The following is a 115,343-nucleotide window of genomic DNA, read 5'->3' on the forward strand; positions in this document are numbered from 1 at the left end:
CACAGCGCCTTGGCTACCAAAGATCTCAATCATGCCTACGACGGTACCAAATAAGCCTAATAAGGGGGCAACTGTTGCAATGGTTGCTAGCACACCAAGGTAGCGATCAAATTTGAGCCAAGTACTTTGTGCGACAGCTTGAAGTTCTTCCAATGCGGTTTGCGCATTGTTACCAGCTGATTTTTCGCGCAGAGTACATGCCAGTAATGGGGTGGCAGGAGACTGCTGGGTTAATTGTGCAATCTGTTCATTTGTAACAGTTTTATGGCCAATCAACTGATTACTTAAAGAAAATGCAGTCTCTAAGCTGCCTTTTGGGAATATATGAATTTGCCGTAGATACCAACTCCGCTCAATAACAATGGCAAGGCCAATAATGGAGATGATTAATAGGGGCCAGATAGGCCAGCCGGCAGATAGTAAGATGGAGTACATAAGCTCAGTACTTTAGCTGAATTAATTAGACCCTCTTGTAAAGTTTGCCTGTGGATAACTCTGTGTAAAACTTTTTCGTGGGGGCAAGCTAAGTCATTGATTGATGGTGGAAAGGGTGGAAACCTCATCAAAACACCTTATGATGGTTGAGTAATTTCAGTATATAAATCAAAGGCTTGTAAATTAACTGTAGTATTTATGAGACGTTTCGGGTCAGTAATTGCTTACTTATGATTATTCAACCTAGAGCCAATCAGCCTCTGTGGATATTTATCGCCACATGAGCCTGATGATTTGCGGGGTGAGAAGAAATAAATGTCGGAAATGCTAGAACAATCAAGGGAAATTCTGTCTGTTGGCGATCTGAACCGCGCCATTGCTGCTTCTTTGGAAGATCGGTTCGATACGGTATGGGTGAGCGGGGAGATTTCTAACTTCAAAGCCTATGACAGCGGGCATTGGTATTTCTCATTGAAGGATGAGGAAGGTCAGATTCGTTGTGTAATGTTTAGGGGTCGCAATGGTCAAGTGGGCTTTATGCCTCAGTCAGGAGACTTGGTTGAGGTCAGCGCCAATCTCAGTATGTATGTTCCTAGAGGTGACATCCAACTCACGATTCAAACTTTGCGCCGAGCTGGCATGGGTGGTTTGTATGAGGCATTTTTAAAACTCAAAGCCAAACTGGCAAAAGAGGGTTTGTTTGATGAAGATCGTAAACGGGAAATCCCAACGCACCCAAGATCGATTGGCATTATTACTTCACCGCAAGCCGCAGCATTAAAAGATGTGCTGAGCACTTTAGCAAGACGTGCGCCACATATTCCTATTGTGATTTATCCAACTTTGGTACAAGGGCCTGATGCACCCGCAGGAATTATTGCTGCACTCAAGGCTGCTGAAAAAGAAAAAGCGGTTGATGTGATTTTGTTAGTCAGGGGTGGCGGAAGTATCGAAGACTTGTGGGCTTTTAATGATGAGCAACTGGCTTATGCAATTGCGGATTCAAATATCCCCATAGTCAGTGGTGTTGGGCATGAGACGGATTTCACGATTGCAGACTTTGTGGCGGATCTGCGAGCTCCAACGCCTACAGGTGCTGCAGAGCTAGCTGCGCCTCGTAGGGATCAAATGCTCCAAGAGCTTGATGCCATTACGCAAGCCCTTTTACAGCGCATTAATCAACGCGTTGAGCGAGAAGCGCAAACATTAGATCAACTGGCTTTGAGATTAAGTCATGCATTGCCTAATCCCGATCGTATGCGCGAACAAATGACGAGCTTGCAACAACGCATGAATCAAGCCTGGTCGGTGCGCATGGAAAATTGGAGGCGCAATCAATCCCACTATCAATCGCAACTGGAGTTACTCAATCCACAAAGAACGCTTGAGCGAGGGTACTCTGTAATTTTGAGCAAAGATAACGAGCAATTACATGTAGTAAGAAGCCCCAAAGACCTTACGATTCATAAAGCCTTTCAGATTCAAATGGCAGATGGCAAGGCTGATGTGAGTTTGGCTGAAATCAAAATTAACCCGGATTTATAAGTTCATCCTTTCTTGACAAAACGTACGTTTTAACGTACTATTGAAAAAAAGGAGTGAAATATGACTACATTAACTGCTAGTGAGGCTAGGGCCGGGCTTTACCGCCTGATTGATCAGACTGCGGAGTCACATAAGCCTGTAGTGATCTCGGGAAAGCGGGCTAATGCTGTTCTGATTTCGGAAGAGGATTGGAGTGCTATTCAGGAGACTCTATATCTTATGTCGGTGCCAGGAATGCGTGAATCTATTAAAGAAGCAATGGCTGAACCGCTGGCTAAAAGTAAAAAGGTATTGAAGTGGTAGTTTGGAATTTAGCCTATTCCAAATTTGCATTAAAGGATGCAAAGAAAATAGCTGTAGCTGGATTAAAGGATAAGACGCAGGTTTTGCTCGATGTTCTTCGTGTTGACCCTTTGCAAAATCCTCCACCCTATGAAAAGTTGGTTGGTGATTTGAAAGGGGCTTATTCACGCAGGATCAATATTCAGCATAGGCTCGTATATGAAGTATTTCGAAAAGAGAGAACGGTTCGTATTCTTCGAATGTGGACCCATTATGAATAATGGGTTTATCTTACTCAGAGAATATTAGGCTCAATATCCAGCTTTACACCAAACTGATCATGCACTTTCTCTTGAATGCATTTTGCAAGACCGAGGATATCTTGAGCTGTTCCATTCCCATGGTTGACTAACACTAGGGCTTGATTTTCATAAATACCTACATTACCCATTCGCTGACCTTTAAAGCCGCATTGATCAATAAGCCACCCAGCGGCAAGCTTACGTTTACCTGCAGCATCAGGGTAAGAAACTAATTCTGGGTATTTATGCAAAAGGGTCTCGAATTGTTCTATTGGAACAATTGGATTCTGAAAGAAGCTACCTGCATTGCCGATCAACTTGGGATCTGGCAGTTTGTGCGTACGAATCTTACAAACGGCTAGAAAGATTTCTTCAGGGCTTGGATTAGGGTTTTCTGAGAACTGTTTTGCCAAATCAGCGTAATGAATACGTGCTTTCCATTGTTTGGGTATTCTGAAAATAACCTTGGTTAAGATAAAACGATTTGGGTTTCTCTTAAAGTGGCTATCGCGATAAGCAAGCTGGCATTGTTCTTTTGTGAGGGCAGTAAAAGCTTGGCTATGAGCATCGAATGCCTCGACAGATTCAATGTACTCGCCTATCTCAACTCCGTAAGCGCCGATATTCTGAATGGGAGCAGCTCCTACAGTTCCAGGAATGAGTGCGAGATTCTCTAGGCCTGGCAAATTTTGTTCCAAGGTCCAAGTAACAAATTCATGCCAATTGACGCCACCACCAGCGCTTATTAAAACTGAATGGTTATCAGAGGAAATGATTTCCTGCCCAGCGATGTTCATGAGCAAGGTTGCCCCAGGCAAAAGCTTAGGCAAGATGACATTGCTACCGCCACCCAGGACGCGCCAGGGTAATTTCTTGTTGAGCACCTCGTTTATGACCTCCGAAACATGCTCGGGTGAGGTAATTTCATAGGCTAGCTCAGCGCTTGCCTCAAAACCAAAGGTATTGCGCTCCTTAAGACTCAGATTCGGTACTAATTTAGGTCTGGAAGGCGCGCTTTTTTGGGAGTTCATGCCACAATCTTATTCGAATGTTTGCCAAGAGCGCAGATAATGCAAGATATTACGAAATTGATTAGATAGGGAGTAAAAGATGCCTTCATTTGACGTTGTTTGTGAACCAGACATGGTTGAGCTCAAAAATGCCATTGAGCAGTCCAATAAAGAGATTAGCAATCGATTTGATTTTAAGGGTTCAGATAGTCGTGTAGAGCAAAAGGATGAGGCGTTAATTTTATTTGCCGATGATGAATTTAAGCTAGGTCAAGTGCGTGATGTATTGATTGGTAAGATGGCCAAACGCAATGTGGATGTGCGCTATCTAAAAGATGACAAGACCGAAACCATCGGCGGAGATAAGCGTAAACAAACCATGAAAATTCAGAAGGGAATTACTTCTGATCTTTCTAAGAAAGTAGTGCGCATTATTAAAGATAGCAAACTCAAAGTGCAGGCGAGTATTCAAGGCGATGCTGTGCGCGTTACTGGGGCAAAACGCGATGACTTGCAGGCCACCATGGCCCTATTAAAGAAAGAAGTTACAGAAGCACCATTGGGCTTTAATAATTTCCGTGACTAATGATGTGGTTAAGGATTCCTCAAAGATAGCGCTAGCAAGCCTAGAGGCGATAGAGCGCTTTTGCGATGCTTGCTGGTTAGAGGATGGACTGTCAAAGAATAGTTTGTCAGCTTATCGAAGAGACTTGTTGTTGCTGGCCCAATGGTTATATCAACAGTCAGGTACCGATTTATATTCAGTTCAGGAGAAAGATCTCACTGGGTATATAGCCCACCGCCGCGCTGATAAAGCAACAACTGCTAATCGACGTCTTACTGTTTTTAAGCGTTTTTATCGTCATGCATTGCGCATGAATTTGGTCAAAAGCGACCCCTGTATTGGTCTAAGAGCGGCAAAACAAGCTTTACGTTTCCCCAAAACACTTAGTGAAGACCAGGTTACTGCTTTGCTCAATGCGCCTGATATTGATACGCCTTTGGGCCTGCGGGATCGAACCATGCTTGAGCTCATGTATGCGAGTGGTTTACGTGTTTCAGAAATTGTTTCTCTAAAGACTGTTGCTCTAGGCTTAAATGAGGGCGTAGTACGCATAGTGAATGGTAAGGGTGGCAAAGAACGTTTAGTGCCTTTTGGCGGAGAGGCGGGGCAATGGTTGAGGCGTTATTTTGCAGAGGCGCGCATACCATTATTAGAGGGTAAATCTAGCGATGCTGTGTTTGTGGGGCGTCACACTGGAACTGCGCTTACTAGACAAGCATTTTGGGCGCTGATCAAGCGTTATGCGACGCTAGCTCATATCCCCGTATCCCTCTCCCCCCACACTTTAAGACATGCCTTTGCAACCCATTTACTCAATCACGGAGCTGATTTGAGGGTGGTGCAGCTTTTGTTAGGTCATGCCGATATATCGACTACGCAGATATATACCCACGTTGCTAGGGAGCGCCTCAAATCAATCCATCAGCAACATCATCCTCGTGGTGCTTGATTTAACATCCCCTGAGATATCAATATCCTCAAAAGTGATTAAGATGATGCTATGACATTTACCATAGACCTTTTATTAATTGTTGTTGCGTACCTCATTGGCTCGATTTCATTTGCGGTAGTAGTGAGCAAATGTATGAGACTGCCTGATCCCCATTCCTATGGTTCTGGTAATCCAGGTGCAACCAATGTTTTGCGTACTGGCAACAAGGTTGCTGCGGCACTGACTTTTTTGGGCGATGCTTTAAAGGGTTTTTTTGCCGTTGTTTTGGCAAGAGCTATTTTGGGTGACCCCCCTCTAGAAACCTGTTTAAATTCCTGGGTACTTTGTGGTGTAGTGATAGCCGTATTTTTAGGGCATGTATTTCCAGTTTTTCATGGATTTAAAGGTGGTAAAGGTGTGGCTACCGCTTGCGGTATTTTGTTTGGCATTAATTCCATTTTGGGTATTGCCACTTTGAGTACTTGGATTATTGTGGCCGTATTCTTAAGGTATTCCTCTTTGGCTGCTTTAGCTGCTGCGATATTTGGCCCCATCTATTTTGTATTTCTTTTCGGCTTTCAGCCAATGGCGATCGCTCTAGTAGTGGTTTGTATTCTGCTCATTTGGCGTCATAGGAGCAATATTAAAAACTTACTCAATGGCACCGAGAGTCGTATCGGTTCCAAGAAGAGTAAGGCCTGACAAATATAAAAATTAATAAGTAAACGAAAATTAACAAACAAGACTAAAAATATAGCAAGGAGATATTTATGACGATTGCCTATGCCTGTATCTTGTTTATGGGATTGTTTCCGTATGTTGCTGCTGGTATTGCTAAAAAAGGTTTTGATCAATACGACAACAGCATGCCAAGACAATGGCTAGCCAAACAGACAGGCTTTAGAGCAAGGGCCAATGCTGCTCAGGCCAATCTATTTGAGTCACTCCCATTGTTTTTTGCTGCTGTGATCATTGCTTCAGTAAGTAACGTGCCGCAAGCAAAAATTGATCTTCTCGCGATTGGTTTTGCGATTGCCCGCATCGCCTATCTCATTTGCTACATTGCCAACTGGCCAACTACTCGATCAATCGTCTGGTTACTAGGGTTATTGTGCGTAATAGCCATATTCTTTCAGATCTAAAGAAAATCATCAAAATGACAGTGAAAAAAACAACAAGTAACGTACCAAAAAAAGCAGCCGTGAAAAAAACTGCTATCAAAAAAACCACGGCCAAGAATGATGCGGCTGGAATGCCACTCTCTGTTGTGATCAGACGTCGTATTGAGGCGCAAAAGGCACGCTTTCATGCGAACGACAATATTTCTGCTTTCATTAAACCAGGTGAGCTTGAGGGTTTAGTGGAAGAGGTTGCTCAAAAGATGCAAGCAGTATTGGAGAGTTTGGTCATTGATACAAAAAATGATCACAACACTCAAAACACCAGTCGGCGTGTTGCAAAGATGTATGTTCAGGAGGTCTTTAGTGGTCGCTATGTTAATCAGCCAACCTTAACCAAGTTCCCTAATGTCAGCCGCCTTAATGAGCTCATGATTATTGGCCCAATAACGGTACGTAGTGCCTGCTCTCACCATCTATGCCCAATCATGGGCCGTATTTGGATTGGTGTATTGCCAAGCAAGGCCTCAGCATTGATTGGTTTATCAAAATACTCACGTTTAACTGAGTGGGTCATGTGTAGGCCACAAATTCAGGAAGAGGCGGTTGTGGAATTAGCAGATATGCTTGAGAAAAAAATTAAACCCATTGGTGTTGCAGTAGTGATGGATGCTGATCACTTTTGTATGCAGTGGCGTGGTGTTAAAGATCGAGACTCAAAGATGATCAACAGCGTGATGCGCGGCGCTTTTTTGAAAGACTCTAATCTGAGAAGAGAGTTTTTAGCCTTGATAGATCGAAAGTAATATGCGTTTTACTCGCCCTGCCAGCCACTTTCTTTTTATCATTTTCCTTCTGAGTTGTCTTGCGGCTTGTGCAGGCTTCCCTGACAAAAACCAGGACTCCAGTAAAAACAATGTGGAAAATTTTCGGAAGGATTTAAAGGAGTGCAAGGATGACTATCCTGAAGCAGGCAGTGGGGTTCACATTCGCGAGTGGATTAATTGCATGAATTTAAAGGGTTGGAAATAAACTCTCTAAATTTTATTGGTGAGAACTATTCTCATCTATATTTGTATATAAATCAGTAGGTTATATACCCTCTAGCAAGTCTATTTCATCTGCACTATGATCGCCTCAGGTATTTAGATTCTCATTTCTAATTGTTTTAATTTTGGAGAGCATATGAAAAATAGTCGTCGCCAATTTATGATTTTGTCTGCAGCTGGTGCTTGCACATTAGCCTTAAATGGCAAAGTACAAGCTCAAGCAATGGTAGCTGAGACAGACCCACAGGCTGCTGCTTTGGGTTACAAAGCAGATGCAACCAAAGTAGATAAAGCCAAGTACGCTAAGTATGCTGCTGGTCAACAGTGCGATAACTGTGCACTTTATCAAGGTAAGCCTGGTTCTGCCGCTGGCGGTTGCTCACTTTTTGCAGGTAAGCAAGTTGCCGGCAAAGGTTGGTGCTCCGCTTATGCTAAGAAGGCATAATCTTTGGGCATTGAGTTTTATCCATGTAAGTTAAAGCCACTCAACTGAGTGGCTTTTTTCTTGTGCTTGCGCTTAATACTTTATGCTTGAGCCATTTCTTAATGAGATGAATTTGTGATTACCGATCACCCAAGTCTAATTCACCCTAAATACCGCGCAGATATTGATGGCCTGCGCGCAGTTGCTGTTCTATCAGTTCTTATCTTTCACGCTTTTCCAGAGTGGCTCCCTGGAGGATTTATTGGCGTGGATGTATTTTTTGTCATTTCGGGATATTTAATTTCGACCATTATCTTTGAAAATTGCAATGAAAAGTGTTTTAGTTTTTTAGAGTTTTATAGTCGCCGCATTAATCGCATCTTTCCCTCATTGCTGGTAGTTTTGGCATTTAGCTATGCTTTTGGTTGGCTTAATCTTTTGGCGGATGACTTTGCTCAACTAGGTAAGCATATTGCTGGGGGTGCAGGGTTTATTTCTAATCTGGTTTTATGGAATGAAAGCGGCTATTTTGATAAAGCTGCAGAATTAAAACCGCTGCTGCACCTGTGGTCGCTGGGTATAGAAGAGCAGTTCTACTTTGTTTGGCCCTTAGCGATTTACTTCATCGTGCGTTGGCCTAAGAAACTATTGCCATTTATTGTGGCGATCGCCTTACTTTCCTTTGGTTTAAATGTTGCCTACATCAATGCCAATCCAGTTGCGACTTTCTATTCCCCGATCACTCGGTTTTGGGAATTACTCATAGGGTCTTTATTGGCATATCTGACGGTGTATAGATCACCCGTATTGCATGCTATTCAAGAAAAATATCAAAGTGTGCTATCCGCATTGGGCCTAACGCTCATATTGCTTGGATCATTCATCTTGAATCAAAAAAGCGCTTTTCCTGGTTGGTGGGCCCTAATGCCAACAGTTGGCGCAGCCTTGGTCATTGGTGCCGGAACAAATGCTGGGTGTAATAAGGGCCTTTTGAGTAATAAGGGGTTAGTTTGGTTTGGTCTGATTAGTTTTCCTTTGTATTTGTGGCATTGGCCCTTACTGGCTTTTGCAAGACTACAAGAAGGTGAGACGCCTTCATTGATGATTCGTGCGGCTTTGGTCTTGCTATCAATTATCTTGGCATGGGTGACTTACCGTTTTGTAGAAAAACCTATTCGATTCAATGCTAGCTACCGTACTCATAAAAATATTGCCTTGGTATTTCTGATGATTGTGATTGCTTATTTGGGTTACAACTGCTTTGATCGCAAGGGAATTGCATTTCGCCATAAGTTCTTCATGAAAGAAATCTCAGGCTACACCTTTGATAAAGTTGCTGAGCAGCGTCAACGCACCTGTTTTTTGATGGATATTGGCGATGATGTGAATAATTTTTCAAAAACATGTATTCATAATGACCGGCCTTATAAGTTGGTCTTGTGGGGCGATTCGCATGGGGGATCTTTATACCCAGGGTTTGCAGAACTGGAAAAGAGCAATGCCAAAATTGCTGTGACTCAATTTACGGCTGCTGGATGTGGGGGGTTGTTGCCTACTGAGGAGCAGGGCCCATTTTGCAGGCGTGCCAACGAGTTGGCGATGAAAGAAATTCTCAACCTCAAGCCTAATTTAGTCGTTATTTACAAGGCCTGGAGTCCTTTTTACTACCCCCTGATTAAGCCAACAATTGAGCTACTCCATGAACATGGTATTCAGGTGCTGATTGTTGGTCCAACACCTCGCTGGAAAGACGATCTTCCAAAAGTGGTGTATCGCTACTGGAAAAAACATAAAGAATTGCCACCGGCCTACTATGGAGAATCGCTTGATCCCAATATCTATCAAATGGATGAGCAACTACGGAAGATTGCCCAAGAAAACCATGCCTTGTACTACTCTGCATGGGATCGCTTATGCAATCTGGATGGCTGTTTAACCCGCATCCCTAAAACAGATAATGCGTTGACCACGCTAGACGAGGATCATATAACGCCGGCGGCAGCGAGATATTTGGTTCAGGGGCTAAATCAAGATACGCTCAGTAATTTTGTGAAGTAAGTTTTCATTCATAATTCACTTAATTAATAAAAATATTAGAAAAAATGAGACACACTATTCGTTATTGGTTCAAGCGAAGTGCATTCTATTTTGGGGGTGATCAGCCTCCAGTGAGTTGGAAAGAGCGCATACGAACTTGCATGGGGGCTTTTATTGGTCTGCTGCTGGTGATCACGGCTGCAAAGTATTTGGGGGAGCTCAGCGGAATAGATGAGTGGTTAATGGCTTCTTTGGGTGCTAGCGCATTACTTGTTTTTGTTCTGCCCGGAAGCCCGATGGCTCAACCGTGGGCAGTGATTGCTGGTAATACGATCTCCGCATTAATTGGCATTACCACGGTGCACATCATTGGTGAGTCTTTGTTGGCGATGCCCATTGCGGCGGCAACTTCAATTTTGGGAATGTTTATATTGCGCTGTTTACATCCGCCTGCAGCAGCTGTCGCGCTAATAGCGGTATTGGGCCATATTGCGCATTATCGATATGCAATTTTCCCAGTCATGATTGACTCTATTCTGTTGGTGATTGCAGGAGCTCTGTATAGTAATTTAACTGGTAAGCGATATCCCAATAAACCAGCCAAATAGAGTGAGCAGCTGAATTCCCTGCTGGCTTTAATAAAATATACCCCCATCATTGGGGGTATATTTTTGTACAAGATTTAAGCTGCTTTAATCAATTCATTTGATTTTGGTAGCTGCTATTGATGCAATGCAATCTTTGATGCCGTAGTTCTGAAACTTACCTGCATTTTCTTTGCGCAAAGACTGAGCACATTCAGAAACTGAATTGCGTACATTAATTTTTGGGGTATTGCCCATCATTTTCTCCTTTATTTTGATTTGTATTCATGCTAGTCAATGACAATTAATCAATGGACCAGCATCTGGGGCCTTATTTTAATAAATTTAGGCTGTTTGAAAAGCCTATAAAATCAATACCATATTTCAATTTATAGCTATTAATTCGTTAAAATGCATGTTTAATTTAAGGCTAAGTAATAACGAATATGACCGCTGTTACACCTGTCATTCTTTGTGGAGGGTCTGGTACACGCCTTTGGCCCTTATCACGCGCAAGCTTTCCTAAGCAGTTTTTGGTGCTTTCAGGTAGTGATGCTGGTCAGAGCTTGTTTCAAGAGGCCGTACTGAGAATTAATGCGATCGCTAAGCCTGGCTTGGAAGTGCAACAAACTCTGGTAGTGACTAACGAAGACTATCGGTTTTTGGTTTTAGATCAATTGCGTGAACTTGCCAATATTCAAGCCGCATTGCTGTTGGAACCAGTTGGCCGAAACACTGCACCAGCACTTACTTTGGCGGCGATGCAGGTGGCTGAGGCACCAAATGAAAACTATGATCCAATATTGGTGATCACACCCGCAGATCAAACAGTTAAAAATCAAGCTGCATTCACTGCTGCATTACAAGATTGCGTTGCTATTATTCAAGCGGATAAGAATAATCAGACCATTGCAATTTTAGGCATCACTCCAATAGCCCCAGAAACTGGTTACGGCTATATCAAGCGAGTAAGTTCGGCAAAAGAAGATGAGGGTCAAGCAGTAGAAAAATTTGTTGAAAAGCCAGATCTTCAAAAAGCACAAGCGTATTTGGCTGATGGTGATTATTTGTGGAATAGTGGCATGTTCGTGTTGCGAGCGAGTACCTGGTTAGCCGCTTTACAAGAATTTAGGCCTGATATTTTTCTTGCCACTAAAAGTTCTTGGGCTGCGCGCACGCAAGACAGGGTTGAGCGAACTGCTTTCATACGACCAGGAAAAGAGGAATTTAAAGCCATTCCCAGCGAATCTATTGACTATGCGGTCATTGAAAAATGCCCAGGATCGAGTAAATTTATCGTCAAGATGGTGGAGCTTGATGCCGGCTGGAATGATTTGGGTGCTTGGGATGCGGTATGGCAAGTGGGCAATCAAGATGCGAAAGGCAATGTGACGAGCGGAGATACTCTACTCACGAATTCCAAAAACTCTTTGGTGCACGCTAGCAGTCGTTTGGTAAGCGCCGTAGGTATTGAAAATTTGATTATTGTTGAGACAGCTGATGCTGTGCTGGTTGTTGATAGAAGCAATAGTCAAGATGTAAAAAATATTGTCGCTAAGTTAGAAGAGCAAAAACGAGAAGAAAAGAGTCTGCATCGTAAAGTATCTAGACCATGGGGCTGGTATGACAGTGTAGATGAGGGTGAGCGCTTTAAGGTAAAACGCATTTGCGTAAAGCCTGGTGCGAGCCTGTCATTGCAAATGCATCACCATCGTGCGGAGCATTGGATTGTTGTTAAGGGGATGGCGGAAGTAACCAATGGAAACCAAGTGATTACTTTGGCTGAAAATCAAAGCACCTATATTCCGCAAGGTCAGCCCCATCGGCTTGCAAACCCAGGAAAAAATCCACTAGAAATTATTGAAGTGCAATCGGGCAGTTATTTAGGCGAGGATGATATTGTTCGCTTTGAAGATACCTATGGCCGAAGCTAGAGAGATTGGCTAATGAATATTTTACTAACAGGTGGGACGGGTTACATTGGTAGCCATACTGCAGTCGTCCTTGCACAAGCTGGGCATAAGGTAATTCTTTTTGATAATTTGTGTAATAGCTCAAACGAAGTTGTTGGCAGATTAGAAAAGATTGTTGGCAAAAAAATTGATTTTGCTGAAGGTGATGTGCGCGATACAGCCTTGCTTATTGAGGTGATGCGGACACATCAGATTGAGGCAGTGATTCATTTTGCCGGTCTGAAAGCGGTAGGACAATCGGTTGCAGACCCTATTTTGTATTTTGCTAATAACGTGCAAGGCACTATTAGTCTATTGCAAGCAATGCAACAGTTGCAAATTAAAACTTTTATTTTTAGCTCCAGTGCTACAGTCTATGGTGAGCCAGTCTATTTGCCATATGATGAAGTTCACCCTACTAAGCCCATTAATCCTTATGGCGATAGCAAGTTACAGGTTGAAATCATCTTGAGAGATTTGGCGCAATCGGATGCGCAGTGGAAAATTGCCTGCCTGCGGTACTTTAATCCCGTGGGGGCGCATGATTCCGGTTTGATTGGCGACGATCCTAATGGTATTCCTGGAAATTTGATGCCCTATTTATCTAGAGTGGCTGCAGGAACCTTAAAGTATTTGAATGTATTTGGTAAAGATTACGATACGCGAGATGGAACGGGTGAGCGCGACTATATTCATGTGGTGGATTTGGCTGAAGGGCATATGGCTGCACTGGATTTTTTAAATAAACATGCTGGTTTGCATGTGGTGAATTTAGGAACTGGTAAGCCAGCTAGCGTTCTAGAGTGCGTCCGTGCATTTGAAAAAGCCTGTGGTAAACCGTTGCCTATAGAGTTTGCGCCAAGACGCGATGGGGATTTACCTATCTATTACGCCAAAGCAGACTTAGCAAAGCAGCTTTTTGGTTGGACCGCTCAGCGATCATTAGATAAGATGTGTGAAAGCGCTTGGTATTTTGAGCAAATGCACAACAAATAATGTGCTTAAAGATTCGATAAGCCACCTTTTTAGATAAACCTATTTAGATATTTATGAATACAACACAAAAAGTTGCATTAATTACAGGAATTACAGGTCAAGATGGCTCATATCTTGCTGAGTTCTTATTAGAAAAAGGTTACGTTGTTCATGGTATTAAACGTCGCGCATCTTCTTTTAATACCGAGCGTATTGATCATCTTTATCAAGATCCCCATGTAAATCATCCGAATTTAGTTTTGCACTATGGCGATCTGACCGACACCAGTAACTTGGTGCGCATCATTCAGCAAACCCAGCCTGATGAAATCTATAACTTGGGCGCTCAGTCTCATGTGGCCGTTTCTTTTGAGTCTCCCGAGTACACTGCTGATGTGGATGCGATTGGACCCTTGCGCATGCTTGAAGCTATCCGCATACTAGGTCTGGAGAAGAAAACCCGTTTTTATCAAGCTTCAACCTCTGAGCTTTATGGTTTGGTTCAAGAAATTCCTCAAAAAGAAACGACGCCATTTTATCCTCGTAGTCCATATGCGGTAGCAAAGCTCTATGCTTATTGGATTACCGTGAACTACCGCGAAGCCTATGGCATGTATGCGTGCAATGGCATTCTTTTTAATCATGAATCCAAGCGCCGAGGTGAAACCTTTGTTACTCGCAAGGTGACTCGTGGATTGGCTAACATTGCTCAAGGTCTCGAAAAATGCCTCTTTATGGGGAACATTGATGCCTTGCGCGATTGGGGCCATGCTAAAGACTATGTGCGCATGCAGTGGCTCATGCTACAGCAAGACAAACCAGAGGATTTTGTGATTGCTACTGGTGTGCAATTCACGGTACGTGAATTTATTATCCGCAGTGCCAAACAATTGGGAATTACTCTTAAATTTGAGGGTGTGGCTGAGAATGAAAAAGCGATTGTCGCGGCTATTGAAGGAGATAAAGCGCCGGCACTGAAAGTGGGTGATGTAATTGTTCAGATAGATCCGCGCTACTATCGTCCTACCGAGGTCGAAACCCTCTTGGGCGATCCAGCTAAGGCCAAAGCTAAGCTGGGTTGGGTTCCTGAAATTTCCCTAGATCAAATGATTGTGGAAATGGTGGCAAATGATCTAGACCAAGCTAAGCAACATGCATTACTCCATAAACATGGCTTCTCAGTTGCTGTTGGTAAAGAAAATTAAATCAAATTGAGCAAATAAAAGTATGAGTCAAGATCTAGGCCAAAAGATTTATGTTGCCGGACATCGTGGCATGGTGGGCTCGGCGATTGTTCGTGATTTACAGGCCAAAGGATTTGCAAATATCATCACTCGTACGCATGCACAGTTAGATTTAACTAATCAGCAGGCAGTCAAAAATTTCTTTGAAATAGAAAAGCCCGATCAAGTGTATTTAGCGGCTGCAAAAGTTGGCGGTATTCATGCTAATAACACTTACCCAGCAGAGTTTATCTATCAAAACCTCATGATGGAAGCCAATGTCATCCATCAGGCATTTGTCAGTGGCGTTCAAAAACTCTTATTTCTAGGTTCAAGCTGTATCTACCCCAGATTGGCGCCTCAACCCATGAGTGAGGCTGCATTATTAACAGGCACTTTAGAGCCAACCAATGAGCCTTATGCAATCGCCAAGATTGCAGGTATTAAATTATGTGAGAGTTATAACCGCCAATATGGCCAATCTCATGGTATTGATTACCGCTCAGTCATGCCTACGAATCTTTATGGGCCGGGCGATAACTATCATCCTGAAAATAGCCATGTGATCCCAGCGCTAATTCGTCGCTTTCATGAGGCAAAGGTGAGCAATGCATCCGAAGTAATAATTTGGGGGACTGGAACTCCAAGACGAGAATTCTTGTATGTAGATGACATGGCCGCTGCATCGGTATATGTGATGGCCTTAGATAAAAATACGTATGATCAACATACCCAGCCAATGCAAAGCCATATTAATGTTGGATTTGGATCTGATATTACTATTGCAGAGTTGGCTGACGCAGTGGCAAAAGCAACTGGATTTCAAGGTCACATTAGATTTGATTCTAGTAAGCCAGATGGGGCGCCAAGAAAGTGGATTGATTCATCGCGACTTCATAACTTAGGTTACAGACCAGCAATCACATTGGCTCAGGGTTTACAAAATGCCTATGAAGATTTTTTAAAAAATACTCTTTTATCGAAATAGGTTGTATTTGATAATGCAGTAGATTGCTCGAAATCCGTCTTTCCAGCCAATTTTTTTACCTTCTTGGTATGTTCGTCCGTAGTAAGAGATTCCGACTTCATATATACGGCAATTGAGCTTCGAAATTTTAGCGGTTATTTCGGGTTCAAAACCAAAACGATTTTCTTCAATAGTGATTGATTGGATAATTTCCCGACGAAATACCTTATAGCAGGTTTCCATATCGGTAAGGTTGAGGTTTGTCATCATGTTGGAAAAAAGTGTTAGTACGCCATTGCCAACTCTGTGCCAAAAATACAGAACGCGATGCGCATTTCCACCTAAAAAGCGCGACCCAAAAACGACATCCGCATGATTGTTTTTAATTGGATCAACAAGGCGATCATATTCGCTAGGATCATATTCAAGATCTGCGTCTTGAATGATAATTACGTCTCCGGTTGCAGAGTTTATTCCGGATCTAATGGCGGCTCCTTTGCCACAATTTTTATCGTGAAAAATAATACGATCAATTCTATCAACCAGATTCTTCTCTTGAATTAATTTATTTCTAGTGCCATCAGATGAAAAATCATCTACTACGATAATCTCTTTGTTTGTATAAGGAGCATCGTAAACAGCGTTGATGATCGCATTAATAGTATTAACCTCATTAAAACAGGGAATAATGACGGATAGTTTCATATATGATTTGAGTGGATTAATACTGATGGCAATATTAGTTTCTATTTGTCTCGAATTTTACAATAGATAAGAGTGTGAAAGAAAATGTTAAAAAATTATATAAATCTATTGCACAGACATTTACTGCTGCTTCCAATTCTAATTTTTAGCGCTTTACTGATGAAGCATTTCATTACCAATGATCATGATTGGGGGGATGATTTTGCGCAATATATTTGGCAGGCGCTTACGATAGTTTATGGAGGGTATGCGGAATTTATGCAGACCAATACTTTTATTATCAATAATTCTTCATTTGTAATTGGCTCGATTACTTATCCATGGGGTGTTCCATTAGTACTATCGCTCATTTATAGGGTGAATGGAATGGATTTAATCGCATTTAAATATTTAGGTTTTTTTTCATACCTTTTATTCCTGCTGACAATATATATTGGATTTTTAAAATATTTCCCCAAAAAAATTTGCTTGATTGTGGTTGCTTACTTTGCTATCAATCCATTTTGGGTTGATGGCGTGAACACCATTGTTTCGGATATCCCATTTTTGTTCTTATCGACCGTTTGCATATTTTTAATGAACGCGATTGTCGTTTCAAAACAAGTCATTTTTACAAAAGTGATCGATCAGTTTTTGCTGGGGATTTTGATTTTTACAGCCTTTTTAGTACGTAATAATGGTGTTTTATTGTTGGTAAATCTGTTTTTTATTCAGCTGATTGGTTTTTGGCAACATCGGAAATGGTTTAATAAATCTCAAATCAGGCAAGAGGTGCTTATAACAAGCATTCCTTTTGGGGTATTTATCTTTTTGCTAATCGCCGAGCATAGTTTTTTACCTAACGGAGACTCCACTCACATCCACTTTTTAATGCAAGCTAATCATGTAACGGTGTTTAAGAATTTCATTTATACGATTCGCCTACCCAGATTTTTTTTTGGGAGTCCATGGTTGTACATTGCAACGATATTCCCCGTAATACTAGGTGTGCGCAAGACATGGCGGCAAAGCTATTGCTATCTAATTTATATGAGTTTAACCTTAGCTTTATATTCACTATGGCCTGCTCACGGAGGCCCTCGCTTTATTTTTCCTATTTTGCCTTTATATTTCTTTTATTTGGTTGTTGGTGTTCTAGAGCTCTCTAAAAGAATGATGAATCTACGCGGTCCTCTATTGGGGTCTCATAGCAAGGTTATTGCTTATGCTCTGAGCGGACTTTTTATGGTGAGCTCTATTGCTTATGGGTATGCGGATCTACCGAGAAATGTGAATCAAGTTGATGGGCCATATTCGCAATCCACTGCCCAAGTAGTCAATTTTTTAGAAAAAAATACTCGCATTGATGATGTCATCATTTTTAGAAAGCCTCGAGTGATGTATTTGCTATCTTCTCGAAAATCCGTGTTGATTGACAATGAGGCTGGTCTCGAAATGGGGGACTACTTAGTTCTGGACTTGGAAAAAAAACATGATCAATCACAAATTTCCCTAAACTCGGCAGTGCTTTCAAAATTAAATGAGTTTATGGTTTTTAAAAATGAACAGTTTGTAATTTACAAACTGAAGGGCCATCAAAAAAGTTAATGCTTACCCAAGACTTTTTTGTATACATCTAAATATTGCTTGGCAATTTTTGCATAGGAAAAATAATGCAGTGCTCTTTCCCGAGCATTTTTGCTAAGCATTTGATGTTGTGCTGGATTTAATACCCAGGCAATACCGCTTGCCAGATCATTTGGACTAAAAGCTTCAGCTAGCCAGCCAGTTTCATTATGGGATACGATGTCTGATAGGCCGCCAGTATTAAACGCCACTATGGGCACCCCACAAGCCATGGCCTCAACACCTGTGTTGGGTAAGTTATCCATGCGAGAGGGTATTAGTAATGCATCCGCAGCGTTGTAGACTAATCTTAATTGGTCATCGCTTAAGTGCCCCATATAGTGAATTGGAAAACCTAGTAGTGGAGGGGGGTTAGGGCGATTTTCCCCAAAAACCAGTAACTCTAAATCATCAATTTTGTTGGCAAGCAGTTGGAGTGCCGTTACTAGGAGTTCAAAGCCTTTGTAATAATTTTGTCCTCCACCCATTGCGCCAAAAGCAATTAATTTTTTATTTTGCGGAAGGTTTAATGAGGCGCGACATATAGTTTTCCCCAAGGGTTTCCAGTAATCGGTATCTATTGGATTGAGGATTTGGGTGGCTGGCCACTGTCGCATGAGCGCACTTTCCTGCACGCAATTTTTCATCCAGTTACTTGGGGAAATAATATTCATGGGGATTTTCCATGTCTTGAATTTTTGCTCCCAAGCAATCCTATTAATATCAGGACCACTCTCATGAATTGGTCGGTTGGAGGCAAGATACCCTACTTTAAAACGCGCATCATGAGAGTCTGGCGTATAGTGTTCGGCTCCGCAAAAAGGCCACATGTCATGCAATGTCCAGAAAATTGGTTTTTTGATATTGCCTATATCTTTGATCGAAAGCATGCCATTGATCCAATGAAGATTAACAACATCAGCGTCATGATTATTTATTAGGTTAACAAGTCCACAGTTCTCTACGCCTTCTGAATGAAGGCTTGGATTATCAGAGTGAAATACCGGGCGAATTTTCTTTTGGACTTTATTGAACAATTTATAAGCTTTTTGCCGTATCTTTCTAGCAAATGAGCGTGGAACAATATGTATGCTTTTGTCTGCCGAAGCAGTTTTGAGTACTAGCATATGGCTATCTAGATGGGATGCCTTAAGTGCTTGATGAATCCGGTAGGCCGCCTTAGCTGCCCCGCCACCATACTCGTCTGGGGAAATATGCAGTATTTTCATGGTTATATTGCAACAGATTATCATGTAAAGCTCGCAGATAACTTTTTGAAATTGATTTTGCTCATGTCAAATAATCATTCTTATTTCCAATACGATAATCACTCTGCAGAATGGGAGCGCGTATTGCATGACCCCGATTATCAAAAAATGGGCCAAACATGGCTTAGGACCGATACCTTAGATGCATGGCGCCATGCGCGGATGCGAGAACCTTTACGCGCAATTATTCAAAATGATCCCCAGGCTAATTGGTTAACCATAGGGGATGGAAGGTTTGGTACTGACGCGCACTATTTACTTGCTTCAGGCGTCAAAGAGGTTCATTGCTCCGATGTTTCTGATGCATTACTCAAAATTGGACATGAAAAAGGTTTTATTAAAGAGTTTTCTGCGCAAAATGCAGAGGACCTTACTTTTCCTGACAATACATTTGATTACGTTTATTGCAAGGAGGCCTTTCATCATTTTCCAAGACCTTATATTGCTCTTTATGAGATGTTTCGAGTTGCAAAAAAAGCTGTTTTTTTGATTGAGCCGCGCGATACCTTTATAGATCAAACCCCGCTTGGTGCAATAATTTATGGTTTTAAAAAAATTTTCTTGAGAAAAAAAGATCCTGCTCCGGCATTTGAGGCTGTTGGTAATTTTGTATATGCAATTTCGGAAAAAGAGCTAGAGAAGTTTTTATTAGGTATGCACTATACCTATATTGCATTTACGGGATGCAACGATGAATATATTGATGGGGTTGAATATGTGGCTGAAAACCCGGTTGATGTGGCAGGAGTAAAAATAAAGTCGAGGGTATTAAAAAAAATTCGCAAGATGAATTTTTATTGCAAAATTGGCACCCAAAAAACTGGAGTGTTGACAGCTGCCTTATTTAAGGAGCCGCCCACGCAACACATGATTGATAACATGGAAAAGTTGGGTTGGCGCGTCAAGCGCTTGGCGAGTAATCCATATCTCTAAATACGGTGAAATGACAAACTAATTTTTATTGCGCAGGTTTTTGAGCTCATTTGCAATGGTGCTATTTATATATTTTTTATAATCTGTCCACCAGTTGACGCAGTTCTTTTGTAGAACGTTAATTTTTTCGGGATCACAAGCAAGGAGGTCTTTTTGCAGCTTTAAAAAATCTGGAAGATCACTCCAGTTTTCTAGAATCGGAAATGGCGGGGCTCCAATGGCGGCCAATGCTTGTGGAGAGCGAAGAAAATCATGATTGAGCGAAATAGGAATACATCCGCATTCCAGTGCGTCATAAAGTCGAATGGTTTCTGGTGAGTTACCTGCGGGACAAGGCGTAAAAATACTGTCTTCCATCGTAGCCGAGTACAGCCCGACGTTGTAACCATTTGAAAACCCTGTTGATCCCAAGAGGTTAAGTAGTGGCTGACAACTTGCGGCTGAATCTGAAAATTTTTTTCGTTCGTTATTGTAAGAATTCGAATTACTCAACCACCCCAAAAAAGAGGCAAGATGCCTTCGGTGGGAACCTAATTTGGTAGTTTGTGCAGGTCTGGGGCCAACGCCTGTTCTGAAGCCATTGGGGGCCCAGAGAATTTTAGGGTTACTTAGGGGTTTGATGATTTGTGTGAAGTAGTAATTTCGAATCACTAAATCGCATTGCGAGTAAGCAAAAATATTCTTATCTGCTAGCTCATCACCCATGTGATAAAGCACCACTTTTTTCCCCAGGGATTTGAGGCGCCTGATGATGCTTGTGTCAATCTCATAAAGTTCTACATAAATTGCTAACTCATCAATTAGCAAATTAGGATAGCCCCCAGGAAAATAGGGGGCTCCCTCGAATACTATATTTTGTATAAACCATGTTTCTAAAGCAGCATTGATGGTATTGGGGCTAACGAGGATAGGGGTATTCATTTGATAATGTGAATAAAAGAATTCTATTTTTAAGAGCTGAGTAAATGATTATTGCAATATAATTAAGCTTCACTATACGCTGTAATATCTTTAGCCTTAGTTAATTGACTGCCATCTTTTTAAACTCAATTTATGACAACTGCAAGTTTGGCGATTGTATCGGGATATGTTTCTAAGCCGGGGTCTGGACGCAAGCCAAGATGGCTTAAGTCGGTCAAAAAGAATCATCAGAACTATGCGTCAAAACATGGATATGCATATATATTTCGTGAAGATTTTGCTTGCTCTGCCTCAAATACATCTGCACATGAACCTTTTTATGTTGGAACTTGGTCAAAACCAACATTTATATTAGATTTATTAAATCAAGGATATGAGTATGTTTTTTGGATTGATTCTGATTCGATATTTACCAACTTTAAAATTGGATTTGACGATTTAATTCGCACTCAGAAGGATTTGATTTTTTCTGGAGATGCGTACGATGTCTGCAATGCTGGACATCTCTTATTCAGAAATTCTGATTTTTCTAAAGCTTTCTTAGAAAAATGGGATGAGACACGGTTCTTTAATTATCGAGATAGTGGATCTGCCGCAGATGGATTTTGGATTACTGCAGATGGATACGGTATTAGCGATCAAGCAAATTTGAACGCATTGCTTAGTAAAAATATAGAAACTAGTTTAGATTTACTCGAAGGATTTAATGCGATTAATGGCTATCCTGAGAATCCTTTGAGAAAGCATCGCGATTGGCAAAAGTTATATAGTCCAAAAACTCCAAATTATTGCGATCAGATTTTGCGAGACTTAATTCGCCCAGATCTGCATGCCAATGTGCTGGTTGTGAATCAGCGGCGCTTGAATGCCTACCCTAAATCTATTTGTGGGGAGGCGCGATATCAACCGAGAGATCCGTTGGTACATTTTGTCTCTGATACAAAGGATTATTTAGTAAAAGCCAACATCATCTCATTGTTACTCATGAGTTATGGAATTTACATCACACCTTTTATTTATACTTACCCATTTTTACAGCCTATAGTAGCTCTAAAAAATCGCTTTAAACAGATTAAGCGAAAAATGATTCGAAGAATAAAATCATTTATTTCCTCATGATTCGTTTTAAGAATCTGCTCGAATGGTCATGCTTTATATGCGCCGCATGTGCTCTTATAGTTTGGCCATTACCCCATACAATCGCCCTTAGAAATATTGTCCTAGGATTTGGTGCACTTTCAGCTTTAATTTGGATGTTTAGTTTTTGGACTGAGAGAAGCAAGGGAAATATTTTTTCTTTGCTAATTATGTTGGCTGTTCCCCTCTGGTTGCTTTTGCACTACCTTTCTTTTTCTGTCAATAAAGACCTTGCTTGGTATGACTTATCTGGTACTTGGTTAAGGGTAACTCTTTCAGTCACGATGGGGTTTGGTCTTGGTTTAATGTATAAGTATCAGCCGAAATGGCCCACTTTACTTGTGGGTATTACAGCACTTTATCCGCTAGCAGTCTTTATTGAATATCCCTTTTTGCTGTCTAAAGGCATAGGCTTGCTACAGCAGTACCAAGAATACCCCTCTCAATTTTTTAAGTACAAATCAGCTGCAGCTTATTTTTTAGGCTGGTCTTGCTTGATTGCATATGCCATCTTAGATTTTCAGAAGACACGATCGGGTCGAAAATTAAAAAATATAGCCACATCTGTTTTGGCGGTACTACTAGCCGGTATTTGTTTTGTTGACTTTATAGCATTTCGCACACTAAATGGCATCATGCTGGCTGCATCTTTCGGCTTTCTTTTGATTTTAAAAATACTGGTAGTTAACCTAAAAATGTTGCGTAGCGGCTGGATTATTGCCACCCTTTTAAGCTTTGTGATTGCTCTGATTGCCTCAATCTTCTTTTATGGGCAATACGATGCTGGTGCTGACGGTAAGCTGAAAAATTTAGTTAAAGATGCCACTATTTCTTGGGATATTGATAGAAGTGATGCCTGGCAACTTACGAAAGATCCAAATAAACTAGATCTAATCGCGGATGCCAGTGGCCGCATTGTGAATGAGAGTACCTATATGCGTATATCCTGGTTTCGATACGGCCTCAAATTATTAATACAAAATCCTTTGGGCGTAGGTTATACGCACGCTGCATTTGATCACTACATGCAACAAAGGTTTCCTGGTTCAAGAGCTCATAAGACCCACAGTGGTTGGCTTGACTATGCTCTGGGGGTTGGTTTGCCGGGTCTTTTTTTTACATGGATAGCAATATTCACAGTGATTGTTTTTAGCATTCAAAATCTAAAGTATTCACCTGCCGCTCTTGATTATGTAGCAGTATGGGGATTATTTGGGATTTGGTGTTTATGGTGGGTGTCAGAGTTGAGTGAGCGAGAGTTTATTGAGCATTTATTTTTTATGATTTCATTCTTAACTAGTTCATTATGCTTACCCAATCATTATGCTAGTAAACAACCTTCTGAGTGAGCGGATTGGAGCGCGGCTTATTATCTGTAAATTCTTTGTGTGACTTTTATTTTCACTTTAGGTGACATACCCTGATTAAATAAGTTGGGTAATTTGTATTTCTAGTCTGAAATTTATCGGCTAAACTGTGCTAGTAAATGAACTGTGCTGTATTGCGGAAACAAAAAAATTATTAACTAGAGTTGTAATCGAGTCCCAAATTAACTGATTCAATTTTGAAAACAATGAGCGCTAAGAGAGACAAAAGCATATATGCCAAATACTTTAGTTTGGCAAAAAAAAATGGATACATAGCGGCTACAAAAAAAGTTATTTTTTGGGTTATCAGTAAGCTTGGAATAAGGCAGCTTGATGCAATCCAAAAACGTAGAATTCAAATTTCAAAAACTTTAGATGAGCTTTTAGAGTCGACTGTTAAATACGGCCCATTTAAGGGGTTGAAATTATCACCAAAAACTTGGTGGGGCTCAGCAGATAGGGGATCGATGTTGTTAGGACTCTATGAAAAGGAGGTGCTTGATTCATTACAAAATATTCCGAAAAACTTTAATACCTTTATTGATTTAGGTGCGGCTGATGGTTATTACGGAATTGGCGTACTGGTAAACAAGCAATTTGAAAAATCGATATGCTTTGAAATGAGTGAAAAAGGTAGAGCTACGATAAAAGAAAATGCTCGGCTTAATAACGTTCTAGAAAAAGTTGAAATCAGGGGCATTGCAAAGTATGATTTTTATCAGGAGCTTTGTCCCAACACTCTTTTAAATTCTGTCTTATTCATTGATGTTGAAGGGGCAGAGTTTGACTTGATGGGTAAGGAAACTTTTAAGGTATTTAGCAAAGCAATAATATTCGTTGAATTGCATGATTGGTTTTTTGAAGATGGCAGTGATAAGCTTAAGAAGCTTAAAAATGATTCAGCCGAAACCCATAACGTAACAGAATTGACAATGCGCTCTCGAGACCTTTCCATTTTCCCTGAGTTAAAAAAATTAAACGACGATGATAGATGGCTAATTTGCTCTGAAGGTCGTGGACAGCTTATGGTTTGGCTTCGTTTTGATCCAAAATAGATCAAGTAAATTATTAATTTTTGAAATAACAAATGTGTACATATATTTTGACTTTGACGATAAATTTATTTCGATTTATTAAGGCGTTAAAAAATCACAATTAATCTAAGTTATATTGTTGAATTACCTTAAACCATAAATAGTTGTAAAGATCATTCAATTAATCGGCTGATTAATTGCTCTAAAACAAGGATGCAGTGCTCAAGATGATTCTGAGTTTTGTCCCATAAAATCTATAAATAAATTTATTGCAAGAATTTAGAAAAAAGTATTTTTGCGATTTATACTATAGATAATAAGGGTTGTAAGCGATTTCAATTATGCTCAGATTCAGAGTGAAAATGTAAGCTAAGAGTAATTACAATTTCCCCAAAAAACTTTTAAGCAATTAAATTACACAGACTACATTTTGTTATTTTGAAAAATAATATTTCTATTACAGAGCTGCTATTTCGCCTTTGGACACACCTGTCAGCTAGACGCCAAAAGCAATTTTCTTTTCTCTTAATATTGGCCATATTTACTTCATTTTCAGAAGTTTTGAGCATTGGATCTGCGATCCCTTTTCTGGGGGCTATTACGAACCCTGACTCAATACTTCGCAACCCATACTTACATCAATTATTTGAAATGCTCGGCATTACTCGTTCGGACCAGCTTTTATTGCCTTTAACATTGAGTTTTGGTATTGCAACCCTCATCGCCTGTGCTATGCGTTTATCACTTCTATGGTCAACCACGCGTTTATCACATGCCGTTGGTGCTGATTTGAGCATCGACATATACAGAAAGACACTCTATCAACCATATTCTATACATTGCTCACGCAATACAAGCGAGGTTATCACGGGGATTTCTGTTAAAGCCAATAGTGCGATTGGTGTATTGACGAATACCCTAAATTTATTTAGTGCAATCATCATCCTTTCTAGCATTGCATTGGCATTAATGTTTTTTAATCCTATTGCTGCAATATCAATATTTTTAGGCTTTGGATTAATTTATTTGGGCGTTATATTTTTCACAAGAAGTAAGCAGTTGCTATATAGTCAACAAATTGCACATGAATCAACAGCTGTTATTAAAACTTTGCAAGAGGGTTTGGGCGGTATTCGAGATGTTTTAATCGATGGGTCTCAAGCTGCTTATACACAAATTTATAGTCAGTCTGATTTACGTTTGCGACATGCTCAAGGCAGTAATAGCTTTATTAGTGCTAGTCCAAGATATCTTGTGGAGGCCTTTGGGGTAATTTTATTGGCGGGTATGGCCTACTTTTTGGCTTTAAGGACTGGTGGGTTGGGTGGTGCCGTTCCTGTTCTTGGTGTTCTGGCCCTTGGCGCTCAACGAATGTTGCCGTTGTTACAGCAGGCATATGGTTCCTGGGCTGGTATTCGTGGTGAGCAGATTTCGCTTAGAGATGCTTTGGATTTTTTAGATCAGCCGCTACCGGATTATTTATTGAGGGCTGACTTTAAGCCGCTTGTATTCAAAGATAAAATTGAACTGGTAAACCTATCTTTTCGATATGGCCCCGATTCTCCTTGGGTAATAAAAGATCTCAATATGATTGTAAAAAAAGGGGAGAGAATTGGCTTTATAGGTGCAACGGGTTCAGGAAAAAGTACCTTAATGGACTTAGTGATGGGGTTAATTCAGGCTACTACTGGCTTGATTAAAATTGATGAAGTCATAGTTTCCCTAGAAAACAATAGATCTTGGCAGGCTCACATTGCGCATGTCCCGCAAGCAATATTTTTGGCCGATTCCTCTGTAGCAGAGAATATTGCTTTTGGCGTTCCCGTGGATCAAATTGATTTAGATCGCGTCAAAAATGCTGCAAAACGAGCCCAAATTGATCAAATTATTGAGGGGTGGGTTAGTGGATATAATACTCGTGTGGGTGAGAGGGGTATACGCCTTTCGGGTGGCCAGAGACAGCGAATTGGAATTGCAAGGGCTCTATACAAAAACGCCGATATCATTATTTTTGATGAGGCTACCAGCGCTTTAGATGGTGAAACTGAATTGGCTGTGATGGAGGCGATAGAAACCTTAAGTGATGATCTGACCATCATGATTATTGCTCATCGCGTTAGCACCTTGAGAAGTTGTTCGAGAATTGTTGAGCTTGGTCAATGCGGCTACCGCATCATGTCTTATCAGGACATTTTGCAGCCTTAATTAGACTGTATTAGTTGGAAGGTTGATTTTATGAGAGTATTGGTAACTGGCGCTTGTGGCTATAAGGGGCATGTATTGGTGCCAAAGCTTTTGGCTCGGGGATATAAAGTAGTTGCCTTTGATTTACAGTGGTTTGGTAACTTTCTGGAGCAACATCAAAATCTAAAGGTTGTTAAAGGAGATGTTCGTGATATCGATAGCATCTCTTTAGGGGGTATTGATTGCATTATTCACCTATCTTCGATTGCAAATGATCCTTGTGGTGATTTGAATCCAAAATTAACTTGGGAGGTTAGCGCACTTGCAACCATGCAATTAGCTGATAAAGCAAAGCGTCAGGGTGTTAAACGCTTTATATATGCATCATCTGGCAGTGTGTATGGCGTTAAAGAAGAGCCTCAGGTTATTGAGGAGTTGGATTTAAAGCCAATTTCAGAATATAACAAAACTAAAATGGTCGGCGAGAGGGTTTTGTTAAGTTATCAAAATGATATGGTTGTTCAAGTTGTTCGTCCCGCAACTGTTTGCGGTTATTCGCCAAGAATGCGCTTGGATGTATCTGTTAATTTGCTTACTATGCAGGCATTATCAAGAGGGAAAATAACTGTATTTGGAGGCAATCAAGTGCGTCCAAATATACATATTGATGATATAACCGATGTGTACTTACACTTAATTGATCATCCTGAATGCACTGGCATTTATAACGCTGGATTTGAAAATATTTCTATACTCGATATTGCAAAATTGGTAACAAAATATCTACCGGTTGAAATTAGTATTACAGAGTCTAATGATCCTCGATCCTATCGGATTAATTCAGATAAGTTGTTGGCTACTGGTTATAAGCCAAAGAAAACAGTTGATGACGCTATTCACGAAATAATTCAGCATTATCATGCTGGGGTATTAAAGGATGAGGATCGTTATTACAACTTAAAGTGGATGCAGCAGGAGGCTCTTTTTTGAGCTCTTTTATTACTGAAAGCAGGGATTATTTGGCTCGCCTAAATTATGCTTGCGAGAAAATACCTCTTCATAGTGTTGAAGTCTTAGCTGATGCCATGAGAAATGCTTGGCATGATAAGCGTCAAGTTTTTATTTTTGGTAATGGCGGTTCAGCGGGGAATGCAATTCACTTGGCCAATGATTTCATTTTTGGGGTTTCTAGAAAGTTTGGATCTGGTTTGCGGATTCACGCTCTCTCAGCCAATCCTGCGGTAATTACCTGCCTTGCAAATGATATAGGGTATGAAAATATCTTTGCTTATCAACTTGGCCTCATGAGTAATCCAGGCGATATTGTGATCGCACTTAGCGGTAGCGGTAATTCGCCTAATATTGTTAAGGCATTGCAGTATGCTGCAGAGGCGGATCTCCAGACTTTTGCAATTCTTGGGTTTTCAGGCGGGAAAAGTTTGGGACTGGCAAAGAATCCAATACACGTTCCTGTTGACGATATGCAGATATCGGAGGACTTGCAAATTATTATTGGCCATATGTTGATGCAGTATTTATACGCATTGAGCCAAGCAAAAGAACTATGAATTTGCCCCGTAGAACCAAAGCTGCGATTTTAGTGGCTCAAAAAAGACCTCTAGAGATTGTTGAAATTGATCTACCACGGAGCCTTGATGTTGGGCAAGTTCTTGTTGAGCTTTCTTATAGTGGTATTTGTGGTTCTCAATTAGGTGAGATTGACGGTGTTAAGGGGGCAGATGATTGGCTTCCTCACTTACTTGGTCATGAGGGTAGCGGTGTTGTTTTGCAAATTGGTCCGGGGGTAAGGCATGTTAATCCCGGAGATTTTGTCATTTTGCATTGGAAGCCCTCAAAGGGAATTGAGTCGAATACACCAAAATATCAATGGGGAAGCCAAGTAGTAAATGGCGGTTGGGTTACAACCTTTAACGAGCATGCCGTTGTTTCAGAAAATCGCCTGACTAAAATTGATGCTAGCGTGGATTTAATGACTGCAGCATTGTATGGTTGCGCGGTAACTACTGGTTTTGGTGTCATCGATAATCGGGCTCAAGTTAAGCTTGGAGAGAACATAGTGGTATTTGGGTCTGGCGGTATTGGACTTAATATTATTCAAGCTGCTAGGCTGGCAGGGGCAAATCAAGTAATTGCTGTTGATTTATATGATAATCGTCTGGAATTGTCTCGGCATTGCGGTGCTACAGAATTAATCAATTCAGCCACACAAGATCCATGGAGTGTAATTAAATCTTTATTAGGCGACCAGGATTTAGATGTTTTTATCGATAACACAGGAAATCATGAAATTATCTCCAAGGGTTATGAAATGATATCCTCTAGAGGTCGCGTTGTGCTTGTGGGTGTGCCCAAAAAAGGGGCGAGAACTTCTATAGATACTCTCCCTTTGCACTTTGGAAAGTCAATTGCCGGAACTCATGGAGGAGAAGCAGTGCCGCATAAAGATATTCCTCGATATATGAATCTATTTGATTCGAGGAATATTGATCTCGGCCAGTTAATTTCAGAGGTAAAAAGTCTAGAGCATATTAACGAAATGATTTCTCATATGCGTGATGGTACTTCAGCTGGTCGTTGCTTGATAAAGTTTTAAGATGACAAAGATTTTAGTTATTGGTAGCAATTCTTTTTCTGGTGCAAGTTATTGTCAGTTTGCCTTGAGTAAGGGCGCTTGGGTAACTGGTATCAGTCGATCTGAAGAGCCGGTAAATGCTTTATTACCCTATAAATGGGGTGATCATCATCAATTTGATTTTCATAGATTGGATTTAAACCATGACTTACCTCTGATAGTCGGTTTAATTAATAGTGTTAAGCCAGATTATGTTGTGAATTTTGCGGCACAAAGCATGGTCGCCGAAAGTTGGTTAAATCCCGAGCACTGGTACATGACTAACGTAGTATCAAGCATTAAGCTGCATAATGAGCTAAGAAAAATGAATTTTTTAAAGCGTTATGTTCATATTTCTACTCCAGAAGTTTATGGAAATTGTTCTGGGTTTGTAAAAGAGGATTATCCATTTAATCCGAGCACTCCATACGCAGCCTCTCGTGCAGCTGCTGACTTAAGTCTTCGCACGTTTTTTCAGGGTTATCAGTTCCCTGTTGTAACGACTCGAGCGGCAAATGTTTATGGTCCCGGTCAACAGCTTTATCGCATTATCCCCAGAACAATACTGTTTATGTTGATGAATAAGAAAATTCAACTTCATGGTGGCGGCCTCTCTACTAGATCTTTTATTCATATAAGAGATGTCAGTGACGCAACTTGGAGAATAATGGTGAATGGAATCAATGGAAGTGTCTATCATATCTCTACAAACGAAGTAATTTCTATAAGGTCTCTCGTTGAAAAGATTTGCCAAAAATTAGATAGAAACTTTGGAGATTGCGTTGAGGTAGTTGGAGAGAGGTTAGGTAAAGATTCTGCCTACCACTTAGATAGTACAAAACTGCGCGAAGAGTTGGATTGGCAGGATCAAGTGACGCTTGATCAAGGAATTGATGAGTCAATAATGTGGGTTAGAAAGTATTTTGACGTTTTAGCCTTGCAAGAGCACGATTATATACATAAGCCCTAAGCCTTGAAAATAATATGAAAGACCTGGATCTAGTTCTTCGGTTGCAAGAGCACGCAAATCAATTACGCGCCAGGATTATTGAAACTTCAAGTCGCGCGAGTTTACCGCATCTTGGATCATGTCTATCGTGCGTAGATCTATTGGTAGCTTTATATTTTTTTAAACTAAAAATTGATCCAAAAAATCCGCAAGATCCACTAAGAGATCGTTTCATTCTTAGCAAAGGGCATGCAGCCCCAGCATTATTTCAGGTTTTAGCAAGGCGAGGTTTTTTCCCCATGTCTGATCTGGATTTATGTGGGAAAAATGGTAGTGTTTTTGGGGAGCATCCTCCGACTCCTGGATATCTTCCAGGTATTGAGGCTGCAACCGGATCTCTAGGGCACGGAATGCCAATGGGTTTGGGGATGGCAATTGCAAGCAGGATAAATCAGTTGAATTACTCCGTATATACAATTTTAGGCGATGGAGAATGCAATGAAGGTTCGATTTGGGAGTGCGCTATGTTGGCAGCCGCACAAAAAATTAATAATTTTTGTATTTTAGTTGATTTCAATAAATGGCAGGCTACAGATCGAAGTAAAAATGTCATGCATCTTGATTCGCTAGCTGAAAAATGGAGTGCTTTTGGTTGGGAAGTATTTGAAATTGATGGCCATGATTATTTTCAAATAATCAATGCCTTATCTAAGTCCTCCCAAAAATCTGGAAAACCAGTTGCAATTATTGCCCATACCATCAAAGGGAAGGGCGTATCTTTCATGGAGGATGACAATAATTGGCATTATCGTATTCCAAACTCTAATGAAGTCGCTCTCTCGAAGAAAGAATTAGGAGTATCTTCATGAGAAATGCATTTGCTGATGAGCTTTCACGCTTAGCAGAGTTGGATTCAAGAGTCATGCTTCTGTCAGGTGATATTGGTAATAAATTATTTGACTCATTTAAAAAGGTGGATGCTACACGTTTTTTAAATTGCGGTATTGCTGAGTCGAATATGTTGAGCGTCGCTGCCGGTCTCGCGCTTAATGGATTGCGTCCCGTGGTTTATACGATTACACCTTTTACTACAACTAGATGTTTTGAGCAAATTCGAGTCGACGTTTGCTATCACGAAGCGCCCGTAATTATTGTTGGAACTGGATCAGGTCTCTCATATGCGGAACTGGGACCCACTCATCATTCTCTTGAAGATTTAGCTATCATGCGTACTTTACCAGGTATGCAGATTATCGCCCCATGCGATGCAATTGAGATGCGTCTGGCATTGAGCGCAGCATTGCAAAGTCAATATCCAACATATATACGAATTGGAAAAAAAGGGGAACCGGTTATCCATAAAACAGTACCTCATTTCAAAGTTGGTAGGGCTATTACGATTCAAGCTGGGAGTGATGTACTAATAATGGTAAGCGGTACTATTATGACCAATGTATTGAATGCAGTTGAAGCGCTGGAGACTCATGGAATTTCTTGTCAGATTGCAAGCGTACATACTATTAAACCTTTTGACTATGATTATTTAGGGCAAAATATTGCAAAATTTAAAGCGGTAGTTACGATAGAAGAGCATAGTATGAGTGGTGGGCTCGGTGGGGTTGTCGCTGAATTTTTATCTTCTTATTCGCATCATCCTAGGCATTTACGCTTGGGAACAAGAGATGAGTTCATGCATGAAATGGGTGATCAAGCTTTTGCTCACATAAAGTATGATCTAGACTCAGCCGGTATCGCTAGAAAAATAAAATCATTTTTAGAGCAATAAATGAAGGTCGGGATTGATTTTGACAATACGATCGTTTCATATGACAAATTGTTCTATCAGATTGCACTCGAAAAAAAATTAATTCCGCCTAGCTTACTGCCAAAAAAAATTGTTATACGTGATTATCTTCGATCCGTTGACAAAGAGGATTTCTGGACGCTAATGCAGGGCGAGGTTTACGGTTCAAGATTAAATGAAGCAAATCCATACCCCTATTTTTTTGATTTTATAAAAACAGCCCAAAGACTTGATTGTCAAATATTTATTATCAGCCACAAAACAAAGGCGCCATTTTTAGGGCCGGCTTTTGATTTGCATAAAGCCGCAAATGAATGGATTATAAAAAATATGAATCTTAATGGGATTAAGTTTGATGAAAAAAAGGGTGCCTTTTTTGAAGTTACTAAAGAAAAAAAAATTGATCGAATTGCTCAGCTAGAATGCGATGTATTTATTGATGATTTGCCTGAAATATTATCCGTTTCCAGTTTTCCGAAAAATACAAAAAAAATTTTGTTCGATCCAGATAAGATGCATCAAAAAATTTCTCCTGAAATAAATAATGTGTCTTCGTGGAAAGCAATTCAAAATCTTATAATCAATGACTTATCATAGTCCAACAATCAATGAATTGATTATGGGTCTTTTGAAAAGGGCTGACCTCGATATCAATGTTGATTTAATAGAGGTTATTCGTAAGGGTGGTAATAATCAAATTTATCGTGTGATACAGGGATCACAAAGTTTTATTGTAAAAAAATATTTTCAACATCCTGATGATTTGCGCAATAGATTAGAGGCTGAATTTTCTTTTTTAGAGTTTGCTTACGAGAAAACACCAAGGCTTGTTCCTAAACCCTTTGTTAAGAATAAAGAGGATGCTATTGCATTGTATGAATTTATTGAAGGGGTAAAAATTGCAGATAGTGCAGAATTAAGTCTTGAGAATCTCAAGCAGGCCTCTAAATTTGTATCAGAATTAAATAAAGGAGATAAAGCATATTCAGGGAATATATTAAATGCATCAGAGGCCTGCTTTTCGATTGAAGAACATTTGAATACAATTGAGGGCCGTATAAATGAATTGGCTGCTTGCCCTGAGAGCGACTCAAGTTTTAGGCGCATTCTTGAGGACATTATCTTGAAATGGAGTTATATAAAGCGCCAAGTGTATAAAAATTGTGAGTTACATAATATTAATACTGAAAAAATACTAAAGCTTGATGAAAGAATTATTTCACCATCAGATTTTGGATTTCATAATGCAATTATTAGAGATGGCGATGTGAAGTTTATAGATTTTGAGTATGCTGGCTGGGATGATCCTGCAAAGTTGGTGGGCGATTTTTTTGGCCAAGTTGAAATCCCAATCGACATTAGATATCTTGATAATTTCATAGAGGAATCATTCGGCAAGATAAATTTTTCAGAGATAAATATGATTAGATCTAAATTATTGGTGGATGCATATAAAATAAAATGGTGCTGTATTGTTTTGAATATTTTTCTTCAGAAAAATCTTTTAAGAAGACTATTTGCAAACCCTAGATTGAATATTTCCCTACTAAAAGATGTCCAAATAAATAAGGCATCCAAAATTTTAGAAAGTTTTTCTTAATGAGTTATGTTGATTTTATGTCTCCCTTGCACAAAAGCACAAAAAGAGATTATTTGGCTAGAGTGAATGACTTGGAATTTCCGAAGTTTAAAGCTGCTGAGTTGGCAAAAAAATGGTCATATGATTACTGGGATGGTGACAGAAGAATTAACTATGGAGGCTATCACTACATTGAAGGCAGGTGGGAGAAGGTGGCAAGGCTTATGACTGATTATTATGGGCTAAAGGCAGGCGATAAAGTTTTAGATGTTGGTTGTGGTAAAGGGTTTTTACTATATGATTTAACTAAGGTTGTACCAGGAATTGAGGTTCATGGTATTGACATCTCCGATTACGCAATTAATAACTCAAAAGATGAGGTGAGAGGCTCGCTGACTGTTGGAAATGCAACGGATTTGCCATACAAAGATCGTGAATTTGATTTCGTTTTTTCAATTAACACTTTGCACAATTTATACAATTTCGAGCTAGAAAAAGCTCTAAAGGAAATAAATCGGGTTGCAAAAAAAAATAGATATATTTGTGTAGAGTCCTACAGAAATGAAATCGAAAAAGCTAATTTATTGTATTGGCAAGTTACATGCGAAAGTTTTTTTACGCCAGAAGAGTGGCGCTGGTTTTTTGAGAAGTTTAATTATGACGGGGACTTCTCATATATATTTTTTGAGTAAATTTTATGAAAAATATTTTTAGGGAAATCCGAGGGAAAAACGGCTATTTCGATAAAATGTCCTTAGATGCTAAGGATTTAGAAAATTTTCATGGGGTTATTTATAAAAATATTATTAATAATATTTCATCTCTTTCCGAAAAAGCTGGAATTGACTTTGCAAAATATCCAATAAGTAAATACCATGAATTTTTAACTTCGCATCCGGAATTGGTGCATGAAAAAATGTGGCCAAAGAAAAATAGATTATTGAAGCCGGATGATGTAGATTTAATAAGAAATTCATCATTCTTTCGGGAGCTTATCAGGGAATTCCCAGGAATTCTAATTTCTAACGAAGAAGGAATTTATCCAGAGGAGGTTTACTGGAGAATATGTAGGCCAATCCAATATGGTGGATTATGCGATGTAGGTCCTATGCATGCGGATCAATGGTTTTGGGCTCTTGGACACGGAAGGGAAATGTCTGGGTTTCAACGGGTAAAGATTTGGGTATCAATCTTTAATGAGATGGGCATGAGCGGATTTAGATATGTTTCAGGTTCTCACAACCATAGCTTCCCCTACATTGGTGTTATGAAAGATGGTTTTATTAAACCAGCCATACAAGTCTTAGAAGGTGATCTAGATATCGAGGTATTTCTCTCGAGGCCCGGGGATATAATAGCATTTCACGATAAGCTACTTCATGGTGGAATGGTAGGCGGTAATCTTACTAGAGTCAGTTTGGAGTTTACGATTCTTGTTCCTGATCAAATTTATTATAAAAATACTTAGTGAGTGGGTATGAAATCAATTACTCTTGGATGCAATAAATATGAAGTTGAAGCGTTGGAATCTTTAGGGTATATAACTTCAGTAGTTAATGAAATAATTTCAAAAGAATTTCCTCGCTATTCAGGAGATATTTCAAATCTTCACAAGTATGTAGACCATGAGCAGATAAATTCAATTAGGCTAAAAATTTTTAAAAAAATTAATTCTGATAGTTCAATTTATGAAAAGCTTTGGGATATTGGTGGCGCCTATATTTCGGAAATTCTGGGCCCAGATGTGCTTGTTCAAACTAAGGTGAATGTATCTATTCAAGCTCCGAATGATGAGTCTTCAACGCTAGGAATTCATTCTGATTGCTGGTCAGGAGACACTCCTCACCAGATAAATCTCTGGATACCCCTAACAAGATCTTACGAATCAAACGCCATGTTTTTATTCAATTTTAATCGTACAAAATTAATAATTTCAGATTTATATAAAAATCTTAACAATGCTAAATATGATTTATCTGGCTACATAAAAAAAGAAGATTTTTTGCAATTGGAATACGGGGAATTTTTAATATTTAATCCAGGATTACTGCATGGTAATGTTGTAAACAAAACAGAGTCTACGAGAATGTCTATTAATGTGAGATATAAATCTTTATTTTCTCCGGATTCGAAGCCAGAACATATTTCAAGATCTGCGGGAATATTCTTTAAGCTCTATAGAACGTCAGAGTGGACAAAACTAGCAAAATCTTTGGATGAGGTGAATGAAGGTGGATGACTATTTGATAACTTATTCATTGCCACGACCTTTTTTTGGTTTGAATATTCCAATCCCTATGCAGTCTGCATTTATGAGGGATTATGCTAAAAAAAATCATCTTATATTTCAATTGCCGGCAGTAGAGATTTGCTTTAAAGATTCGCATTATGTTTTATTGAGCTTATTACAAAAATCAAGAGGTAGTTCGCTGATTAATCTATGTATGAGTTCGGTGTTAATGATGCCAATTCTTAATAGTGATTTATTTGAAAAAATAATTCAGGAAAGTGGCAACGTAATATGGCACTTTCCCTTAGAAAGCATGATTTTAGAAAAGTCAGAATTGCTTAACTGGGTCAGTGATTTCAAATGCATGCAATCCCTGAGAAATCAATGAAAATATTACTAACTGGAGCCACAGGTTTCATTGGGAGTCACATATACAAATCTCTGTCCCTAGATCATGAAGTTAGGGTGCTGCATAGGGGTGAGAAGAATCTACTAAATTGCAATGATAATTTTGACTGTCTGATACATTGTGCATCAGCTACACCATCAAATACAAGCGATCCGTATCAATTGGTAGTTGATAATATTTCTTATGCTAAGAATTTAGTTGATTTTGTAAAAAGTCAAAAGATACGCATACTTATTTATTTATCATCAATGTCAGTATATGGTGAAATGATTTCGGGTTGCGTAAATGAGGATTGTGGGGCTTTTGATCCGTCCCTTTATGGGCTATCAAAATTTATGGCAGAGAAAATATTTACAGATTATCTGAAAAATGAAGAGGTTAAGAAAATCTTTCTAAGATTACCGGGTGTGGTTGGTATTGGTGCTAAGGATGTATTTTTGGCTAAATTGCGATCTGGATTTAAGGATGGGAAAGAGGTTACGGTTTATAACTCGACGCAACTATTTAATAACGTATTGCATGTCAATTCTCTCGTCAATTATATTAAATTTATATTGATTGAAAACTCACAGTATCCAAAGGATCTAGCTCTTAATATGAGTTCAGTAGAGCCTATAGAGGTTTGCGAGGTGATTGAGATATTTAAAGAGCTAATACCGTCTGATGCTCAAGTTTTTTATGGCGATTCACTTAAACCTAGTTTTCTAATCTCATGTGAAAAGGCCATTGAATATGGTTTTATTCCCAGCACAACAGAAAATTCTATTAGAGATTACTTATTGGACTTTTAATAATATTAGGGGGTTTTTTGAAAAAAGTATTGATTATTGGTGGCGGAATTGGTGGATGCATATCCGCTTTAGAATTAGAAAAAAAAGGCTGGGATGTAACGCTTGTCGATGCAGCTAAGGAGTTGGGGGCGGGCCTGAGAACTAGGTTCATTGGAGGCCATCCATATACGTTTGGCCCCAGACACTTTCTTACACATAATACTGAGGTGTATGAGTATCTAGACAGTATCGTTCCTTTAAGACGATGCGCGGAACATCAATTTCTTTCATATATTGAACAGGATAGAAATTTTTATTCCTACCCAATTCATTTCGATGATATACCAAGAATGCCCGAAGCACTTCAGATAGAAAAAGAGTTAGAGGGACTTGAAGCAAGATTTCGCGACAATGAATATCGGTTGACTCAGGGTGATGCAACAAATGGAATTACTGCCAGTGACTATAAGGATTTTTGGATAAAAAGCATTGGACCAACTCTGTATGAAAAGTTCATTGGCACATACTCTAGAAAAATGTGGCAACTAGAGGACGAGTCCATTATCGACGACTTTACTTGGTCTCCCAAAGGGGTTGCTATTAAGCGCGGCCAAAGGGCAGGATGGGATACCGCAATATCTGCATATCCGATTGCAGCAGATGGGTATAACAAAATTTTTGATTTAACTTTGTCTAAAGTCAAATGTGTAATGGGGGAACGCATAAGCTCCATTGATCCAATTACAAAAAAGACTGTAATACGGGGTGAAAAACTGCATTTTGACGTAGTTATAAACACAGTGCCGCTTGATGACATCTTCGAGAACTGTCATGGAAGGTTGAATTTTGTCGGGAGGGATATCCAATACATAGTTCTGCCAATTAAAAATGCATTGCCAGAGGATGTTTACTTTACATACTATTGTGGTGGCGAAAAATATACTCGTGTTACAGAGTATAAAAAATTTACAAAGCATAATTCTGAACAAACCTTAATCTCAATAGAGAGTCCGAGTTCAAATGGTAGGTACTATCCATTGCCGGTAGCAAGTCAAAGAGAGATAGCAAAAAAATATCTTGGAATGCTAGGGGATGGATTTTACAGTATTGGCAGATTGGGCCTTTACAACTATAGGTACGACATCGACGATGTTGTAGAGCAGTCACTTGAAGTTGTGAGGTCAGTATAGATCTCACAAAAATGCTGATTCAGAATCTAAGAGTTAATTAAGGAATATAAATGGGTTATAAGTTAGGTCTTTGTGGAGGTCCCCGAGGCACACATGAGGCAGGCATTTGCCTGGTAAAAGATGGTGAGGTGGTGCTTGCAATTCAAGAGGAAAGGGTCAATAGATTTAAAAATGCAGTTTCTTGTTTTCCAACACAGTCAATCACGCAATTGTTTAAAAGATTTAATCTAAAACCGTCTGATATTACAGAAATAGCGGTACCGGGTGAATCTTACCAAGATATGCTGATCAGGTGGCCTGCTTATTTAAGGCTTAATTTTGGTCTTGATATAAAAAAAATAAAGCAAGTGAATCATCAGGTTGCACATGCGAATGCAGGCTTCCTAAGCTCTAACTTTGATGAGGCTTTGATAATTACTCTGGATGGTGTTGGTGATCAACTGTCTGGAATTGTGTGTTCTATGAATCGTTTAAGCACAGAACCTCAAATCATTAAGAAATTTGAAAGACCACTTGAAACTAGTATAGGTTTTTTTTGGGATGCAATTACTCAGGTTATCGGGTTCGAATCTCTGGAAGAGGCTTATAAAACTATGGGTTTGGCTGCGTACGGAAATCCAACAATTGATTTTAGTGATTTTCTATCGATAAAAGGTGGAGTGCCATCATTAAATTCAAGCTTTATACAGAACCAGTGGAAATTTATACCGTATCACCCTAGTGAGCAAAGATATAGTGATGAGTTTGTTGGTTTTTATAAGTTTGTCCCGCGAAGAAAGCAGGATTCGTTATCTAATATTCATGCTGATATTGCTGCTAGCGCTCAAAAACACTTAGTTGGATCCGTAGCGGAGCTGATTAGTTACTACATAGAAAAAAATAAATGTAAAAATATTATCCTTTCTGGAGGGGTAGCACTCAACTCCAGCATGATGGGTAAGTTAAAAGACGAATTTTCTTCATACAATCTCTTTGTGCCGCAGATGCCGTCAGATGGTTGTTTGGCATTTGGTTCTGTGGCTTCGCTACTCGAAAAGGATGAATGGTTAAATTTCAAATATCCTGGCCCATACACTGGTTTTGAATACTCTAATAATGAGATTATTAAAGCAATCAGCCAGACTGGAATTCAACCCATTCAATATGATGAAGACATTATTGTGGATTATTTATCAAAAGAGATGGTGGTTGGTTTTTATGAGGGACGGTCTGAGTTTGGTCCTCGTGCATTAGGCTCAAGATCAATACTTGCTAGCCCCATAAATCCAAACATGAAAGATATAGTTAATAGAAAAATAAAATTTCGCGAAGAATTTAGACCTTTCGCCCCAGTGATTAGGGAGGTAGATGCGGATAACTATTTTGAAGTGCCAAAAAATGCAAATTACGAATATATGAATTTCGTTGTTAAAGCTACGGATATGGCGAGAAAAAATGCTCCAGCAATTGTTCATCAAGATGGCACAAGTCGAGTCCAGGTTTTGAAGAGTGGTGTAAATTCTAAATTAGAAGCATTATTAGGCAGATGGGCAAATTTTTCTGGTTGCCACGTTCTTCTTAACACGTCTTTTAATTTAAAAGGTGAGCCTATTGTTGAGACTCCTACTGATGCAATTAGAACTTTTTTTTCGTGCGGCCTTGATGTGCTGGTAATTGGAAACTACATGATTAAAAAATAATCTTTTAAAGACGATTGATTTTATTAATTAAAAATTAAAATATATTAGGAAAGTAATGAATAAGTCTTATGCATACGATGGTGCTGATTTAATTATCAGATCTTTGTTGCGAGATGTTGAAAATGGATTTTATGTAGATCTTGGCGCGAATCATCCTATTGACTTTAGTAATACCTATGGTCTCTATTTGTCGGGATGGTCCGGTGTAGCCGTAGATGGAAACGAAAAATTTATCAAACTATGGGCCGAAAGCAGGCCTCGCGATATTTTTTTGAATGCCTTAGTTTCTAACGAGGAAAAAGACGTAAATTACACAATCTTTTCTGAGGATACCTTGTCATCAATTGATCCGCCTACAGTTGATAGATATAAGCAGAGAAACACAATTTCAGGGTTTGAGATCGTGAACATGAGAACAGTAACCTTGCAAACCATTTTGGACAGTTATGCTAACGATAAAGAAGTGCATCTAATGTCTGTGGATGTTGAGGGAGAAGATTTTAACGTTTTAAAAGGATTTAATTTTCAATCCGCGTTACCTGGTTGTGTAGTTGTTGAGATTAAAAATTATTCTTTATATGACGTTTTTTCAAACGAAATTGTAAGGTTTATGAAGGATTATGGCTATAGTCTGATATGTAAAACTCCCTTAGACTCCTTTTTTGTTTATAAAGATAAGCCCTACTTTGATTGGATCCCGCGCACAATGCTTGGTTAATTGCTAAGCGGACATAATAGTTACTCGGAATATTAATTATGATTAAAAGTATTTATGCCTAGCAAAGTATTGGTAACTGGAAACTTTAATATCCTACATCCAGGACATTTGCGATTGTTGCGTTTTGCTAAGGAGTGTGGTGATCAATTAATTGTGGCCGTTTGGTCTGATAGGATGGCTGGAGATAGCGCACTTCTTGCCGAAGAAATTCGGCTTGAAGGAATTTCTACTAATGGATACGTGGATAGAGCGTTTATTTGGGATGATTCGATAAGTGAACTAATTAGATATATAAAACCTAATTTTATTGTTAAGGGTAAAGAGCATGAATTGAGGTACAACGAAGAATTGGAGCCGCTAAATGAGATAGGCGGCAGGCTTATTTTTAGTTCAGGCGATTCAACTTTTTCTTCGGTAGATTTACTGCGTAAAGAGATATTGGCTTTCGATCCCTCAACAATTCATCTGCCAAGTGAATACATGAAAAGGCATCTTATTGGCGAGCATGATTTATGTTCTACGTTAGCTGCATTTCAGGGGCTTCAAGTTTTAGTTGTGGGTGATCTTATTGTTGATGAATACATAACATGTGAAGCGCTAGGCATGTCGCAAGAGGATCCAACCCTAGTTGTGACTCCTATTGATAAAATTCAATTTGTGGGAGGCGCTGGAATTGTAGCTGCTCATGCTGCTGGTCTAGGGGCTTCGGTAAACTATATAGGTGTATGCGGAAATGATGCAAATGCTGATTATGCCTTTGAAAAACTCACAGAATATGGGGTAAGACCATTTTTATTTAAGGATGAAAACAGGCCAACAACCTTAAAACAAAGATTTAGGGCTAGCAATAAAACACTTCTAAGAGTTAGTCACTTACAGCAAAATTCTATTTCAATTGAGATGCAAGATAGCATTTATTGTTGTATTGAGAATTTGATCGAAAAATGTAATCTACTAGTGTTTTCTGATTTTAATTATGGATGCTTACCAAGGGATCTAATTAATAGAATTAAAAATTTGTGTATTTCAAGGAAGATTATTATGGCTGCTGATTGCCAATCTTCTTCTCAAATTGGCGACATATCTAAATACACAAACGTCAGCTTAATAACTCCGACTGAGCGCGAAGCTAGACTAGCTACCAAAAGTGGTGATAGCTTAATAGTAATGGCTGATCTATTAGCAAAAAAAACAAATTGCGAAAATTTAATATTAACAATGGCTAGTGAGGGGGCATTGATATATTCTCCTGGTCATGAGCAGTGGCATACCGACCAATTGCCTGCACTGAATAATTCCCCGAAAGATACTGTTGGCGCGGGTGATTCACTGCTTATGACAACAGCGATGTCACTTGCTGTTGGTGTAGAAATTTGGATAGCAGCATTAATGGGGTCCATATCAGCTGCAATACAAGTAGGTAGAATTGGTAATATTCCAATAACAAGCGAAGATTTCCTCAAGGAGATTTGATTGCAAGCCCTCCTTCTTGCCGCCGGAATTGGGGTAAGGTTAAGACCTATAACAAGCCGAATTCCAAAGTGTTTAGTTCCCCTAAATAATCGGCCATTACTAGATATTTGGCTAAAGAGGATGAAGGATAACAATTTTTCACCAGTTTTTTTAAATACCTATTATCTTGCTGATCAGGTAAAAAATTTCATTAAAGCATCTCCATATAAAAAGTTTGTTTCAATAATAGATGAAGTGGAATTATGTGGTACAGCCGGGACATTATTTTCAGTCCAAAATCGTTTGATAAAAAATGAACCGTTATTAATGTTGCATGCAGATAATTTGAGTATGTTTTGTATAGAGGATTTCATTGCAGCTCATAATGCTAGACCGGAGTCATGTGATATGACAATGATGCTATTTCATACTGATGCTCCAAATACCTGTGGTATTGTTGGAATTGACAACCGTGGTGTTATGGTCGCCTATGAGGAAAAGCCTCATGAAAGTCAGTCAAATTTAGCGAATGCTGCAATCTTCATACTTGAGTACTCTTTGATTAAGGAGCTTAGTGAAAAATATCCGCTAGCTAAAGATTTTTGTCAAGAAATCTTACCAAAATTGATTGGTAGGGTTAATACATATAAAAATAATGTGTATCATAGGGACATTGGTTCCATTCAATCCTATGAGATGGCAATTAACGATATGGCCAAAAATCGTGACTCTTGGAAAACTTTTCTATAAAACTTTTTAGGAGAGTTTTAGGTAATTACTTAAAAATGAATTATTTACATAGCTATATAAAAAAAAATTATCCAACTCTATTTGGGATTGTTAAAAAATCTAAGAAAAAATATATAAAAATTAAGAGTATTTTTATATATTTTTTCTTCTTTCCGCCAGCATATGTATTATCAAAGCTAAAAATTGACTTATTAACAGTTAATGTAGCGAGAATAGGGCATCTTACGTTTGACTCCGAGGCATACATTAAGGAGAGAATATTAAATGATGATAAGTATGTGAAGCCGGTGATGCTAGCCCCATATGGAGGTGTAGCCAATAATGAGTTCTTAAAATATTTGTTACCATATATTCACATAGTACAAAATCGATTTTTATGCTTCTTATTGAGGCCGCTATTTTCCCATCCTCTTTGCTCCGTAAATTCCAGTAGATGGGGTGAGGAGAGGGGGACCTTTAGGTCATTTGAGATTGATGCGAGATGGGAAATTGAAGGGCGCAAGGGATTATCAAAATTGCTTCCAGAGCATATTGCCGAGGGAAGCAAAACTCTGAAATTATTGGGGATTCCCGAAAATAGTTGGTTTGTGTGTATTCATAATAGAGAAAGTGGGTATTCTAAAAATAACCATGATTTTGATCAGTCCTTCAGAAATTCACAAATAGCCAATTATGATCTTGCGATAAACGAAATAATTCGTCGCGGGGGGTGGTGTATTCGTATGGGTGATCCAACTATGGAGCCGATTAGCCCTCGACAAGGATTAATAGATTATGCGCACTCTCCCTATAGATCTGAAGTTATGGATATTTATTTGTGTGCTTCAGCACGAGCATTCTTGGGTAGTTCTTCAGGCTTGTCATTGTTGGCAACATACTTCAATGTGCCAGTTGGCGCTGCTAATTTAATCCCTTTGGCAAACTCTATAATGCAAGGCAGGAATAACTTGACCATTCCAAAATTAATTACCTTCAAGAATCACGAGTTAGTTCCTTTCAGCCACGTTTTAAATTCTCCAGTGGGCTCTTTTAGAACATCATCTGAATTTTTATCAAGTCAGTATAGTTATCAAGACAATACTCCTGAGGAGATATTAGATTTATTAGAAGAACTTTTGGGGGATTTCGAGACTAGCAATGATCAAACTTATGATCATCTGCAAAAAAAATTTAGAAAACTAATAGAGCCACATCATTGGTGCTATTACGGATCTGGGAAGATCGGGGCAAAATTTCTTTTTAAGTATAGAGAGCTTTTATAGTGCGTTATTAAATAAAATATTTAATAAGCATCATGGATAATATTTTTCTAAATATAAAAAATATAGAAACTACATATAATAATGATAATTGCTAAAACTCCACTGAGGATAAGCTTTTTTGGTGGGGGAACTGATATCCCTGAGTATTTTGACATTAATGGCGGAGCTATACTGGGATTCGCAGTCGATAAATACATATATCACACTGTTTCTCGATTTCCATCTGAGCTTTTTAATTATTCCGTGAGAATATCTTATAGCAAAGTTGAGTGCGTACAAAATACATCTGAGATTTTGCATGTTCCTTTTCGAGAGATATTGAACGCGATGAATATTCGGCGCGATGTTGAGATCCATGTCGCATCAGATTTGCCTTCTTTTTCGGGTTTGGGTTCATCATCGGCATTTACGGTTGGATTATTCAATGCATTACATGCATATAAGGGTATCAGTCTGTCGCCCATTGAGTTAGCAGAGGCGGCAATTCATATGGAGAGGGAAGTATTGCGTGAAGCTGTTGGTTGCCAAGATCAAGTATTTGCCGCCCATGGCGGATTTAATTTACTTGAGTTTGCAAAAGGATCTGATATTAAGGTTCAAAAAGTAGATATTTCAATGCAAAGAAAAAGTGAGTTATTTTCTTCATTAATGTTGTTTTTTACGGGTATAACAAGAAGTGCACAAGCGGTTGAGGCTAATAAAATTAATAACATACGCAATATTTCAAAAACGCTAACACGCATTAAGCAGCAAACCTATGATGCGTATGATTATCTTTTGGGTAGCGGCTCTATAAATCAGTTTGGAAAAATGTTAGATCAAGCATGGGTCGATAAAAAACAACTGGATTCATCGGTTTCAAATAGCGCTATTGATGCAATGTATCAAACAGCGATTTCAGGCGGAGCTTTGGGGGGGAAATTATTAGGAGCTGGCGGGGGCGGTTTTCTTTTGTTATTTGTGCCCCCCGACAAAAAGTCTAGCGTTAGAAAGGCTTTGAAAGGTTTCCATGAAGTTAATTTCGATGTATCAAATGAAGGCTCATCAATTATTCATAGTTGAAAAAGGGATCTAAAAATAATGAAAATATTGATTACGGGCGGAGCTGGATATATTGGGTCTGTATTAGTTCCACGACTTCTAGCGGCTGGCCATGAGGTCATAGTTTTAGATAATTTTATGTTTAGACAGAATTCTTTATCTGACGCTTGTGGGTATGATTCATTTAATGTTATGAGAGGCGATGCACGGGATGAAGCGCTGATTAAAACCCTTTTAAAAAGCGTAGACATTATTATTCCTCTGGCTGCCTTAGTTGGTGCTCCACTTTGTAAAAATGACCCGATTGGAACTTTAACCACTAATCAAAATGCAATTGAAATGCTATGCAAATATGTCAGCCCCTCGCAGAGAATATTAATGCCTGTAACCAATTCTGGATACGGTATTGGCGCTAAGGATCAATATTGCACTGAAGATTCTCCACTCAACCCGATTTCCCTTTATGGGGTAACGAAGGTAAAGGCGGAGCAAGTTGTTCTAGCAAGAGCTGAATCCATTACTTTTAGATTGGCTACAGTATTTGGGATGTCCCCCAGAATGAGAACGGATTTGCTTGTAAATGATTTTGTGTATAGGGCCGTCACTGATAATTCGGTTGTGATATTTGAGGGGCATTTCAAGCGAAACTATATCCATATTCAAGATGTTGCCAATGTTTTTTTATACGCAATTGAACATTTTGATATCATGAAAGGTCGCCCGTATAACGTGGGGTTAGATGATGCAAACCTATCAAAGCTTGAACTAGCTGCAGTCATTCAAAAGCATTTGCCTAAATTTACATACCTTGAAGCCCCTATAGGGGAGGATCCAGACAAGCGCGACTATATCGTTTCCAATGCGCGATTAGCCAGTGTTGGGTTTAAGCCTTCATGGAGTTTGGATAGAGGGATTCAAGAGTTGATTAAAGGATACACAATCCTTAGAGATTCTGTGTATGCAAATGTTTAAATCCGATTGGGATGAGTATCAGGCAATAATTCTCGCTGGTGGATTTGGCACCAGAGTTAAACATCTACTAGGGGGGCTCCCTAAGCCTATGGCTCAGGTGAATGGCGCTCCTTTTTTACATTGGGTAATCAAAAGCTTGCTCATGCAGGGTTTGAAGCATGTTGCACTTTCAACTCACTATCAAGCCCGTCTAATTGAGAAATTCATAAGTAATGATTTTAAAGATCAAAATATTAAATGCATTGAAGAACCTAGTCCGCAAGGAACTGCTGGCGGGGTAATTTTTGTAAAAAATGCTCTTGAGAGTCAGAATAGCGCCTGTAAGGCTAAATTCTTAGTATTAAATGGAGACTCCTTGATAGCCGGAGATTTTTCTAGAGCAGCAGAGATGCTGGCAGATGATATTGATTGTGTAATTCTGGGTGTTCAAACATCCAATACTGATCGATATGGTCGATTAATAATAGACGAGAACTATAATCTTTTGAGTTTTGAGGAAAAGATGTCGGGAGCTGGAATTATTAATGCTGGTGTTTATTTAATTCGGGCCAGTGTATTTGAAAAATATCAAGGATGTAAAACTCCGATTTCATTTGAATATGACATATTTCCTAAAATGATTACAGATAATAAAAAAATAAAAGTATTTCTGATGAAATGTCCATTTATTGATATAGGAACTGAGAGTTCTTTGGCAAATGCAAGTCAATTTGTCAGGGAGTATCTTAATGGATAAGAAAATGCTGTGTCGCGTATGCGACAGCCAAAATTTAGAGCCTGTAATAGACTTGGGTGATCAGCCATGGTGCAATAACTTTTTAAGTGAAAGTCAAGTTGGAAAAGAAGATTATTATCCTCTCAAAGTAATGTACTGTAAGGATTGCTCAACAGCGCAATTAAATTTCACTGTAAAAAAGGAAATCATGTTCGGAAATCACACCTATTTATCAGGTGTGACTAGATCGCTATCTGATCATTTTGCAAAAATTGCTCAGGATGTTGACCAACTTTTCTCTAATAAATACCATCAAAAGTCAATACTGGATATTGGCTCAAATGATGGGACGCAACTAAAGCACTACAAAACTCTAGGGTGGAGCGTGTTAGGCGTCGAGTCATCTCGTGTAACTAGTGAAATTGCTAATAAGGGCGGAATAGACACCATTAATAAATTTTTCAATTTAGAGACAATGAAAGAGATTGGGAGAAAATTCGATGTCATTAACGCGGCCGGAGTTTTTTTTCACCTCGAAGAGCTGCATTCGGTAACAGAAGGAATCAAATTAGGATTAAAAGAGGATGGCACTTTTGTTGTCCAATTCCTTTATATGAAAAGCATTATGGAAAATATTGCTTTTGATCAAATTTACCACGAGCATTTGCTTTATTACACGCTGCAAACATTGCAGACGCTTTTGGGTAGACATGGATTGCAGTTATATGACGCATACTTAACTCCAATCCACGGCGGCCAGATGATTGGATATGTAACCCATGCGGGTAATGTTAAAAAAAGTCAGAGATTGCTTGACTTGGAGCATGCTGAAAAAATCTCGCAATGTAATGACATTAAAGCTTACCATTTATTCCATCAAAAAATATTAAAGATAAAAGAAGATAATCGAAATTATTTAATTTCTGCGCGCAAATTAGGTAAAGTGATTTATGGAATGGGAGCCCCTGTAAAAGGTAATACTTTGCTAAATTATTTTGATATTGGGCCGGATATTATCGAATGCCTACTAGAAAAAAATCCAATGCGTGAGGGTCTCTTTTCCCCTGGAAAGCACATCCCTATCGTAATGGAGGAGAAAATAAAAAAACATCCTGACATTTATTACGTTTTGGCTTGGAATTTTAAAGAAGAAATTCTTCAGAATAATAAGGATGCAATTGATCAAGGTGTTGAGTTTTATTTTCCTGTAAACCCAAGGTCTGGAAATTTCTCATGAATATTGTAGTTACTGGTAGCACTGGATTTCTAGGAAAATTTTTAATTAAAAAATTGGAGCTATCTGGACATAAGATTACAGCTTTAAGTAGCAAAAACTGTGATTTAAAAACTACTAGAATATTAGATCAAATCAATCAAAAGTTTGATCTTGTAATTCATTTGGCGGCTTGGACGCAGGCCGGGGATTTCTGCCTTAATCATCCTGGTGAACAGTGGATCAAGAATCAGCAAATTAATACAAATATTCTTGATTGGTGGCTAAGAGATCAGCCTCAGGCGAAATTTGTTTCAATTGGAACAAGTTGCTCCTATGATCCAAATCTTCCACTCGTAGAGGAAAATTATTTAATAGGTCAGCCAATCGATAGTTTATATACCTATGCAATGACCAAAAGAATGCTGCAAATCGGAGTCGAATCATTGCATAAGCAATTTGGTTTGGAATATTTAACAGTTGTGCCATCGACTTTATATGGTCCCATGTACCATACTGATGGCAGGCAAATGCATTTTATATTTGATTTAATCAGGAAAATTATTTGTGGAAAATTTTATGATGACAAAGTGGAATTATGGGGTAACGGTTACCAAGAGCGCGAAGTAATTTATATAGATGACTTTATTGATGATTTTCAATCTTTATTGACAGGTGGTGTTACTGGAATTGTGAATATAGGATCTGGTAATTCTATAAAAATTAGAGATTTTGCGAATATAATAAGCAAAATATTGGACTATGATCCAGATAATATTATTTACGACCCCAATAAATATGTTGGAGCAAAATCTAAATTATTAGAAATTTCAAAGCTCAAAGGACTCTTGGGTAGTTCATTTTACAGAACTGATCTTGATGCTGGAATACAAAATACAATTGATTGGTTTCTAGAAAATACAAATACTTATAGCAAAAAATCATGACAATACTGATAACTGGCGGCAATGGATTTCTTGGTAAGCGTCTTGGGAAAATCCTGAAAGAGAGGGGGAAAAAAGTTTTTCTTGCCTCAAGAAATAACAAGCAGAATTTATTGGCACAACAGTATTCTGGTTGTGAGGCTATTGCTATGGATGTCTCAAATATTGAGTCTGTTAGGGATGCCTTTAGTTATGTTAAGCCTGATGTTGTTATTCATGGGGCGGCAACTAAATTTGTTGACTTATCAGAAAAATATCCGTTTGAAACCCTAGATATTAATGTTTTAGGCTCTCAAAATATTGCTAGGGTTGCAATAGAAAAAAATATTAAAACGGTAATTGGAATATCAACAGATAAGGCTTCACCCCCAATTAGAAATATATATGGTTTAAGCAAATCCATGATGGAGAGATTATTTTGCTCTTTAAATGGTCGATCGGGCGTCAAATTTCTGTCTGTAAGATATGGCAACGTAGCTTGGTCAACCGGTTCCGTACTTGGAATATGGAAGAAGATGAAGGATACACAGGGTTATTTTGGAACAACGGGGCCCGAAATGTATCGATATTTCTTTACAGTGGACGAAGCAGTTCAGCTGGTGTTGACGGCGTTTGATAACGCAGAAACTTTGCAGGGTAAAGTCTTGTCCAGAATGATGAAGGCGTCAAAGCTTGAGGAAATATTGAAGGTTTGGTCGAGGATGGAAAATATTGAGTATCGAAAAATAGATCCTCGCCCAGGAGAGAGGTTGGAAGAGTATTTGATAGGCGCTGAAGAGTTGGGCTATGCTCAAGAAACTATTTTTGATAATTTACAGCACTACATTTTGAATTTTAATGAGAAATCACCTGCCCCACTCAGGGAGGTTTTGTCTTCTAGGACTGCTGTTCAGCTTAATGAATCAGAAATTATGGCTTTGATAAAAAATCCGCCATATGAGGAAATATAGTGCCATCAGATAGAATTGAGAATGTGGTCATTATGGCAGCAGGTCGAGGCAGCAGAATGCGACCATTAACAGATCAAATACCAAAAGCTCTTGCGCCATACAATGAGACAACTCTTATAGGGGCAAATTTAGAAAAAATAAAAGCCTCGGGCAGAAAAATACATGTAACTGTAGGATATAAAAAAAACCTCTTGGCAGATTACCTTTTCAAAGCGTTTGAAGTTGATTCATTAGTCAATACAACAAATCAAGATAATAGCTGGTGGATTTTTAACTCAGTTCTGAAATATGTAAGGGGCGCAGTTCTTGTATTGACATGCGATAACATTACGGATTTAGATTTTGAGTTTTTAGAACGAGAGTATTCGGATTTAAATTCTCCTGCATGTGCACTTGTGCCCGTGATACCTGTAGATGGAGTTGAAGGGGATTTCATAAAGTCAGAAAATAAATTTGTAAAAAGTATTTCAAGAGCTATTCCTTCTGATAAATATTGCTCTGGTATACAAATATTGGATATAAATAAAATTAATAATTTGTGTAAGGAGGGATCATTTGCTAGCGTGTGGGAGCAACTGATCTTAAAAGATGAGCTTAAACACACGTCTATTTATAAAAATAAGTGGATCTCTATTGATACTCTTGAGCAACTTAACTTATTAAATGAAAAACATACTGGTAATATCAAAGCAGGCTGAGGAATACGTCAATAGAGAGGTTTATCACATATTGGCGAGTTGGGGGTATTTGGTCAAAGTATGTGTTCCAGTGCAACAAAAATTTTTAACTGATGTTGTTATTTGCAACGATAGTAGTATCAGTGTTGAGAGAGTAAAAGTATTTGGAGGTCATCCAAGGCTTCAATTTATCCCTAATTTATTAGAAACTCTAAATGAAAAAAATTATGACTTCGTTATCATTGACAACGACATAGCTAGCATCGTTGTTACTCAAGTTGGATTAATTAAGAGTAGGAAAACCAAATTAATAGTTTGTACTTTTGAAAATTTTTATCGCAACTACATAAATGAAGCTCTGAAGGCACTCTTAAATCTAAAAATTTCTATTGCAATTGCATTATTGGGTATAGCACTAATAGAGCGATTCAATAGTTTTTTAGTTAATTTAATTTTTGTATTCTCATCAGAAAGTAAAGATGTTAATCATAGGAAATTTAGAAAAATTGATATCCAGCAAATCCCTCTTGGTATATCGAGCATCCTATTTCATGAGAGCAGTTACGATCAACAGCAAAATTTTCGACTTAAATATAATGCGTCAAACAAAGTAATAGTAGCTTACTTTGGAAGGTTGATTCGGGAAAAGGGATTGGACGATTTATATGAATTGATAAAAAATCATCCCAGAAAAGATGATTTTGTGCTTATGATCGATGATTATTTTGAATCCAACAATGGATACGTAAAGCATATAAAGAAGAACTTCACTGAATTGTTAGGAGAAAATTTTAAGTTAATTAGAGCAAATCACAATGAAATTGCTTATTACATAAGAAATGTAGATATTATTGTTTGTCCATCCCATCAGAACAGCAAGTACAAAGAGCAGTATGGAAGAGTTATTGTAGAGGCTAAGCTTTCTAAGACTAGAGTGGTTTGTAGTGACTCTGGCGCATTTCCCGAAACTCATGGTGATGTAAATTTTATATTTAAAGCGGGGAACATGCCGGATTTCAGGCGTGCGTTTGACTATGCGGTAAATGCATCCCAAACTGCTATAGATAGGTTGCACATAGACGCTTTAAATCGACAGACTTCAGGGGTGCAAGCACATCTTCTTGCATCGCTACTATGATTTATCTTTTTTATGAATTTGGAATATCAAGAGATGGCTATGGAGGTGGTCAAGAAATCTTATTGCAAATTTCAAAAATTCATTTAGAAAAAAGCATAGACTTTAAGATATTTATTCCAACTAGAACAAATCAAGTAAATGTAGAGAAGAGTCTTGAGGAGAAGATAGTATATGTACGGGATTCCTCAAATCCATTGCTAGTCGGCATTCGGCTTGCAATGGAGTTTATTAGGAATTTATCGCTAAAAGAAAAGCCGAATAAAGTGATTGTGTTTACATCTGAAGCTTTTTTGATAGCCTTACTTTGTAAAATACTTAAAATACGATGCATTTCATACATAGCAGCACCAAAAATCCCACTATTCAGATTTAGTTTGGACAACCTCAAGAATATTAAGAATAATATTCAATTATTTTTATTCTTGCTTGGCGCTAAATTTTGCTCTATCAACTATGCAATTAGTAAAGAAATTAAATCTCAATGTCTTAATTCTATATTTGGATTTAAGGATGATGAAATAGTTATCGCCTACCCAGGAATAGATAAGATATATAAAAGAAGATCATTCTCAGCTTGTAGCAAAAGAGGAAATTTATTATATTTGGGAAGAATTTGTACTCAACAAAAATCTACTGATTTAATTTTGAAGGCCCTTAAAATTGTTAAAAAAAAATGGAATGAGTTTTTTATAATCGGTAGCGGCAATCTTAATGAAGAAAAAAAAATCAAACAATTGATTTTGAATAGATCACTCAAAAGCAAAGTAAAAGTTATTGCTACTTCCGATAAAAACCAGATCAGAAAATTGGCAAGTAAGTCGAGTGTGGCGATAATGACATCAAATTATGAGAGCTTTCAAATTGCTGCGTATGAAATGATTAACCAGGTTGATAACATTATCCTATCAGATGTGGCAGACCACAAAATTCTGATGCCCAAATCAAATACGGTCAATTATGCAAGATCAAATCGATATCACCTATCGAGAATAGTTGAGAGAAATTTAACATCAGTTAGCACATTAAGTTATAAGTATAAAAAAAATAGATTAAATGCGTTGAATAAAAAAATAGCTTGGGAGAAATTGGTTGACTCGCTCTCCTAAAATTAGCATTATTCATTTTGAACCTGAATTAAGTGGTTACTCTGGACATCTATACAATACTTTAGAGACCATTAAGAAGGCATTTTTAAGTCATGGGCATGAATATAGAGTCGTAACTGCACCTCAGGCTCAATCTATAGACAATGGATTTTTACAATGTGAGTTTAATTTTGATGAAATGCCAAAATATAGGAACACATTTTTTGGAAATTTATTTTTAAATCCAATAATTTATAACTATAAAATTTTCAAAGGGATTATTAGTACCAAAATATACGCTGATAATGTAATCTACTTTAATACGTGCCAACATTTACATCTAATAGGGATTGCAATTGCTTGTCTTTTCAAAAGACCAAATTATATTGTTCTCACATTTAGGCTTGACACTTTTAGTGGCTATAGATCCATACCTAGAGTTGCTTGGTATTTCGTTGGAATTCAACTAATCCGATTGCTGTTCAATTCTAAGACCAAATTTGTCACGGATTCCGATCTTTTAGTAGAAAGGTTTAAAAATATATATAACCTAGACTTAAAAAAATTACCTATTCCACACATACCTAATATTGAAGAAACTCGTAATACAAAACAGTTAGTTACCATTGGGTCTCTTGGGCCAGCATCAAGACCTAAAAATGTCTTATCCACCATAGATGCGCTACACAGCATTGATCAAAAGCTTACGCATAAAATTAATTATCTTCTGTATTCTTATGGTGAATGCGAAAAACAAATAAATAGCAAATTAAAGAAATTAAGTTTTTATAATATTAGTTTTATAGTCAAAGATAAGCCAGTACCTTATTCCGAATATTTATCGGATTTACAGAGTGTTGATATAGTAATGACAAACTATATTGAAACTTATTATAGATATAATACTTCAGGGATTTTTTCAGAAGCTTACGCTTTAAATAAAATTATAGTTACATCACCTGATACTTGGATGTCAGCTAATTCAAATAATTGCCCCGGCGTTCTTGTGCTAAAAAACCAGCAAGATGTGGGGCGCACATTGATTTATGCCCTAAGTAATTTTGAAAAAATTAAAAGAAGTATTAGTAGAGCTTATAAAGTTGACAATTTCTATGAAGAATTTATGAGCCTCATGGAATGAAAAGACTCTGCAATGCCTTAATCACCCCCCTTTTTTTTGTGCTGATCACATTTCGGATTGCAGATATTTCAATTGCAAATTTGGAGATACCAAGAAATTCTTTGAATAACATAATGCCCTTTATGGTATTCCCAATTATTTTGATTAATATTCAGATAGTTCCCATTGAATATTTCAAGCGAGCGGCCTTATTTTTTTTACTCCCCATATCGGTGTTAATTTTTAGTTCAGATATTAGGGCATTAGGTTCAATTATTGCTTTGATATTTCTCATACCACTTTACAGAATATTCTTAAGTAGACTTAATCCTAAAAATTTAACTATTATTTTATCTGCAATAATATTTATAATACTTTATGACTTAATTAATTCAAAATATTTTGGAATCTATAATTGGGGGTATTATGGAAGAGATAGGTTATTTCTGGGGATATTCCACCCTAAAGATCAAGCTTATCTAATCATATACCTTTATTTGTTATTAAATTCAATATTATCTAATAAACGATTTGTATCAACAGTCTTCTATTTTTTTTCACTCATTTGCATCTATTTAACAGATTCAAGAGGTGCAATGCTAGGGTTTGTGGTATTCGGAGGCGTATCATTTTTTGGAAATAAGGTTATAAAATTTCTAATACCCATTTCATTATTGGCTATACTTGCTGTTTGTTTTAATTATAACTTTGAAGAAATAAACACATTATCTAGTAATCGAGTTGGCATATGGTTAGATATACTAAATCAAAATATCAATCCATCAAACTCAATTGATTCATCTTTTTTATATTTTAGTTATCATGGTATTTATGGTTTATTTGCGATCATATTTTGGATAATATTCGCATTTATAATTGCATTTAAAAGTTTTGGAGATGAATTAAAATATTTTATATTAATTATTACTTTGGGAATTTTTGATCTTGGCTTATTTTCGTTTTCAAACTTAGTCGCCCTACATTGCTGGACATTGTGCTTGCTGCATGAAGAAAATTAATAGTAAATTTATAAAACTTAAATTTTTGAATGACTTATTTTCACTAATTTTGATATTTTTATTTGGGAAATCAAAATTAAATAGAAATGGAAATAGCATATTAGTTTTAGACTTACACTTACTGGGTGATGCTGTTTTAGATATTCCATTAATCGAGGCTATAAAGCTAAATAATAATGATAAAAATATCTTCTTCCTTACTGGATCTTGGAATAAGCCTCTATTTTCTACAATTGATGTTGACTTCCCAGTTCTCTATATTGATTGCCCCTGGATTAGGAGCGGTAGTGTAGGTACTTTCCTCAAGCAATTGCATAATTTAAAGAAGCAGTTTTCCGATTACTCTTGGAATTATTGTATTGATGTTAGAGGAGATTTTAGAAACATATTGATTCTCTTCTATCTGCGAGTTGGTGGAATTGTCTCTTTTGCCTGGACGGGAGGGGTATATATGCTATCGCGGGTTGTGCATGACGATGGTATATTGAAGCATTTGGCTGCTCATCATGTGATGATATTAAATGCGTTGGGAATTAACTCAACTTTTGAACAATATATTCCGTTCATAAAATTAAATTCCCCGTCAAAAAGATTGAAAATGTTTGCAACGCTAATTCATTTTGGTGCTTCCAAGAGGTTGCGATCTATGCCTTTAGATCAAGCATATAGTATCTTTATAAAAATTAGAGCATCCCATAAAAGGATAATTTTTGTTGTTGATCCTTCCCAGCAGATTGAGTACACCAAAGCAATTGAAAGTATGCTTGTCAAACTCGAGTTTGAATATTTAATGTGGAAGGGTGAGCTTGCTTCTTTGATTGCTTTAATTGGTAGGGTCACTAATGTCTATGCGATGGATAGTGGAATCGCACACTTGAGTGCAGCATTGGGAAAGCAGGTGACCGTTTTCTTTGGGCCATCAGATAAGAATTTAGTTGGGCCACTTGGTCATCATGTTATTAACATACAGGGCCAGGATGCATTAACTGGAGTTTGTGCTAGCTGTGACCACGAATTTTGCAGATCTTTGGAAGCCATGAAGTGCTTTAGAAATATTGCGACAAAGCTTTGATGAAAAAAATTACCATAATAACCGTAGCCCTTAATAGTGAGTCGACAATAAAAAAAACTTTAGATTCAGTATTTAAGCAATCACATGCAGAAATAGAACATATTGTTATTGACGGTGGATCTAGTGATAACACAAGATTAATAGTGCAATCCCACCCTAGCAATCTGATAGCATTTCACGAGCTTAAAGGATCAACTATATATGAGGCCATGAATTACGGGATTCAATTAGCAAAGAATGAATATATAGCCTTTCTAAATTCCGATGATTATTACTTGGACGATGATTCAATATCTAATATTATGAAATTATTTGAAGGTGATGATCGGCTCGACGCAGTGTTTGGTGATGTGGAATTCTTTAATGAAGGTAATGAGAGCAGAGTTATTAGGAGATATCAGTGCAAAGATTTTACGCCAAATGATCTTTGCGATGGAATTATGCCGGCTCATCCAGGAATGGTATTGCGAACAGCTTATTATCGAAGTTTAAATGGTTTTTCTAAGGCCTACAAAATTGCAGCAGATTTTGATTTTATATTCCGATTATTTAGAAAACATAAAATCAAATATATAAATACACAAAGAGTCCTTGTAAGAATGAGAGCTGGTGGAATTAGTACGAGCGGGATAAGGAGTAAGCTACAAATTACAAAAGAAATATACAAATCCATTAGAGAAAATGGAGCCAAAATTAATCTTAGAATTTTATACAAAAGATTTTTTAAAAAATTGCTACAAATCAAGCTATGAATAAATTGATTTTTCGAGTTGGATCAATTGGAGATAGTGTAGTCTCTTTGCCTGCTTTCCATTCTATTAAAGAAAAATTTATCAACGATAAAGTATACCTTTTGTGTGATGATCATGAATTAACCGATGGCAAAGCTGTTAGCTCTTACAAAATTTTTGAATTCTTTAATCTTATAGATGGGTATTTTACTTACGAAGAAAAATCAAAATATAAAAATTTATTCTCATTAAGGAAATTTGTATTACTGAATAATATCTCAACTGTATATTATTTAATGCCTAGTAGATCATTTTTACAAAAATTGAGAGATTACATTTTTTTTAGAATTCTAGGGCTTGAGATAATAGGGATTGATTTATTCAGTAAAGATGAAAATTTATATCTAAAGAATGCTAGGTATGAGCCAGAATCCGCAAGATTACTTCGAAAGCTTAATTTTAAGAGTGCAAATGCCACACAAATACTAAAGATAAAATCCAATATCCACGCCAACAAAGAGGTAACGATAGCAATTGGAACAAAACATAAGGTTAATGATTGGGGATTGGAAAATTGGTATAAGTTAGTATCCCGTCTTGCCGAGGTGCCGACCATCAAATTTAATTTTATAGGCGGACCTGATGATTATGAACCTACAGAGCGGCTATGCTCTTTGATAAAAGATAGATATTCGAATTATTGCGGAATTTCCTCCATAGCAGACTCAATTGCAACGATAGGTAGAAGCAATTTATTTATTGGCCATGATAGCGGTCCAATGCATTTAGCATCATTAACAAGTGCCAAAATTATTGCAATTTACTCTGGAAAGAATCCGCCTGGCATCTGGTATCCTCAGGGCAAGAATATAAACATCTATCGTGCTGATGATGTTAAGAGTATTGAACCTGATGTCATCTTTGAAATTGCAAATAAATTGATAGATGAATAAATCCATTTTAATAACAGGTACAACAGGATATGTTGGGGGTTTCCTTGCTGATTCCTTGGGAGGTGATTTCAGGATTTATGCAATGAATCGACGTCCAATGAAGAGCTTGAATCAAGACTGTCAGATTTTAGTTGATAAAAAATCTAATATTGAATTTGATCGTAACTTAAATATAGATAGCGTAATTCATTGCATGGGCATTGCGCATAAAAAATTTTGGTTAAGTCAAAAACGTATTGAAGAGGTGAATATTGATTTAACGCTAAAAATTGCAAGAGCAGCAATACGAGCCGGCGTAAAAAAATTTATATTCATAAGCACAGCAAATGTCTTTGGGATATCGCACGACCGTCGGAATAATTTTTCTTTTGATTCAGAGTGTCGGCCTAATGGCGCTTATGCATTATCAAAGTTCAAAGCTGAAATTGAGTTAAAAAAAATGTTTGATTTATCTGCAACCCAGCTCATTATTTTGAGGCCGCCGTTAATTTATAGATCTGGATGCTATAAAGGAAATTTAAAGCTACTCGAATTATTTGTAAAATTTAGAATTCCATTGCCAATCGGTCTGCTAACGACTAAAAGAAGTTATCTATCGCTTGAAAATTTAAGTAATTTTATTAGAGTTTGTATAAATGAAAAATTTCAAAGTGAAATACCATTTTTAGTTAGGAATAAAGAGAACCTAACGCTAATGGAAGTGACTGATCTGATATCAAAATCAATTTTGATTGATGCTAAAGTAGTAAATGTAAATTTAAAATTAGTTAAACTAATAACTTACATTCTCTTTGGAAAAAATATAGCCCATAAGTTATTTCAGGAATTAAATCTAAATCAAGAAATAACTATTGCAAGAACTGGCTGGCATCCAGTTGATAGTTAGTAGGTTTATTATGAGTCAAATCATTGCCTTTTTTTTGCTGCTAATTCTTTCTCCAGTGCTGATTTTGGTGGGAATTATTATCAGGATAGACTCTCCTGGTCCGGCGCTCTTTTGGTCTAAGAGGGTGGGGAAAAATTCTATTCTATTTAATATGCCTAAATTTCGTACTATGTATTCCGATTCCCCGGTTGTTGCAACAGATTTACTGCAAAATACAGATGTACACATCACAAAGATTGGGAATATTCTCAGAAGAACAAGTCTAGACGAATTACCACAGCTATATTCGATACTTTGCAATCAAATGCATTTTATTGGACCAAGACCAGCCTTGTATAACCAGTATGATCTTATAGACTTGCGCAAAAAATTTGGGGTTGACTGTTTGTATCCCGGGATAACAGGCTATGCGCAGGTAATTGGGCGTGATAATGTATCTTTAGAAGATAAAGTCTCATTAGATTGCTACTATCTTTTGAATAGGGGTATAAAGTTAGACATCTATATTTTGTTAAAAACTTTCTTGGTAGTATTTTCGCAAAAAAATATAAAGCACTAGCTATGATAAATAAATTGCTTAAATTACCGGGGAAAATAAAAAAAATCATTGTTATCTCAATCGATGTAGTTGGATTTTTTTTGGCATTTGCAATCTCTAAGATTGTGTTGGCTAATGAAGAAATTTATTTAAACGGCGGTATTCATTTTCAAGTTTTATCTGCATTTATTTTCATATTTATAGCTTATAGGTTGGGTTTTTATAATCATTTTTTTAGGTACACAATATTTGAGAGCAATTCCAGGTTAATTAAATTATTTATAAGTTTTTACCTTGCTATCAATTTGGCTGACTATTACCTTAGTCTGACTCTTAGGCCATTTGGAAACTTTTTTCTAACCACAATTTTTTTAATTGAATATATTTGCGTTAGATATATTGCATACTGGTTTATCTCTAACGGTATTAATGATCCCAAAAACAAGATATGTGTAGCAATATATGGGATAGATGATGATTCATATAAGGTCATCGGAATGATCAAACAACTCGGCATCATAAAAGTTGTGGGGATATTTGAGGATGACAATAGAAGACTAGGTTCAGTCTTGCATGGTGTTGAGATCTATTCTGCAGAAAGAATCCCTGAAATATTGTCAAAATATGGTGTTCAGTATCTTTTAGTCAATGAAAGAAGAAAAACCGCCATCAATCAATTTGTAGATGAACTAGTTGGGCTCAAGATATCGATTAAAAATTTGCCTTTATCTAAGGAAATATTAAGCTCCGGGCTAAATTTTAAAAATTTAGATGATTATAAAATTGAAGAATTACTCTATAGAAATGAAACAGATTTAGCTGGCAAGGAGATAAATCAGGAATTAATTGCCAATAGATCCATTTTAATTACGGGGGGTGGCGGCTCGATAGGCGGTGAAATAGCTAAGCAACTTTCTCTTTATAACCCTAAAAAATTAATTATTCTTGACCACTCAGAATACAACCTTTATAAAATTAGAAATGAGATAGTTAGCCTTGATGAGAATACGCTGATCACAATTCTTGGGTCATATGATGATTCTGGACTGGTTCAAGAGTTGATGGGCTTATATCAACCATCCATCATTTTCCATGCTGCAGCATATAAACATGTGCCACTATTAGAGGAAAATGTAATTAAATGCATTCAAAATAACTTTTTAGGGACTGTTAACTTTCTTGAGATTGTTGCGCGGTACGGCATCACTCACTTTACCTATATCAGCTCAGATAAGGCTGTTAGACCAACCAACATAATGGGTGCATCCAAGAGGTTGTGCGAAAAGTATATCCAATGCATGGCCGCTATCAAAAATGAAATTAAGTTTACGATCGTGAGGTTTGGAAATGTTCTGAACTCATCTGGATCAGTTGTGCCTTTGTTTAAATCGCAAATTAAGAACGGGGGACCTGTAACAGTCACTCATCCAGATATTACAAGATATTTTATGACTTTATCTGAGGCGGTATTTCTTGTAATTCAAGCAACTGATATATCAAAATCAGGTGAAATATCTTTACTAGATATGGGCAAGCCAATTAAGATTTTAGAGTTGGCAAAGAGAATGATTGAATTAAGTGGTTTCAATCCAATCCTTGTATTGAATGAAGCTGAAAATTACTCACATGATAGTGCAGTGAGCATACCAATTATTTTTAGCGGGCTTAGGCCTGGCGAGAAATTATATGAAGAGTTATTGATTGAGCAAGATTCCATACCAACAGCGTATTCTAAAATTTATACTGCCTCTGAAAATTATATTAACAATACTGAGATGCAAAAATTTATTTCCGAAATTAAAAATTTAATTGACCATAGAGATGTAAGTGGGGTTTTGCTTCTTGTTGAGAGCTATGCCGAAGCTAATTTTCGATTAAAGCAATCCCCTTTATAACCAATGAATTTAAAATATTTTATATTTGTTGATTTTGAAACGGCGGGCCATCATTTTGATTATGCGAAAAATTTTCAGGTGGCGGTTTCAAGCGAGAACTTCAAGGTGCAGTTTATTGTGCTACAGGGGTTGCCGAATAAATTTTCTTTAAAGGAATGGTATCCCGTAATACAGGGAGGGCGGTCTAGACAAAAATCTTTGAATAAAAGATTCAATCGCTTTGCGTCGAATACTCAGTGGGTATTTAGCGCTATGCCAAGTTTTATCAGTTCCATATCTCGAATCATTGAAGATGGTGATATTGTATTCTTGGAGGATTTTTCTTATAGCGAATTGTGCGCATTTATTGTCGCCTTACTTTTCTCAAACAAGAAAGAATTGCTATTATCGATATTGTTTAGATACTCAGTTAATCAGTCAATTATTAAATACGTTCTTTATAAATTTTTATTCTTGATTGTCAACCTTTTGTTTAGAGAGGTTATTTATTTTTCAGATAGTAATTTACTGTCGAATTCTTGGGAAAAGATTGTTAAGAGAAGAGTAACTACGTTTCCAATTCCTAATAGGTTAGACTATTTAGCGCACAATAAGCCCCCTAGAATTTTTTGGTGGCCCGGTTATCCTCGAGAAGATAAAGGTTTGAATAGAATTATTAAAATCCTCAGTGAGGATCATAGAATATCAGACGCGAAGTTTATCCTAAGCGAGGACGTAAGGAAATTTTTGAAAAACACTTCCTTGCGGATCGAATATATAGATCCTATCCTAAGTACCGATAAGTATTTATCGACCTTCCAAAGAGTGCGGTATGTGATACTTCCATATGACAAAATCAGGTACTCGAAATCAACATCAGGTGTATTTGTCGAGGCCGTTTTGCTAGGCTGCATTCCAGTAGTAGAGCATGGTACATGGATGGCGCAGGAGTTAGATAAGTTCGGACTGATGGATTTAATCGTGGATTTTAATTACTTCGATTTGTCAGATTTTGTGCAGAATATTGAGTCAAATATAGAGAATATTGAGTTTAAACTTCAGGTTATGGGTAAGTTTTATGCTCGATATCATACGGTCGACTCATATAGAGATGAATTTTTTCATGCAATATCGTGCGCATTTTCATAAATTATTAAAAATAATTTTGCGACCAAAAGGGAAATACGCATTTATTCTCTACGCAAAAAAATTACAAAAACTGTCAATTCTTGATGTTGGTTGCGGAAACAATTCATGGAAAGATTTCTTTTTGCTTTATCCGACATGTCAGTATTCTGGTCTAGATATACAAAGTTATGGCACTATAAATAATACCTTTGGTACTAATATTGTTGTTGATCGTGAAGATTTTAATTTACACCTAAAAAAATTTGCTAATTCTTTTGATGTAGTCTTCAGTTCACACAATATAGAGCATTGCGATGACTATAAGCTGACTTTTAATCTACTTAAAAAAGCCACAAAAATCGATGGAATAATATATATATCTTTTCCTACAGAAAAAAGCACTAAATTTCCTAAAAGATCCGGTGCGTTAAATTATTATTCAGATGCCACTCACAAAGACCCGCCTCCAGATTTTAATTACCTAAAGAGAAGTTTGTGCTCTGATGGTTTTGAGATCCTTTATTCATCAAGAAGATATAGGCCGGCCATCTTGTTTTTTTTGGGCCTAATACAGGAGCCACTTTCATATTTACTGAATAAAAATTTAAGATTTACCTGGGGCTTCTATGGTTTTGAGTCAGTTATATGGGCTAAGCGAATTTATTAAGCTTCGGGACGATCGATTTGAGTGTCGAGGGTAGTTGTTGCTAGAGCCGCGGATTATTTTTTGGCTTTAATTATGGATCTAAGCATAAATTGAATATTAGCAAATCCAGCAAAGATACCAACAATCAAACCTGCTATTGTTGAAATAGCTAGCTGCGAGAACCAGCTAGTGGATATGCGTGGATTGCTTGGTACTTTCAAGTAATAGCTTGGGCTGGCATTTATCTCTTCGATTGAGGCAAGGACTTGTTTTGTTGAATGCTGAAGCTGGAATTTCTCTGAGGCAAGGGAATTCTTATATAGCAGCAAGCTGGTGAGATCGCCAGGGGATCCATTTGCCATGGCTTGAATCCGATTTGAAACTATCTTTAAAGAATCATCAATTTGTTTGATTTGACTATAGTCCAAATCTAGTTTTTGATTTAATTTTTGCAGCATGTTTGACTTCTTAGAATTCAGAAAATTCAGTAAATCATCACCTGCAATGGTCACATTTTTTTGTGCTATTACTGGATCTGGTGATTTTGACTGAATGGTAATTGCATTATCTGATTTATTGACATAAGCAGAATTAAAAATTTCAGAAATTATCTGAAATTTTGATGTAGGATCTTGTACGATTGGCTGTTCAGACTGCAGATGAAATTTATATAATTCCAAGGCCTTATTCGCAGAGCTGAATTTATCGTTTTCCGTTGTACCGGTTGCTATAAGCGCGGTGGAGATATATTGCGCAGGGACAGTGATGATAAGCATTATTCCAATGATTAAACCAATTAAAGAGCATGCCGTAATAATCTTATATTGAGCATATAAAAAATCTATATAAGTCTTTAATGGCGGTAGTGCAATTGAGCTTTGGAATTCATTTTTCATGTTTGCATTTGTAACAGACTATTGATGTTAATCACTATTTTACAGATCTTTCACTTTTTACCAAAGGCTGTATTTTTTCTAAAATTTTAAGTGCTCCTGTTGGGCTAATATGTTCTTTATCAATATAAAGGGATTGGCCGATATCAGTTTTATAGGCGCATTTACTTTCGTCGCAGAAAATATGGATAGGATCATATATTACTAACGATGGATTGAGAAGATGAATCTGATTGATCGCCTGCAGATATTGCATTCTTTGATTTTTAAAATCTTGAACATTAATTTCACATTCTGATTGATTGGTGAATTTTATTAACCTTTCGCAGTCGGCCGGTGTTTTTTTGAGCGGTGGCACATCAATGATGTAGACAACTTTTTTCCCTAATTTTTGAAAAGCGTTAATTAATGAGCTATTACCCTGAATAAAAGCTTCTAACTCAGATATAGCCTTATTGTTGGCTAGGTATTTAGACTGGGTATTTTCTGATACGGATGGCATCTTATTCGTTATCAGGATTGTTTTAATTGTGGAAGTTTTTTTTGCTGCCTCTATTGCTGAATTAGCTATTTGATCGCAATAGTTCCCATGCTTTTCAAAAGGATTTGCTGTATAAGAAAAATAAGGATAGAGGTAGCATGAGTTGCCGGCAATAATTGCAGCAGATAAGTTTGGAGAATTTAATAATGGGGTAAACAGCGACACGGCATGGCTATCCCCAATAATTAGTAACTCCGGCTCCGGTGAGTTGGAAAGGCATATTTCTTCGCTGATAGGGGCATGTTGGAGGATGAGTTGGCAGCTTTTATTTGATTTGTTTGCTTTTGCAATTTCCCCAAAATTTATTGATTTGAAAGGCACATTTAAATGCCTGCTGGGTGCCCCATTGCTAAAATAAAAATAGGCGCCGCAAGCAGCTACAAGCATTAGTAAGATCGATAAAAAAACAGCAACAAATTTACCTTTTATATTGACAATATTTCTTTCGATTATGTGAAAAGTGAATATTGCCATGACGATAGAGAAAGCCGCTACCATCAGTAAATGCAATGTACTCAGAGATTCGCTGATATAAGTCTTTGCAAGCGCAAGTAATGGCCAGTGCCATAAATACAGTGGATAGCTGATTAAGCCAAAATAAACAAGGGGTTTTGTAGATAAAAAATATTGATTGATCAATCCTTTGGGGCCATGAGAGATCAATAGCGTTGCCCCAAGAGCTGGAAGAAGGGCGACCATACCTGGAAAATTAGATTCTTTATTAGTAATAAAAAGCCCCAAAATTATTAGGGCACTACCTATCAGGGATCTGGAATTAGCAAAAAACGTCCAATTTACATTTTTCCAAGAGGTATAAGCTAACAAAGATCCCAGCAATAGCTCCCAAGCTCTAGTTGCTAATAGAAAGAAGTTTTCAATAGGGTATGGTTTGACTAGAAAAATATTTAATAAAAATGATGCAAGCATGCAAATTAAAATAATGGGAAGAATTCTCTTTTTTATGCATAGCATTACGATGGGGGGCCATAATAAGTAAAACTGCTCTTCTAGACTTAAGCTCCAAATATTTAATAAAATTTTCTGATGGCTTTGATTGAAATACGTGCTTTCAGACATGTAAAGAAAGTTCTCAATGAATATTGATGCGCCTAAAATATGTTTACCAAGATATCTAAGCTCATTTGCAAAAAGTGTCACATATCCAATAATTGCCACAAAAAGCAATACAAATATTAGGGCGGGGAATAATCTTCGTATTCTTCGAATATAGAAACTTTTCAGGGTAAATAAATTATTTTCAGCTTCATGAAAAATAATTAATGTAATTAGATAGCCTGATATAACAAAAAAAATATCAACACCAATAAAGCCGCCAGGAACTCTATTGGGAAAGAGGTGGAAAAGCAAGACCGAAATAACGGCAACTGCTCTTAAGCCATCAATATCGGGTCTATATGGGATGTGGGCAGAACCTCTCTTCATTAAGGGAATTATGCATTAAGCTAATCACTCGCCCCTTAAATTTTAACTATTTTGTACCCTACCTAATCGCCAACCTCACACACTGCTGTAATGCCCTATGCCGTAGCATCCTTCTAGGCATCTTTTGCCATAGCTCATGGCTATTGCGTACTTCTACAAAGTACTCCCTAACAGTAATAGGCATTAATCGATCTCTTCTATAAATAGAGCACTCTATCCATTCAGGCACTCCTTCTACTAGGGTATCTGCTTGATTAAATACCAGGCCATTAAATTGATGATGTTCATTGAGTAACCTAGAACACCCATCAATACTAATAAAGACTTGCCAATGACCATCCTCATATTGGGTAAAGCCTATTTCATCTTTTAAGGGATCTAAATACCAGTGCTGCATAGTCCGTAGTAATGACAAAATAGTCCTAGCCGGCACTTCAATCTGCAAATCAACCCAAGCTTTGAGCTCTGCCTCACTAATCTCTAAATGAGATGCTGCACCAGCAATCTCTTTGGCAATGAGTTCATGAAAGATGCCAATAGCCTCTGATAAATTTGATTTAGGCTCTTTCGGTGAGGCTGGCTTATCACTACCAAACTGAACAGTTCGTATATTGCCAGTTTGGCTATCAGCCTCAAATGGCAGATCCTCTTTGATCTCAAGTAGATTAGTTTCTTGCTTTTCCAGCAGCTCTTTTAAGGCATGGCTACGTTTACCAGATCTATTGGCACTCACTTTGCTACTAGCAGTTTTCATCTTAGATCCCCCCATTCTTTCATTTTGCTGGTTTAATGACTTCATCACTTCATTGCTCAATTGCTTATTGACTTAACCATTAATCGACTTCACCACCAAGCGCCGACTGTTCTGAACCGGGATCTTGTAGGCGCTAGTAATCTGCGGATGCTCTAGTTCTAGGCGTTTGCTATCTAATCTAAATGAGGGTTTTGGTGCTTTCCAAGTAGCCAGAACCTTTCCTTGGTAGGTAAGTGTTTCTGCTTTCCCCATCTGGTTCATGATGTTTTGCTTAATAGAAGAAATCTCTTCTTCTCGAACTTCAATCTCACCATTAAGGATCTGCAGTCTCTTGGCAAGCTCTAGGGTTTCTTCCTTGGCGTCAACACTCATACTGGAATCTCCTTTGCTAAAGAGCGTTTGGCAGTCAGCTTCACTTTGCGGGGGAGGTGGTATGTCTTTAAGAACATGCTCATTCCAAAAGTGCATTGCCTTGGCAATAATCAGCTTTTCTAAGTCTTTATCCCTGGTGATCTCATAGATCCGAAAGTCACTATTACCAAAGAGCACTGCTAGATCCACTCTAGCAAGATTGGTAATAGCCATATACCAAACGCATTGACATAGGTAACTCATTGGTACCTCATCAGAACCTACTTCGCCCCAGTCGCTAGAGGTAAATGGGCTAGCTGTTTTGCACTCTAGGATTCGGGTAGGAGATTTATCTTGATCGGCACTTAATACAAAGCGATCAATATGTGCGCTCATAAATGAGTGGTGAGGGTGGATATGCGCGGATTCATCATGAAGAAGCTCAAAACCCGTTGCGCGTGAATACTCGTTAGCCACAAAACTTTCAGCAAAGTTACCAAAGCGCAGTGGCAATGAGTCTGCCTTCTTAGCTTCTTTCCCTGTCTTTTCCATCCAGACCTCCAACGGGGTCTTAAAGCGGGAAAGACCCAAAATGGCCCCAATATCGGAGCCACCTATATATTTAGTGCGATCTACGCTAAAATCTTGATTAATAAGCATTTTTTGTCCTTTATATAATATAAATTACTAGTTAATTAGTAATTATTACTAATAATATAGCAAATATAACTTGATTACAAGTGATCAAATACGTGCCGCGCGAGCTCTACTGAGATGGAGTGGCAAAGACTTGGCTGAGAAGACCGGTTTGGGTTTTTCGACCCTGATGCGTTTGGAGGTCCTTGAGGGTGTACCAAGCGCGCAAGCAAAAACTTTGGAGACTATTCAGAAGGTTTTTGAAAGGGCGGGGGTTGAATTCATCGGCACACCTGAGAGTGGGGCAGGGGTGAGGTGGCGCCACAAATGACGCTAATTAAGTTTCCTATAAAGACTGACCACAATGAGAATTAAATTCATACCACTAATCTTTTTGATTGCGGTGTTTGGTTGCACCCCTTTGCCACTAGTTCAAACGCAGAAAAAAATTGAGCCCTATCAAGATGCAAATGCATATTCGCAGGGCAATTGGATTGTTTTGGCTCAATCTTCAAGTAAGGATTGGTACTACGACCCCTCAACACTCTCAAAAGATGATGAAGGAATGATTCTTTTTTGGTCTTACTGGGTCCCCAAATCTGTGGCTACAAACACCAATTTATCGATCGACCAAAAGGCTGTACCCGGCGGTCCTGCGCAAGAGCAAGTGAATGATCCTAGTTTGAAAAATCCTCCATTTAACTCCAAAATATACGGCCCCTATCTACAAAAGATCGATTGTTTTACGAATTTTCATTCATCTGAGAGTCTGATAGATGGTAGTTGTGATTTAAGCGAAGCGCCTGCAGAGGCTCAAAGTGCAATCATAAAAGTCACCATTGACTGCTGGAGAAAGGTCAAACCTAAAACAGCTATCGCCTTTATTGAAAACAGAGTTTGCGGCAGAAAGTTTCCGATGGATACCATTCGCAATTATTTTTTATTTCAGGATCAAGAAGTGTCTTCACCCTCTAAAAAAGCGGGCTCCTCTGAATCTACAAGCTCTCTTGGTGATGGCGCAGTGAAGAAATTGCCAGAGGCAAAAAATCGTCCTAGCGAACTGTTTTATGAAGTAGTGAATAACGAATACATCGTGATCGATGCTAAAAAGAATGTGCGGGAAATGCGCATTTCTAGTTATTTTTTAGATAAAAATCTCTCCCCTAGGCAAAATTATCTCTATAGGGCGAGCTGTAGCGAGAAAGTGGATCATCTTTACCCGCTAGGAAAAAGTGCTGGTCCTATGCGCGCCATTGGCGCTCCTACTTCCTTATCTGGCGTAGCTTTTAACCGGATTTGTGCCGATCATGGCAAATACATGACCCAGGTAACGCGATTCACGCCCTAGCGCTCTACAAGAGGGCAAGATCTGGTTATTTCTTGCCTTCTGCCAATTTAAAAGCGTTCTTGTTTCGTATGAAGTTTTGCAAAAAAGACTTCTAAGAAGAGCTTATCCAACACACCAAAAGATCTGTTGGTGTGTTTACCTAAATCAACACCCGCTTTGTAATGCTGATAATTTTTTTAGGCGCTTGAGCTTTGCAATTTTTTTAAAAGCCAGTAAAATTGAATTGTGGTTCGCTTTTTACAAGAGCATCAATTATTTTCTGTTGGTGGTATTTGAGTGGCAGACAGTCCATTTAAAAACAGAAAATCAAAGCAATAGGCACACAATCTATTGTTCCTTGTAACAAGTTGCAAAATAAAAACCATTGCAATATCCACCGACAAAACGGTGAGCACCCTTGACAACTCAAGGGGCAGTAAATCGCTCGGACATGAGCGGGCAGTAAAGCCCACCGGACATGGTGGTTTTACCTGACAAGAGGTAAATGTTTGCAAGCGGACGGCTTTGCAAATGTGTGATAGCCCAGTGTCGTTTCTGATAAACGAAAAAACACAGTAGTACCAGTCGTAATGGTTTGTGGTAGCCAATCCTATTGCAATTGGAATCGAGATTGCGCATACCTTCGCTAATGGCTTTTTGCTAGTTCATGAGGGTGAGTTGCAAGTCAATTTCAATAGCGCAAGCCTGGCTGCAATAGCCAATACGCTGGCAATCGTACAAGCGCTTTGGACCTCTTCAATATGAAGTGGGTTAAGGCATGACCAATTAATTGATCCCTAAACGGGAAAAAGGAGTAGATATGGCAGCAAACAATAGTACAGAAGTGAGCACAAAAGCAAAGACGAAAGTAAGCGCAAACAGCGGTGCACCAGCAGTCGATGGGGTCAAAGCCCATAGCCAAACGGGCCCGAAAAGTATTGCCGGCAAAAATCGCTCGCGCTGGAATGCGCTGAAAGATGGGGCAAGCGCCAAAAGTTCAGTTCTACCCTTTGAGGATGAAAGGCTGTATCGACGGCATATTCGGGAGGTAGAGAGGGCCCTTGCTCCAGCAAATTACGTTGAAGCGCAATTGGTGCGAGAGTATGCCGAAGGGCTGTGGCGCATCACGCGTCATGAAAAACGTGGGGTCTATGAGCGCGAAAAAATTCTCGAGCGCATTACAGCGCCGATGGTAGCCGATATGTTGGGTTTAGATGAGCGCTATATTGCCCGCGCTCCAGCGTTTTTAACGAATCTCAAACACAAAATTGCCAAGCGCGATGCTACCCATGCCAGCGAGCTGTTACTGCTATACCGACATTTGCAAGAGAACGCAAAAGGCATTGGCAACTTTCAGATGGTCTGGGCGCAATATCAAAATCTCTTTCGGGCGCTTAGTGCGTATTTGCAGCAGATTCAACCGGGCTCAACTACGGTCGTCAATGGATTAGACCAAGGCTTAAATCTGGCTTGGCAGCAAAAGCCTGAAGTGCTCCTCAAATGGTTAGATCAGTTTGCTACCCATTTATTTTATGTGGCTAACTTTGAGCAATTTAAGCCAACGATACGGGTGTGGATGGAGAGTTGGTTCTTTTTGCAAAAAACTGAGATGCGGCGCCTAGAGCGTGATGATCAGATTGTGCTCAAAGAGCGCAATCACGTGCACTCGCTATTGGATCGGATTGTGCGTATTCGTAAAAGTCAGGTGTATGGCAATTGCAATGCCAAAGCCATAGCTAGTGTGAGCGCTGCCAATCAGGAGGTGTTTATAAAAAACGAAATGGCATAAAGTCCTTTGTATTCAAGCGCTTACTCAATACGCCAGTCAGTAAAAAAGCAACTTGAACATGATTTTTTGATCGTTTTTTTTGGCCTTGTATGTTGTAAACGCAGTTAGTTGTTTGCATGCTTTGCTACTGCGAAGCATTGCGGTTCTTTAACAATTTGTGAACAGAGTTTGCAAGCCCTAGGTGATTAATGGCCTGGAGCTTGCAAGAGGCGAGGCATGCCGCTCAAATGCGGCGATGCTCTGAAAGTGGAAGCAAGGAATTGGGAATGTGTTTTAAGGCACCAAACTTAAAAACAAATACTCAAAGAAGATGATCAGATGCACCACGCCTTGCAATAGGGTGGTTCTGCCAATCGTTAGTGTTAATGCCCCAATAAAGAAGGTAAGGTACATGAGCGTCATATTTAGGTCGCTAATACCTAGGCTTAATGGAAGGTTAAAGAAAATGGCAATCGCCGCAATTGTGGGGATCGATAAACCAATACTTGCTAGCGCTGATCCCAGAGCTAAGTTCAAACTACTTTGCAGACGATTGGCTTTGGCTGCGCGCACGGCGGCGTAGCCTTCAGGCATGAGGACTAACATGGCAATGGCAATACCCACAATCGTTTTGGGCGCCCCAGCGGCTTTAACGCCCGCTTCAATGGCTGGGCTGAGCAATTCGGCAAGACCAACCACCACAATCAGGGAGGTAATTAATAGAACTACGCTAACCGCTGTTTTGAGATTGCTCGGTTTTTCTGCATGGGCATTACTATCCTTTTTTTGTTCTTCATTCTTAGGTAAGTAATAGTCTCGATGACTCACTGTCTGAAAAAATAAGAAAGCAGCATACAGCGCAAAAGAAGCAATGCCAGCAAATGCCAACTGGCTCTTGGTAAAGTCTGGCCCAGGAGTGCTCACGGTGACAATGGGCATGACCAAAATGAAAGTAGCTAATGCGGTGAGTACTGCTAGGGCAGAGTTGGTGCCTTCATTGCGAAAGCCCATTTCGTGATGGTGTAGGCCGCCGATAAAAATACATAAACCAATCACGCCATTAATCACAATCATGACGGTGGCAAACACGGCATCACGCGCAATAAATTGTGAGCCTTCATGACCTGAGAGCATCATCGAGATAATCAGGGATACCTCAATAATGGTGACGCTAATCGCAAGGACTAATGCGCCATACGGTTCACCGGTTTTGTGGGCGATGACTTCAGCATGGTGAACTGCCGACAGTACGCCACCAATCAGTAGGGCTGCCATGATGGCAATGAACCAAGATTGGTTTGCAAGTTGGTGTACAGATTCCAGCATAGGCTTATCAAATAATGGGATAAAAATGGGATAAATATGAGTATGATTATGCGATGATTTGCTAGGCTTTGGAAAATTTACTGCATATGAAAGCGATTATTCTGTTTGGCCATGGTGCTCGTGATTCCCGTTGGCGCGAGCCTTTTGATCGCTTAGCCGATCTTTGGCGTGCGCAGCACCCAGATGTTTTGATAGAGCTCGCCTTTCTAGAAATGATGCAACCAAGCTTGCCAGAGGCGGTGGCCTCATTAGTAGGGCGGGGCGTTACCCACATTACGGTAGTGCCAGTATTTTTTGGTCAAGGTGGGCACCTACGCAATGACTTCCCGGCGCTACTATCTAGTTGTCAAGAACAGTATCCGCAGATTGTCTTAAATGCGACCGGTGCCGTTGGCGAGGATCTGAGTGTTTTGCAGGCGATCATCGATTTTGGGGCTAGAGCTTTGTGAGTTAGTCGTTTTTGTTTGGCTTGTTTCGTTTCTCAAGGCTTCACCTACCATGATGAGTGCTGGCAAGTGGCTATCAAACCATTGATCTGCTTTACCTGTGGCAAGCTCGCCAAGCGTACTGCTCCATTGGCGCTCACGAGGGGTGCTTACCGCCTCTAAGATGTGTACTGGCGTATTGGGGTTATGAATGCAATTTACCAAATTAGCGCCGTTATCAATTAATTGCTGGGCGATCTTGGTGGCATCTTTGCGACCCATGTAATAGACCAAAGTATCGGCACAAGGGTTGTTCATGGGTTGCAAAGCCACAGTCTGCTGAGCTTGCTTTGATTGATCGCCTTCGGCTGCTTGTGCCAAAGTCACAAAAGCAACACTACGGGAGACGCCGCGCAAAGTGAGTGATTGTTGCAAGCTCGCAGCGCCAGCCAGTGCGGCGGTAACACCGGGTACTACTTCAACAGCGATGCCATTATCTTTTAATGCCTGAATCTCTTCATCGGCTCTACCAAAGAGCATAGGGTCGCCCCCTTTTAAGCGGACGATCACTTGAAATTTGTGAGCGGCATCAACTAACCGCTTATTAATAAAGTGTTGTGCGGAGGACAGTTTTCCGCAACGCTTGCCTACAGCAATCTTTTCTGCTTGTGGGCATAGCGCAAGCATTTGCGTATCAACAAGCGCATCATAAAATACGATATCAGCTTGAGCGAGTAACTTTGCGCCTCGAACAGTAATTAAATCAACAGCGCCAGGACCAGCCCCTACTAAATACACTTTACCAAGTGCATTTTTTTCTAAATGATTTTGCTGGGTCATGAGTTGGTGGGTAGATAGGGAAGTGGGTGGATTAAAGCGTGTTTGATTTTAAATACTTAAGCTTGCTCGTTTATCACGCCAACTATTTTGGGTGGTCACAGAGTACAAATCAAATTGCTTTAAGGCGACATCGAGGTTCTGATCAGGGCGCAGTGCAAAGCTATCAAAACCTACGCGAGCACCTTGCAAGAGTTGGTCAATTAGCACATCCCCAATCGCACGAATTTCACCAGTCCATGCAAAGCGATCACGCAATAGGGCTGCGGTACTAAAGCTTCTGCCATCTCGAAAGATAGGGAAATGTGCTGCCACTAGAGGCCACACTTTTTTGCCTTCATTGATTAGCTCTACATGCTTCAGAATGTCATCATCGGCCGCAAACCAAATACCAATCTGTCCCCCTTTGGTCTTTGCCTGAATATCTGCCTCTTCGTGATGACTGATCCACCATTTAAATGGCACCAGCACTTTGGCCTTGCCATGCTCTAAATCAGGTAGGCCGCCCTCATCCTGACTACCGCTCCAGATAAGCCATTCATTAGGGGTTAAGCTGGGTTTGCCATCTTTTGGAAAATGTAAGACGTGCTCATGAGCAGCAATCGCATTGGAAGAATTTGCATTCGTCAGACTCATGATGCGTCCTCCCCAGTGACTTTGCTATCCGCTTTCTCTTTCTTTTTGGCATTCTTATATGCCGCCTCTTTAAAGGGCGCGACACCCAAGCGGTTATATGTCTGAATAAATGCCTCGCCATCAGCACGTTGCTCAACATAGGCATTGATGATGTTCGTCATGACATCGGGGATTTCATCTGCGTAGAAAGAAGGTCCGATCACTTTGCCAATCGCAGCATCATTGCCCTGCTCGCCACCTAGAGTAATTTGATACCACTCTTCACCGTCTTTATCGACACCTAATACGCCAATATTGCCGACGTGGTGGTGGCCGCAAGAGTTAATACAACCTGAGATATTTAAGGAGATATCGCCTAGGTCAAATAAGTAATCAAGATCATCAAAACGCTCCTGAATTGCCTTGGCAATTGGGAGAGATTTGGCATTGGCTAGGGAGCAGAAGTCACCACCAGGGCAAGCGATGATGTCAGTGAGTAGGCCAACGTTCGGTAACGCCACTTTTTGTTTTTTCGCCTCTTGCCAAAGTTCATAAAGCTTGGATTGCTCAACATCAGCTAAAACTAAATTTTGTTCATGGGTTGCGCGCAATTCACCAAAACTATATTGATCTGCCAAATCTGCGATAGCTAACATTTGTGCCGTAGTGGCATCACCAGGAGCAACTGAACCATGTGGCTTGAGTGATAGCACGACGCTGGCATAACCTGGAACTTGATGGGGTTTAATGTTACGCTCTAACCATCTCGCAAACGCTGCCTTATCCTCATCTTTGGCAAGACTGATGACTTGCTCATTAGTCAACTTTTGCAAGCTCTTGTAAGCTGGTTTCGTGAAATGCTTCGCTACACGATCCCATTCCGCTTGCGTGAAATTGTCATCGCCATCTTTAATGTGTAGCCATTCACCCTCAACTTGGCGGGCGAACTCTTCAGGACTTAAGGCTTTGACCAAAATCTTGATACGAGCCTTATAAAGATTGTCTCTGCGACCGAAGCGGTTATAGACGCGCAGTAGAGCAGTGAGATAGCTTGGTAGTAATTGCCAAGGCAATGCTTGCTTGATGAGTGATCCCAAAATTGGCGTACGACCCATGCCGCCGCCAGCATAAATGTCAGCAATTAATTCGCCACTAGTATTTTTCTTGAGTTCAATGCCAACATCATGGCAAAGTAGAATAGTGCGATCTTCTTTAGCGCCATTGATTGCAAATTTAAATTTGCGTGGCAAGTGAGCAAACTCAGGATGGAGTGTTGACCACTGACGCAATAGTTCACATACGGGACGTGGATCTACGTATTCGTCGCCAGCAACACCCGCAAATGCATCACTTGTGATATTGCGTATGCAGTTACCTGAAGTTTGAATGGCATGCATTTCAACTTTGGCAAGTTCAGCCAAAATATCGGGAGTATCTTCTAAAGTGACCCAGTTGTACTGAATGTTCTGGCGGGTAGTGAAGTGACCATAGCCCCGGTCATACTTCTCAGCAATGTGCGCCATCGTGCGTAACTGTTTAGAGTTAAACAATCCATAGGGAATAGCAACGCGCAACATATAAGCATGGCGCTGGTGATACAGGCCATTTTGTAATCGCAGTGGGCGAAACTCTTCTTCAGCAAGACTGCCGTCCAAGCGCCTCGCAACCTGATCTCTAAATTGTGCAACCCGTTGATTTACAAGGGTTTGGTCAATGTGGTCGTATTTATACATAGACCGCAATTGTCACGGATTTTCAATATTCCATCAAATACTGAAAAATCTGTCTTATATAACTATTGGCTATATAGATTTATAGGCCATATTCACGATAGTGCCTGTAGAGATTGGCGATTGAGGCAAACCCAAGAATTACGATGAGGATTGCAAACAAATGTTCAATAGTGAAGTGCTGAAAAACGCCGAGTTGTAACAACACCGCTGCTGCAACAAAAGCGCCTATGGAGCCAAAGGTGACTAATTTAAAGTTAGGCACGAAAGCGCCCAAGGTGATTGCAATAAATACTAAGTAAAGATCTGAGACCAACTGATCAGCTGTAACAAAAATAGCATTGGTCATTTCAGGGTTGGAAAATTTACCCACAACTGCCAGGGCCAAGATGCTAGCCAAGATCATGAAATTGAGTTTAGCTTTGCTTAGAACTGTTTTGAGTTGAGTATTCATCTAATGTGTTCTTGTTTAACCACCATTACCGCTAAAGACAAGGCCCATACCAAGCCAAAGCAATGCAAAAGCAACCAATATCGTAAAGCCGATCTTTTTGAGGAAATGGTCAAGGCTATTCATATAGTCTTCATCGTTACGCCCAAACCAGGTATCAAAGCGCTTCCAGACAAGACGACCTACAAACAATGGAAGCAGCATGGCAATAATGCCAAGAATGACGGTGAAAGTGGTATTCATAACATTTCTCTATTACAGACGTGTATTGATCTAATTAGATGCTGGAAAGTTATACAGGATACAGGGGTTGTCTACTAGGATGGATTTTCTGAGGACTGGATCTTTAACCCAGTCGCCAAAGAGGTCGCAAAGATCAGCATCATGGGGCATTTGCTTTTTTACCATCACGTGGGGCCAGTCGCTACCCCAAATCAGTCTTTTGGGATTAGCCTCAATCACAGCATCATTTAAAGGCCGCATATCGGTATAGGGTAGATTGCCATCACAAATACGATAAGGCCCTGTCATCTTTACCCAAGCCTGTCCATTTTTTAGTAGTGTTAGTAGCCCCTGAAAACCTTTGTCATTCACACCATGTTTTGCATGGCTGTAACCAAAATGCCCAAATACTAGATCTATTGGAAAACCCTCAAATGTCTTTGCGAGATTGGGATACTCATTGACGTGCATGAGTAATTCTAAATGCCAACCAAATGGCTGAATTTTCTTCGCTAGGGCTTTAAGATTTTCAATCGGCAGTCCTACTGATGGATCGGCAACATCCACAACGTTGCAACGAATACCACGGACCCCAGCTTGATGAAGACTCTCTAATTGTTGATCTGTTGTGTCATTCGGGTTGCTAGAAATTACTGCCACCCCCCGAAATTGATTTGGGTATTGGTTGAGTGCTCCCAACATCGCGCGATTATCAGTTCCATAAACACTGGGTTGTACTAGCACTGCGCGATCTACATGTAAGGTCTTTAGTAGCAATCGATAAGCGTCAAGAGTGGCATCAGGCGGCGTGTAGATACGCCCTTGCGCATATGGAAACTGTCTTGCTGGACCACAGACATGTGCATGGCAATCAACAGCCCCAGGCGGAAACACTATCTTGGGTGATCGTATTTCCGGATTGGGAGCTTGGCACAAAGGAGCCGAAGAGTGGCTAGTCAATTTATTGCGGCTCAATATTTGCGTCTTTGGCGATCTTTTGATACTTGCTCATTTCATCGCGCACAAACTTACTAAATTCAGTAGGACTCATAGGCGTAGCTTTAATGCCTTTGGATTCATAAGCGTTTTTGACTTCAGGGTCTTGCATCGATTGATTGATATCGGTATTAATCTTTTTCACGATAGCGGCTGGTGTACCCGCAGGGGCCCAAACACCAAACCAAAGTCCGATCTCAAAATTTGGATAGCCTTGTTCAGCGATGCTCGGGATATCGGGCACGGCAGCATTACGGGTTTTACTCGTCACGCCTAAGGCACGAACCTTGCCACCTTTGAGTTGGCCGATCGCAGTATCTAGTGGCGCCATATAAAAAGCGGTACGACCAGACATCGTGTCCTGAATAGCCTCTGGAGAGCCTTTGTAGGGCACATGGACTAATTTGATGCCCATCATTTGATTAAAGTATTCGGCAGCTAAGTGAGTGGAGCTTCCTACGCCTGCTGATGCAAAAGTAATTTCACCAGGTTTGGATTTGGCGGCGATGACTAAGTCTCGAATCGATTGATAAGGGCCATCAGCAGCAGTAATCATGACATAGGGCGTTTGCCCAAGAATAGCCACATCAATCAAACTCTTCAGTGGATCGTAAGGCAGCTTTTTATAAATTGCGGGATTGGCTGCATAGGAAGCAGACTGTACTAATAAGGTATAGCCATCTGGTTCTGAGTTCACCACGACGCCTGTGCCGATGAGTCCGCCTGCGCCTGGACGATTTTCAATAATGACGGGCTGTTTCCAAGTTTCAGTCAGGCTCTTTGCAACTACCCGGCCTGCAATATCAGCCCCAGATCCTGTAGTCAGGGGCACAATCATTTTGACGGTACGGTTAGGGTAGTTTTGAGCGTTCGCAAGACTTACTCCCACGCACAGGCTGAAGCATGCCCCTAGAATTGCTAAACATTTGCCTGTTTTCAATGTCTGATTCATAAAGTCTCCCTTTTCGTTAATGCATTGAACTAACGCACTGGATATTGTTGTTTTTATTGGTTCTGCAATATTTCACTAGATAATCTAACATGGCTTTTTCAATAGATAAATACATTAGATGAACATAACTCATGCGTACAGGTAAGTTGTAGGTGAGCAATAGCCACATAGATGCATGAAACGAACAGGTAGAGACAAATGACTCAATTGCAAGATGTAAAAACGGTCAATGTGAATGGCGTGGATATTGCCTATCGATTTGACGGTCCTGAAAATGGTCGGGTTTTGCTGGTAGCCAATAGCTTGATGGCCAATGGCAGCATGTGGGATTGGAATATACCTGCATTTGCCGATCGCTATCGCGTGCTTCGTTACGACAAAAGAGGGCATGGTAAGTCGAGCGTTGTTCCTAGGCCTTATAGCATTGCGCTATTAGCAGATGATGCTGCTGGACTCTTAGATGCCTTAAATATTGAGAAAGCGCATTTCATGGGCTTATCAATTGGTGGCATGATTGGCCAGCAATTGGGTGCTCGCTATCCAGAGAAAATTTACTCACTATCACTTTGCAATACAGCAAGCGAGATGCCACCCCGCAGTTTGTGGGAGGATCGCTTTCAAACTGCGCGTACAAAGGGGCTTGCTGGATTGGTTGATGGAACCATACAGCGCTGGTTTACTGCGCCATTTATTGAGCGCGCCCCTCAAGATATTGAAAAAGTACGCCAGATGATTTTAGGAACCAATGTGGATGGCTATATCGGCTGCGGTAGCGCGGTACGTGATATGGCACAAAGTACGATGCTGCTAAAGATTAAAGCACCAACCCTGGTGCTTTCTGGACGACACGATCCTGCTTGCACTGTAGATCAAGGGATTGTGCTCAATAGGCTAATTGATGGCTCGCAGATGGTTATTATTGAAGATGCAGCGCATTTATCGAATATTGAGCAACCCGCTCGATTCAATAAGGCGGTGCGAGAGTTTGTTGATTCTGTAGATGATCGTTTGTAATTGACGAATATCATACTACTTAGATTATTAATAGAAAGATTTATATGGCTGATTTATCAGTAGATCAAATTAAAGAAATTCGTTCTAATGTATTAGGCGCCGCAGCAAAAATTCCAGGGGCTTTGATTGGTATTGGCATCTTATTCATCATTCTTGGAATGATTGGCGTGGCAGGCCAAGTTTTATTCTCACTGGTATCAGTTAACGTCTTAGGCATCTTCCTTTTTGCAGGTGGCGTTCTACAGGCAATTCATGCTTTCAAATCAGCGGGCTGGAAAAGTGTCACTATTCAGCTCATCTTTGCTATTTTGTATATTGGCGCAGCGATCTATGTTTGGGTATTTCCGATTCCTGCTTTAGAGGCGATTACTTTATGGCTCGCAGCGATCTTTTTCGTCACTGGTTTCTTGCGTCTCATTGCGGCGCTTCAGCACCGTCATTTTGCTGAGTGGTTCTGGCTTGCACTATCAGCAGCGATTTCTATTTTGATGGGTGTACTCATCATGAATAATTTCCCATCTTCTAGCTTGTGGCTACCAGGATTATTAATTGCGATTGAGTTATTGCTACAAGGCTGGTCTTTATTGTTCATCGGATTTGCTGCTACGTCACTGACGAAGTAAAGCGAACCAAAATCAGCAAACAGAAATAAGAATTCAGAATTCCAAATCAATGGGCATAAAGAGTGATAGTCATGGCAATGAAAAAAACGGATCTGTATAAAAACTTAGCCTTGACTACTGCTCAACGTATGAAGAATGCGGCTAAGACTCCCAAGCCGGGGGCTGCAGAGGCACATGCAAAGTCTAAGAAAGAGTTAGCGGAGGTAAACTCCTTGTTAGCCTCTTTGATGGGCAAGAGCAAGCCAAAGAAAAAATAGCTCTTCTTTACAGGTAATCAAGATTCAAGCAGCATGTCATTGAAGGTTCTTCAGGGTCGGCAATTATTTCATCAGCGAGTTCGATGGAATCTAGGGGCAATATCTTTCCTAATGCCATTTCTATTGCTTTTGCAAACGAATCATTCTTGGTCGCAAATTGCACCACCACCTAATTACGATCAAAAGCTCAATGACATGGTGGTGAATGCCACTCGTTCGGGGACGCCATTAGATGAAATGTCTCTTAATACGACGATTCTGACGAAGGAGGTTTTAGAGTCTTCTCCCGATCAGACCATTGATCAAGTGCTCAAAAATGTACCAGGCGTATTTCTGAATGATGTACCTTACTACCAAAAAGATCCGACAGGGCAGAGTATTAACGTTCGCGGCTTAGGTTATGGCCGCACATTGGTATTAATTGACGGACTGCCAGCCAATGATGCGTTTTATGGAACTGTGCAGTGGAACTTAGTGCCCATGTCCTCGATTGAGTCGGTAGAGTTTGTGCGTGGAGGGGTCTCTAGTCTTTACGGTAACTATGGCATGGGTGGGGTGATTAATATCAATGCGAAGACCCCTAAAAATAGTTCACAAGATGTTTCTGCCAGCTATGGATCTTTTGCGACAGGTAATGTGGCAGCCTCCAAAGATCTTATCGTCTCTGATGCAATGCAAATGCGGATCTCCGCTGACTATTTTTCGAGTGAAGGATTCCAGAATTACGCCACGATCTATCCCGGCTCGCCAAGTAATCTCAAAAATGGCATGGGAACTGATGCGGTAAAGAATTCGAATGTGCGTTTGCAAAACTACTTTAAGCCTAGCGCTGACACTAATGCATTCTTAAGGCTGGGCTACAGCACGATGGCAGATTTGAGTAATAACTATGCCATTGCACCTAACCTCATTCAGATGGCAGATGTTGCAGGGGGCTCTACAACAAACTTGGATATTAATAAAAAAGTTCAAGTAAATGTGTATTACCAAAATACGAACTTTTACAAACAGACTGCCAACAATCTCACATCAGCCCCTTATAAGCCCTATATCAACGCCAACTACATCGATCCCTATTCGACCCTAGGGGCTTCTGCTCAATATACGCATGATCTGAAAGCGGCTGGCATTGATCAATATATCTTGGGTATTGATGCAAGAAATATTTCCGCATCGAACTTAACGAATAATCTATCGTCGGGCGGGGCAATTAATTCAGTGAACTACGCTCAGGGTCAGCAAAATTTTTACGGCCTTCTTGGACAAATTAAATCCCGCGCAAGTGTGATTCCTCTTGAAGCTACTCTAGGAGCGCGAGTCGATGTATGGAATAGCCAGACTCCCACCTTATATAACGCTGGTAGTAATGGATCAAACCCGCTATATCAGTCCATTCCCAACCAAAGCAAAACACAGCTGAGTCCCACATTAGGCCTTTTATATAAACTGAATGACGGTTGGGATTTAAGAAGTGCCGCCTATCAAGCCTTTCATGCGCCGAGCATGAATAACACTTTGCGCAGTTATGGAAATTCCACCACGGGGTACACCATCGCAAACCCCAATCTCACGCCTGAGACTATGACGGGTTATGAAGTCGGAACGGACTATCGATGGAAGAGTGGCTTTGCTCAGTTAACTGCTTTCAATAATTACATTCAAAATGCCATTACTAGTTACAAGATTACCAGTGCTAATTCAGCATTTGCATATAGCTTGTGTAGTGCGAGTGGGATTCCTGTTTACCCCCAATCTGGCGGTTGTTCTACTTCTGGTGCTTACACAAATGTCAATTACTATACCAATCAGCAAAATCTCTTAAGTCGAGGTATTGAGTTTCAATATCACCAAGATGTCAATTCGCAATGGGCTTTGGATGGAGGGTATAGCTATACCAATACGATCTTGACTTGGAGTGCCACAACGGATCCTATTAATACTCAAGTCGGTGGTGTTCCTAGAAATATGGCTAACGCAGGCATTACTTACTATCCCGTTCCTCAAGCTAGCCTGACAACGACCGTTCGCTATGTAGGTAATTCTTGGATGGCAACAGGTTCTCTGCCAGTTCCCGCCTATGCTGTAGTAGGCCTTAAGGCAAACTACCAACTGACCCCACAGGCATCTGTGTTCGCCTCAGTGGTGAACTTATTTAATCGCCAATATGTCACTTTTAATATCGCCTCTCAAGCAACTGCTTACCAAGCTGGTATGCCACAAGCGATCACAGTTGGCGCACGCCTTAACTTTTAGAGATCCTTAATATAGGGTATTTCCCTAAAAATTTCGGATGGGAGTGAAAACAATGCTTAAATAGACCCCAAAGTCTAAATAAATAAATATAAAAAATATGGGAGAAACTGAAATGACACAACATCGTGAGCCTATGCGCCATCGACTTGCACCATTTGCTTTGGCCTTATTAGCATCCTCAGTCATCGGATTGCAAGGCTGCTCAACAAACACCATTAGTAATGCTTCTGCACCTGCTGCACCAGCACCTGCTTGGAAGCAAGGCATGGGCGCAGATATGTCTAGTTCTAAATTGGCTCCATTGGCTGGCAAGATGACGACTACCCCGGCCAATGAGATTCCTCTCAATACTTTAAAGATGCCTCCGGGCTTTAAGATTGAAGTCTATGCAACTGGCATTCCTGGCGCCCGCGAAATGGCGATGGGTGATAACGGAAAAATTTACATCGGTACGCGGGCAATTGGTCGGGTATATGAGGTAAGCAATAACGGCAAAGAGCGCACTAGCCGTGTCGTCGTGGATAAATTAGTGCAACCTTCGGGCGTGGCTTACAAAAATGGTTCGCTGTATGTAATGGCAATCGATAAAGTGTTGCGCTATGACGGAATTGCTAAGAACCCCAATGTGGCGCCAGTAGACCTGACTGCCAAGTTCAATTTGCCGCCTGAGCAACACCACAACTGGAAGTATTTGGGCTTTGGTCCAGATGGTAAGTTATACGTACCATTTGGAGCACCTTGCAATATTTGCGAATTACCAACTCCAGAGTATGCGCAGATTCGTCGGTATAACCCAGATGGATCGGGTATGGAGGTCATTGCGACTGGTGTACGCAACACACAAGGTTTTGACTGGCATCCTGTAACCAAGCAACTTTGGTTTACCAATCACGGTCGCGACTGGATGGGTGACGATAAACCAAACGACACTCTCAATATTCTGACTAAGAATGGAGAGAACTTTGGCTTCCCATATTGTCATGAAGGCAATATGCCAGATGACAAAGTCATCAAGCCAAACGCATGCGAAGGCGTGACCAAACCAGTTGCATTATTGGGTGCTCACGCGGCAGCAATGGGGATCAAGTTCTACACGGGCAATATGTTCCCTGCCGAGTATAAGAACGTAGCTTTTATCGCGCGTAAGGGCTCATGGAATCGCAACACGAAGTCAGGCTATGACGTAGTCACTGTAAAAGCGGACGCGGATGGTAAAAACGCCAAGATCACTCCTTTTATTACAGGCTTTATGAATCCTGCTGATCAGTCGTTCTGGGGCCGTCCAACATTCTTCATGCAAATGCCTGATGGTTCTATGCTTTTGACAGACGAACAAATGGGCGCTATTTACAGAATTACTTATAGTAAGAAGTAATGGTGAATTGCAAAAAGTAACATTGATTTTTAGTTTTTGTGAGACTGACTAAACTAGCGGCGCTTCTATTGGGAGGGTATCTCTTAATGGTTGCGCCGTGTTCTATTGCTCAAGATATATCTGCGAAGCTAGCAGTCTGCTCTGCTTGTCATGGTCCCGATGGTAATTCAGTGATGGAGGGCGTCCCCTCCCTGGCTGGTCAACCTAAGGTGTTTCTTGAAAATAACCTGATCATGATTCGTGAGGGTATTCGGAATATTCCCGCAATGAAGGGGCAGCTTGATGGCTTAAGTGATAAGCAAATTATTGCGTTGGCTAAGTTTTACTCATCTCAAACGCTCAAACCCATTCCAGGTAAGCGCGATGATGCGGTTTATGAAAGAGGGCAATTCCTATCAAAAGAAGCGCTCTGCGGAACATGCCATCTGCCAGATTACAGTGGAAGAGATCAAATGCCCCGTCTTGCGGGACAGCGGGAAGACTATTTGCTGCATGCCATGCGTCAGTTTCGAAATAACCAAGCCACTGGACGCGACACGATTATGGCCGCTTCTTTATACGGGATTAACGATGATGACCTAAAGGCAATTGCACATTATTTATCTCAATTAAAATAAGGTCTTTATCTTCTAGAGCATTCAATTGCTGCTCTACTAGTAAGCGTTCTATTGGTTTTTATAAGCCCCCAATCATTGCAATCCAAAAACCATTTTCTTCTTATCGATTTTTTAAAGACTTTTGCAGCCTTAACGATCATCCTTCACCATTTTTCTAGTTATGGACAGATTGCGGAGGATGCCAGATTACTCCTACCAGGTTTCATGACTTGGTTGTTTGAATATGGTCGTTATGCCGTACAAATCTTCTTGGTGATGGGTGGCTACTTAGCCGCTCAATCATTGACTCGAGCTAGTAATCTAAAAAACCCACAAACGGTATTAAAGACGATCTTCAATCGTTACCTCCGTTTATTTGCACCCTATGTGGTTGCGCTGATTGTGACGATTATCTGCGCATGGCTCGCCCGCTTTTGGGTTCAGGATGAGTTCGTGGGTGAATCTGAAACGATGGGGCAGTTTTTAGCCCATCTGTTTTTCTTGCAAGGAATATTGGGCTTAGATTCGATTTCGGCTGGTGTTTGGTATGTAGCCATTGATTGGCAGTTGTATGCCATCTTAGCGATCATGTTGTCGATGTTTCCCGGGTTTCGTTCGCTGATGTGGATCTTAGCGATGCTCTGCGTTTCATCTTTGCTATTTTTTAATCGCTCTGGTGCATATGAGAACTACTTCATTTACTTCATTGGGGCGTATGGTTTGGGTGTGCTAGCGCAGCTTTGCAAAAACTATCCTGATCCCTTGGTTAATCGTATTGCCAAGCTCTTCTTCATTGCAATTGGGATCATTATTGTGATATCGAGTTTTCATCAACTCTGGATACGTAATATTTTGGCTTATGCAGTAGCTATTGCTCTAGTTATCTGGGGTGATTGGGCATACAAAGACCATGACAAAAAACAAAGACGAGGTCATGAAAGTAGAATCCACAAAATAGTCAACGCTATTCTTTGGGGAAGTAAGCGATCGTATTGCGCCTTCTTGATTCACTTCTCTTTTGTCTTGCTTGCGAACACGCTATATATAGCTTGGGGTATGAGCCATCGTCATGAAGGTGTAATGGCTATTGCATTAATGTTAGTGTCAATCGCGGCAAGTTGGGCTGCAGCAAACTTTCTTTATCGATGGGTTGAGGTGCCGTCTCGTAGCTTGAAGCTCTGAAACCACTCAAAGACCTCCAAATTTTGTGAGTATTAATGTATGTAAATTAGTTTTAAAGTAGAGGCACGACTCACCCAGTAACCATTCATTTTTCTGAATGCTTTTTGGGCAGCAAGCCACCTTCTGGTGGCTTTGTCTTTTTATTCGGGTAAATGATTAAAAAGCTAAAGAATTAAGTAATTTAAGCGGCAGGGCTTGATAGCAGCTTAATTAAATACTTGTATTTATTGTGATACATGTATTACATATGCCTATCAACATTAAATTACAGGTGAATTCATGGCTGTCTCAATTCGATTAGATCCTAGTATTGAGCAAAGATTGGACCGTCTTGCCGCTCAAACAGGTCGAGCAAAGTCATACTATCTACGCGAACTCATTGAGCGCGGACTAGATGATCTTGAAGACTTCTATTTGGCAGATGCCACCATGGAGCAAGTGCGCAAAGGTCTTGAAAAAGTGCTTGATGCATCCCAGGTAAGGAAAAATCTTGGCTTAGATCATTAAGTACACCGAGTCTACGAGCACACAATTAAACAAATTAGATAGGCAAATTGCATTGCGAGTGCTTGATTTTATGGATGAGCGAATTGCAGTCTCTTCAGATCCATATGCTTTAGGTAAAAATTCAAAAGGGCCAAAACTGTGTCAATACTGGCGTTATCGCGTTGGAGATGTGCGTATTATTTGTGATATCTTGGATGCGCAGGTCACAGTATTGGTAATCGAAATTGGGAATCGTCGTGAGGTCTACAGATGATGGTGTCGCCGAGATCATAAGACTTTGATTCATCTTTATTGAGATCATGGGCTAGACCTAGATGCCCATTTCCTTTAAGACTCGAAAGATTTCTCGATAAGCCTTGGGCGGCTTATTATGTTCTTTCTCTTTACGAGCATTCCGAATAAGTGTGCGCATATTCTGAATATCCATATCCGGATATTGCTCAATCATTTTGGTAAATGTCTCATCATTAGCAATGAGACGATCGCGATAGCTCTCGAGAAAATGGAGTTTGGCTGTCTCCGCTTTACTAACGCCCTGAATCGCATCTAGTCGCTTTTGGATTGCTTCAAGTTCTTCATCATCCAATGCACGCATCAGCTTGCCCAGGTATTGCTTATGACGGCGAATCGCTTCAAAACTTTTAATTCTGCTTGTTTCTGCTACAGCGTTTTTGATGGTCTCATCTAAAGGAATAGTTTTTAGTGCATCACTGCTTAAAGCCGCCAAAACCTCAGCCAACTTCTGACGCTCCGTCATTTGACGCTTTAGCTCAGACTTGCTTGGCCCCTCGTCCTCTAGAACTTTGGGGGTACGGTTTTTTTCATTTAGATGCATGCTTTCATTTTAGACGGCTATTGGCCGCCAGTTACTCTTTACTAATTTTTAATTTGAATAATTTGAGTTCCGCACTTGAGAAGAGCTGACTTCTGCCGATTGTGTTTGATGGCTTTAATCTTCCGGATTGTACGTATCTTCGCAATGTGGGAATTGAAATCTCTAAATATTCTGCAGCTTCTTCTGCCGAAAAAGCTGCAGTCTTGAGATGGCCAAAGACTTGGTCGTGAGTGTAATCAGTCTCTTTGAATGCGTTTATAGCAACTAGGGAGAAAAATTTAATTCGTTCTTTTGCTGACATTTTTTGTACTTGAGCAAAAAGATCTTCAGCAGTTATTGATTGGGTCATATTTGGGTTCACTTTTTTATTGAATAGGCCAAAAATAATTATTTAAGTCGAATGGATCTTTTAAGTTGCATGTAAAAGTTTTCATGGGGACCGATTTGACAAAATTCAAGCCAGGTTAATTTGTTTGCATTCGATGAGCGATCAAATTCGTAAGCCATTAAATACTCCTGATTGCTGAAGCGAAACTTATAAACAAAAAGGCCTTGTAGGTCACCCAATTTTTGTTTTCCAATCTCAGGGTTGTTGCAAACCTCATTAATCCTATCCTCAATCGTTAATTGCAAAGGTTTTGAAGCCTTTTTTACAAATTGAGCAAATGCGCGCTTATAGTAGATCTCTATGATCTAATGTTAGATCAAAAGTGATTCTATAACAAATCAACAAAAATGCCAAGCAATACCTGAGTTTTTGTATTGGTAAATAATAGGATGAACTAAGCTTTTGTACTCTCAAAATGACTCAAACAATTAATTACGACTACATCATCATTGGGGCGGGTAGCGCTGGTTGCATGTTGGCAAAGCGCCTAACTGAGAACCCTAATAAGAAAGTATTGCTCATTGAGGCTGGCAAAAGCGACAACTATATTTGGATTCATATTCCGGTTGGGTATCTCTATTGCATCGATAACCCTCGTGCCGATTGGCGTTTTAAGACAGTTGCAGAAAAAGGTCTTAATGGCCGTTCATTGCTATACCCCCGTGGTCGTGTATTGGGCGGTTGCTCATCAATCAATGGCATGATCTATATGCGAGGTCAGGCTGGTGATTATGAATCTTGGGTGCAGGCAACTGGTGATGATGCATGGTCTTGGGAGAATGCACTCAAACGTTACAAATCTTTTGAGGACTATCACAGCTCTGCCAATCAATGGCATGGCAAAGGCGGTGAGTGGACTGTATCGAAACAGCGTCTACGTTGGCCTATCATGGATCGATTTAAGGATGCTGCTGTAGAAGCTGGCATCCCGGCTTCTGATGACTTTAACCGTGGCGATAATTTTGGAGTGGGTTACTTCGATGTGAGTCAGCGTAAAGGTTGGCGACTCAATACCTCAAAAGCTTTTTTAAAGGATGCGATGAAGCGAAGTAATTTAACGGTGATTACAGAGGCAGTAGTCACAAAGCTGATCATTGATTCTGATACCAAAAATTGCAACGGAGTGGAATATCAAAAGAATGGCGCAATTCATCAGTCTTTAATCAATCAAAGTGGCGAAGTCATTTTGAGTGCCGGTGCTATCGGTAGCGTGCAGATTTTAGAGCGTTCAGGCATTGGATCTGCTGCGCTTCTAAATAAGTTAGGAATTCCAGTGATGGCAGATTTACCCGGCGTTGGCGAAAATCTCCAAGACCATTTGCAACTGCGTATGGTCTATAAAGTCAGTGGTATTAAAACTCTAAACACCAAAGCCAATTCTCTTTTTGGAAAGTTGATGATTGGTTTGGAGTACCTCTTCAAGCGCTCAGGCCCTATGTCAATGGCACCCTCACAGTTGGGGGCATTTGCCTTTAGCTCATCAGAGCAAAAGAGCGCCAATGTGGAATACCATGTTCAGCCACTTTCGCTAGAGCGCTTTGGAGAAGATCTGCATTCATTCAATGCATTCACGGCAAGTGTGTGTAATTTGCGACCCACATCACGTGGCAGTGTGCATATTGCATCGACTGATCCAGAGGCACCGCCCATCATTAACCCAAATTACTTATCAACCGATGAAGATCGTAAGGTGGCTGCAGAGTCATTGCGCTTAACAAGGAAAATTGCTCAGCAGGCTGCGCTCTCACCTTATTGCCCAGAAGAGTACAAGCCAGGCATGCAATATCAATCGGATGATGAGTTAGTCAAAGCGGCTGGTGACATCGGCACAACGATATTCCATCCAGTGGGTACATGCAAAATGGGCCGCGCTGATGATCCGATGGCAGTATTGGATTCAGAATTGAAGGTGAAGGGCATAGGAAGATTGCGTGTCGTTGATGCCTCGGCTATGCCGACTATTACCTCTGGCAATACAGCAGCCCCAACGATGATGATCGCGCAACGCGCCGCAGAATTACTCACGCGTGAATAGTTCAAATACAAAAGACCAGTCGGGGTATCAACTACCAATTAGCCATTTGCTGTTGGCTCTGGCTATTGTTGCAGTATGGGGCACGAACTTTGTCGTGATCAAAATCTCGCTTGAGAGTTTTCCACCTTTTGTATTTGCTGCCTTGCGCTACATCTTTGCGTTTTTGCCAGCAGCTTTATTTTTGCCAAGGCCAAAAATTTCTTGGACAAATTTATGTGTTTATGGTGTTGCTGTTGGGGTGGGTCAGTTCGGTATTTTGTATTTTGCGATTGATGGCAATATTTCTCCGGGCTTAGCCTCCTTGGTGATTCAGACGCAGGTCTTTTTCACAATCGGCTTTGCCATGCTCTTTGCCAAAGAAAGTCTCAAGCTATATCAAGCGCTTGCCGTGGGGGTAGCCATGACTGGTCTTGGCATTATTGCGGTGCACACAGATTCCACGACAACATTTCTGGGTTTGGCATTAGTAGTCTTTGCGGGTTTTTCATGGGGTATTGCGAATACGACTAGTCGCCGTGCTGGCACTATCAATATGCTCGCGTATGTTGTTTGGGCTAGTGTTTATGCCATCCCTCCCTTGGTTTTGATGGCCCTGCTATTTGAGGGTGGCTGGACAGTTGTGAGTAAATCTATTCTGACGGCACCTCTGGGGGCTTGGTTGGGTGTCTTATGGCAATCCTGGGGCAATACGCTGTTTGGCTATGGCGCTTGGGCATGGCTGTTATCAAAACACCCGGCAGCAGTTGTTGCACCCGCGCCATTATTGGTGCCCATTTTTGGAATGGGGGCATCTGCCTATTTTCTGTCTGAGCCACTACCTCCATGGAAGATGGAGGCGGCAGGGTTAGTAATCACTGGCTTAATGGTGAATTTATTTTGGCCCAGCATTCGTAATCGACTGGCTAAGTAAATATAGGAACGGGATAAGGGATCATTTGAGAGATAAGGTCATCAAAATGGCTAATGTAAAACCCTAATACAAAGCTCTTTTTTTGCAATTGCAATAACAGTAAGATAATCCTTCGTTATGCGTAGTAACTATAAAAAAGTTTTATTTCATTAGTATTTTTTAGTCATGGAGACTTTATGAAGATTCGTCATCACATTTTTGCAGTCGCTGCTTCTGCAATTCTTGCAACCGGCGCATATGCTGCCGATATTAAATTAGGTGTATCAGGCCCATTTACTGGTGGCTCATCTTCAATGGGCGTGAGCATGCGTGATGGCGTGCGACTTGCTGCAAAAGAAATTAATGCTGCTGGCGGTATCAATGGCAACAAAATCGTCTTGATTGAGCGCGATGATGAAGCGAAGAACGAGCGCGGCGTGCAAATTGCGCAAGAATTGATTAACAACGAGAAAGTCGTTGCTACTCTTGGTTACATCAACACTGGTGTTGCATTGGCTTCACAGCGTTTTTATCAAGATGCCAAGATTCCTGTCATGAATAACGTTGCTACTGGCTCTGTTATCACTAAACAATTTCCCAATGCTGCTGAGAACTATGTTTTCCGTAATGCTGCTGCAGACAATATCCAAGCGCCAATGGTTGCTAAGGAAGCGGTTGAAAAGCGTGGCTTAAAGAAAGTGGCGATTTTGGCTGACTCTACTAACTATGGTCAGTTGGGACGTGAAGACTTAGAAAAAGCGTTGAAGACATATGGCGTAACTCCAGTAGCCGTTGAAAAATTCAACATCGGTGACGTTGATATGACTTCTCAGTTGCTCAAAGCTAAGAATGCTGGCGCTGAAGTGATTTTGACTTACGCAATTGGACCAGAGTTAGCGCAAATTGCTAACGGTATGGCTAAGCTAGGTTGGAAAAAGCCAATGATTGGTAGCTGGACTTTGTCTATGGCTAGCTTCATTGATACTGCTGGTAAGAATGGTGACGGCGCAACAATGCCACAGACTTACATTCAGACTCCATCAACAACTGCTAAGCGTAAGGCGTTCCAAGAGGCTTACTTAAAAGAGTTCAAGCCAAAGAACAACAATATCGCTTCTCCAGTTTCTGCTGCTCAAGGTTACGATTCTGTATACCTCTTGGCTGCAGCTATCAAGCAAGCTAACAGCACTGAGGGACCAAAGATTTTGGCAGCATTGCAAGATCTTAAGACCCCAGTTGATGGCGTTGTGATTACCTACAACAAGCCATTCTCTGCGACTGATCATGAGGCAATTAAGGCAAAAGACGTTGTTATGGGCGTAGTTGAAAACGGCCGCGTTGAGTTCTTAAATGCTGAGGATGCAAAGTCTAAGAAGAAGTAATTCTTACTAGTTTGCAGCGGAATTTTTAAAAACTTCCGCACTGCAACATTTGTACTAACAAAGCGCCGCCCAAAAAGCGGCGTTTTGCTTACAATGTCGGATTCTTTAATAAAAAGTATTAAAAATAACTAGGCCAATTTTATGGAAATGCTTGCACAAATCCTCTCGAGCGGTATAGCTGTGGGGATGATCTACGCGGTCATCGCTTTCGGCTTTCAGCTCACCTTTGCTACATCAGGCACATTGAACTTCGGACAGGGTGAGGCCCTGATGTTGGGTGCGCTTGTCGGCTTAACTTGTGTGGATACGTTCGGTATGAACTACTGGGTAATGATTCCAGTGGTGTGCTTATTCGGTATGTTGCAAGGTAGCTTCGTTGAACTAATCGGCGTGCGTCCTGCGATCAAAATTAAATCCGAGTTCGGTTGGATTATGTCGACGATTGCGCTTGGCATTATTTTCAAAAACGTCGCAGAAAATATCTGGGGTCGTGATGCATTACCATTCCCAGCTCCATTACCAATGGAGCCAATGAATTTCCTCGGTGCGAATATTCTTCCAATGGAAATTTTGGTGGTCGTTGGTGCTTTAGTAATGATGTTATTGGTTGAGTTCTTCAATCGCAAAACGATTTACGGTAAGGCAGTTGTAGCAACTGCAAATGACCGTGATGCAGCAGGCCTCATGGGCATCAATACCAGCATGGTAATCACCTTCTCTTATGCTTTATCTTCTCTAACAGCGGCGTTTGCTGGTGTATTGATTGCTCCTTTAACCTTGACTGGCGCAACTATGGGTGGCGCACTTGGTTTGAAAGCGTTCGCCGTGGCAATTATTGGTGGTCTTTCAAGTGGCCTTGGCATTATTGTCGGCGGCCTCATTTTAGGAATTGTGGAGACCGCAACCGGTTTCTATGTATCGACTGGCTATAAAGATGTACCAGGTTTGATTTTGTTATTGCTTGTATTGGCATATAAGCCATCTGGTCTCTTTGGTAAATCTGCAATTAAGAAAGTTTAATAATGAAGAAGTCTCTACTCCCTCTATTAATTGCGATTGCGGCACTCTTTTGTTTGCCTCTGTTTATTCACAACCCTTACTACATTCACTTAGTAGAAACGATTCTGATCTATACGATTCTCTTGTTTGGTTTAGACATTGTTGTAGGTTATGTAGGTCAGGTATCTTTAGGTCATGCTGCTTTGTTCGGTATTGGCTCATACACTGCTGGCGTTCTGTATTTCCATTTTGGCTGGACCATTTGGGCAACCTTGCCAGCATCCATCGTCATCACATCTATCTTTGGCGGTATCTTGGCATTGCCAGCGCTCAAGGTGATTGGCCCTTACTTGGCGATGGTGACTTTGGCATTCGGAACAATTGCTCAGATTCTGATTAATGAAATGACCTGGATGACCGAAGGCCCATTGGGCATCAAGATTCCTAAACCAGACATCATGGGCGTGCCCATGACCAAGGCCGAATACTTCTGGTTAGTCTTGGCAGTTTTAGTTATGTCTTTGGTGGTTGTGGATCGTTTCGTCAAATCGCAAATTGGTCGTGCATTTGAAGCGTTGCGTGATAGCCCGATTGCTTGTGACTGTATGGGTGTTTCCGTATATCGCTTTAAGGTGATCGCATTTGTGATTAGCGCGGCTTTTGCTGGCTTGGCTGGTTGCTTATATGCTTATTCAGAGCAATATATCTCCCCAAATACCTATAACAACGAATTAGCAGTTCTATTCTTGCTCGGCATCATCATGGGTGGTCGTAAGTCGCGCCTCGGTGCTCTGATTGGCGCGGCAATCATCGTGCTACTACCTAAGTTATTGGACGACATTAACTTGTTCCGTATCGTTGCATCGATCATTGCGATCGCTGTGGTGGTTGGCGCAGGCTTAGCGCTCTCCAAGAAAGTAACCACTCCAAGACGGGTTGCGGTTCCAATCGCTGGTGTAGTGGGCTTGGCTGCATTCTCATTCTGGCTTAATACCATTTCTGACTGGCGCTTGAGTATTTTCGGCTTCATGATTTTGTTGGTGGTGTACTACTTACAAAACGGTATTGTGGGCTTTGCAAAGAGCTTCTATCAGTCCATTACTGGCAAAGCTAAAACTACTCGTGGTGGTGAGGTTGAAGCGGTTGATGACTCGATTAGCTTTATTAGTGCTGTGGGCACTCAAAATACCGGCGCAGAACTCTTAAAGGTAGATTCTGTATTGATGCAGTTCGGTGGCTTGAAAGCGCTGAATAATGTTGACCTCAGTATCAAGCGCGGTACGATTCATGGTTTGATTGGCCCTAACGGCTCCGGTAAGAGCACCATGATGAACGTGTTGACTGGTATTTACGTGCCAACTGCGGGTAACGTGTTGTATGCCGGTGAAAGTGTCGTTGGTAAAACTTCATCTGATATTGCGTTATCTGGTATTGCTCGTACCTTCCAGAACGTGCAGTTGTTTGGTGAGATGACTGCCATCCAAAACATTTTGGTCGGTTTACATCACACTTTCAAATCGAACATGCTTGAGATCGCGCTGAATCTGCCACGCTATAAGCGTGAGTCTGACGAGGCACATGCTCGTGCAATGGCCTTGTTGAAGTTTGTTGGCTTGGATGATTTAGCTAATGAAGAAGCGCGTAACTTGCCGTACGGTAAGCAGCGTTTGCTGGAAATTGCTCGTGCATTAGCGCTTGACCCAGAGCTGCTCCTCTTGGATGAGCCAGCCGCAGGCTTAACAGCTCCTGATATCAAAGAGCTCTTGCGCATTATTCGCAAGATTCGCGATAACGGCATTACCTTCATCTTGATTGAGCATCACATGGATGTGGTGATGTCAGTCTGCGACACCGTCTCTGTGTTGGACTTCGGTCAGAAGATTGCAGAAGGTAAGCCAGCTGAAGTTCAGGCAAACGAGAAGGTGATTCATGCCTACTTGGGTACTTAATCACTAGAACAATATTGAACGGTAAATACCATGTTATCTATTAAGAATCTTGAAGCAGGCTACGGAAAAGTCAAAGTTCTCCACGGCATCAATATTGATGTGCCTAAGGGACAAGTGATTACTTTGATTGGCTCAAACGGTGCTGGCAAAACTACAACCATGCGTGCTATCACTGGCATGATCAAACCCACTGCTGGTGAAGTGAGCTTAGGTGGCGAAAAAATTGATGGCTACGACTCTCATAAAATCGCTCGTCTTGGTTTAGCGCATAGCCCAGAGGGTCGTCGTGTGTTCACAACTATGTCAGTCACTGACAATTTGTTGCTGGGTGCGTTTCCGCGTTTTACTGGAAGTCGCCCAAAGGGTGATATCAAGAACGATCTAGAAAAAGCCCTAGAAATGTTCCCTCGCTTAAAAGAGCGTCGTAATCAATTGGCAGGCACATTATCAGGTGGTGAGCAACAGATGTTGGCAATGGCTCGCGCAGTTATGTTGAACCCAGAAATCATTCTCTTGGATGAGCCTTCCATGGGTCTTGCGCCAATTTTGGTAGAAGAGGTTTTCAAAATCATTTCTAATTTGAAGTCTCAAGGCGTAACCATGTTGTTGGTTGAGCAGTTTGCTGCAGCCGCATTGAATGTTGCAGACTATGGTTATGTATTGGAGAACGGCAAGATTGCAACTCATGGCCCAGCAGCAAAACTCAAAGATGATCCAGCTGTGAAAGCAGCGTACTTGGGTGGAGCAGGTGGCCACTAACCAACATCTAATTAAAGATAGGTATCAGTAATAAAAAAGCCCTTTTTTAAGGGCTTTTCTTTTCCAAGTTCGCAAGCTCTGAATTAAGAAATGAGCTTAATCGCCTCTCGAATGAGTAATGCACGGTAGCCCATGTAAACGGCGACCACCGTAAACCCAAAAAGAAAGAGTTTGGGTACAAGTTCTCCTTCGCTGACTATTTCGCTATTGAGTAGGCCAATAGCAACTGCGAAAAAGAATAGTGCGCCTACAGCAAGCACCAACCAATTTTCATGATGGCTCATTTTCTGGGTTTGATTCTTATAGGCAAGAACTTGAAAGCCACTATCTTTTTGATAGCCTGAGACAGTCAATTCATCACCATTGGCAATCACCATTGGCGATGAGAATGTAGCCTTAATCGCTTGATCACCTAATTTGAATTTAGAAATATAGAAACGTTTGTAATAAATCGAAGAATGATCGTGAGTTGGTTTTTCTGGGTTGACGTATTCCAGAAGTTCATTGTTGAGATTGCTCACTATTCCAGAGGTGGCGCTAATGGAGGTAGATAAAAAACGGCTTGGCTTGGTGATAGTCATCAACAGAATCCCTAAAAGACTGAAGAGCAGAATGAAGAGTAGGGTAGGTTTTAGTTTTTTCATAGAGCATTTAAATTCTAAATTTTTACCCTAATCAATCATATCCACTATATAGCTAATAGGGATTGCAAATCCTTAGTTCAGAGGAAAGCCTACCTTCAGAATGTATTCATTGACGGTGTGGCTATCCCATACTCGTGCGTTAGAGCATTCCGCTTCGCCACCACCCATGCAGGTGCCACCGGCTAGCTGATAACGCCATGCCCCAGTGACCCACCAGTCTTTGGCGGCATAGTGCAAATTAGGTCCCACAAATGTGGCGCGTTGTACTTGATTGCGCAAGTTGAGCTCAGAATAGTCATTATGAAAGCGCGCCTCTACACCTGCTGACCATTTGGGGGCAATACGATAGCTTGCGCCAACCAGAATATCCAGCATGGATTCTGGAACGTTGCCGTTTTCTATAAATTTAAGACGCTCATTAGCAACCACTATATTGCTGGCGACAATCAAGCGATCGTCAATAAAGTTGGACTGTAGTAAGAGGCGCGCCTCAATTTCATCTTTATTTCTTCCCCAACTTGGTTCGAGATAGAGACCTACGCCAACGGGTGAGGTAACGGGATTGGTAATTCGGTAAATTGCTTCGAGAGAGCCACCTTCAATCCCACTTTTTCTGTATGCGGTTGATGGATCATGGGAGGAGGGAACGCCGTAGCCTCCAGTGCAGCTAGGCGCGTCTTCGCATGCCTCGGGATTGGTGTAGTTTTGATTGGCGCTGGTGTAATAAGAATTAATGTAACCAGCGATTTGTAAATCGTTCGTAAGGCCGTACTCTAATTCTGTTCTAGCAGTCCATGCATCATATGATCCTGCTGCTTGTTGTTGATTGAGTTGTAGTCGTTGCTCAAACTCTAAGGTTCCTTTGGGTTGTAAATCGAGGGTATAAATCCAGCCAAACACGCCTTCACCAGCATTTGCAAATGAGAAATTTAGGGTGGCAGCAAGAAAAAGGCTGAAGGCCAAAAGTCTTTTGATAGTGAGTTTCATAGAGGGTCGTCATCTTTTTGAGAGTTGATTGAAAGTGATCGAATGGGTAATTCGAATCGGATTCCAATATAGCAAATCAAATAAGAATGATTCTCAAATAGGTATAAGACCATTCCTCAATAAATGGCTAGATGAATATGGGATTAGATTTGAAATCAGCGCGCAGCTGCGCTGTTTACTCGACTTTTATTTCTTTATAGCTTGTAAGATGCATATATGGATTCACAAGCATTAGAAAAATTAGTTTCAATGAAAATGCCATTTGGTAAGCATGCAGGTCGCGCCATTGCAGACTTGCCAGGAAATTACTTAGCGTGGTTTGCTCGTGAGGGATTTCCGAAGGGTGAGTTAGGCGAATTACTTGAATTAATGCACACGCTTGATCACAATGGCTTGCGTGGACTCTTAGCACCAATACAAAAAGCACAAAAAGCGCAAAATTCACAAAGAGCACACAACGTACTTGATTAATTTACTTTGATCGAACGATGACAGTTACGCGCTTACGCTCGTAAGTAACGCCAGGGGTCTCTGGTGGACTACTCTGACTAAGCTCGATTGCAACCTGAGTTTGAGACTGCAGCTGATTGGCAATCTGCTTTGCAAGCTCAGCATTCTGATCATATTGAATCTGAACGCTAGCAACTTTGCCTGCTTTAATGCTATTAAGAATCGCACTTACCTTCTCAGCCGAATAGGTGTCAAAAAATACGGGATACCAGCCGCCTACTAAGCTCGCATTCTGCCCAGTCTTGATGGGTTTAGGGTTAGTTGAGACTGTGTTGCTTGGATTGGATTCGCCTTGAATCGGCAAATGAAAATCGATGCCCGTTTTGCTTACTAATTCTGCATATGAAATTGGTGGCGTCATTAATGCGTCGTTGGAATTTTCAATCCAATAAGCCCATGCCAAATTTTTGCTGGGGTCATATACCAATTTATATAAATGACTCGGTATCGTGACATGACCTCTACCGATGCTCCCTTGGTTTCCGGTTGAGCCAGTAAAGACATAAATATCTCCCGCAGCTCTTTTGGCGTAATGTCTAGTTGGCTCCTCAACATTCTTGGCCCAGATGCCCTGATTATTTTGTCTAGCCTGCGGCATCATATTAGCCAAGGAGAATGATTGGTCCATTGCTCTCTCATTACTCATGTCACCTGCTGGCGCGTTATGGCCTCGGTCATAGCCGCTGCCCCGATAGTCAGAGAGAAGTGCTCTTTCTGAGAAAGGCAGTCTGGCCTCTTCATAAAACTGGTTGCTTCTACGTGGATGTGGCGCTGATAACTGTTCTCGATTGAGCTTCTGGGCAACATAGATGGGCTTCTTATCTTGGGGCGAGTAATAAACCGCAAAGCTATCAAAGCAGAGATCTCGACCCACTTGAGTAGCACTAGGAATGCGCTGATTGGGAAAAAGGTCCTTGCAGTCATCAAATAGGGCTAGTGCCCTAGGAGGCGTGAGTAGGTACCCAAGCAAGCAAATGAGGCTGATGACACGGAGCAAGCCAGGTGATTTGAGATCTGAATTCATTACCCATAAGTGTAGGGCTAGCCAATTCCTCTAAGCTTGGTGTTCGCTGTAGAGCTAGTGGGAAATCAGGCTGCTTTCATTGATTGGCGCACTGCCAAGGCCTTATAAATAGTGCCTTGCAGCAATAATGGTCGATAACTACCTGTAGAAAATAATATGAGCTTAAACACTAGATGTATGGTTTTTTCAGGCAATTTTTGATTCCAAATAGTAAAAAAATTGGAAATTAGTCAATTTTTTATAGAATGAAATTAGTGCCCCCTAACATCTATAAGTAATTGATTTATATATATTTATTCCTGAATTTAGGCAGCATATTCGGGAACTCCCGTATTTCAACAACTAAAAGTTATTGAAATTTAGTTCTTTATTCTTGACTTGATATAAGAACCTTTTTAGGATGACCCATGTTTTTAATATATTGCGATGCAACATAAAACAGCTAGGCAAAGGTCTTGAGTGTCTTGAATGTTTTGGGGTGTCGCAAACCAGTGAATGAGTAAATGTATAACGAACAATTTGAGTGAGATGCAGGAGTCGCAGTCAGCTATGCTGTCTGCAAAAGACCTGCTAGCCCATGCGATGGCTCCGGTATATCGAGTCATTAATGGCTTGCTAGTTGTTACAGTATTTATGGTTGTCGGTCTTTGGCTCTCAGGCAACGGCACCAATGCTGGCGCTTTTGACTTGGCCCGAATTCTAGTTCCAGATGAGGCACGTCATATCGTGTGGAGCAATGGCTTTGGCATGCTTGATCAATACAAGACCAGTGAGAATGTCGCAACCGCTTCCGATACAGACATTGCCTCGGTGATATATCAAAAGTCAGGTCATCACGAACCTGGACTAACGAGCGTGAAGCAACAAACTATTGCTTTATTGATGCCTTCAGTAGCGCAAATGCAGGTGAAGTCTATCTCCCATTTGGCTGATCGCATCCCAACATCAAAGGTGGATCCCCAAGCTCTTGATAGTAATTTGATGGGTTCTATTCAGAATCAACGTGCTGTCGCTGACTTCTTTGAGAAAAAATACAACCTCGATCGCAATAAGATTGAAGAGTATGTTTCAAATACGATTTTGATCGCGAAAGAAGTCAATATTGACCCAATCTTATTGTTAGCAGTGATCTCGGTGGAATCGAATTTCAATCCAAACACAAGAAGCCAAGCTGGCGCAGAAGGTCTCATGCAAGTGATGACATCTGTTCACCGTGAAAAATACGCTTTGTATGGTGGAACTCAGCAGGCCGTGAAACCAGAAGTCAATATTCGCGTGGGCGCATATATTCTGAAGTACTTAATTGCTACAGCAGGTTCTTTGCGCAATGGTCTGAAATATTACGTAGGTGCTGCTAATGCAGAAGATGATGGGGGCTATGCCGATAAGGTATTGGCAGAGCGTAATCGACTAATTAGCTTATGCCAAACCAAGTCCATGAACCGCCTGACTTTAAATGGAAAACCTCTGCGTTCTTAATCAGTAAGATGACTAATTGATAGTCGCCAGATGAACAAAAAGCCACCCTAGGGTGGCTTTTGTATTTTTGTATTGCGTAGTGAAACTTTAGTTCACGCCATGCAATTCGACATCAAATACAAGCGTTGCGTTAGGGGGAATAACGCCGCCAGCGCCACGAGCACCATAACCCATCTCGGCTGGAATAATCAGAGTACGCTTGCCACCAATCTTCATGCCGGCAACGCCTTGATCCCAGCCTTTGATAACGTGACCGGCGCCTAGTGGGAAACTAAACAGTTGTCCGCGGTCGAGCGAACTATCAAATTTTTGACCTTTATGGTCCGGCGCATTTTCATCGTAGAGCCAGCCGGTGTAATGCACGTCAACGCGATTACCTGCCGTTGCTTCTTTGCCATCACCAACGACAGTATCGATTTTCTTGAGTTCAGACATGATGTATTCCTTTAAAGTATTTCTTAGGTATTTCTATAGGTTCAAATGACTGGCTAGTATAGGCGTATCAGGCCTTGTTAGTTTTTCGATGTTGAAGAGCTAGCCAAATTAAAGCAACTGCGGTAATCGCAGCGGGAATGAGTGAGCCTAAATTCAGAATCTCCCAGCCTTGAGAGGTAATAAGGGCGCCTGACCCAAAAGAGGTGAATGCCATGGTGCCAAACACAAAGAAATTAATAGCAGCCTGGGCCTTATCACGCTCATTTGGTTTGTAGGCTGTTATAGCTAGAGAAGTTGATCCGGTAAATAGGAAATTCCAACCCACGCCAAGCAAAAAGAGGGCAATGAAAAATTGATGAAGGTCTGTGCCACTCAAGGCAATAAATATGCAAATGAAATTAAGGCTGACTCCAAGCCCCATGATTTTGAGAGCGCCAAAACGTTGAATCAGCGCCCCTGTAAAAAACCCAGGTGCGAACATGCCAATAACGTGCCACTCCAACACTAGGGCGGTATCAGAAAAGGGGAGTCCGCAAATTTGCATCGCTAATGGCGTGGCTGCCATAAGGAGATTCATAACCCCATAACCAAGCGCTGCTCCGATGATTGCCACCAAAAAGACAGGCTGACGCAAAATGGTATTGAGAGGTCTGCCATCTGAGAGGGCATGCTGGGTTTTGAATTCTTCTGGAAAGTGAATGAACTGCATCACAAGAATTCCGATGAAGGCTGCAATGGACAGTGTTAGGTAAGCGCCCAAGAAGGCAGTCTCAAATAGATTCCGAGTCCAAGAGGCTAGATTAGGGCCGATCACTGCACCCAAAATACCGCCAGCCAAAACCCATGAGACGGCTTTATCTCGCTGACTTACTTCGGTGAGCTCTGCCGCCGCAAAACGATAGAGTTGCCCGTTAGCGCTGTAGTAACCAGCAATGAATGTGCCAACCACTAGTAGCCAGAAGTTTTTGCTGAATGCCGCATAGGCGCAAAGCAGCGCAGATAAGACGGCCACCAAAAGACCGAGCTGAAAAGAAATTTTTCGACCAAAGTGATTTTGTGACTTCGCGACTAGGGATGTGGAAAAAGCGGCACCAACAACATAGCCCATCACAGGTAGGGTGGCCATCCAGCTTACGGGGGCAAGGCTATAGCCAACTAAGCCATTAATAGCAATAAAAGTAACATTATTGGTTAGGAATAGGCCCTGGCAAATAATGAGTAAGCATAGGTTCTTGTTTAGTAAGGGGTGCTGGTTGCTGGGCATGGCATGCAGTTTACGAGGAATTGAGCGTGGCTACCGTCTCGGTGGATTCCCTTAAATTGGGCAATATAGGTGGTTTTTGGGCGAAAAACCGCAATTTATGCCAACCCCAATGATTTAAAATTGAACTCTCGCCTCATTGGCAAAAGGGTGCGTTTTAACTGTAAAACGAGCTAACTAAAAGTGCTTTGCAAAATGCGGAATATGAGAGTGGCAGGGTAAAAACCTGACTCTGTAAATTTATCAATATTGAGGAAACGTTAATGGCTTCAGAGAAATCAAAGATTATTTACACGCTGACAGACGAAGCGCCGCTTTTGGCGACTTGCGCATTTTTGCCAGTTATTCGTACTTTCACTGCGCCAGCCGGAGTGGAGATTGTGAAGAGTGACATCTCAGTTGCGGCGCGTATTTTGGCTGAGTTTTCTGACTACTTAACAGATGCCCAAAAAGTTCCAGACAATTTAGCTGAGTTGGGCAAGATGACTTTGCTCCCTGATACCAATATTATTAAGTTGCCAAACATCAGTGCCTCTGTACCCCAATTGGTTGCTGCTATTAAAGAGTTACAAAACAAGGGTTACAAGATTCCTAATTTCCCTGATGATCCTAAGACGGAAGAAGAAAAAGCGATTCGCGCTCGTTACTCTAAGTGCTTAGGTAGTTCTGTAAACCCAGTATTGCGCGAAGGTAACTCTGACCGTCGTGCGCCACCTGCTGTGAAGCGTTATGCACGTAAGAACCCTCACTCTATGGGTGAGTGGAGCCAAGCTTCTCGTACACACGTCTCCCATATGCATGGCGGTGACTTCTATTCCAGCGAGAAGTCAATGACTATGACTAAAGCTTGTGATGTGAAGATGGACCTGGTTACAAAGAGCGGTAAAACCATTGTGCTCAAACCAAAAGTCTCTTTGCTTGCCGGTGAAATCATCGATAGCATGTACATGAGCAAAAAGGCCTTGTGTGAGTTCTACGAAAAAGAAATCGAAGATGCGTATAAGACCGGCATGATGTTGTCCTTGCATGTGAAGGCAACCATGATGAAGGTGTCACACCCGATCGTTTTCGGTCACGCTGTAAAGATTTTCTATAAAGATGCTTTTGAGAAGCATGCGAAGTTGTTCGAAGAGTTAGGCGTTAACGCTAACAACGGTATGAGTAGCTTGTACGACAAGATCAAAACTTTGCCAGAGTCTAAGCGCGAAGAAATCATTCAAGATTTACATGCTTGCCATGAGCATCGTCCTGCATTGGCGATGGTAGATTCAGCAAAAGGTATTACCAACTTACACTCTCCAAGCGATGTGATTGTGGATGCGTCAATGCCAGCCATGATTCGTGTGGGTGGCAAGATGTGGGGCGCGGATGGTCGTTTGCATGACACTAAAGCGGTAATCCCAGAAAGTACCTTTGCCCGTATTTATCAAGAAATGATCAATTTCTGTAAGACACATGGCAACTTCGATCCAAGAACCATGGGTACCGTTCCAAACGTGGGCTTAATGGCTCAACAAGCTGAAGAGTACGGCTCACATGACAAGACATTTGAGATTCCGGAAGCTGGCGTGGCTCGTATTGTTGCTGATGACGGCACTGTATTGCTCGAGCAAAACGTAGAAAAGGGTGATATCTGGCGTATGTGCCAAGTGAAAGATGCCCCAATCCGTGACTGGGTCAAATTGGCAGTTAATCGCGCCCGTCTATCAAATACTCCAGCGGTGTTCTGGTTGGATGAGTACCGTCCGCACGAAGCTGAATTGATCAAGAAAGTAAAAACATATCTTAAGGACTATGACCTTGAGGGTGTGGATATCCAGATCATGTCTCAGACTCGCGCCATGCGTTACACCCTTGAGCGCGTGATTCGCGGTAAAGATACTATTTCCGTGACTGGCAATATCTTGCGCGACTACTTAACAGACTTGTTCCCTATTATGGAATTGGGCACCAGCGCGAAGATGCTCTCGATTGTTCCATTAATGGCTGGTGGCGGTTTGTTTGAAACTGGCGCGGGTGGTTCTGCACCTAAGCACGTGCAACAGTTGGTAGAGGAAAATCACTTGCGTTGGGATTCACTTGGTGAGTTTTTAGCTTTGGCGGTTTCGCTTGAGGATATTGGTGATAAGACAGGTAATCCAAAAGTGAAAATCTTGGCGCGCACTTTGGATGAAGCTACAGGCAAGTTATTGGATAACAATAAATCGCCTTCGCCACGTACTGGTGAGTTAGATAACCGCGGTAGTCAGTTCTACTTAGCCATGTATTGGGCAGAAGCATTGGCCAATCAAACTGAGGATAAAGAATTGGCGGCACATTTCGCGCCTTTGACAAAAACCTTGGCTGAAAACGAGCAGAAGATTGTTGAGGAGCTCAAGGCAGTTCAAGGTAAGCCAGCTGACATTGGTGGTTACTATGTTGCTGACTCTGAGAAATGCAAAGCAGTTATGCGCCCAAGCCCAACTTTCAATGCAGCATTGAAAGCGGCAAGAGTGTAGTACATAAAAGTGCTGATGCACCAGATATGAGCATTAGCGCATTGATGTTAGGTGTTAGCGATAGTAATTTCTTATATTAATTAGCGCTATCATTCAAAGGCAAACTTTCGGGTTTGCCTTTTTCTTTTTTCAGTCTTTGCAAAATACTTAATGCCAAAACCAAAAGACCTCATCGAGCTAAGTTATTTGAGCGAAGCAGTCTCAGATATGTCTTTCCTTGGTTTGATGCGACTCTTAGAGTCAGCACGAGTCTTTAATCAAAAACATGGTGTGACTGGCATTTTGTTTTACGATAATCAGCAGTTCGGGCAAATCATTGAAGGTGAGCGCGCTAACATCATGAAGGTTTGGAAGCGGATTCAAGAAGACGATCGTCATCATCGCATTTATCTATTAGAGATTCGTGAAATTGCAGAGCGAAGCTTTCCAGACTGGCTTATGCGCTTTTATGGCGGAGAAACACTAGTACGAGACTATCCAGTATTGGCGGGCATGGTTGCTGGTATGGATAAGCACAGCTTGCGCCTGCTCAATCAGATGCGCGCCGCCCAAGAAGAGTAGTGCCCTAGGATTCCCGCGTTTATATCTAGCTCAAGCAATAAATTGCCATCGGTAGCAAAATAGACCCATTGCTTTAGTAGGGGTCAACCATGCGCTTTAAAGATAAAACCATACTTGCTAGTGACATCACGCCTAGAGACGTTTTTGAAAATCGACGTTCGATAATCAAGACTGCCGCAGCTGGTGGTTTTGGTATGGCTTTAGCACCATGGTTTTCTCGTCAAGCGCTTGCATCAAACCCAGAAAAATTAGCTGCCACTTTAAATACGACCTATAGCGTTAAAGAAGAGCCAACACCATATAAGTACGTTACTGGCTATAACAATTTCTATGAGTTTGGCACTGATAAATCTGATCCAGCTGCCCATGCAAATACTTTGCAAACAAGACCATGGGCGATCTCCATTGAGGGGCTTGTAAAAAAACCACTTACGCTAGATATCGATGCATTATTAAAGCTAGCTCCAATTGAAGAGCGTATTTATCGTTTGCGCTGTGTTGAAGGTTGGTCCATGGTAATTCCTTGGGATGGGTACTCCTTATCCAAATTAATAAACAAAGTTGAGCCATTGGGGTCCGCAAAGTATGTGGAATTTATTTCTCTGGCAGATCGCAAACAGATGCCAGGAGTCGGTAGCAATATTCTGGATTGGCCCTATCGTGAAGGCTTGCGCATGGATGAGGCCATGAATCCTCTGACCTTGCTGACGTTGGGTTTATACGGAGAAGTTTTGCCTAAGCAAAATGGTGCGCCTGTACGAATAGTGGTGCCCTGGAAGTATGGTTTCAAGAGCGCAAAATCAATTGTCAAAATTCGATTTACCGAAGAGATGCCAAAGACCAGTTGGAGTCAGTTTGATTCAAGGGAGTATGGTTTTTACTCCAACGTCAATCCACAGGTTGATCATCCACGTTGGAGCCAAGCGACAGAGCGTCGTATTGGTGACCCCAAGGGAATGTTTGCACCAAAAGTGAAGACCCAAATGTTTAATGGATACGCAGACCAAGTTGCGAGCATGTATGCTGGGATGGATTTAAAAAAATACTATTAAGCCCCATGAATAACTTTAGTCGTCTGGTTTTTACACTTAAACTATTTTTGCTGTGTTCATTTAGTTACGCCCAAGAGTCTGCTGTCAAAACTATCCCCTCTCTTGATGTGCCTCGCTACATGGGAACTTGGTATGAGATTGCCAAATTTCCAAATTGGTTTCAGAAGAAATGTGTCAGCAATACCCAGGCGGTTTATTCATTTAGGCCTGACGGAAACTTAAAAGTGCTTAATAGCTGTAAAACTGCTGATGGCGAGATCTCTCAAGCAGAAGGGACAGCAAGGCAAGTAGGTGCAAAAGATTCGCCAAAGTTAGAGGTGCGGTTTGCTCCGGCTTGGCTATCTTTCTTGCCAATGGTTTGGGGTGATTACTGGATCATCGATCTAGATTCTCAATATCAGGTAGCAGCAGTAAGCGACCCTAGAAGAGAGTATCTATGGGTATTGTCTAGAAATCCACAAATGGATAAAAAGACCTACGATGCTTTGTTGCAGCGCCTACAGAATCAACAATTTGACATTCATAAGCTAGAGCTCACTCAGCAGTTAGTAAGTTTCCCAAAAAATTAAGAAGAATTCATTGAAACGGTCTCCATCAATACAACATGTATTGCCTCCGGGCATTGAGGTCTTTGAGAGAGGGTGGTTGTCTGCCAATAATATTCTTCACTTTGGCGAGCATGATGTTTCCTTGGTCGACACTGGTTATGTTGCTCATCAAGGCATGACTCTAGCCCTTGTGCGTAATGCCTTGAATAAACACCAGCTAAATACTGTCAATAAGGTTGTTAATACTCACCTGCATTCCGATCACTGTGGTGGCAATTCAGCCTTGCAAGAGGCTTATGGTAGCCAGATTTATATCCCTGCTTCTGAAGCTGAAGCAGTTCGCGATTGGAATATGGATTTACTTAGTTATCAAAACCTAGGGCAAGACTGCCCACGATTTAGCTTTAATCATTTACTAATACCAGACCAGCATATAACTCTAGGTCGATATGAATGGGATATCTTGGCTGCGCCAGGGCATGACCCTCACTCAGTTATGTTATATCAAGAGCAGAATGGCATATTAATTTCTGCCGATGCTTTGTGGGAAGAAGGCTTTGGTGTGATCTTCCCCGAGCTTTGGGGTGAATCGGGATTCGAAGAAGTCGCTCAAACTCTTGATCTCATAGAAAGCCTTTCGATTTCTTTAGTGATTCCGGGGCATGGAAAACCTTTTGTGGATGTTGCTGCCGCTCTCGCTACAGCGCGCTCCCGTCTAGATTACTTAGCATCAGACCCTGACAGAAATGCTCGACATGGAGCTAAAGTCTTACTGAAATACAAATTATTAGAATGGCGTAGCAAAGAGTTATCTTTAGTAAATCAATGGATCTCAAATACGCCCGCCTTAAATAGCGCAGCAAAGCAATTGAATATGAATATGGATGAATTTTGTATATGGCTTATGCAAGCATTGGCTAAGTCTGGCGCGGCTGTTATCGAGGATAATCACTTAATCGATAAAAATTAGTCATAAAGCCAAATGAACTTATAAAAACTTAAAGGATGACAAGGGGAAATATGGAACATACTGTTTTGGTGACTGGTGCAACTGCTGGATTTGGTGAGGCAACAGCTAGACGCTTTTTAGCACATGGACATAAAGTGATTGCGGTTGGAAGGCGGCAAGAGCGCCTAGATGCTATTAAAGCCTCTTTGCCTGTGGATCAGCAAAAACGTTTACTCACTTTATCGGTGGATGTTTGTGATAGCGCCAAAGTGGATAAGTTAGCCAATGCATTGCCAGCAGAATTTGCGAACGTAACAGTATTAGTTAATAACGCCGGATTAGCATTGGGCTTAGAGCCAGCACATCAAGCATTTCTGAATGATTGGGATCGAATGATTGACACCAACATTAAAGGTTTGGTTCATATGAGCCGTGCATTTTTACCGGGCATGGTTGAGCGTAAGCGTGGTCACGTCATTAACCTAGGTTCTGTAGCTGCTAATTACCCCTATCCTGGTGGAAATGTCTACGGCGGTACCAAAGCTTTTGTAAAGCAATTTAGTTTAAATTTGCGTGCTGATTTAATTGGCACCCCTGTGCGTGTGACTTGCATTGAGCCTGGTATGTGTTCGGGAACCGAGTTTTCAAATGTGCGCTTTAAGGGCGATGATGATAAAGCGGGCAAAGTCTACACTGGTGTGAAAGCATTAAGTGCCGACGATGTTGCTGAAGCAATTTATTGGTCAGCCACTTTGCCAAGTCACATGAATATTAATGTGTTAGAGCTGATGCCAGTGCAACAAGCATTTAATGCATTCAATGTGCATCGCGGAGAACTTTAAAACTTTTTGTCTTGTTCTTTCCAGCGGTAAAACTTGGGATAGACACGCATCACTACTGGCCCGTTGAAATCCCAAGATTTGCAGGTACCAAGATATAGGGGCGGCTTGTTTTCATCGGGATCAAATAAGGCACCTGGAATGGCTTGAAAGGCTGCTGTAGCTAAGCTGTTGAGTAGCTCGCGCAAGTGCGTACAGCCTGCAATCCCGCCAATGTGAGTTTGAATGGTTTTTCGCCAGCCCTTACCCAGTCTTTCGCCAATCAAAGCGGTCATCGGTGGAATTGCTTGAGGGCATTCAGGATGGGGGTGCCCATCCATGACCACTTCAATATCTTGAATCACTAATTCATTATTGAGAGTCACCCTAACCCACATGTCATGAAAAGCTTCACCAGGTTGCCAAGTGGTTCCACCAGTTGTAAACGGAGTTGCTTTGTAGTCCTTTAAATGCCCTTCGATATCCCATAAACCATCTTCCCGCGCATAACCCTGGAAAGTGATTTCTCGGGTGTGTAGAGGTGATCGGGGTTTGGGGAATGAAAGCATGGTGACCAAATAAGAAATGCGAAAGGCTGATAGCTCAATGATAATGAATTGAGGCAAAACTTGCTATCCAAGCTCATACGTAAACGCGCCCTGTAGTATGCTCTGCAGCATATGGCAAAACCGATCTCTCTTGAAAAAATCTTATTTAGCCAAGGCTTTGGCACGCGACGCTATTGCGCTGATTTAGTCTATGCTGATTTAGTCAAGGTTAATGGGGTTTTGGCGGAAGATCCAGACGAGCGTATCTCTACCGAAGGCCTCACACTCAATGTAGACGGCAAAGATTGGGAATATCACGAGAAAGCTTACATTGCATTCAATAAGCCCCTGAATTATGAGTGCTCCCACAAGACAACACATCACGCAAGTGTCTACAGTCTATTGCCTGCGCCCTTTGTAGAACGAGGTCTGCAGTGTGTGGGTCGACTAGATTACGATACCACTGGATTGCTATTAATTTCAGATGATGGTCAATTCATTCACAAGATGACGACGCCAAAAAAGAATATTGGTAAAGTCTACGAGATCACCGCAGCAAGCCCGATTACTCAATCTCAGATCGATCATTTACTCAATGGCGTAGTTTTAGACGATGATCCAAGGCCATGTTATGCCACAGCTTGCCAACAGGTTTCCGAGAATGTGTTAGCGATGACAATCGTTGAAGGAAGATATCATCAGGTAAAGCGCATGATGGCTGCGGTTGGTAATCATGTAGCCCAGCTACACCGTACGCAAATTGGTGCTTATTTAATGCCTAAAGATTTGCCAGAAGGCCAGTGGCGCTGGCTTTATGCAGATGATTTGCGCCTTCTATCTCAAAGTGTGGATTTAAAGTGAGTTCTGAAGAGGGGGTCTAACAAAGTGAAGTCTACTAGATTGCCAAACGATTTTGATTTTGAGAAACATCTTCCCTTATGGAAACGGGATATTGCAGGTATTGCAATCGAGCGCAACTTTATTTTTAAAGACTTTCAACAGGCATTTGCTTTTATGACGCTTTGTGCCCAATTCGCTGAAGAAATCGATCATCATCCTGATTGGTCAAACACCTGGAATCGAGTCAATGTGCGCTTAAGCACTCATTCAGAAAACGCATTAACGCAATTAGATATTGAAATGGCTAAAAAGATGGATGGCTTTGCTGCACAAATTCAAACTCAAGTTCAAACCTAAAAATTAATGCTCATCACCTTCTTGAGCCTTCTCATTGAGGCTCATTAGGATAGTTGCCAATAATCCATAGACCACTTCGGTTGAGATCATCCCATCCTCGTCCAGCTCGTCAATGAGGTCGTTAAGGCAGTCTTCAGTAGGTTCATTTAGTAGGGTCATGGCGCATTCGCAACCATAGTTAAAGTCTTCGTCGTTTTGGTCTTGGTGATTGTTTGTCATAGATATCCTTGCTAGAGGTCTCAGAATAGCAAATTACCTAGGAACTGGATACCAATTGTCGCTGCTGAGCATAGATGGCAAATGGAGGGCAAAGGTCGCATTTCTTGTGCAAACGCACAAATCTCATAATGATTTATAGTAATTCGAAAAATAAAATAAAGGAGGCAGCATGCAGCTAAATATCAATGGTCAAGTCCACAATATTGACGTGGAGCCAAATATGCCCTTGTTGTGGGCGATACGGGAAGTGGTGGGTTTAACTGGTACCAAGTATGGGTGTGGCGTTGCGCAATGTGGCGCCTGCACTGTCTATATGAATGGCGAGCCAGTGCGTTCTTGTTCTATTCCCGTCTCAGCTGTTGGCGCTGCCAAGATCACTACTATTGAGTCGCTCTCTAAAGACAATACACATCCAGTGCAGAAAGCATGGATTGCATTAGATGTCCCTCAGTGTGGTTACTGTCAGTCCGGTCAGGTGATGGCCGCTGCAGCATTGCTCAAGCGCATTCCAAAACCAACAGATGCTGATATCGATAATGCGATGTCAAATATTTGCCGTTGCGGAACTTATCAAAAAATTCGTGATGGCATTCATGTGGCATCAGGTCAGAAAAAATTAGCGGATGTGCTGGCGCAATACCAAGCTTCTCCAGCAACACGTGGTTAAGGAGAAGAATATGACACTCGAAAATACTTCACGTCGCGATTTCATTATCAAGGGCACCGTGCTTGGCGGAGGCCTCATGTTGGGTATTGGCGCTTTACCAGAAAACGCTTTGGCCCAGGCTGGGGCGCAATATGACCCTAATACGCCTACTAAAGCTGGTGATGCAGAAGTCAATGCCTGGGTAAGCATTAAACCAGATGACACCGTTTATATTCGTATTGCTCGATCAGAGATGGGGCAGGGAACTCGAACTGGCTTGGCGCAATTAGTGACCGAAGAGTTGGAATGTAACTGGAAAAAAGTCAAAACACAGTCAGCCACACCAGGACAAAGCTTGGCACGCAAGCGCGTTTGGGGTGAGCACGGTACTGGTGGCAGTCGCGGCATCCGAATATCAGAAGACTATGTGCGACGTGGTGCAGCAGCTGCTCGTATCATGTTGCTTCAGGCTGCTGCAAATCAATGGAATGTTCCTGTTAGTGAATTGACTGTTGATAAAGGGGTGATTACACACATCCCATCTGGGCGCAAAACAACTTACGGAAAAGTTGCTGAGCTGGCATCTACCTTAACTCCCCCTGATCCAAAATCAATCACCCTAAGAGATCCTCGCAAGTGGAAGGTTGCTGGTCAGCCTTACGCACGCATTGATACCGCCAATAAAGTCAACGGTACCAAGGTGTATGGTGCCGATTTGCAAATGCCAGACATGTTGTGCGCATCGGTGAAGTCCTGCCCGGTTTTTGGTGGCAAGCTTGTCAGTTATGACGAGGCAAAGATTCGGGGAATGCGTGGTGTCAAAGGCGTTGTCCAGATTAACGATAGTACTGTTGCCGTCGTGGCTGATACATGGTGGCGTGCAAACACTGCTTTGAATGCTTTGCCGATCGTCTGGGATGAGGGCAAAGCCGCCAATGTTTCACAGGCCGATATCGATAAGATGTTGCGTAATGGCTTGGATGAGCAGGGTGATTTCTGGCAGCGCAAAGTGGGTGATGCGCCTCAAGCAATTAATAGCTCCGCAAAGAAGGTCGAAGCAATTTATTACACCCCATATCGAGCTCACGTCACGATGGAGCCAATGAACGCAACTGTGAAGATTAGTGGTGACCGTGCTGAGGCTTGGGTGCCAACACAAAATGGTGAAGGCTCATTAGCGGCATTGTCAGAAGCTACCGGCATTCCTCTAGCGAACTGTGAAGTTTATAAGCTTGACTCTGGTTGTGGTCTTGGTCGCCGTGGTTCCACTCAAGACTTTACAACTTTTGCTGCAAAAGTCGCTATGAAATTTCCAGGCACTCCTGTAAAAGTGTTATGGAGTCGTGAAGAAGATATGACCCATGACTACTACCATCCGATTGCGATGGCCAAGATGAGCGCCGGTATTGATAGCAGCGGCAATGTGACTGGTATGCATATTAAAGTGGCAGGCCAATCTATTAACGCGACATTAGCGCCTTCAGCAATCAAGGATGGCAAAGATGAGCGGCAATTACAAGGCTTTTATGAAAAGGGCCCCGATGCGCAACTTGGCTATACCTTCCCAACTCTCTTGACTGAATACGTCATGAAAAATACCCACGTTCCAGTTGGACCATGGCGTGGCGTTAATACAAACCAGAATGGCATCTTTATGGAATGCTTTATGGATGAGTGTGCCAAAGCGGCAGGCAAAGATCCTGTGAAATTTAGGCAAGTACTTATGCAGAATCATCCAAAGCATTTGGGGGTTCTCAATGCAGCCGCTGAAAAAGCAAATTGGGATAAGCCATTGCCTGCGGGCACCTATCGTGGCGTTGCGCAGTTTATGGGTTATGCCAGCTACTCGGCATGCGTCGCCGAAGTCTCAGTCGATGGAAAAATGGTACATGTGAAGCGCCTAGTATTCGCTTTAAATTCGGGCCACGTCGTCAACCCTTACTTAACGCGTGAGCAAATTGAGGGTTCAGTAGCGATGGCCTTAGGTGCGATTTTCAATCCAGAAATTACCGTTGAAAACGGCCGTATTAAGCAACAAAACCTCGATTCTTATCCTCTCTTGAAATTGGCTTCAACCCCCAGAATTGAAACAGTTCTGGTGCCAACTTATGATTTCTGGGGTGGGGTAGGTGAGCCAACCATTTGTGTCGTTGGTCCCGCTGTCGCTAATGCGATATCGGCCGCGATTGGAAGGCCTGTGCGTAACTTCCCTCTGTATAAAGAAGGATTAACTCTCGCTTAAAATTTTGGCTCGTAATACATGGCTCCATCAGTCGAATGATTGTTGGAGCCATTTTTATATTTGGCTTACTATGACGTGATGCAGGCAAATATCAAGTTATCCAAAACTATTCTATTTTTTATTGCGCTAATGCCGCTAGCGCGCCTATTGTGGTTGGCGAACGATGATGGCCTGGGAGCTAATCCAATCGAATTTATCACCCGCTCAACAGGCGCCTGGGCTTTGGTATTTTTGTGCATTACTCTCGCCATGACTCCAATGCGAATGATCACAGGTTCTGCGAGTTGGATTAAGTATCGTCGTATGTTGGGACTCTTTTGTTTCTTCTATGCCTGTCTCCATTTTGGAATTTGGTTTTATTTAGACCAATCTTTAGATTTGCAAGCAATGATTCATGATGTTCTCAAGCGCCCATTCATTACGATGGGTTTCTTAAGCCTCGTCTTATTATTGCCCCTAGCATTCACATCCAATCAGTGGGCGATTCGCAAGCTAGGCAGGCGATGGACTTTATTGCATAAATTGGTTTACATCATCGCTTGCACAGCCATTGCCCACTACTGGTGGCATAAGGCTGGAAAAAATGACTTAGGAACAGTAGCAATATATGCTGGCGTGATCGTAGGCTTACTTTTTCTGCGACTGCCTGCCATTCGTAGATGGTTTGTAGCCTAGGAGTATAAAAACCGATTAGTCTTTATTCGGAGAAGGCGAGTTCCGGAATCGAATTTAAATTCAATAGCTCAAGTGCAGTATCGGGAGTGGCATTGAGCCAGCGATCAAATAAATCTGGTCGTAATGGAACAACTGTGCGCTTTTCATCTTCTGGCTTATGACAACGTCGCATGATGGGGTGTTCGCTGGCATCAATCGTTAGCATCGAGAATGACACAATTAATTCACCTGTTTCTGGTTCGGTCCAGGTGTCCCAAATGGAGGCAATTGCCATGGGCTCTTGATTGGCTTGACCAATTTTTGTTCTGACAGCTTTGCCAGATTCATAGCAGGGTTCATAAAAAGCATCTGCTAGTGCTAATGCAAAGTGACGTTTTGACCAAGCGTTTTTGTAAGAAGGTTTTTCGCTAACCGTTTCAGATCGAGCGTTATAGGTTTTCCTGCCAAAATCTTCGTCTTTTGCCCATGCCGGAATGAGCCCAAAGCGAGCAGGGCCAATTGCAGTTCGTTGGGTATTGTGGCTCTTAAGAACAATCATTCCTGGATAGGTCGGAAAAACATCATGGGCGCTTGACGGTGGCAACTCTAGGTCAAAGTGGGATTTGACCCAAGCATTGTTGTCGGTAGTTAGATATTGAACACACATAAAACTATTTTACTGACGGTTATGCCGACATGCTTATGCTAGCTGTTAACATTGAGACTCCTAAGATAAGAGAGTCCTCATGAGAAAACTAGTATTTAAAAGCCTATTGATTGCTACGCTGAGTGCTGCAACAGGTTCAATTTATGCCCAGCAAAGCGGGTTGCCAATTAATGCGGCTGCTTCCGTTAATGGTGTCATCATCACGAATGATATGGTTGAGCAAGGAATTCGAGTTGCTTTATCTCAGGGTCAGAAAGATTCTCCTGAACTACGCAAAGCGGTGATCGAGAAATATATTGAAGTGTTATTACTTTCTCAGCAGGCCGAGAAAGACGGATTGGCAAATTCTGATAAGGCCAATACGCAACTAGCCATGATTCGCCAAAACTACTTAGCGGATCTAGAGTTAGCCACATTCATGGAAAAAAATCCTATTACCGATGCCGATGTGCGTGCTGAGTACAACAAGCAGGTGGGATCTTTAGGCCCGCAAGGCATGATTGTGGAATACAAGATCAGCGATATTGCCGTTGCAAGTGAAGCAGATGCTCAAGCAGCTATGAGTCGCATTAAAAAAGGCGAAGCCTTTGATAAGGTTGCTCGTAGCGTTTCCCTTGCTCCCAATAAGGCTCAGGGTGGTGCGGCTGGCTGGGTTCAGCTCGGCCAACTTCCACAGCCGTTATCTGCTGCTATTGCCAATCTCAACAAAGGTCAGATGTCTACCCCAATCCAGATGCAACAAGCTTGGTATTTAATTAAGGTTGAGGATAAGCGTTCAAGCAAGCCACCAACATTTGAGCAGGCAGAAAAAGCTGTCAGAGCTGGTTTAATGCAGAAAAAGCAATTTGAGTTCTTATCTCAGCTTGCCAAAGATTCTAAGATCATAGTTCAGTAAAAAAGGCCCCTCGGGGCCTTTTAATTTCGTGCTTACTTGCGCTCTAGAGTAAGGAAGGCAAAGTGAATATCGTTTTCAGATCCTGGCACTCGCTCAACTTCTTTCCAATCGGATGCGTTTGGGATTTCAAAGAAAGTATCCCCGCCTTCCACGTCAATATCAATTTCTGTTACATACAGACGGTCAGCTCTGTGAAACGCCTGTTTAAATAGCTGCTCTCCGCCAATCACGAATACTCTTGGTGAGTCAGAGAGGCTGGCAAGCGCTTCATCTAGTGAGCCAGCAAGCTCTGCGCCCGCAGGCGAGTAGTCTGCATTGCGGCTTACTACGATGTTCCGACGTCCTGGCAATGGGCGACCAATGGATTCCCAAGTCTTTCTTCCCATAATGACAGGATGACCCATGGTGACGCGTTTAAAAAACTGGAGGTCAGCTGAAATTTTCCAGGGCATCTGGTTGTCGCGACCAATCACGTGGTTACGTGAACGAGCAACAATCATGGAGATGGCAGGTTGAGTCA

General features: G+C 40.7%; 124 protein-coding genes (2 of these 124 cut by a window edge). 94 read left to right on the forward strand and 30 right to left on the reverse strand.

Annotated features, from left to right (window positions below):
- Positions 1–435, reverse strand: partial view of a MotA/TolQ/ExbB proton channel family protein gene (locus NHB35_RS01535; RefSeq protein WP_353432622.1) — the 5' portion only. The gene continues 201 nt to the left of window position 1, outside the view; only the first 435 of its 636 coding nucleotides appear in the window; it begins with the start codon at positions 433–435; the stop codon falls past the left edge of the window.
- Positions 436–759: 324 nt separating this feature from the next.
- On the opposite strand from NHB35_RS01535, the gene xseA reads away from it, so the two are divergent.
- The 3 genes from xseA to NHB35_RS01550 are packed head-to-tail and all read left to right on the forward strand — an operon-like array spanning position 760 to position 2,543.
- Positions 760–1,980, forward strand: a complete 1,221-nt coding sequence (gene xseA, locus NHB35_RS01540; protein WP_353433367.1) for an exodeoxyribonuclease VII large subunit — start codon at positions 760–762, stop codon at positions 1,978–1,980.
- Between the two features lie 60 nt (positions 1,981–2,040).
- Positions 2,041–2,283 carry a type II toxin-antitoxin system Phd/YefM family antitoxin gene (locus NHB35_RS01545; protein WP_353432623.1) on the forward strand — a complete coding sequence of 81 codons (243 nt, stop codon included), beginning with the start codon at positions 2,041–2,043 and terminating at the stop codon, positions 2,281–2,283.
- Entirely contained in the window at positions 2,277–2,543 is a 267-nt protein-coding gene (locus NHB35_RS01550; protein WP_353432624.1) for a Txe/YoeB family addiction module toxin, read from the forward strand. Before NHB35_RS01545 ends, NHB35_RS01550 begins: the two co-directional genes overlap by 7 nt.
- A gap of 14 nt (positions 2,544–2,557) precedes the next feature.
- Here NHB35_RS01550 and murB read toward each other — a convergent pair whose 3' ends face one another.
- Positions 2,558–3,595 carry a UDP-N-acetylmuramate dehydrogenase gene (gene murB, locus NHB35_RS01555; protein WP_353432625.1) on the reverse strand — a complete coding sequence of 346 codons (1,038 nt, stop codon included), beginning with the start codon at positions 3,593–3,595 and terminating at the stop codon, positions 2,558–2,560.
- A 79-nt stretch (positions 3,596–3,674) separates the two neighbouring features.
- Here murB and NHB35_RS01560 point away from each other — a divergent pair, with 79 nt between their 5' ends.
- From NHB35_RS01560 to NHB35_RS01600, 9 genes are all read left to right on the forward strand, one after another.
- Entirely contained in the window at positions 3,675–4,160 is a 486-nt protein-coding gene (locus NHB35_RS01560; protein ID WP_353432627.1) for a YajQ family cyclic di-GMP-binding protein, read from the forward strand.
- Complete coding sequence (gene xerD, locus NHB35_RS01565; protein WP_353432628.1) at positions 4,153–5,088, forward strand: site-specific tyrosine recombinase XerD; 936 nt, start codon at positions 4,153–4,155, stop codon at positions 5,086–5,088. The genes NHB35_RS01560 and xerD overlap by 8 nt, the downstream gene beginning before the upstream one ends.
- A gap of 51 nt (positions 5,089–5,139) precedes the next feature.
- Positions 5,140–5,772 (forward strand): glycerol-3-phosphate 1-O-acyltransferase PlsY, encoded by a 633-nt coding sequence (gene plsY, locus NHB35_RS01570; protein WP_353432629.1) that lies wholly within the window; start codon positions 5,140–5,142, stop codon positions 5,770–5,772.
- A gap of 68 nt (positions 5,773–5,840) precedes the next feature.
- Positions 5,841–6,212: an MAPEG family protein gene (locus NHB35_RS01575; protein ID WP_353432630.1), complete on the forward strand. Its 372-nt coding sequence runs from the start codon at positions 5,841–5,843 to the stop codon at positions 6,210–6,212.
- Positions 6,213–6,322: 110 nt separating this feature from the next.
- Positions 6,323–6,994 (forward strand): GTP cyclohydrolase I, encoded by a 672-nt coding sequence (locus NHB35_RS01580; RefSeq protein WP_353433368.1) that lies wholly within the window; start codon positions 6,323–6,325, stop codon positions 6,992–6,994.
- A gap of 1 nt (position 6,995) precedes the next feature.
- Positions 6,996–7,220: a hypothetical protein gene (locus NHB35_RS01585; protein ID WP_353432631.1), complete on the forward strand. Its 225-nt coding sequence runs from the start codon at positions 6,996–6,998 to the stop codon at positions 7,218–7,220.
- Between the two features lie 153 nt (positions 7,221–7,373).
- Entirely contained in the window at positions 7,374–7,682 is a 309-nt protein-coding gene (locus tag NHB35_RS01590; protein ID WP_353432632.1) for a high-potential iron-sulfur protein, read from the forward strand.
- 114 nt (positions 7,683–7,796) lie between these two features.
- Positions 7,797–9,719, forward strand: a complete 1,923-nt coding sequence (locus tag NHB35_RS01595; protein WP_353432633.1) for an acyltransferase family protein — start codon at positions 7,797–7,799, stop codon at positions 9,717–9,719.
- Positions 9,720–9,763: 44 nt separating this feature from the next.
- A complete protein-coding gene (locus NHB35_RS01600; RefSeq protein WP_353432634.1) occupies positions 9,764–10,306 on the forward strand; it encodes an HPP family protein in 543 nt (180 codons plus the stop codon).
- A gap of 93 nt (positions 10,307–10,399) precedes the next feature.
- Here NHB35_RS01600 and NHB35_RS01605 read toward each other — a convergent pair whose 3' ends face one another.
- Positions 10,400–10,540 carry a hypothetical protein gene (locus NHB35_RS01605; protein ID WP_353432635.1) on the reverse strand — a complete coding sequence of 47 codons (141 nt, stop codon included), beginning with the start codon at positions 10,538–10,540 and terminating at the stop codon, positions 10,400–10,402.
- Positions 10,541–10,728: 188 nt separating this feature from the next.
- On the opposite strand from NHB35_RS01605, the gene NHB35_RS01610 reads away from it, so the two are divergent.
- The 4 genes from NHB35_RS01610 to NHB35_RS01625 are packed head-to-tail and all read left to right on the forward strand — an operon-like array spanning position 10,729 to position 15,420.
- Positions 10,729–12,216 (forward strand): mannose-1-phosphate guanylyltransferase/mannose-6-phosphate isomerase, encoded by a 1,488-nt coding sequence (locus tag NHB35_RS01610; protein ID WP_353432637.1) that lies wholly within the window; start codon positions 10,729–10,731, stop codon positions 12,214–12,216.
- A 12-nt stretch (positions 12,217–12,228) separates the two neighbouring features.
- On the forward strand, positions 12,229–13,230 hold the full coding sequence (gene galE, locus NHB35_RS01615) for a UDP-glucose 4-epimerase GalE (RefSeq protein ID WP_353432638.1): 1,002 nt from the start codon (positions 12,229–12,231) through the stop codon (positions 13,228–13,230).
- 53 nt (positions 13,231–13,283) lie between these two features.
- Positions 13,284–14,414: a GDP-mannose 4,6-dehydratase gene (gene gmd, locus NHB35_RS01620; protein WP_353432639.1), complete on the forward strand. Its 1,131-nt coding sequence runs from the start codon at positions 13,284–13,286 to the stop codon at positions 14,412–14,414.
- Between the two features lie 22 nt (positions 14,415–14,436).
- Positions 14,437–15,420, forward strand: a complete 984-nt coding sequence (locus tag NHB35_RS01625) for a GDP-L-fucose synthase (RefSeq protein WP_353432640.1) — start codon at positions 14,437–14,439, stop codon at positions 15,418–15,420.
- Here NHB35_RS01625 and NHB35_RS01630 read toward each other — a convergent pair.
- The gene (locus NHB35_RS01630; protein WP_353432642.1) at positions 15,409–16,104 is read right to left on the reverse strand and encodes a glycosyltransferase family 2 protein; all 696 of its coding nucleotides are present in this window, start codon (positions 16,102–16,104) and stop codon (positions 15,409–15,411) included. The two genes, NHB35_RS01625 and NHB35_RS01630, sit on opposite strands and share 12 nt — an antisense overlap.
- 84 nt (positions 16,105–16,188) lie before the next feature.
- Between NHB35_RS01630 and NHB35_RS01635 the strand changes: the two genes are divergently transcribed.
- Positions 16,189–17,691: a hypothetical protein gene (locus NHB35_RS01635; protein WP_353432643.1), complete on the forward strand. Its 1,503-nt coding sequence runs from the start codon at positions 16,189–16,191 to the stop codon at positions 17,689–17,691.
- Here NHB35_RS01635 and NHB35_RS01640 read toward each other — a convergent pair.
- The gene (locus NHB35_RS01640) at positions 17,688–18,938 is read right to left on the reverse strand and encodes a glycosyltransferase (protein ID WP_353432644.1); all 1,251 of its coding nucleotides are present in this window, start codon (positions 18,936–18,938) and stop codon (positions 17,688–17,690) included. The genes NHB35_RS01635 and NHB35_RS01640 overlap by 4 nt on opposite strands.
- Positions 18,939–19,001: 63 nt before the next feature.
- Here NHB35_RS01640 and NHB35_RS01645 point away from each other — a divergent pair, with 63 nt between their 5' ends.
- A complete protein-coding gene (locus NHB35_RS01645) occupies positions 19,002–19,910 on the forward strand; it encodes a methyltransferase domain-containing protein (protein WP_353432645.1) in 909 nt (302 codons plus the stop codon).
- A gap of 18 nt (positions 19,911–19,928) precedes the next feature.
- On the opposite strand, the gene NHB35_RS01650 is transcribed toward NHB35_RS01645, so the two are convergent.
- Positions 19,929–20,831: an exostosin family protein gene (locus NHB35_RS01650; protein ID WP_353432646.1), complete on the reverse strand. Its 903-nt coding sequence runs from the start codon at positions 20,829–20,831 to the stop codon at positions 19,929–19,931.
- A 132-nt stretch (positions 20,832–20,963) separates the two neighbouring features.
- Between NHB35_RS01650 and NHB35_RS01655 the strand changes: the two genes are divergently transcribed.
- The 42 genes from NHB35_RS01655 (at position 20,964) to NHB35_RS01860 (ending at position 62,700) form a co-directional block, all read left to right on the forward strand.
- The gene (locus NHB35_RS01655) at positions 20,964–21,950 is read left to right on the forward strand and encodes a putative nucleotide-diphospho-sugar transferase (protein WP_353432647.1); all 987 of its coding nucleotides are present in this window, start codon (positions 20,964–20,966) and stop codon (positions 21,948–21,950) included.
- Positions 21,947–23,317 carry a hypothetical protein gene (locus tag NHB35_RS01660; RefSeq protein WP_353432648.1) on the forward strand — a complete coding sequence of 457 codons (1,371 nt, stop codon included), beginning with the start codon at positions 21,947–21,949 and terminating at the stop codon, positions 23,315–23,317. Before NHB35_RS01655 ends, NHB35_RS01660 begins: the two co-directional genes overlap by 4 nt.
- Positions 23,318–23,541: 224 nt before the next feature.
- On the forward strand, positions 23,542–24,390 hold the full coding sequence (locus NHB35_RS01665; protein WP_353432649.1) for a hypothetical protein: 849 nt from the start codon (positions 23,542–23,544) through the stop codon (positions 24,388–24,390).
- A 510-nt stretch (positions 24,391–24,900) separates the two neighbouring features.
- Positions 24,901–26,574 (forward strand): ABC transporter ATP-binding protein, encoded by a 1,674-nt coding sequence (locus NHB35_RS01670; protein WP_353432650.1) that lies wholly within the window; start codon positions 24,901–24,903, stop codon positions 26,572–26,574.
- A gap of 30 nt (positions 26,575–26,604) precedes the next feature.
- Positions 26,605–27,543 carry an SDR family oxidoreductase gene (locus tag NHB35_RS01675; RefSeq protein ID WP_353432651.1) on the forward strand — a complete coding sequence of 313 codons (939 nt, stop codon included), beginning with the start codon at positions 26,605–26,607 and terminating at the stop codon, positions 27,541–27,543.
- Positions 27,540–28,121 (forward strand): SIS domain-containing protein, encoded by a 582-nt coding sequence (locus tag NHB35_RS01680; protein WP_353432652.1) that lies wholly within the window; start codon positions 27,540–27,542, stop codon positions 28,119–28,121. The genes NHB35_RS01675 and NHB35_RS01680 overlap by 4 nt, the downstream gene beginning before the upstream one ends.
- Positions 28,118–29,167: a zinc-binding dehydrogenase gene (locus NHB35_RS01685; RefSeq protein ID WP_353432653.1), complete on the forward strand. Its 1,050-nt coding sequence runs from the start codon at positions 28,118–28,120 to the stop codon at positions 29,165–29,167. The genes NHB35_RS01680 and NHB35_RS01685 overlap by 4 nt, the downstream gene beginning before the upstream one ends.
- 1 nt (position 29,168) lies before the next feature.
- Positions 29,169–30,155, forward strand: a complete 987-nt coding sequence (locus NHB35_RS01690; protein WP_353432654.1) for a GDP-mannose 4,6-dehydratase — start codon at positions 29,169–29,171, stop codon at positions 30,153–30,155.
- A gap of 14 nt (positions 30,156–30,169) precedes the next feature.
- On the forward strand, positions 30,170–31,003 hold the full coding sequence (locus NHB35_RS01695; protein ID WP_353432655.1) for a transketolase: 834 nt from the start codon (positions 30,170–30,172) through the stop codon (positions 31,001–31,003).
- The gene (locus NHB35_RS01700) at positions 31,000–31,920 is read left to right on the forward strand and encodes a transketolase C-terminal domain-containing protein (RefSeq protein WP_353432656.1); all 921 of its coding nucleotides are present in this window, start codon (positions 31,000–31,002) and stop codon (positions 31,918–31,920) included. The genes NHB35_RS01695 and NHB35_RS01700 overlap by 4 nt, the downstream gene beginning before the upstream one ends.
- Positions 31,921–32,535, forward strand: coding sequence for a haloacid dehalogenase-like hydrolase (locus NHB35_RS01705; RefSeq protein ID WP_353432657.1), 615 nt, complete (start codon positions 31,921–31,923; stop codon positions 32,533–32,535).
- The gene (locus NHB35_RS01710; RefSeq protein ID WP_353432658.1) at positions 32,522–33,538 is read left to right on the forward strand and encodes an aminoglycoside phosphotransferase family protein; all 1,017 of its coding nucleotides are present in this window, start codon (positions 32,522–32,524) and stop codon (positions 33,536–33,538) included. The genes NHB35_RS01705 and NHB35_RS01710 overlap by 14 nt, the downstream gene beginning before the upstream one ends.
- On the forward strand, positions 33,538–34,209 hold the full coding sequence (locus NHB35_RS01715; protein WP_353432660.1) for a class I SAM-dependent methyltransferase: 672 nt from the start codon (positions 33,538–33,540) through the stop codon (positions 34,207–34,209). Before NHB35_RS01710 ends, NHB35_RS01715 begins: the two co-directional genes overlap by 1 nt.
- A 5-nt stretch (positions 34,210–34,214) precedes the next feature.
- On the forward strand, positions 34,215–34,985 hold the full coding sequence (locus tag NHB35_RS01720; RefSeq protein ID WP_353432662.1) for a hypothetical protein: 771 nt from the start codon (positions 34,215–34,217) through the stop codon (positions 34,983–34,985).
- Positions 34,986–34,994: 9 nt separating this feature from the next.
- On the forward strand, positions 34,995–35,756 hold the full coding sequence (locus tag NHB35_RS01725) for a sporadic carbohydrate cluster 2OG-Fe(II) oxygenase (protein ID WP_353432663.1): 762 nt from the start codon (positions 34,995–34,997) through the stop codon (positions 35,754–35,756).
- A complete protein-coding gene (locus NHB35_RS01730; protein WP_353432665.1) occupies positions 35,743–36,135 on the forward strand; it encodes an LIC12192 family sporadic carbohydrate cluster protein in 393 nt (130 codons plus the stop codon). Before NHB35_RS01725 ends, NHB35_RS01730 begins: the two co-directional genes overlap by 14 nt.
- The gene (locus NHB35_RS01735) at positions 36,132–36,947 is read left to right on the forward strand and encodes an NAD(P)-dependent oxidoreductase (RefSeq protein WP_353432666.1); all 816 of its coding nucleotides are present in this window, start codon (positions 36,132–36,134) and stop codon (positions 36,945–36,947) included. Before NHB35_RS01730 ends, NHB35_RS01735 begins: the two co-directional genes overlap by 4 nt.
- A gap of 17 nt (positions 36,948–36,964) precedes the next feature.
- The gene (locus NHB35_RS01740; protein WP_353432667.1) at positions 36,965–38,116 is read left to right on the forward strand and encodes an FAD-dependent oxidoreductase; all 1,152 of its coding nucleotides are present in this window, start codon (positions 36,965–36,967) and stop codon (positions 38,114–38,116) included.
- Positions 38,117–38,166: 50 nt separating this feature from the next.
- Positions 38,167–39,795, forward strand: a complete 1,629-nt coding sequence (locus NHB35_RS01745) for a carbamoyltransferase C-terminal domain-containing protein (protein ID WP_353432668.1) — start codon at positions 38,167–38,169, stop codon at positions 39,793–39,795.
- Positions 39,796–39,850: 55 nt separating this feature from the next.
- Entirely contained in the window at positions 39,851–40,513 is a 663-nt protein-coding gene (locus tag NHB35_RS01750; protein ID WP_353432669.1) for an FkbM family methyltransferase, read from the forward strand.
- Positions 40,514–40,567: 54 nt separating this feature from the next.
- On the forward strand, positions 40,568–41,986 hold the full coding sequence (locus NHB35_RS01755) for a PfkB family carbohydrate kinase (protein ID WP_353432670.1): 1,419 nt from the start codon (positions 40,568–40,570) through the stop codon (positions 41,984–41,986).
- A complete protein-coding gene (locus NHB35_RS01760) occupies positions 41,987–42,715 on the forward strand; it encodes a nucleotidyltransferase family protein (protein ID WP_353432671.1) in 729 nt (242 codons plus the stop codon). It abuts the gene before it with no gap.
- On the forward strand, positions 42,697–43,977 hold the full coding sequence (locus NHB35_RS01765) for a TIGR04372 family glycosyltransferase (RefSeq protein WP_353432673.1): 1,281 nt from the start codon (positions 42,697–42,699) through the stop codon (positions 43,975–43,977). Before NHB35_RS01760 ends, NHB35_RS01765 begins: the two co-directional genes overlap by 19 nt.
- 81 nt (positions 43,978–44,058) lie before the next feature.
- Positions 44,059–45,039 carry a kinase gene (locus NHB35_RS01770; RefSeq protein ID WP_353432674.1) on the forward strand — a complete coding sequence of 327 codons (981 nt, stop codon included), beginning with the start codon at positions 44,059–44,061 and terminating at the stop codon, positions 45,037–45,039.
- Between the two features lie 18 nt (positions 45,040–45,057).
- The gene (locus tag NHB35_RS01775) at positions 45,058–45,990 is read left to right on the forward strand and encodes an NAD(P)-dependent oxidoreductase (RefSeq protein ID WP_353432675.1); all 933 of its coding nucleotides are present in this window, start codon (positions 45,058–45,060) and stop codon (positions 45,988–45,990) included.
- Positions 45,977–46,726 (forward strand): sugar phosphate nucleotidyltransferase, encoded by a 750-nt coding sequence (locus NHB35_RS01780; RefSeq protein ID WP_353432676.1) that lies wholly within the window; start codon positions 45,977–45,979, stop codon positions 46,724–46,726. Before NHB35_RS01775 ends, NHB35_RS01780 begins: the two co-directional genes overlap by 14 nt.
- The gene (locus tag NHB35_RS01785) at positions 46,719–47,942 is read left to right on the forward strand and encodes a class I SAM-dependent methyltransferase (RefSeq protein WP_353432677.1); all 1,224 of its coding nucleotides are present in this window, start codon (positions 46,719–46,721) and stop codon (positions 47,940–47,942) included. Before NHB35_RS01780 ends, NHB35_RS01785 begins: the two co-directional genes overlap by 8 nt.
- Complete coding sequence (locus NHB35_RS01790) at positions 47,939–48,865, forward strand: NAD-dependent epimerase/dehydratase family protein (RefSeq protein WP_353432678.1); 927 nt, start codon at positions 47,939–47,941, stop codon at positions 48,863–48,865. Before NHB35_RS01785 ends, NHB35_RS01790 begins: the two co-directional genes overlap by 4 nt.
- Entirely contained in the window at positions 48,862–49,812 is a 951-nt protein-coding gene (locus NHB35_RS01795) for an SDR family NAD(P)-dependent oxidoreductase (RefSeq protein ID WP_353432680.1), read from the forward strand. The genes NHB35_RS01790 and NHB35_RS01795 overlap by 4 nt, the downstream gene beginning before the upstream one ends.
- A gap of 32 nt (positions 49,813–49,844) precedes the next feature.
- On the forward strand, positions 49,845–50,510 hold the full coding sequence (locus tag NHB35_RS01800) for an NTP transferase domain-containing protein (protein ID WP_353432681.1): 666 nt from the start codon (positions 49,845–49,847) through the stop codon (positions 50,508–50,510).
- The gene (locus tag NHB35_RS01805) at positions 50,476–51,627 is read left to right on the forward strand and encodes a glycosyltransferase (RefSeq protein WP_353432682.1); all 1,152 of its coding nucleotides are present in this window, start codon (positions 50,476–50,478) and stop codon (positions 51,625–51,627) included. Before NHB35_RS01800 ends, NHB35_RS01805 begins: the two co-directional genes overlap by 35 nt.
- Complete coding sequence (locus NHB35_RS01810; RefSeq protein WP_353432683.1) at positions 51,624–52,733, forward strand: glycosyltransferase; 1,110 nt, start codon at positions 51,624–51,626, stop codon at positions 52,731–52,733. Before NHB35_RS01805 ends, NHB35_RS01810 begins: the two co-directional genes overlap by 4 nt.
- Before the next feature lie 303 nt (positions 52,734–53,036).
- Entirely contained in the window at positions 53,037–53,114 is a 78-nt protein-coding gene (locus NHB35_RS01815; RefSeq protein ID WP_353433369.1) for an SWIM zinc finger family protein, read from the forward strand.
- Between the two features lie 735 nt (positions 53,115–53,849).
- Positions 53,850–54,851 carry a hypothetical protein gene (locus NHB35_RS01820; RefSeq protein ID WP_353432684.1) on the forward strand — a complete coding sequence of 334 codons (1,002 nt, stop codon included), beginning with the start codon at positions 53,850–53,852 and terminating at the stop codon, positions 54,849–54,851.
- The gene (locus NHB35_RS01825; RefSeq protein WP_353432685.1) at positions 54,838–55,923 is read left to right on the forward strand and encodes a glycosyltransferase family 9 protein; all 1,086 of its coding nucleotides are present in this window, start codon (positions 54,838–54,840) and stop codon (positions 55,921–55,923) included. The genes NHB35_RS01820 and NHB35_RS01825 overlap by 14 nt, the downstream gene beginning before the upstream one ends.
- Positions 55,923–56,675 (forward strand): glycosyltransferase, encoded by a 753-nt coding sequence (locus NHB35_RS01830; protein ID WP_353432686.1) that lies wholly within the window; start codon positions 55,923–55,925, stop codon positions 56,673–56,675. Before NHB35_RS01825 ends, NHB35_RS01830 begins: the two co-directional genes overlap by 1 nt.
- Positions 56,672–57,607, forward strand: coding sequence for a glycosyltransferase family 9 protein (locus NHB35_RS01835; protein ID WP_353432687.1), 936 nt, complete (start codon positions 56,672–56,674; stop codon positions 57,605–57,607). The genes NHB35_RS01830 and NHB35_RS01835 overlap by 4 nt, the downstream gene beginning before the upstream one ends.
- Positions 57,600–58,493 carry an NAD-dependent epimerase/dehydratase family protein gene (locus NHB35_RS01840; protein WP_353432688.1) on the forward strand — a complete coding sequence of 298 codons (894 nt, stop codon included), beginning with the start codon at positions 57,600–57,602 and terminating at the stop codon, positions 58,491–58,493. The genes NHB35_RS01835 and NHB35_RS01840 overlap by 8 nt, the downstream gene beginning before the upstream one ends.
- A gap of 10 nt (positions 58,494–58,503) precedes the next feature.
- Positions 58,504–59,052 (forward strand): sugar transferase, encoded by a 549-nt coding sequence (locus NHB35_RS01845; protein ID WP_353432690.1) that lies wholly within the window; start codon positions 58,504–58,506, stop codon positions 59,050–59,052.
- Between the two features lie 2 nt (positions 59,053–59,054).
- Complete coding sequence (locus NHB35_RS01850; protein WP_353432691.1) at positions 59,055–60,926, forward strand: polysaccharide biosynthesis protein; 1,872 nt, start codon at positions 59,055–59,057, stop codon at positions 60,924–60,926.
- Positions 60,927–60,929: 3 nt separating this feature from the next.
- Positions 60,930–62,054 (forward strand): hypothetical protein, encoded by a 1,125-nt coding sequence (locus tag NHB35_RS01855; RefSeq protein WP_353432692.1) that lies wholly within the window; start codon positions 60,930–60,932, stop codon positions 62,052–62,054.
- The gene (locus NHB35_RS01860; RefSeq protein WP_353432693.1) at positions 62,029–62,700 is read left to right on the forward strand and encodes a methyltransferase domain-containing protein; all 672 of its coding nucleotides are present in this window, start codon (positions 62,029–62,031) and stop codon (positions 62,698–62,700) included. Before NHB35_RS01855 ends, NHB35_RS01860 begins: the two co-directional genes overlap by 26 nt.
- 53 nt (positions 62,701–62,753) lie before the next feature.
- On the opposite strand, the gene NHB35_RS01865 is transcribed toward NHB35_RS01860, so the two are convergent.
- The 4 genes from NHB35_RS01865 to NHB35_RS01880 form a co-directional block, all read right to left on the reverse strand.
- Complete coding sequence (locus NHB35_RS01865; protein WP_353432694.1) at positions 62,754–63,575, reverse strand: hypothetical protein; 822 nt, start codon at positions 63,573–63,575, stop codon at positions 62,754–62,756.
- A 34-nt stretch (positions 63,576–63,609) separates the two neighbouring features.
- Entirely contained in the window at positions 63,610–65,556 is a 1,947-nt protein-coding gene (locus NHB35_RS01870; RefSeq protein ID WP_353432696.1) for an acyltransferase family protein, read from the reverse strand.
- A gap of 58 nt (positions 65,557–65,614) precedes the next feature.
- Positions 65,615–66,310 (reverse strand): recombinase RecT, encoded by a 696-nt coding sequence (locus NHB35_RS01875; RefSeq protein ID WP_353432697.1) that lies wholly within the window; start codon positions 66,308–66,310, stop codon positions 65,615–65,617.
- Between the two features lie 72 nt (positions 66,311–66,382).
- Entirely contained in the window at positions 66,383–67,321 is a 939-nt protein-coding gene (locus NHB35_RS01880) for a lambda-exonuclease family protein (protein ID WP_353432698.1), read from the reverse strand.
- Positions 67,322–67,391: 70 nt separating this feature from the next.
- On the opposite strand from NHB35_RS01880, the gene NHB35_RS01885 reads away from it, so the two are divergent.
- From NHB35_RS01885 to NHB35_RS01900, 4 genes are all read left to right on the forward strand, one after another.
- Positions 67,392–67,628, forward strand: coding sequence for a helix-turn-helix domain-containing protein (locus NHB35_RS01885; protein ID WP_353432699.1), 237 nt, complete (start codon positions 67,392–67,394; stop codon positions 67,626–67,628).
- A gap of 33 nt (positions 67,629–67,661) precedes the next feature.
- A complete protein-coding gene (locus tag NHB35_RS01890) occupies positions 67,662–68,645 on the forward strand; it encodes a hypothetical protein (RefSeq protein WP_353432700.1) in 984 nt (327 codons plus the stop codon).
- Between the two features lie 576 nt (positions 68,646–69,221).
- A complete protein-coding gene (locus NHB35_RS01895) occupies positions 69,222–69,389 on the forward strand; it encodes a hypothetical protein (RefSeq protein WP_353432701.1) in 168 nt (55 codons plus the stop codon).
- A gap of 55 nt (positions 69,390–69,444) precedes the next feature.
- The gene (locus NHB35_RS01900) at positions 69,445–70,413 is read left to right on the forward strand and encodes a hypothetical protein (RefSeq protein WP_353432702.1); all 969 of its coding nucleotides are present in this window, start codon (positions 69,445–69,447) and stop codon (positions 70,411–70,413) included.
- Positions 70,414–70,686: 273 nt separating this feature from the next.
- On the opposite strand, the gene NHB35_RS01905 is transcribed toward NHB35_RS01900, so the two are convergent.
- Positions 70,687–71,718 carry an ionic transporter y4hA gene (locus tag NHB35_RS01905; protein WP_353432703.1) on the reverse strand — a complete coding sequence of 344 codons (1,032 nt, stop codon included), beginning with the start codon at positions 71,716–71,718 and terminating at the stop codon, positions 70,687–70,689.
- 86 nt (positions 71,719–71,804) lie between these two features.
- Here NHB35_RS01905 and NHB35_RS01910 point away from each other — a divergent pair, with 86 nt between their 5' ends.
- Positions 71,805–72,167 (forward strand): CbiX/SirB N-terminal domain-containing protein, encoded by a 363-nt coding sequence (locus NHB35_RS01910; protein WP_353432704.1) that lies wholly within the window; start codon positions 71,805–71,807, stop codon positions 72,165–72,167.
- Here NHB35_RS01910 and cobA read toward each other — a convergent pair.
- The 7 genes from cobA to NHB35_RS01945 form a co-directional block, all read right to left on the reverse strand.
- On the reverse strand, positions 72,090–72,983 hold the full coding sequence (gene cobA, locus NHB35_RS01915; protein ID WP_353432705.1) for a uroporphyrinogen-III C-methyltransferase: 894 nt from the start codon (positions 72,981–72,983) through the stop codon (positions 72,090–72,092). The genes NHB35_RS01910 and cobA overlap by 78 nt on opposite strands.
- A 48-nt stretch (positions 72,984–73,031) precedes the next feature.
- Positions 73,032–73,616, reverse strand: coding sequence for a DUF934 domain-containing protein (locus tag NHB35_RS01920; protein WP_353432706.1), 585 nt, complete (start codon positions 73,614–73,616; stop codon positions 73,032–73,034).
- A complete protein-coding gene (locus NHB35_RS01925) occupies positions 73,613–75,328 on the reverse strand; it encodes a nitrite/sulfite reductase (protein WP_353432707.1) in 1,716 nt (571 codons plus the stop codon). The genes NHB35_RS01920 and NHB35_RS01925 overlap by 4 nt, the downstream gene beginning before the upstream one ends.
- A gap of 79 nt (positions 75,329–75,407) precedes the next feature.
- Positions 75,408–75,779 (reverse strand): hypothetical protein, encoded by a 372-nt coding sequence (locus NHB35_RS01930; RefSeq protein WP_353432708.1) that lies wholly within the window; start codon positions 75,777–75,779, stop codon positions 75,408–75,410.
- Between the two features lie 15 nt (positions 75,780–75,794).
- The gene (locus NHB35_RS01935; protein ID WP_353432709.1) at positions 75,795–76,019 is read right to left on the reverse strand and encodes a hypothetical protein; all 225 of its coding nucleotides are present in this window, start codon (positions 76,017–76,019) and stop codon (positions 75,795–75,797) included.
- Between the two features lie 30 nt (positions 76,020–76,049).
- The gene (locus tag NHB35_RS01940) at positions 76,050–76,973 is read right to left on the reverse strand and encodes an amidohydrolase family protein (RefSeq protein WP_353432711.1); all 924 of its coding nucleotides are present in this window, start codon (positions 76,971–76,973) and stop codon (positions 76,050–76,052) included.
- Positions 76,960–77,946 carry a tripartite tricarboxylate transporter substrate binding protein gene (locus tag NHB35_RS01945; RefSeq protein ID WP_353432713.1) on the reverse strand — a complete coding sequence of 329 codons (987 nt, stop codon included), beginning with the start codon at positions 77,944–77,946 and terminating at the stop codon, positions 76,960–76,962. The genes NHB35_RS01940 and NHB35_RS01945 overlap by 14 nt, the downstream gene beginning before the upstream one ends.
- A 198-nt stretch (positions 77,947–78,144) precedes the next feature.
- Between NHB35_RS01945 and pcaD the strand changes: the two genes are divergently transcribed.
- From pcaD to NHB35_RS01990, 9 genes are all read left to right on the forward strand, one after another.
- Entirely contained in the window at positions 78,145–78,960 is an 816-nt protein-coding gene (gene pcaD / locus NHB35_RS01950; RefSeq protein WP_353432714.1) for a 3-oxoadipate enol-lactonase, read from the forward strand.
- A gap of 44 nt (positions 78,961–79,004) precedes the next feature.
- Positions 79,005–79,583: a DUF308 domain-containing protein gene (locus NHB35_RS01955; protein ID WP_353432715.1), complete on the forward strand. Its 579-nt coding sequence runs from the start codon at positions 79,005–79,007 to the stop codon at positions 79,581–79,583.
- Between the two features lie 71 nt (positions 79,584–79,654).
- Entirely contained in the window at positions 79,655–79,840 is a 186-nt protein-coding gene (locus NHB35_RS01960; protein ID WP_353432716.1) for a hypothetical protein, read from the forward strand.
- Positions 79,841–79,951: 111 nt separating this feature from the next.
- Positions 79,952–82,093: a TonB-dependent receptor gene (locus NHB35_RS01965; protein WP_353432717.1), complete on the forward strand. Its 2,142-nt coding sequence runs from the start codon at positions 79,952–79,954 to the stop codon at positions 82,091–82,093.
- Positions 82,094–82,205: 112 nt separating this feature from the next.
- Positions 82,206–83,468, forward strand: coding sequence for a PQQ-dependent sugar dehydrogenase (locus NHB35_RS01970; protein WP_353432718.1), 1,263 nt, complete (start codon positions 82,206–82,208; stop codon positions 83,466–83,468).
- Between the two features lie 86 nt (positions 83,469–83,554).
- Positions 83,555–84,085 (forward strand): c-type cytochrome, encoded by a 531-nt coding sequence (locus NHB35_RS01975; protein WP_353432719.1) that lies wholly within the window; start codon positions 83,555–83,557, stop codon positions 84,083–84,085.
- A 75-nt stretch (positions 84,086–84,160) separates the two neighbouring features.
- Complete coding sequence (locus tag NHB35_RS01980; protein ID WP_353432720.1) at positions 84,161–85,246, forward strand: acyltransferase family protein; 1,086 nt, start codon at positions 84,161–84,163, stop codon at positions 85,244–85,246.
- 279 nt (positions 85,247–85,525) lie between these two features.
- Positions 85,526–85,753 carry a ribbon-helix-helix protein, CopG family gene (locus NHB35_RS01985; RefSeq protein ID WP_353432721.1) on the forward strand — a complete coding sequence of 76 codons (228 nt, stop codon included), beginning with the start codon at positions 85,526–85,528 and terminating at the stop codon, positions 85,751–85,753.
- 52 nt (positions 85,754–85,805) lie between these two features.
- Positions 85,806–86,006 carry a type II toxin-antitoxin system RelE/ParE family toxin gene (locus tag NHB35_RS01990; protein WP_353432722.1) on the forward strand — a complete coding sequence of 67 codons (201 nt, stop codon included), beginning with the start codon at positions 85,806–85,808 and terminating at the stop codon, positions 86,004–86,006.
- A 57-nt stretch (positions 86,007–86,063) separates the two neighbouring features.
- Here the strand turns inward: NHB35_RS01990 and yjgA are convergent, their stop codons facing one another.
- The 3 genes from yjgA to NHB35_RS02005 are packed head-to-tail and all read right to left on the reverse strand — an operon-like array spanning position 86,064 to position 87,281.
- Positions 86,064–86,588, reverse strand: a complete 525-nt coding sequence (yjgA, locus tag NHB35_RS01995; RefSeq protein WP_353432723.1) for a ribosome biogenesis factor YjgA — start codon at positions 86,586–86,588, stop codon at positions 86,064–86,066.
- 31 nt (positions 86,589–86,619) lie between these two features.
- The gene (locus NHB35_RS02000) at positions 86,620–86,949 is read right to left on the reverse strand and encodes a helix-turn-helix domain-containing protein (protein ID WP_353432724.1); all 330 of its coding nucleotides are present in this window, start codon (positions 86,947–86,949) and stop codon (positions 86,620–86,622) included.
- A gap of 26 nt (positions 86,950–86,975) precedes the next feature.
- Positions 86,976–87,281 (reverse strand): type II toxin-antitoxin system RelE/ParE family toxin, encoded by a 306-nt coding sequence (locus NHB35_RS02005; protein WP_353433370.1) that lies wholly within the window; start codon positions 87,279–87,281, stop codon positions 86,976–86,978.
- Positions 87,282–87,391: 110 nt separating this feature from the next.
- On the opposite strand from NHB35_RS02005, the gene NHB35_RS02010 reads away from it, so the two are divergent.
- The 6 genes from NHB35_RS02010 to NHB35_RS02035 all read left to right on the forward strand — a co-directional run bounded on the left by NHB35_RS02010 (position 87,392) and on the right by NHB35_RS02035 (position 94,989).
- The gene (locus NHB35_RS02010; protein WP_353432725.1) at positions 87,392–89,011 is read left to right on the forward strand and encodes a GMC family oxidoreductase N-terminal domain-containing protein; all 1,620 of its coding nucleotides are present in this window, start codon (positions 87,392–87,394) and stop codon (positions 89,009–89,011) included.
- Positions 89,004–89,921: an EamA family transporter gene (locus tag NHB35_RS02015; protein ID WP_353432726.1), complete on the forward strand. Its 918-nt coding sequence runs from the start codon at positions 89,004–89,006 to the stop codon at positions 89,919–89,921. Before NHB35_RS02010 ends, NHB35_RS02015 begins: the two co-directional genes overlap by 8 nt.
- 176 nt (positions 89,922–90,097) lie before the next feature.
- On the forward strand, positions 90,098–91,282 hold the full coding sequence (locus NHB35_RS02020) for an ABC transporter substrate-binding protein (protein WP_353432727.1): 1,185 nt from the start codon (positions 90,098–90,100) through the stop codon (positions 91,280–91,282).
- 141 nt (positions 91,283–91,423) lie between these two features.
- Positions 91,424–92,302: a branched-chain amino acid ABC transporter permease gene (locus NHB35_RS02025; protein ID WP_173955126.1), complete on the forward strand. Its 879-nt coding sequence runs from the start codon at positions 91,424–91,426 to the stop codon at positions 92,300–92,302.
- Positions 92,303–92,304: 2 nt separating this feature from the next.
- Complete coding sequence (locus NHB35_RS02030) at positions 92,305–94,230, forward strand: branched-chain amino acid ABC transporter ATP-binding protein/permease (protein WP_353432728.1); 1,926 nt, start codon at positions 92,305–92,307, stop codon at positions 94,228–94,230.
- 30 nt (positions 94,231–94,260) lie between these two features.
- Positions 94,261–94,989 carry an ABC transporter ATP-binding protein gene (locus NHB35_RS02035; RefSeq protein WP_173955127.1) on the forward strand — a complete coding sequence of 243 codons (729 nt, stop codon included), beginning with the start codon at positions 94,261–94,263 and terminating at the stop codon, positions 94,987–94,989.
- A gap of 83 nt (positions 94,990–95,072) precedes the next feature.
- Here the strand turns inward: NHB35_RS02035 and NHB35_RS02040 are convergent, their stop codons facing one another.
- The gene (locus NHB35_RS02040; RefSeq protein WP_353432729.1) at positions 95,073–95,633 is read right to left on the reverse strand and encodes a hypothetical protein; all 561 of its coding nucleotides are present in this window, start codon (positions 95,631–95,633) and stop codon (positions 95,073–95,075) included.
- A 72-nt stretch (positions 95,634–95,705) separates the two neighbouring features.
- Positions 95,706–96,620 (reverse strand): DUF6662 family protein, encoded by a 915-nt coding sequence (locus tag NHB35_RS02045; protein WP_353432730.1) that lies wholly within the window; start codon positions 96,618–96,620, stop codon positions 95,706–95,708.
- Positions 96,621–96,836: 216 nt separating this feature from the next.
- On the opposite strand from NHB35_RS02045, the gene NHB35_RS02050 reads away from it, so the two are divergent.
- Complete coding sequence (locus NHB35_RS02050) at positions 96,837–97,091, forward strand: DUF3820 family protein (protein WP_353432731.1); 255 nt, start codon at positions 96,837–96,839, stop codon at positions 97,089–97,091.
- 1 nt (position 97,092) lies between these two features.
- Here the strand turns inward: NHB35_RS02050 and NHB35_RS02055 are convergent, their stop codons facing one another.
- Positions 97,093–98,154: a DNA/RNA non-specific endonuclease gene (locus NHB35_RS02055; RefSeq protein ID WP_353432732.1), complete on the reverse strand. Its 1,062-nt coding sequence runs from the start codon at positions 98,152–98,154 to the stop codon at positions 97,093–97,095.
- Positions 98,155–98,703: 549 nt separating this feature from the next.
- On the opposite strand from NHB35_RS02055, the gene NHB35_RS02060 reads away from it, so the two are divergent.
- Positions 98,704–99,633: a transglycosylase SLT domain-containing protein gene (locus NHB35_RS02060; protein ID WP_353432733.1), complete on the forward strand. Its 930-nt coding sequence runs from the start codon at positions 98,704–98,706 to the stop codon at positions 99,631–99,633.
- A gap of 87 nt (positions 99,634–99,720) precedes the next feature.
- Here the strand turns inward: NHB35_RS02060 and NHB35_RS02065 are convergent, their stop codons facing one another.
- Positions 99,721–100,068, reverse strand: a complete 348-nt coding sequence (locus NHB35_RS02065) for an FKBP-type peptidyl-prolyl cis-trans isomerase (protein WP_353432735.1) — start codon at positions 100,066–100,068, stop codon at positions 99,721–99,723.
- A 67-nt stretch (positions 100,069–100,135) separates the two neighbouring features.
- A complete protein-coding gene (locus NHB35_RS02070; protein ID WP_353432736.1) occupies positions 100,136–101,332 on the reverse strand; it encodes an MFS transporter in 1,197 nt (398 codons plus the stop codon).
- Between the two features lie 260 nt (positions 101,333–101,592).
- Here NHB35_RS02070 and NHB35_RS02075 point away from each other — a divergent pair, with 260 nt between their 5' ends.
- The 6 genes from NHB35_RS02075 (at position 101,593) to NHB35_RS02100 (ending at position 107,779) form a co-directional block, all read left to right on the forward strand.
- Positions 101,593–103,827: an NADP-dependent isocitrate dehydrogenase gene (locus NHB35_RS02075; protein ID WP_353432737.1), complete on the forward strand. Its 2,235-nt coding sequence runs from the start codon at positions 101,593–101,595 to the stop codon at positions 103,825–103,827.
- Between the two features lie 150 nt (positions 103,828–103,977).
- Positions 103,978–104,388, forward strand: coding sequence for a BLUF domain-containing protein (locus tag NHB35_RS02080; protein ID WP_353432738.1), 411 nt, complete (start codon positions 103,978–103,980; stop codon positions 104,386–104,388).
- A gap of 89 nt (positions 104,389–104,477) precedes the next feature.
- On the forward strand, positions 104,478–105,440 hold the full coding sequence (msrP, locus tag NHB35_RS02085; RefSeq protein ID WP_353432739.1) for a protein-methionine-sulfoxide reductase catalytic subunit MsrP: 963 nt from the start codon (positions 104,478–104,480) through the stop codon (positions 105,438–105,440).
- A gap of 5 nt (positions 105,441–105,445) precedes the next feature.
- Positions 105,446–106,009, forward strand: coding sequence for a lipocalin family protein (locus NHB35_RS02090; RefSeq protein ID WP_353432740.1), 564 nt, complete (start codon positions 105,446–105,448; stop codon positions 106,007–106,009).
- A 10-nt stretch (positions 106,010–106,019) separates the two neighbouring features.
- The gene (locus NHB35_RS02095; RefSeq protein WP_353432741.1) at positions 106,020–106,958 is read left to right on the forward strand and encodes an MBL fold metallo-hydrolase; all 939 of its coding nucleotides are present in this window, start codon (positions 106,020–106,022) and stop codon (positions 106,956–106,958) included.
- 50 nt (positions 106,959–107,008) lie between these two features.
- A complete protein-coding gene (locus NHB35_RS02100; protein WP_353432742.1) occupies positions 107,009–107,779 on the forward strand; it encodes an SDR family NAD(P)-dependent oxidoreductase in 771 nt (256 codons plus the stop codon).
- On the opposite strand, the gene NHB35_RS02105 is transcribed toward NHB35_RS02100, so the two are convergent.
- Complete coding sequence (locus NHB35_RS02105) at positions 107,776–108,381, reverse strand: DUF2889 domain-containing protein (RefSeq protein WP_353432743.1); 606 nt, start codon at positions 108,379–108,381, stop codon at positions 107,776–107,778. The genes NHB35_RS02100 and NHB35_RS02105 overlap by 4 nt on opposite strands.
- Positions 108,382–108,435: 54 nt before the next feature.
- On the opposite strand from NHB35_RS02105, the gene NHB35_RS02110 reads away from it, so the two are divergent.
- Entirely contained in the window at positions 108,436–109,164 is a 729-nt protein-coding gene (locus NHB35_RS02110; RefSeq protein ID WP_353432744.1) for a 16S rRNA pseudouridine(516) synthase, read from the forward strand.
- Positions 109,165–109,188: 24 nt separating this feature from the next.
- Positions 109,189–109,500, forward strand: a complete 312-nt coding sequence (locus NHB35_RS02115) for a 4a-hydroxytetrahydrobiopterin dehydratase (RefSeq protein WP_353432745.1) — start codon at positions 109,189–109,191, stop codon at positions 109,498–109,500.
- A gap of 3 nt (positions 109,501–109,503) precedes the next feature.
- Here NHB35_RS02115 and NHB35_RS02120 read toward each other — a convergent pair whose 3' ends face one another.
- On the reverse strand, positions 109,504–109,719 hold the full coding sequence (locus tag NHB35_RS02120; protein ID WP_353432746.1) for a hypothetical protein: 216 nt from the start codon (positions 109,717–109,719) through the stop codon (positions 109,504–109,506).
- 169 nt (positions 109,720–109,888) lie between these two features.
- Here NHB35_RS02120 and NHB35_RS02125 point away from each other — a divergent pair, with 169 nt between their 5' ends.
- The 3 genes from NHB35_RS02125 to NHB35_RS02135 are packed head-to-tail and all read left to right on the forward strand — an operon-like array spanning position 109,889 to position 113,282.
- The gene (locus tag NHB35_RS02125; protein WP_215390245.1) at positions 109,889–110,386 is read left to right on the forward strand and encodes a (2Fe-2S)-binding protein; all 498 of its coding nucleotides are present in this window, start codon (positions 109,889–109,891) and stop codon (positions 110,384–110,386) included.
- A 10-nt stretch (positions 110,387–110,396) separates the two neighbouring features.
- Positions 110,397–112,607: a molybdopterin cofactor-binding domain-containing protein gene (locus NHB35_RS02130; protein ID WP_353432747.1), complete on the forward strand. Its 2,211-nt coding sequence runs from the start codon at positions 110,397–110,399 to the stop codon at positions 112,605–112,607.
- Between the two features lie 42 nt (positions 112,608–112,649).
- Entirely contained in the window at positions 112,650–113,282 is a 633-nt protein-coding gene (locus tag NHB35_RS02135) for a protein-methionine-sulfoxide reductase heme-binding subunit MsrQ (RefSeq protein ID WP_353432748.1), read from the forward strand.
- Positions 113,283–113,304: 22 nt separating this feature from the next.
- On the opposite strand, the gene NHB35_RS02140 is transcribed toward NHB35_RS02135, so the two are convergent.
- Positions 113,305–113,928 (reverse strand): SOS response-associated peptidase family protein, encoded by a 624-nt coding sequence (locus NHB35_RS02140; RefSeq protein ID WP_353432750.1) that lies wholly within the window; start codon positions 113,926–113,928, stop codon positions 113,305–113,307.
- A gap of 79 nt (positions 113,929–114,007) precedes the next feature.
- Between NHB35_RS02140 and NHB35_RS02145 the strand changes: the two genes are divergently transcribed.
- Positions 114,008–114,823 (forward strand): peptidylprolyl isomerase, encoded by an 816-nt coding sequence (locus NHB35_RS02145; RefSeq protein WP_353432752.1) that lies wholly within the window; start codon positions 114,008–114,010, stop codon positions 114,821–114,823.
- Between the two features lie 32 nt (positions 114,824–114,855).
- Here NHB35_RS02145 and NHB35_RS02150 read toward each other — a convergent pair whose 3' ends face one another.
- On the reverse strand, positions 114,856–115,343 hold the 3' portion of the coding sequence (locus tag NHB35_RS02150) for a dihydrofolate reductase (protein WP_353432754.1). 1 nt of this gene lie beyond the right edge of the window; 488 of the gene's 489 nt are visible here — the last part of the coding sequence; its start codon straddles the right edge of the window (only 2 of its three bases are visible, at positions 115,342–115,343); the stop codon is at positions 114,856–114,858.

The sequence above is a fragment of the Polynucleobacter sp. MWH-UH23A genome (assembly GCF_040409805.1).
Lineage (GTDB): Bacteria > Pseudomonadota > Gammaproteobacteria > Burkholderiales > Burkholderiaceae > Polynucleobacter.

Coding starts and splice junctions, on each gene's coding strand:
- NHB35_RS01585 (WP_353432631.1), top strand. CDS start 6,996: ATGCGTTTTACTCGCCCTGCCAGCCACTTTCTTTTTATCATTTTCCTT.
- NHB35_RS01900 (WP_353432702.1), top strand. CDS start 69,445: ATGGCAGCAAACAATAGTACAGAAGTGAGCACAAAAGCAAAGACGAAA.
- NHB35_RS01945 (WP_353432713.1), bottom strand. CDS start 77,946: ATGAATCAGACATTGAAAACAGGCAAATGTTTAGCAATTCTAGGGGCA.
- NHB35_RS01925 (WP_353432707.1), bottom strand. CDS start 75,328: ATGTATAAATACGACCACATTGACCAAACCCTTGTAAATCAACGGGTT.
- NHB35_RS01935 (WP_353432709.1), bottom strand. CDS start 76,019: ATGAATACCACTTTCACCGTCATTCTTGGCATTATTGCCATGCTGCTT.
- NHB35_RS01865 (WP_353432694.1), bottom strand. CDS start 63,575: ATGAAAAATGAATTCCAAAGCTCAATTGCACTACCGCCATTAAAGACT.
- NHB35_RS01705 (WP_353432657.1), top strand. CDS start 31,921: ATGAAGGTCGGGATTGATTTTGACAATACGATCGTTTCATATGACAAA.
- NHB35_RS02060 (WP_353432733.1), top strand. CDS start 98,704: ATGCTGTCTGCAAAAGACCTGCTAGCCCATGCGATGGCTCCGGTATAT.
- NHB35_RS01675 (WP_353432651.1), top strand. CDS start 26,605: ATGAGAGTATTGGTAACTGGCGCTTGTGGCTATAAGGGGCATGTATTG.
- NHB35_RS01890 (WP_353432700.1), top strand. CDS start 67,662: ATGAGAATTAAATTCATACCACTAATCTTTTTGATTGCGGTGTTTGGT.
- NHB35_RS01975 (WP_353432719.1), top strand. CDS start 83,555: ATGGTTGCGCCGTGTTCTATTGCTCAAGATATATCTGCGAAGCTAGCA.
- NHB35_RS01700 (WP_353432656.1), top strand. CDS start 31,000: ATGAGAAATGCATTTGCTGATGAGCTTTCACGCTTAGCAGAGTTGGAT.
- NHB35_RS01580 (WP_353433368.1), top strand. CDS start 6,323: ATGCCACTCTCTGTTGTGATCAGACGTCGTATTGAGGCGCAAAAGGCA.
- NHB35_RS02045 (WP_353432730.1), bottom strand. CDS start 96,620: ATGAAACTCACTATCAAAAGACTTTTGGCCTTCAGCCTTTTTCTTGCT.
- NHB35_RS01825 (WP_353432685.1), top strand. CDS start 54,838: ATGAAGAAAATTAATAGTAAATTTATAAAACTTAAATTTTTGAATGAC.
- murB (WP_353432625.1), bottom strand. CDS start 3,595: ATGAACTCCCAAAAAAGCGCGCCTTCCAGACCTAAATTAGTACCGAAT.
- NHB35_RS02120 (WP_353432746.1), bottom strand. CDS start 109,719: ATGACAAACAATCACCAAGACCAAAACGACGAAGACTTTAACTATGGT.
- NHB35_RS01795 (WP_353432680.1), top strand. CDS start 48,862: ATGACAATACTGATAACTGGCGGCAATGGATTTCTTGGTAAGCGTCTT.
- NHB35_RS02065 (WP_353432735.1), bottom strand. CDS start 100,068: ATGTCTGAACTCAAGAAAATCGATACTGTCGTTGGTGATGGCAAAGAA.
- NHB35_RS01850 (WP_353432691.1), top strand. CDS start 59,055: ATGATAAATAAATTGCTTAAATTACCGGGGAAAATAAAAAAAATCATT.
- NHB35_RS02080 (WP_353432738.1), top strand. CDS start 103,978: ATGCCAAAACCAAAAGACCTCATCGAGCTAAGTTATTTGAGCGAAGCA.
- NHB35_RS01875 (WP_353432697.1), bottom strand. CDS start 66,310: ATGAAAACTGCTAGTAGCAAAGTGAGTGCCAATAGATCTGGTAAACGT.
- NHB35_RS01625 (WP_353432640.1), top strand. CDS start 14,437: ATGAGTCAAGATCTAGGCCAAAAGATTTATGTTGCCGGACATCGTGGC.
- NHB35_RS01640 (WP_353432644.1), bottom strand. CDS start 18,938: ATGAAAATACTGCATATTTCCCCAGACGAGTATGGTGGCGGGGCAGCT.
- NHB35_RS01575 (WP_353432630.1), top strand. CDS start 5,841: ATGACGATTGCCTATGCCTGTATCTTGTTTATGGGATTGTTTCCGTAT.
- NHB35_RS02140 (WP_353432750.1), bottom strand. CDS start 113,928: ATGTGTGTTCAATATCTAACTACCGACAACAATGCTTGGGTCAAATCC.
- NHB35_RS01800 (WP_353432681.1), top strand. CDS start 49,845: ATGGCAGCAGGTCGAGGCAGCAGAATGCGACCATTAACAGATCAAATA.
- plsY (WP_353432629.1), top strand. CDS start 5,140: ATGACATTTACCATAGACCTTTTATTAATTGTTGTTGCGTACCTCATT.
- NHB35_RS01930 (WP_353432708.1), bottom strand. CDS start 75,779: ATGAATACTCAACTCAAAACAGTTCTAAGCAAAGCTAAACTCAATTTC.
- NHB35_RS01600 (WP_353432634.1), top strand. CDS start 9,764: ATGAGACACACTATTCGTTATTGGTTCAAGCGAAGTGCATTCTATTTT.
- NHB35_RS01985 (WP_353432721.1), top strand. CDS start 85,526: ATGGCTGTCTCAATTCGATTAGATCCTAGTATTGAGCAAAGATTGGAC.
- NHB35_RS01845 (WP_353432690.1), top strand. CDS start 58,504: ATGAGTCAAATCATTGCCTTTTTTTTGCTGCTAATTCTTTCTCCAGTG.
- NHB35_RS01910 (WP_353432704.1), top strand. CDS start 71,805: ATGAAAGCGATTATTCTGTTTGGCCATGGTGCTCGTGATTCCCGTTGG.
- NHB35_RS02030 (WP_353432728.1), top strand. CDS start 92,305: ATGAAGAAGTCTCTACTCCCTCTATTAATTGCGATTGCGGCACTCTTT.
- NHB35_RS01750 (WP_353432669.1), top strand. CDS start 39,851: ATGAATAAGTCTTATGCATACGATGGTGCTGATTTAATTATCAGATCT.
- NHB35_RS01860 (WP_353432693.1), top strand. CDS start 62,029: ATGCAATATCGTGCGCATTTTCATAAATTATTAAAAATAATTTTGCGA.
- NHB35_RS01710 (WP_353432658.1), top strand. CDS start 32,522: ATGACTTATCATAGTCCAACAATCAATGAATTGATTATGGGTCTTTTG.
- NHB35_RS01655 (WP_353432647.1), top strand. CDS start 20,964: ATGACAACTGCAAGTTTGGCGATTGTATCGGGATATGTTTCTAAGCCG.
- NHB35_RS01830 (WP_353432686.1), top strand. CDS start 55,923: ATGAAAAAAATTACCATAATAACCGTAGCCCTTAATAGTGAGTCGACA.
- NHB35_RS01605 (WP_353432635.1), bottom strand. CDS start 10,540: ATGGGCAATACCCCAAAAATTAATGTACGCAATTCAGTTTCTGAATGT.
- NHB35_RS02145 (WP_353432752.1), top strand. CDS start 114,008: ATGAGAAAACTAGTATTTAAAAGCCTATTGATTGCTACGCTGAGTGCT.
- gmd (WP_353432639.1), top strand. CDS start 13,284: ATGAATACAACACAAAAAGTTGCATTAATTACAGGAATTACAGGTCAA.
- NHB35_RS01635 (WP_353432643.1), top strand. CDS start 16,189: ATGTTAAAAAATTATATAAATCTATTGCACAGACATTTACTGCTGCTT.
- NHB35_RS01650 (WP_353432646.1), bottom strand. CDS start 20,831: ATGAATACCCCTATCCTCGTTAGCCCCAATACCATCAATGCTGCTTTA.
- NHB35_RS01715 (WP_353432660.1), top strand. CDS start 33,538: ATGAGTTATGTTGATTTTATGTCTCCCTTGCACAAAAGCACAAAAAGA.
- NHB35_RS02075 (WP_353432737.1), top strand. CDS start 101,593: ATGGCTTCAGAGAAATCAAAGATTATTTACACGCTGACAGACGAAGCG.
- NHB35_RS01965 (WP_353432717.1), top strand. CDS start 79,952: ATGCCATTTCTATTGCTTTTGCAAACGAATCATTCTTGGTCGCAAATT.
- NHB35_RS02110 (WP_353432744.1), top strand. CDS start 108,436: ATGGCAAAACCGATCTCTCTTGAAAAAATCTTATTTAGCCAAGGCTTT.
- NHB35_RS01785 (WP_353432677.1), top strand. CDS start 46,719: ATGGATAAGAAAATGCTGTGTCGCGTATGCGACAGCCAAAATTTAGAG.
- NHB35_RS01960 (WP_353432716.1), top strand. CDS start 79,655: ATGGCAATGAAAAAAACGGATCTGTATAAAAACTTAGCCTTGACTACT.
- NHB35_RS02040 (WP_353432729.1), bottom strand. CDS start 95,633: ATGAAAAAACTAAAACCTACCCTACTCTTCATTCTGCTCTTCAGTCTT.
- cobA (WP_353432705.1), bottom strand. CDS start 72,983: ATGACCCAGCAAAATCATTTAGAAAAAAATGCACTTGGTAAAGTGTAT.
- galE (WP_353432638.1), top strand. CDS start 12,229: ATGAATATTTTACTAACAGGTGGGACGGGTTACATTGGTAGCCATACT.
- NHB35_RS01590 (WP_353432632.1), top strand. CDS start 7,374: ATGAAAAATAGTCGTCGCCAATTTATGATTTTGTCTGCAGCTGGTGCT.
- NHB35_RS02025 (WP_173955126.1), top strand. CDS start 91,424: ATGGAAATGCTTGCACAAATCCTCTCGAGCGGTATAGCTGTGGGGATG.
- NHB35_RS01725 (WP_353432663.1), top strand. CDS start 34,995: ATGAAATCAATTACTCTTGGATGCAATAAATATGAAGTTGAAGCGTTG.
- NHB35_RS01770 (WP_353432674.1), top strand. CDS start 44,059: ATGATAATTGCTAAAACTCCACTGAGGATAAGCTTTTTTGGTGGGGGA.
- NHB35_RS02090 (WP_353432740.1), top strand. CDS start 105,446: ATGAATAACTTTAGTCGTCTGGTTTTTACACTTAAACTATTTTTGCTG.
- pcaD (WP_353432714.1), top strand. CDS start 78,145: ATGACTCAATTGCAAGATGTAAAAACGGTCAATGTGAATGGCGTGGAT.
- NHB35_RS01855 (WP_353432692.1), top strand. CDS start 60,930: ATGAATTTAAAATATTTTATATTTGTTGATTTTGAAACGGCGGGCCAT.
- NHB35_RS02055 (WP_353432732.1), bottom strand. CDS start 98,154: ATGAATTCAGATCTCAAATCACCTGGCTTGCTCCGTGTCATCAGCCTC.
- NHB35_RS01805 (WP_353432682.1), top strand. CDS start 50,476: ATGAAAAACATACTGGTAATATCAAAGCAGGCTGAGGAATACGTCAAT.
- yjgA (WP_353432723.1), bottom strand. CDS start 86,588: ATGCATCTAAATGAAAAAAACCGTACCCCCAAAGTTCTAGAGGACGAG.
- NHB35_RS01955 (WP_353432715.1), top strand. CDS start 79,005: ATGGCTGATTTATCAGTAGATCAAATTAAAGAAATTCGTTCTAATGTA.
- NHB35_RS01870 (WP_353432696.1), bottom strand. CDS start 65,556: ATGAAGAGAGGTTCTGCCCACATCCCATATAGACCCGATATTGATGGC.
- NHB35_RS02070 (WP_353432736.1), bottom strand. CDS start 101,332: ATGCCCAGCAACCAGCACCCCTTACTAAACAAGAACCTATGCTTACTC.
- NHB35_RS02130 (WP_353432747.1), top strand. CDS start 110,397: ATGACACTCGAAAATACTTCACGTCGCGATTTCATTATCAAGGGCACC.
- msrP (WP_353432739.1), top strand. CDS start 104,478: ATGCGCTTTAAAGATAAAACCATACTTGCTAGTGACATCACGCCTAGA.
- NHB35_RS01730 (WP_353432665.1), top strand. CDS start 35,743: ATGAAGGTGGATGACTATTTGATAACTTATTCATTGCCACGACCTTTT.
- NHB35_RS01720 (WP_353432662.1), top strand. CDS start 34,215: ATGAAAAATATTTTTAGGGAAATCCGAGGGAAAAACGGCTATTTCGAT.
- NHB35_RS01780 (WP_353432676.1), top strand. CDS start 45,977: ATGCAAATGTTTAAATCCGATTGGGATGAGTATCAGGCAATAATTCTC.
- NHB35_RS02100 (WP_353432742.1), top strand. CDS start 107,009: ATGGAACATACTGTTTTGGTGACTGGTGCAACTGCTGGATTTGGTGAG.
- NHB35_RS01630 (WP_353432642.1), bottom strand. CDS start 16,104: ATGAAACTATCCGTCATTATTCCCTGTTTTAATGAGGTTAATACTATT.
- NHB35_RS02010 (WP_353432725.1), top strand. CDS start 87,392: ATGACTCAAACAATTAATTACGACTACATCATCATTGGGGCGGGTAGC.
- NHB35_RS01970 (WP_353432718.1), top strand. CDS start 82,206: ATGACACAACATCGTGAGCCTATGCGCCATCGACTTGCACCATTTGCT.
- NHB35_RS01660 (WP_353432648.1), top strand. CDS start 21,947: ATGATTCGTTTTAAGAATCTGCTCGAATGGTCATGCTTTATATGCGCC.
- xseA (WP_353433367.1), top strand. CDS start 760: ATGCTAGAACAATCAAGGGAAATTCTGTCTGTTGGCGATCTGAACCGC.
- NHB35_RS02020 (WP_353432727.1), top strand. CDS start 90,098: ATGAAGATTCGTCATCACATTTTTGCAGTCGCTGCTTCTGCAATTCTT.
- NHB35_RS02035 (WP_173955127.1), top strand. CDS start 94,261: ATGTTATCTATTAAGAATCTTGAAGCAGGCTACGGAAAAGTCAAAGTT.
- NHB35_RS02125 (WP_215390245.1), top strand. CDS start 109,889: ATGCAGCTAAATATCAATGGTCAAGTCCACAATATTGACGTGGAGCCA.
- NHB35_RS01645 (WP_353432645.1), top strand. CDS start 19,002: ATGTCAAATAATCATTCTTATTTCCAATACGATAATCACTCTGCAGAA.
- NHB35_RS01735 (WP_353432666.1), top strand. CDS start 36,132: ATGAAAATATTACTAACTGGAGCCACAGGTTTCATTGGGAGTCACATA.
- NHB35_RS01820 (WP_353432684.1), top strand. CDS start 53,850: ATGAAAAGACTCTGCAATGCCTTAATCACCCCCCTTTTTTTTGTGCTG.
- NHB35_RS01560 (WP_353432627.1), top strand. CDS start 3,675: ATGCCTTCATTTGACGTTGTTTGTGAACCAGACATGGTTGAGCTCAAA.
- NHB35_RS01755 (WP_353432670.1), top strand. CDS start 40,568: ATGCCTAGCAAAGTATTGGTAACTGGAAACTTTAATATCCTACATCCA.
- NHB35_RS01775 (WP_353432675.1), top strand. CDS start 45,058: ATGAAAATATTGATTACGGGCGGAGCTGGATATATTGGGTCTGTATTA.
- NHB35_RS01690 (WP_353432654.1), top strand. CDS start 29,169: ATGACAAAGATTTTAGTTATTGGTAGCAATTCTTTTTCTGGTGCAAGT.
- NHB35_RS01810 (WP_353432683.1), top strand. CDS start 51,624: ATGATTTATCTTTTTTATGAATTTGGAATATCAAGAGATGGCTATGGA.
- NHB35_RS01905 (WP_353432703.1), bottom strand. CDS start 71,718: ATGCTGGAATCTGTACACCAACTTGCAAACCAATCTTGGTTCATTGCC.
- NHB35_RS02050 (WP_353432731.1), top strand. CDS start 96,837: ATGGATTCACAAGCATTAGAAAAATTAGTTTCAATGAAAATGCCATTT.
- NHB35_RS01920 (WP_353432706.1), bottom strand. CDS start 73,616: ATGAGTCTGACGAATGCAAATTCTTCCAATGCGATTGCTGCTCATGAG.
- NHB35_RS01545 (WP_353432623.1), top strand. CDS start 2,041: ATGACTACATTAACTGCTAGTGAGGCTAGGGCCGGGCTTTACCGCCTG.
- NHB35_RS01790 (WP_353432678.1), top strand. CDS start 47,939: ATGAATATTGTAGTTACTGGTAGCACTGGATTTCTAGGAAAATTTTTA.
- NHB35_RS01840 (WP_353432688.1), top strand. CDS start 57,600: ATGAATAAATCCATTTTAATAACAGGTACAACAGGATATGTTGGGGGT.
- NHB35_RS01610 (WP_353432637.1), top strand. CDS start 10,729: ATGACCGCTGTTACACCTGTCATTCTTTGTGGAGGGTCTGGTACACGC.
- NHB35_RS01685 (WP_353432653.1), top strand. CDS start 28,118: ATGAATTTGCCCCGTAGAACCAAAGCTGCGATTTTAGTGGCTCAAAAA.
- NHB35_RS01695 (WP_353432655.1), top strand. CDS start 30,170: ATGAAAGACCTGGATCTAGTTCTTCGGTTGCAAGAGCACGCAAATCAA.
- NHB35_RS01745 (WP_353432668.1), top strand. CDS start 38,167: ATGGGTTATAAGTTAGGTCTTTGTGGAGGTCCCCGAGGCACACATGAG.
- NHB35_RS01665 (WP_353432649.1), top strand. CDS start 23,542: ATGAGCGCTAAGAGAGACAAAAGCATATATGCCAAATACTTTAGTTTG.
- NHB35_RS01880 (WP_353432698.1), bottom strand. CDS start 67,321: ATGCTTATTAATCAAGATTTTAGCGTAGATCGCACTAAATATATAGGT.
- NHB35_RS01835 (WP_353432687.1), top strand. CDS start 56,672: ATGAATAAATTGATTTTTCGAGTTGGATCAATTGGAGATAGTGTAGTC.